Source organism: Litchfieldia stipae (assembly GCF_014837155.1).
Classification (GTDB): domain Bacteria; phylum Bacillota; class Bacilli; order Bacillales; family Bacillaceae_L; genus Litchfieldia.
The window spans coordinates 1-115,343 of sequence record NZ_JACYHA010000014.1; the positions used below are offsets into that span (position 1 = coordinate 1).

Annotated in this window: 118 protein-coding genes, 11 tRNA genes, 1 rRNA gene, 2 pseudogenes and 1 riboswitch; of the genes and pseudogenes, 19 read left to right on the forward strand and 113 right to left on the reverse strand. The window is 37.6% G+C overall.

Features of this window, described 5'->3' with window-relative positions; all coding sequences use genetic code 11:
• Window positions 1-111: 111 nt before the first annotated feature.
• The 8 genes from F7888_RS15315 to F7888_RS15350 form a co-directional block, all read right to left on the reverse strand.
• On the reverse strand, window positions 112-645 hold the full coding sequence (locus F7888_RS15315; protein WP_191780923.1) for a spore maturation protein: 534 nt from the start codon (window positions 643-645) through the stop codon (window positions 112-114).
• Entirely contained in the window at window positions 645-1,241 is a 597-nt protein-coding gene (locus F7888_RS15320) for a nucleoside recognition domain-containing protein (protein ID WP_191780925.1), read from the reverse strand. Before F7888_RS15320 ends, F7888_RS15315 begins: the two co-directional genes overlap by 1 nt.
• The gene (locus tag F7888_RS15325) at window positions 1,234-2,391 is read right to left on the reverse strand and encodes a D-alanyl-D-alanine carboxypeptidase family protein (protein WP_191780927.1); all 1,158 of its coding nucleotides are present in this window, start codon (window positions 2,389-2,391) and stop codon (window positions 1,234-1,236) included. Before F7888_RS15325 ends, F7888_RS15320 begins: the two co-directional genes overlap by 8 nt.
• Before the next feature lie 147 nt (window positions 2,392-2,538).
• The gene (locus F7888_RS15330) at window positions 2,539-3,447 is read right to left on the reverse strand and encodes a superoxide dismutase (protein ID WP_191780929.1); all 909 of its coding nucleotides are present in this window, start codon (window positions 3,445-3,447) and stop codon (window positions 2,539-2,541) included.
• Window positions 3,448-3,576: 129 nt separating this feature from the next.
• The gene (locus F7888_RS15335) at window positions 3,577-4,065 is read right to left on the reverse strand and encodes a YpuI family protein (protein WP_191780931.1); all 489 of its coding nucleotides are present in this window, start codon (window positions 4,063-4,065) and stop codon (window positions 3,577-3,579) included.
• A gap of 47 nt (window positions 4,066-4,112) precedes the next feature.
• Window positions 4,113-4,523, reverse strand: a complete 411-nt coding sequence (locus F7888_RS15340) for a hypothetical protein (RefSeq protein WP_191780933.1) — start codon at window positions 4,521-4,523, stop codon at window positions 4,113-4,115.
• A gap of 101 nt (window positions 4,524-4,624) precedes the next feature.
• Window positions 4,625-5,215: an SMC-Scp complex subunit ScpB gene (gene scpB, locus F7888_RS15345; protein WP_191780935.1), complete on the reverse strand. Its 591-nt coding sequence runs from the start codon at window positions 5,213-5,215 to the stop codon at window positions 4,625-4,627.
• A gap of 5 nt (window positions 5,216-5,220) precedes the next feature.
• Window positions 5,221-5,967, reverse strand: coding sequence for a segregation/condensation protein A (locus tag F7888_RS15350; RefSeq protein ID WP_191780937.1), 747 nt, complete (start codon window positions 5,965-5,967; stop codon window positions 5,221-5,223).
• A gap of 219 nt (window positions 5,968-6,186) precedes the next feature.
• On the opposite strand from F7888_RS15350, the gene F7888_RS15355 reads away from it, so the two are divergent.
• A complete protein-coding gene (locus F7888_RS15355; protein WP_191780939.1) occupies window positions 6,187-6,717 on the forward strand; it encodes a DUF309 domain-containing protein in 531 nt (176 codons plus the stop codon).
• Here the strand turns inward: F7888_RS15355 and F7888_RS15360 are convergent.
• The 5 genes from F7888_RS15360 to F7888_RS15380 form a co-directional block, all read right to left on the reverse strand.
• On the reverse strand, window positions 6,714-7,079 hold the full coding sequence (locus tag F7888_RS15360; RefSeq protein ID WP_191780941.1) for a GNAT family N-acetyltransferase: 366 nt from the start codon (window positions 7,077-7,079) through the stop codon (window positions 6,714-6,716). The two genes, F7888_RS15355 and F7888_RS15360, sit on opposite strands and share 4 nt — an antisense overlap.
• A gap of 239 nt (window positions 7,080-7,318) precedes the next feature.
• The gene (ribH, locus tag F7888_RS15365) at window positions 7,319-7,786 is read right to left on the reverse strand and encodes a 6,7-dimethyl-8-ribityllumazine synthase (protein ID WP_191780943.1); all 468 of its coding nucleotides are present in this window, start codon (window positions 7,784-7,786) and stop codon (window positions 7,319-7,321) included.
• Window positions 7,787-7,883: 97 nt separating this feature from the next.
• Window positions 7,884-9,077: a bifunctional 3,4-dihydroxy-2-butanone-4-phosphate synthase/GTP cyclohydrolase II gene (locus F7888_RS15370; RefSeq protein ID WP_191781125.1), complete on the reverse strand. Its 1,194-nt coding sequence runs from the start codon at window positions 9,075-9,077 to the stop codon at window positions 7,884-7,886.
• A 26-nt stretch (window positions 9,078-9,103) separates the two neighbouring features.
• Window positions 9,104-9,751, reverse strand: a complete 648-nt coding sequence (ribE, locus tag F7888_RS15375; RefSeq protein ID WP_191780945.1) for a riboflavin synthase — start codon at window positions 9,749-9,751, stop codon at window positions 9,104-9,106.
• 263 nt (window positions 9,752-10,014) lie between these two features.
• Window positions 10,015-10,152, reverse strand: a riboswitch (FMN riboswitch).
• Window positions 10,153-10,408: 256 nt separating this feature from the next.
• Window positions 10,409-10,843 (reverse strand): peptidylprolyl isomerase, encoded by a 435-nt coding sequence (locus F7888_RS15380; protein WP_191780947.1) that lies wholly within the window; start codon window positions 10,841-10,843, stop codon window positions 10,409-10,411.
• 240 nt (window positions 10,844-11,083) lie between these two features.
• Here F7888_RS15380 and F7888_RS15385 point away from each other — a divergent pair, with 240 nt between their 5' ends.
• Window positions 11,084-11,950: a DUF1002 domain-containing protein gene (locus tag F7888_RS15385; RefSeq protein WP_191780949.1), complete on the forward strand. Its 867-nt coding sequence runs from the start codon at window positions 11,084-11,086 to the stop codon at window positions 11,948-11,950.
• Window positions 11,951-11,984: 34 nt separating this feature from the next.
• On the opposite strand, the gene lysA is transcribed toward F7888_RS15385, so the two are convergent.
• The 21 genes from lysA to F7888_RS15490 form a co-directional block, all read right to left on the reverse strand.
• A complete protein-coding gene (lysA, locus tag F7888_RS15390; protein ID WP_191780951.1) occupies window positions 11,985-13,304 on the reverse strand; it encodes a diaminopimelate decarboxylase in 1,320 nt (439 codons plus the stop codon).
• 151 nt (window positions 13,305-13,455) lie between these two features.
• The gene (locus F7888_RS15395) at window positions 13,456-14,934 is read right to left on the reverse strand and encodes a spore germination protein (protein WP_191780953.1); all 1,479 of its coding nucleotides are present in this window, start codon (window positions 14,932-14,934) and stop codon (window positions 13,456-13,458) included.
• Window positions 14,924-15,499 (reverse strand): stage V sporulation protein SpoVABEA, encoded by a 576-nt coding sequence (gene spoVAEA, locus F7888_RS15400; protein WP_191780955.1) that lies wholly within the window; start codon window positions 15,497-15,499, stop codon window positions 14,924-14,926. Before spoVAEA ends, F7888_RS15395 begins: the two co-directional genes overlap by 11 nt.
• Window positions 15,500-15,504: 5 nt before the next feature.
• Complete coding sequence (gene spoVAE / locus F7888_RS15405) at window positions 15,505-15,855, reverse strand: stage V sporulation protein AE (protein WP_191780957.1); 351 nt, start codon at window positions 15,853-15,855, stop codon at window positions 15,505-15,507.
• A gap of 6 nt (window positions 15,856-15,861) precedes the next feature.
• On the reverse strand, window positions 15,862-16,881 hold the full coding sequence (spoVAD, locus tag F7888_RS15410) for a stage V sporulation protein AD (RefSeq protein ID WP_191780959.1): 1,020 nt from the start codon (window positions 16,879-16,881) through the stop codon (window positions 15,862-15,864).
• Between the two features lie 20 nt (window positions 16,882-16,901).
• Window positions 16,902-17,354, reverse strand: coding sequence for a stage V sporulation protein AC (gene spoVAC, locus F7888_RS15415; protein ID WP_191780961.1), 453 nt, complete (start codon window positions 17,352-17,354; stop codon window positions 16,902-16,904).
• A 30-nt stretch (window positions 17,355-17,384) separates the two neighbouring features.
• Complete coding sequence (locus tag F7888_RS15420) at window positions 17,385-17,807, reverse strand: stage V sporulation protein AB (protein ID WP_191780963.1); 423 nt, start codon at window positions 17,805-17,807, stop codon at window positions 17,385-17,387.
• Entirely contained in the window at window positions 17,797-18,420 is a 624-nt protein-coding gene (locus F7888_RS15425) for a stage V sporulation protein AA (protein ID WP_191780965.1), read from the reverse strand. The genes F7888_RS15420 and F7888_RS15425 overlap by 11 nt, the downstream gene beginning before the upstream one ends.
• Before the next feature lie 970 nt (window positions 18,421-19,390).
• Window positions 19,391-20,149, reverse strand: coding sequence for an RNA polymerase sporulation sigma factor SigF (gene sigF / locus F7888_RS15430; RefSeq protein ID WP_191780967.1), 759 nt, complete (start codon window positions 20,147-20,149; stop codon window positions 19,391-19,393).
• A gap of 12 nt (window positions 20,150-20,161) precedes the next feature.
• Entirely contained in the window at window positions 20,162-20,605 is a 444-nt protein-coding gene (spoIIAB, locus tag F7888_RS15435; RefSeq protein ID WP_191780969.1) for an anti-sigma F factor, read from the reverse strand.
• 1 nt (window position 20,606) lies between these two features.
• Complete coding sequence (gene spoIIAA / locus F7888_RS15440) at window positions 20,607-20,957, reverse strand: anti-sigma F factor antagonist (protein ID WP_191780971.1); 351 nt, start codon at window positions 20,955-20,957, stop codon at window positions 20,607-20,609.
• Window positions 20,958-21,065: 108 nt separating this feature from the next.
• Window positions 21,066-22,235, reverse strand: coding sequence for a D-alanyl-D-alanine carboxypeptidase family protein (locus F7888_RS15445; protein WP_191780973.1), 1,170 nt, complete (start codon window positions 22,233-22,235; stop codon window positions 21,066-21,068).
• A gap of 152 nt (window positions 22,236-22,387) precedes the next feature.
• Window positions 22,388-23,689 (reverse strand): pyrimidine-nucleoside phosphorylase, encoded by a 1,302-nt coding sequence (locus F7888_RS15450; protein ID WP_191781127.1) that lies wholly within the window; start codon window positions 23,687-23,689, stop codon window positions 22,388-22,390.
• A gap of 51 nt (window positions 23,690-23,740) precedes the next feature.
• Window positions 23,741-24,559 (reverse strand): purine-nucleoside phosphorylase, encoded by an 819-nt coding sequence (locus F7888_RS15455; RefSeq protein WP_191780975.1) that lies wholly within the window; start codon window positions 24,557-24,559, stop codon window positions 23,741-23,743.
• The gene (deoB, locus tag F7888_RS15460) at window positions 24,549-25,751 is read right to left on the reverse strand and encodes a phosphopentomutase (protein ID WP_191780978.1); all 1,203 of its coding nucleotides are present in this window, start codon (window positions 25,749-25,751) and stop codon (window positions 24,549-24,551) included. The genes F7888_RS15455 and deoB overlap by 11 nt, the downstream gene beginning before the upstream one ends.
• Window positions 25,752-26,008: 257 nt before the next feature.
• Entirely contained in the window at window positions 26,009-26,896 is an 888-nt protein-coding gene (gene xerD, locus F7888_RS15465; RefSeq protein WP_191780980.1) for a site-specific tyrosine recombinase XerD, read from the reverse strand.
• A 6-nt stretch (window positions 26,897-26,902) separates the two neighbouring features.
• Window positions 26,903-27,127, reverse strand: coding sequence for a YqzK family protein (locus F7888_RS15470; protein WP_191780982.1), 225 nt, complete (start codon window positions 27,125-27,127; stop codon window positions 26,903-26,905).
• A 186-nt stretch (window positions 27,128-27,313) separates the two neighbouring features.
• The gene (fur, locus tag F7888_RS15475) at window positions 27,314-27,778 is read right to left on the reverse strand and encodes a ferric iron uptake transcriptional regulator (RefSeq protein WP_191780984.1); all 465 of its coding nucleotides are present in this window, start codon (window positions 27,776-27,778) and stop codon (window positions 27,314-27,316) included.
• A gap of 297 nt (window positions 27,779-28,075) precedes the next feature.
• A complete protein-coding gene (gene spoIIM / locus F7888_RS15480) occupies window positions 28,076-28,720 on the reverse strand; it encodes a stage II sporulation protein M (protein ID WP_191780987.1) in 645 nt (214 codons plus the stop codon).
• A 129-nt stretch (window positions 28,721-28,849) separates the two neighbouring features.
• Window positions 28,850-30,019 carry an endonuclease Q family protein gene (locus tag F7888_RS15485; RefSeq protein ID WP_191780989.1) on the reverse strand — a complete coding sequence of 390 codons (1,170 nt, stop codon included), beginning with the start codon at window positions 30,017-30,019 and terminating at the stop codon, window positions 28,850-28,852.
• On the reverse strand, window positions 30,012-30,569 hold the full coding sequence (locus F7888_RS15490) for an NUDIX domain-containing protein (RefSeq protein ID WP_191780991.1): 558 nt from the start codon (window positions 30,567-30,569) through the stop codon (window positions 30,012-30,014). Before F7888_RS15490 ends, F7888_RS15485 begins: the two co-directional genes overlap by 8 nt.
• 93 nt (window positions 30,570-30,662) lie before the next feature.
• On the opposite strand from F7888_RS15490, the pseudogene mciZ reads away from it, so the two are divergent.
• Both mciZ and F7888_RS15500 read left to right on the forward strand, forming a co-directional pair.
• Window positions 30,663-30,785, forward strand: a pseudogene (mciZ, locus tag F7888_RS15495) (Z-ring formation inhibitor MciZ); the annotation flags it as partial.
• A 149-nt stretch (window positions 30,786-30,934) separates the two neighbouring features.
• Window positions 30,935-31,858 (forward strand): aldo/keto reductase, encoded by a 924-nt coding sequence (locus F7888_RS15500; protein WP_191780995.1) that lies wholly within the window; start codon window positions 30,935-30,937, stop codon window positions 31,856-31,858.
• Between the two features lie 37 nt (window positions 31,859-31,895).
• Here F7888_RS15500 and F7888_RS15505 read toward each other — a convergent pair whose 3' ends face one another.
• Complete coding sequence (locus F7888_RS15505) at window positions 31,896-32,147, reverse strand: YqkE family protein (protein WP_191780996.1); 252 nt, start codon at window positions 32,145-32,147, stop codon at window positions 31,896-31,898.
• A gap of 101 nt (window positions 32,148-32,248) precedes the next feature.
• Here F7888_RS15505 and F7888_RS15510 point away from each other — a divergent pair, with 101 nt between their 5' ends.
• Window positions 32,249-33,157 carry an alpha/beta hydrolase gene (locus tag F7888_RS15510; RefSeq protein ID WP_191780998.1) on the forward strand — a complete coding sequence of 303 codons (909 nt, stop codon included), beginning with the start codon at window positions 32,249-32,251 and terminating at the stop codon, window positions 33,155-33,157.
• Window positions 33,158-33,170: 13 nt separating this feature from the next.
• On the opposite strand, the gene F7888_RS15515 is transcribed toward F7888_RS15510, so the two are convergent.
• The gene (locus F7888_RS15515) at window positions 33,171-33,413 is read right to left on the reverse strand and encodes a DUF2552 family protein (protein WP_191781000.1); all 243 of its coding nucleotides are present in this window, start codon (window positions 33,411-33,413) and stop codon (window positions 33,171-33,173) included.
• Window positions 33,397-33,744, reverse strand: coding sequence for an iron-sulfur cluster biosynthesis family protein (locus F7888_RS15520; protein WP_191781002.1), 348 nt, complete (start codon window positions 33,742-33,744; stop codon window positions 33,397-33,399). Before F7888_RS15520 ends, F7888_RS15515 begins: the two co-directional genes overlap by 17 nt.
• A 127-nt stretch (window positions 33,745-33,871) precedes the next feature.
• Here F7888_RS15520 and F7888_RS15525 point away from each other — a divergent pair, with 127 nt between their 5' ends.
• The 3 genes from F7888_RS15525 (at window position 33,872) to F7888_RS15535 (ending at window position 35,504) form a co-directional block, all read left to right on the forward strand.
• Window positions 33,872-34,072 carry a CDGSH iron-sulfur domain-containing protein gene (locus tag F7888_RS15525; protein ID WP_191781004.1) on the forward strand — a complete coding sequence of 67 codons (201 nt, stop codon included), beginning with the start codon at window positions 33,872-33,874 and terminating at the stop codon, window positions 34,070-34,072.
• Between the two features lie 140 nt (window positions 34,073-34,212).
• Window positions 34,213-34,452, forward strand: a complete 240-nt coding sequence (locus F7888_RS15530; protein WP_191781006.1) for an HPr family phosphocarrier protein — start codon at window positions 34,213-34,215, stop codon at window positions 34,450-34,452.
• 185 nt (window positions 34,453-34,637) lie between these two features.
• Window positions 34,638-35,504, forward strand: coding sequence for a YitT family protein (locus tag F7888_RS15535; protein WP_191781008.1), 867 nt, complete (start codon window positions 34,638-34,640; stop codon window positions 35,502-35,504).
• Between the two features lie 50 nt (window positions 35,505-35,554).
• Here F7888_RS15535 and F7888_RS15540 read toward each other — a convergent pair whose 3' ends face one another.
• The 5 genes from F7888_RS15540 to F7888_RS15560 form a co-directional block, all read right to left on the reverse strand.
• Entirely contained in the window at window positions 35,555-36,223 is a 669-nt protein-coding gene (locus F7888_RS15540; RefSeq protein ID WP_191781010.1) for a P-II family nitrogen regulator, read from the reverse strand.
• Complete coding sequence (locus tag F7888_RS15545) at window positions 36,213-37,709, reverse strand: DUF1538 domain-containing protein (RefSeq protein ID WP_191781012.1); 1,497 nt, start codon at window positions 37,707-37,709, stop codon at window positions 36,213-36,215. Before F7888_RS15545 ends, F7888_RS15540 begins: the two co-directional genes overlap by 11 nt.
• 115 nt (window positions 37,710-37,824) lie before the next feature.
• Window positions 37,825-38,157, reverse strand: coding sequence for a YolD-like family protein (locus F7888_RS15550; RefSeq protein WP_318246304.1), 333 nt, complete (start codon window positions 38,155-38,157; stop codon window positions 37,825-37,827).
• Window positions 38,154-39,386: a DNA polymerase IV gene (locus tag F7888_RS15555; protein ID WP_191781014.1), complete on the reverse strand. Its 1,233-nt coding sequence runs from the start codon at window positions 39,384-39,386 to the stop codon at window positions 38,154-38,156. The genes F7888_RS15550 and F7888_RS15555 overlap by 4 nt, the downstream gene beginning before the upstream one ends.
• Before the next feature lie 350 nt (window positions 39,387-39,736).
• Window positions 39,737-40,534: an SDR family NAD(P)-dependent oxidoreductase gene (locus F7888_RS15560; RefSeq protein WP_318246305.1), complete on the reverse strand. Its 798-nt coding sequence runs from the start codon at window positions 40,532-40,534 to the stop codon at window positions 39,737-39,739.
• Window positions 40,535-40,762: 228 nt separating this feature from the next.
• Between F7888_RS15560 and proI the strand changes: the two genes are divergently transcribed.
• Complete coding sequence (gene proI, locus F7888_RS15565; RefSeq protein WP_191781018.1) at window positions 40,763-41,611, forward strand: pyrroline-5-carboxylate reductase ProI; 849 nt, start codon at window positions 40,763-40,765, stop codon at window positions 41,609-41,611.
• A 32-nt stretch (window positions 41,612-41,643) separates the two neighbouring features.
• On the opposite strand, the gene F7888_RS15570 is transcribed toward proI, so the two are convergent.
• The 3 genes from F7888_RS15570 to F7888_RS15580 are packed head-to-tail and all read right to left on the reverse strand — an operon-like array spanning window position 41,644 to window position 44,790.
• On the reverse strand, window positions 41,644-42,762 hold the full coding sequence (locus tag F7888_RS15570) for a GerAB/ArcD/ProY family transporter (protein ID WP_191781020.1): 1,119 nt from the start codon (window positions 42,760-42,762) through the stop codon (window positions 41,644-41,646).
• A 12-nt stretch (window positions 42,763-42,774) separates the two neighbouring features.
• Complete coding sequence (locus F7888_RS15575) at window positions 42,775-43,974, reverse strand: Ger(x)C family spore germination protein (protein ID WP_318246306.1); 1,200 nt, start codon at window positions 43,972-43,974, stop codon at window positions 42,775-42,777.
• A 36-nt stretch (window positions 43,975-44,010) separates the two neighbouring features.
• Window positions 44,011-44,790 (reverse strand): spore germination protein, encoded by a 780-nt coding sequence (locus F7888_RS15580; protein ID WP_225228829.1) that lies wholly within the window; start codon window positions 44,788-44,790, stop codon window positions 44,011-44,013.
• Between the two features lie 156 nt (window positions 44,791-44,946).
• Here F7888_RS15580 and F7888_RS15585 point away from each other — a divergent pair, with 156 nt between their 5' ends.
• Window positions 44,947-46,383 carry a DDE-type integrase/transposase/recombinase gene (locus tag F7888_RS15585; RefSeq protein WP_191781024.1) on the forward strand — a complete coding sequence of 479 codons (1,437 nt, stop codon included), beginning with the start codon at window positions 44,947-44,949 and terminating at the stop codon, window positions 46,381-46,383.
• Between the two features lie 232 nt (window positions 46,384-46,615).
• Here the strand turns inward: F7888_RS15585 and F7888_RS15590 are convergent, their stop codons facing one another.
• Both F7888_RS15590 and F7888_RS15595 read right to left on the reverse strand, forming a co-directional pair.
• On the reverse strand, window positions 46,616-47,422 hold the full coding sequence (locus tag F7888_RS15590) for a spore germination protein (protein ID WP_191781026.1): 807 nt from the start codon (window positions 47,420-47,422) through the stop codon (window positions 46,616-46,618).
• A 360-nt stretch (window positions 47,423-47,782) separates the two neighbouring features.
• On the reverse strand, window positions 47,783-49,402 hold the full coding sequence (locus tag F7888_RS15595) for a M20/M25/M40 family metallo-hydrolase (RefSeq protein ID WP_191781028.1): 1,620 nt from the start codon (window positions 49,400-49,402) through the stop codon (window positions 47,783-47,785).
• Between the two features lie 136 nt (window positions 49,403-49,538).
• Here F7888_RS15595 and namA point away from each other — a divergent pair, with 136 nt between their 5' ends.
• Complete coding sequence (namA, locus tag F7888_RS15600; protein WP_191781030.1) at window positions 49,539-50,555, forward strand: NADPH dehydrogenase NamA; 1,017 nt, start codon at window positions 49,539-49,541, stop codon at window positions 50,553-50,555.
• Between the two features lie 59 nt (window positions 50,556-50,614).
• Here the strand turns inward: namA and nfsA are convergent, their stop codons facing one another.
• Window positions 50,615-51,364, reverse strand: a complete 750-nt coding sequence (nfsA, locus tag F7888_RS15605) for an oxygen-insensitive NADPH nitroreductase (protein WP_191781032.1) — start codon at window positions 51,362-51,364, stop codon at window positions 50,615-50,617.
• Between the two features lie 118 nt (window positions 51,365-51,482).
• Here nfsA and F7888_RS15610 point away from each other — a divergent pair, with 118 nt between their 5' ends.
• On the forward strand, window positions 51,483-51,905 hold the full coding sequence (locus F7888_RS15610) for a GNAT family N-acetyltransferase (protein ID WP_191781034.1): 423 nt from the start codon (window positions 51,483-51,485) through the stop codon (window positions 51,903-51,905).
• Window positions 51,906-51,959: 54 nt separating this feature from the next.
• On the opposite strand, the gene rnz is transcribed toward F7888_RS15610, so the two are convergent.
• The gene (gene rnz / locus F7888_RS15615; RefSeq protein ID WP_191781036.1) at window positions 51,960-52,883 is read right to left on the reverse strand and encodes a ribonuclease Z; all 924 of its coding nucleotides are present in this window, start codon (window positions 52,881-52,883) and stop codon (window positions 51,960-51,962) included.
• A gap of 382 nt (window positions 52,884-53,265) precedes the next feature.
• Between rnz and zwf the strand changes: the two genes are divergently transcribed.
• On the forward strand, window positions 53,266-54,762 hold the full coding sequence (gene zwf / locus F7888_RS15620; RefSeq protein WP_191781038.1) for a glucose-6-phosphate dehydrogenase: 1,497 nt from the start codon (window positions 53,266-53,268) through the stop codon (window positions 54,760-54,762).
• A 100-nt stretch (window positions 54,763-54,862) separates the two neighbouring features.
• On the opposite strand, the gene gndA is transcribed toward zwf, so the two are convergent.
• The 5 genes from gndA to mce form a co-directional block, all read right to left on the reverse strand.
• Window positions 54,863-56,275 carry an NADP-dependent phosphogluconate dehydrogenase gene (gene gndA, locus F7888_RS15625; RefSeq protein WP_191781040.1) on the reverse strand — a complete coding sequence of 471 codons (1,413 nt, stop codon included), beginning with the start codon at window positions 56,273-56,275 and terminating at the stop codon, window positions 54,863-54,865.
• 80 nt (window positions 56,276-56,355) lie between these two features.
• On the reverse strand, window positions 56,356-57,636 hold the full coding sequence (locus F7888_RS15630) for a DNA polymerase IV (protein WP_191781042.1): 1,281 nt from the start codon (window positions 57,634-57,636) through the stop codon (window positions 56,356-56,358).
• A gap of 123 nt (window positions 57,637-57,759) precedes the next feature.
• Window positions 57,760-58,884, reverse strand: a complete 1,125-nt coding sequence (locus tag F7888_RS15635; RefSeq protein ID WP_191781044.1) for a tripeptidase T — start codon at window positions 58,882-58,884, stop codon at window positions 57,760-57,762.
• A 308-nt stretch (window positions 58,885-59,192) separates the two neighbouring features.
• Window positions 59,193-60,746 (reverse strand): acyl-CoA carboxylase subunit beta, encoded by a 1,554-nt coding sequence (locus F7888_RS15640; RefSeq protein ID WP_191781046.1) that lies wholly within the window; start codon window positions 60,744-60,746, stop codon window positions 59,193-59,195.
• Window positions 60,739-61,164 (reverse strand): methylmalonyl-CoA epimerase, encoded by a 426-nt coding sequence (mce, locus tag F7888_RS15645; RefSeq protein WP_191781048.1) that lies wholly within the window; start codon window positions 61,162-61,164, stop codon window positions 60,739-60,741. The genes F7888_RS15640 and mce overlap by 8 nt, the downstream gene beginning before the upstream one ends.
• 228 nt (window positions 61,165-61,392) lie before the next feature.
• Here mce and prli42 point away from each other — a divergent pair, with 228 nt between their 5' ends.
• Window positions 61,393-61,485, forward strand: coding sequence for a stressosome-associated protein Prli42 (gene prli42 / locus F7888_RS15650; RefSeq protein WP_191781050.1), 93 nt, complete (start codon window positions 61,393-61,395; stop codon window positions 61,483-61,485).
• 110 nt (window positions 61,486-61,595) lie between these two features.
• Here prli42 and F7888_RS15655 read toward each other — a convergent pair whose 3' ends face one another.
• The 13 genes from F7888_RS15655 to F7888_RS15715 form a co-directional block, all read right to left on the reverse strand.
• Window positions 61,596-62,546 carry an aromatic acid exporter family protein gene (locus tag F7888_RS15655; protein WP_191781052.1) on the reverse strand — a complete coding sequence of 317 codons (951 nt, stop codon included), beginning with the start codon at window positions 62,544-62,546 and terminating at the stop codon, window positions 61,596-61,598.
• A gap of 133 nt (window positions 62,547-62,679) precedes the next feature.
• Entirely contained in the window at window positions 62,680-63,117 is a 438-nt protein-coding gene (locus tag F7888_RS15660) for a BrxA/BrxB family bacilliredoxin (protein WP_191781054.1), read from the reverse strand.
• Between the two features lie 222 nt (window positions 63,118-63,339).
• The gene (meaB, locus tag F7888_RS15665) at window positions 63,340-64,380 is read right to left on the reverse strand and encodes a methylmalonyl Co-A mutase-associated GTPase MeaB (RefSeq protein WP_191781056.1); all 1,041 of its coding nucleotides are present in this window, start codon (window positions 64,378-64,380) and stop codon (window positions 63,340-63,342) included.
• Entirely contained in the window at window positions 64,380-66,575 is a 2,196-nt protein-coding gene (gene scpA, locus F7888_RS15670) for a methylmalonyl-CoA mutase (protein ID WP_191781058.1), read from the reverse strand. The genes meaB and scpA overlap by 1 nt, the downstream gene beginning before the upstream one ends.
• Window positions 66,562-68,592 carry a methylmalonyl-CoA mutase family protein gene (locus tag F7888_RS15675; RefSeq protein WP_225228837.1) on the reverse strand — a complete coding sequence of 677 codons (2,031 nt, stop codon included), beginning with the start codon at window positions 68,590-68,592 and terminating at the stop codon, window positions 66,562-66,564. Before F7888_RS15675 ends, scpA begins: the two co-directional genes overlap by 14 nt.
• 162 nt (window positions 68,593-68,754) lie before the next feature.
• Entirely contained in the window at window positions 68,755-70,035 is a 1,281-nt protein-coding gene (locus F7888_RS15680) for a dihydrolipoamide acetyltransferase family protein (RefSeq protein WP_191781061.1), read from the reverse strand.
• Between the two features lie 46 nt (window positions 70,036-70,081).
• The gene (locus tag F7888_RS15685; RefSeq protein WP_191781063.1) at window positions 70,082-71,065 is read right to left on the reverse strand and encodes an alpha-ketoacid dehydrogenase subunit beta; all 984 of its coding nucleotides are present in this window, start codon (window positions 71,063-71,065) and stop codon (window positions 70,082-70,084) included.
• A gap of 1 nt (window position 71,066) precedes the next feature.
• On the reverse strand, window positions 71,067-72,071 hold the full coding sequence (locus F7888_RS15690) for a thiamine pyrophosphate-dependent dehydrogenase E1 component subunit alpha (RefSeq protein ID WP_191781065.1): 1,005 nt from the start codon (window positions 72,069-72,071) through the stop codon (window positions 71,067-71,069).
• Between the two features lie 53 nt (window positions 72,072-72,124).
• Window positions 72,125-73,552, reverse strand: a complete 1,428-nt coding sequence (gene lpdA / locus F7888_RS15695; protein ID WP_191781066.1) for a dihydrolipoyl dehydrogenase — start codon at window positions 73,550-73,552, stop codon at window positions 72,125-72,127.
• A 38-nt stretch (window positions 73,553-73,590) separates the two neighbouring features.
• Complete coding sequence (gene buk / locus F7888_RS15700) at window positions 73,591-74,673, reverse strand: butyrate kinase (RefSeq protein WP_191781068.1); 1,083 nt, start codon at window positions 74,671-74,673, stop codon at window positions 73,591-73,593.
• A 120-nt stretch (window positions 74,674-74,793) separates the two neighbouring features.
• Window positions 74,794-75,897: a branched-chain amino acid dehydrogenase gene (gene bcd / locus F7888_RS15705; protein ID WP_191781070.1), complete on the reverse strand. Its 1,104-nt coding sequence runs from the start codon at window positions 75,895-75,897 to the stop codon at window positions 74,794-74,796.
• 33 nt (window positions 75,898-75,930) lie between these two features.
• Entirely contained in the window at window positions 75,931-76,842 is a 912-nt protein-coding gene (gene yqiS / locus F7888_RS15710; RefSeq protein WP_191781071.1) for a phosphate butyryltransferase, read from the reverse strand.
• A 129-nt stretch (window positions 76,843-76,971) separates the two neighbouring features.
• Complete coding sequence (locus tag F7888_RS15715) at window positions 76,972-79,041, reverse strand: sigma 54-interacting transcriptional regulator (RefSeq protein ID WP_191781073.1); 2,070 nt, start codon at window positions 79,039-79,041, stop codon at window positions 76,972-76,974.
• 216 nt (window positions 79,042-79,257) lie between these two features.
• Between F7888_RS15715 and F7888_RS15720 the strand changes: the two genes are divergently transcribed.
• Entirely contained in the window at window positions 79,258-79,494 is a 237-nt protein-coding gene (locus tag F7888_RS15720) for a DUF2627 domain-containing protein (protein ID WP_191781074.1), read from the forward strand.
• 32 nt (window positions 79,495-79,526) lie between these two features.
• On the opposite strand, the gene F7888_RS15725 is transcribed toward F7888_RS15720, so the two are convergent.
• The gene (locus tag F7888_RS15725; RefSeq protein WP_191781076.1) at window positions 79,527-80,252 is read right to left on the reverse strand and encodes a glycerophosphodiester phosphodiesterase; all 726 of its coding nucleotides are present in this window, start codon (window positions 80,250-80,252) and stop codon (window positions 79,527-79,529) included.
• A gap of 96 nt (window positions 80,253-80,348) precedes the next feature.
• On the opposite strand from F7888_RS15725, the gene F7888_RS15730 reads away from it, so the two are divergent.
• Window positions 80,349-80,489, forward strand: a complete 141-nt coding sequence (locus tag F7888_RS15730; RefSeq protein ID WP_191781077.1) for a YycC family protein — start codon at window positions 80,349-80,351, stop codon at window positions 80,487-80,489.
• A gap of 152 nt (window positions 80,490-80,641) precedes the next feature.
• Here the strand turns inward: F7888_RS15730 and spo0A are convergent, their stop codons facing one another.
• The 26 genes from spo0A to F7888_RS15860 form a co-directional block, all read right to left on the reverse strand.
• Window positions 80,642-81,442, reverse strand: a complete 801-nt coding sequence (spo0A, locus tag F7888_RS15735; RefSeq protein WP_191781079.1) for a sporulation transcription factor Spo0A — start codon at window positions 81,440-81,442, stop codon at window positions 80,642-80,644.
• A 252-nt stretch (window positions 81,443-81,694) separates the two neighbouring features.
• A complete protein-coding gene (spoIVB, locus tag F7888_RS15740; protein WP_191781081.1) occupies window positions 81,695-82,996 on the reverse strand; it encodes a SpoIVB peptidase in 1,302 nt (433 codons plus the stop codon).
• Between the two features lie 109 nt (window positions 82,997-83,105).
• Window positions 83,106-84,824, reverse strand: coding sequence for a DNA repair protein RecN (gene recN, locus F7888_RS15745; RefSeq protein ID WP_191781082.1), 1,719 nt, complete (start codon window positions 84,822-84,824; stop codon window positions 83,106-83,108).
• Between the two features lie 39 nt (window positions 84,825-84,863).
• Entirely contained in the window at window positions 84,864-85,313 is a 450-nt protein-coding gene (gene ahrC, locus F7888_RS15750) for a transcriptional regulator AhrC/ArgR (protein WP_191781084.1), read from the reverse strand.
• Between the two features lie 240 nt (window positions 85,314-85,553).
• Window positions 85,554-86,390, reverse strand: coding sequence for a TlyA family RNA methyltransferase (locus F7888_RS15755; protein WP_191781086.1), 837 nt, complete (start codon window positions 86,388-86,390; stop codon window positions 85,554-85,556).
• A gap of 2 nt (window positions 86,391-86,392) precedes the next feature.
• The gene (gene dxs / locus F7888_RS15760; protein ID WP_412096007.1) at window positions 86,393-88,243 is read right to left on the reverse strand and encodes a 1-deoxy-D-xylulose-5-phosphate synthase; all 1,851 of its coding nucleotides are present in this window, start codon (window positions 88,241-88,243) and stop codon (window positions 86,393-86,395) included.
• A 51-nt stretch (window positions 88,244-88,294) separates the two neighbouring features.
• Window positions 88,295-88,897 carry a hypothetical protein gene (locus F7888_RS15765; RefSeq protein WP_191781130.1) on the reverse strand — a complete coding sequence of 201 codons (603 nt, stop codon included), beginning with the start codon at window positions 88,895-88,897 and terminating at the stop codon, window positions 88,295-88,297.
• 720 nt (window positions 88,898-89,617) lie between these two features.
• Window positions 89,618-90,511 (reverse strand): polyprenyl synthetase family protein, encoded by an 894-nt coding sequence (locus F7888_RS15770; RefSeq protein WP_191781089.1) that lies wholly within the window; start codon window positions 90,509-90,511, stop codon window positions 89,618-89,620.
• A 1-nt stretch (window position 90,512) separates the two neighbouring features.
• A complete protein-coding gene (locus F7888_RS15775; RefSeq protein ID WP_191781091.1) occupies window positions 90,513-90,746 on the reverse strand; it encodes an exodeoxyribonuclease VII small subunit in 234 nt (77 codons plus the stop codon).
• The gene (gene xseA / locus F7888_RS15780) at window positions 90,739-92,100 is read right to left on the reverse strand and encodes an exodeoxyribonuclease VII large subunit (RefSeq protein WP_191781093.1); all 1,362 of its coding nucleotides are present in this window, start codon (window positions 92,098-92,100) and stop codon (window positions 90,739-90,741) included. The genes F7888_RS15775 and xseA overlap by 8 nt, the downstream gene beginning before the upstream one ends.
• Window positions 92,101-92,148: 48 nt before the next feature.
• Entirely contained in the window at window positions 92,149-92,538 is a 390-nt protein-coding gene (gene nusB, locus F7888_RS15785) for a transcription antitermination factor NusB (RefSeq protein ID WP_191781094.1), read from the reverse strand.
• 202 nt (window positions 92,539-92,740) lie between these two features.
• The gene (locus F7888_RS15790; protein ID WP_191781096.1) at window positions 92,741-93,148 is read right to left on the reverse strand and encodes an Asp23/Gls24 family envelope stress response protein; all 408 of its coding nucleotides are present in this window, start codon (window positions 93,146-93,148) and stop codon (window positions 92,741-92,743) included.
• A 23-nt stretch (window positions 93,149-93,171) separates the two neighbouring features.
• On the reverse strand, window positions 93,172-94,524 hold the full coding sequence (gene accC, locus F7888_RS15795) for an acetyl-CoA carboxylase biotin carboxylase subunit (RefSeq protein ID WP_191781098.1): 1,353 nt from the start codon (window positions 94,522-94,524) through the stop codon (window positions 93,172-93,174).
• A gap of 15 nt (window positions 94,525-94,539) precedes the next feature.
• The gene (gene accB, locus F7888_RS15800) at window positions 94,540-95,043 is read right to left on the reverse strand and encodes an acetyl-CoA carboxylase biotin carboxyl carrier protein (protein ID WP_191781099.1); all 504 of its coding nucleotides are present in this window, start codon (window positions 95,041-95,043) and stop codon (window positions 94,540-94,542) included.
• Between the two features lie 308 nt (window positions 95,044-95,351).
• The gene (locus F7888_RS15805) at window positions 95,352-95,981 is read right to left on the reverse strand and encodes a SpoIIIAH-like family protein (protein ID WP_191781101.1); all 630 of its coding nucleotides are present in this window, start codon (window positions 95,979-95,981) and stop codon (window positions 95,352-95,354) included.
• Window positions 95,982-96,650, reverse strand: coding sequence for a stage III sporulation protein AG (gene spoIIIAG, locus F7888_RS15810; RefSeq protein ID WP_191781102.1), 669 nt, complete (start codon window positions 96,648-96,650; stop codon window positions 95,982-95,984).
• Window positions 96,651-96,654: 4 nt separating this feature from the next.
• Window positions 96,655-97,275, reverse strand: a complete 621-nt coding sequence (gene spoIIIAF / locus F7888_RS15815) for a stage III sporulation protein AF (RefSeq protein ID WP_191781104.1) — start codon at window positions 97,273-97,275, stop codon at window positions 96,655-96,657.
• Between the two features lie 12 nt (window positions 97,276-97,287).
• Window positions 97,288-98,460 (reverse strand): stage III sporulation protein AE, encoded by a 1,173-nt coding sequence (gene spoIIIAE / locus F7888_RS15820; protein ID WP_191781105.1) that lies wholly within the window; start codon window positions 98,458-98,460, stop codon window positions 97,288-97,290.
• 21 nt (window positions 98,461-98,481) lie between these two features.
• The gene (gene spoIIIAD, locus F7888_RS15825; RefSeq protein ID WP_191781132.1) at window positions 98,482-98,889 is read right to left on the reverse strand and encodes a stage III sporulation protein AD; all 408 of its coding nucleotides are present in this window, start codon (window positions 98,887-98,889) and stop codon (window positions 98,482-98,484) included.
• Complete coding sequence (gene spoIIIAC / locus F7888_RS15830) at window positions 98,886-99,092, reverse strand: stage III sporulation protein AC (protein ID WP_090857815.1); 207 nt, start codon at window positions 99,090-99,092, stop codon at window positions 98,886-98,888. The genes spoIIIAD and spoIIIAC overlap by 4 nt, the downstream gene beginning before the upstream one ends.
• A 19-nt stretch (window positions 99,093-99,111) precedes the next feature.
• Window positions 99,112-99,627 carry a stage III sporulation protein SpoIIIAB gene (spoIIIAB, locus tag F7888_RS15835; RefSeq protein ID WP_191781107.1) on the reverse strand — a complete coding sequence of 172 codons (516 nt, stop codon included), beginning with the start codon at window positions 99,625-99,627 and terminating at the stop codon, window positions 99,112-99,114.
• Window positions 99,624-100,553, reverse strand: a complete 930-nt coding sequence (gene spoIIIAA / locus F7888_RS15840) for a stage III sporulation protein AA (protein WP_191781109.1) — start codon at window positions 100,551-100,553, stop codon at window positions 99,624-99,626. The genes spoIIIAB and spoIIIAA overlap by 4 nt, the downstream gene beginning before the upstream one ends.
• A 93-nt stretch (window positions 100,554-100,646) precedes the next feature.
• Window positions 100,647-100,928: a YqhV family protein gene (locus tag F7888_RS15845; RefSeq protein WP_191781110.1), complete on the reverse strand. Its 282-nt coding sequence runs from the start codon at window positions 100,926-100,928 to the stop codon at window positions 100,647-100,649.
• Between the two features lie 183 nt (window positions 100,929-101,111).
• Window positions 101,112-101,669: an elongation factor P gene (gene efp, locus F7888_RS15850; RefSeq protein WP_191781111.1), complete on the reverse strand. Its 558-nt coding sequence runs from the start codon at window positions 101,667-101,669 to the stop codon at window positions 101,112-101,114.
• A 54-nt stretch (window positions 101,670-101,723) separates the two neighbouring features.
• Window positions 101,724-102,785 (reverse strand): M24 family metallopeptidase, encoded by a 1,062-nt coding sequence (locus F7888_RS15855; RefSeq protein ID WP_191781112.1) that lies wholly within the window; start codon window positions 102,783-102,785, stop codon window positions 101,724-101,726.
• Between the two features lie 109 nt (window positions 102,786-102,894).
• Entirely contained in the window at window positions 102,895-103,431 is a 537-nt protein-coding gene (locus F7888_RS15860; protein WP_191781113.1) for a YqhR family membrane protein, read from the reverse strand.
• A gap of 332 nt (window positions 103,432-103,763) precedes the next feature.
• Between F7888_RS15860 and F7888_RS15865 the strand changes: the two genes are divergently transcribed.
• Window positions 103,764-104,153: an SA1362 family protein gene (locus F7888_RS15865; RefSeq protein ID WP_191781114.1), complete on the forward strand. Its 390-nt coding sequence runs from the start codon at window positions 103,764-103,766 to the stop codon at window positions 104,151-104,153.
• A gap of 19 nt (window positions 104,154-104,172) precedes the next feature.
• On the opposite strand, the gene F7888_RS15870 is transcribed toward F7888_RS15865, so the two are convergent.
• The 5 genes and pseudogenes from F7888_RS15870 to F7888_RS15890 all read right to left on the reverse strand — a co-directional run bounded on the left by F7888_RS15870 (window position 104,173) and on the right by F7888_RS15890 (window position 110,536).
• A complete protein-coding gene (locus F7888_RS15870) occupies window positions 104,173-105,057 on the reverse strand; it encodes a patatin-like phospholipase family protein (protein ID WP_191781115.1) in 885 nt (294 codons plus the stop codon).
• Window positions 105,058-105,177: 120 nt separating this feature from the next.
• A complete protein-coding gene (locus F7888_RS15875) occupies window positions 105,178-106,941 on the reverse strand; it encodes a vitamin B12-dependent ribonucleotide reductase (RefSeq protein WP_412096008.1) in 1,764 nt (587 codons plus the stop codon).
• A gap of 430 nt (window positions 106,942-107,371) precedes the next feature.
• Complete coding sequence (locus tag F7888_RS15880) at window positions 107,372-108,274, reverse strand: LAGLIDADG family homing endonuclease (protein ID WP_191781117.1); 903 nt, start codon at window positions 108,272-108,274, stop codon at window positions 107,372-107,374.
• Window positions 108,275-108,528: 254 nt separating this feature from the next.
• Window positions 108,529-109,323: pseudogene (locus F7888_RS15885) on the reverse strand (ribonucleotide reductase N-terminal alpha domain-containing protein); the annotation flags it as partial.
• Between the two features lie 376 nt (window positions 109,324-109,699).
• Window positions 109,700-110,536, reverse strand: coding sequence for a lipoate--protein ligase family protein (locus tag F7888_RS15890; RefSeq protein ID WP_191781119.1), 837 nt, complete (start codon window positions 110,534-110,536; stop codon window positions 109,700-109,702).
• 215 nt (window positions 110,537-110,751) lie between these two features.
• On the opposite strand from F7888_RS15890, the gene F7888_RS15895 reads away from it, so the two are divergent.
• A complete protein-coding gene (locus F7888_RS15895; protein ID WP_225228840.1) occupies window positions 110,752-111,078 on the forward strand; it encodes a rhodanese-like domain-containing protein in 327 nt (108 codons plus the stop codon).
• A gap of 116 nt (window positions 111,079-111,194) precedes the next feature.
• Here the strand turns inward: F7888_RS15895 and F7888_RS15900 are convergent, their stop codons facing one another.
• Window positions 111,195-112,031, reverse strand: coding sequence for a tyrosine-type recombinase/integrase (locus F7888_RS15900; protein ID WP_318246309.1), 837 nt, complete (start codon window positions 112,029-112,031; stop codon window positions 111,195-111,197).
• A gap of 150 nt (window positions 112,032-112,181) precedes the next feature.
• Window positions 112,182-112,889 (reverse strand): SGNH/GDSL hydrolase family protein, encoded by a 708-nt coding sequence (locus F7888_RS15905; protein ID WP_191781122.1) that lies wholly within the window; start codon window positions 112,887-112,889, stop codon window positions 112,182-112,184.
• A 196-nt stretch (window positions 112,890-113,085) separates the two neighbouring features.
• Between F7888_RS15905 and F7888_RS15910 the strand changes: the two genes are divergently transcribed.
• A complete protein-coding gene (locus tag F7888_RS15910) occupies window positions 113,086-113,658 on the forward strand; it encodes a DUF1836 domain-containing protein (protein WP_191781123.1) in 573 nt (190 codons plus the stop codon).
• A gap of 235 nt (window positions 113,659-113,893) precedes the next feature.
• On the opposite strand, the gene F7888_RS15915 is transcribed toward F7888_RS15910, so the two are convergent.
• The 12 genes from F7888_RS15915 to rrf form a co-directional block, all read right to left on the reverse strand.
• A tRNA-Cys gene (locus tag F7888_RS15915) sits at window positions 113,894-113,967 on the reverse strand.
• Window positions 113,968-114,017: 50 nt separating this feature from the next.
• Window positions 114,018-114,092 (reverse strand) — tRNA-Gln (locus tag F7888_RS15920).
• Between the two features lie 181 nt (window positions 114,093-114,273).
• Window positions 114,274-114,347 (reverse strand) — tRNA-Gly (locus F7888_RS15925).
• A 14-nt stretch (window positions 114,348-114,361) separates the two neighbouring features.
• A tRNA-His gene (locus tag F7888_RS15930) sits at window positions 114,362-114,437 on the reverse strand.
• Window positions 114,438-114,452: 15 nt separating this feature from the next.
• A tRNA-Trp gene (locus F7888_RS15935) sits at window positions 114,453-114,526 on the reverse strand.
• Between the two features lie 17 nt (window positions 114,527-114,543).
• Window positions 114,544-114,627, reverse strand: a tRNA-Tyr gene (locus F7888_RS15940).
• Window positions 114,628-114,635: 8 nt separating this feature from the next.
• Window positions 114,636-114,712, reverse strand: a tRNA-Met gene (locus F7888_RS15945).
• 98 nt (window positions 114,713-114,810) lie between these two features.
• Window positions 114,811-114,903: transfer RNA gene (locus F7888_RS15950), tRNA-Ser, on the reverse strand.
• A gap of 16 nt (window positions 114,904-114,919) precedes the next feature.
• A tRNA-Met gene (locus tag F7888_RS15955) sits at window positions 114,920-114,996 on the reverse strand.
• Between the two features lie 18 nt (window positions 114,997-115,014).
• Window positions 115,015-115,091: transfer RNA gene (locus F7888_RS15960), tRNA-Arg, on the reverse strand.
• Window positions 115,092-115,099: 8 nt separating this feature from the next.
• Window positions 115,100-115,174 (reverse strand) — tRNA-Asn (locus F7888_RS15965).
• Between the two features lie 9 nt (window positions 115,175-115,183).
• Window positions 115,184-115,299, reverse strand: a 5S ribosomal RNA gene (rrf, locus tag F7888_RS15970).
• Window positions 115,300-115,343 lie beyond the last annotated feature (44 nt).

A 115,343-nucleotide genomic window follows, 5' to 3' on the forward strand; every position in this document is an offset into this window, starting at 1 on the left:
CATTAACTAAGGTAATAGTAGAATTTAAACGACAAAATAGAGAAAGGTGAATTTGAGCGTACTCAAATTCACCTTTCTCTTTATTTGAAGCTAGTTATGTCCCAGCCTCTTCTAGTAGCCAAATAATAATACAACGATCACAATAGATGCGATGATTCCAATTAAATCTGCTAATAAGCCAACCTTTAATGCATCTCCCATTTTTTTAATTCCAACTGCTCCAAAATAGACGGTTAAAACATAAAAAGTTGTATCAGTACTTCCTTGCATCGTTGAAGCCAATCTTCCTATAAATGAATCTGGGCCATAGGTAGAAATAAGATCTGTTGTCATCCCAAGTGCGGCTGTTCCAGAAATAGGTCGAATTAAAGCTAGTGGAGCTACCTCAGCCGGAAATCCAATAAACTGTAAGGCTGGCCTTAGTATATCAATAAAGAAATCCATTGCCCCAGATGCCCGAAAGATCGATATTGATACGAGCATTCCAACCAAATATGGAATGATTGAAAAGGCAATATTGATGCCCTCTTTTCCTCCCTCAACGAAAGATTCATATGTAGGGACTTTTTTCATAGTTCCATATAATAAAATAAATCCAATAATAACGGGGATGATATAGAGTGATATTAGACTAACAATTTCCACTACTTCTTAGCCCCCTTTTTCATTCTTCGATGATAAAAATATCGATCTATTAATACTGCAGCAATGGTTGAAGCAATTGTAGCCAGAAGTGTTGATCCAACAATTTCTGTTGGGTTAGCTGAATCATATGTCATCCGTATTGCTATGACTGTCGTTGGAATAAGTGTTAAGCTGGATGTATTTATTGCAAGAAACGTTATCATAGAACGACTTGCTTCAGTTGACCCTCCATTTAACTCTCTTAATTGCTCCATTGCTTTAATTCCCATTGGTGTTGCTGCATTTCCTAACCCAAAGAGGTTGGCGATCATATTAGATAGGATGTAGCCCATCGCAGGATGATTCACAGGAACTTCAGGAAAAAGTAACCGTACGATTGGCTTAAACAGTTTTGCTAACTTTTCTAATAAACCAGCATCTTGTGCAATTCTCATTAACCCTAGCCAAAATACTAATATACTAATCAATCCAATACAGATTGTTACTGCTTCTTTTGCACCTTTAAAGAGCGCTTCATTTACTTGATCAATCGTTCCATTAATCATGGCAAACACAATTCCAATAACCGCCATCATTACCCATATAATATTAACCATCTTTTTTCACACCCATTGTTATGAAGAAGATTTTCTTAAAAATCCCCCACCAATTTTCATTACCCTTCTCATTATTTGCATGATCAAAATAGATCGGAAGCTTACTTATTTTAGAGTCACCTTGTTTTACTAGTAAGGTACCAACAACATTGGGTACATCTTCAGGTTTATTCCATTCATTTTCCTTCGGATTTAATAGTTTAATATCGATTTCAATCCTCTGTTTTTCCTGTTCTGTCATTGGATACATTAAATCTCTATTTATATATAGTTTATTTTGATAATAGGAATCCTTTATCTTTTTTAACTTCCCTTTTTCTATTATCTTTACAAGTTGGTATTCTTTAAAAGCTGAGTTAAAAAGGTTCATATGATCATTCCAATCATCCCCTGCATTTATGGTCACTGCAATTAAGTCTAAACCATCCTTTGATGCAGTTGAAACAAGCGTGCGCTTCGCTCTTTTGGTATATCCTGTTTTCCCTCCTGTACTATAACGGTAAAGGCCCGTTAATAATTTATTTTTATTCTTCCAAACCCGATCCCATTTCTCATTTGGATTAGGAGCTCGATGCACCTTTGTCCCAAAAATGATCTTAAATTCATCATTGTTCATTGCATATTTTGTTAAAACTGCCATGTCATAGGCTGTAGAGTAATGATTTTCATGATCATCAAGTCCGTGCGGATTCGCAAATTCTGTATTGTTCATCCCTATCTCAGCAGCCTTTTGATTCATTAACACAACAAAGCCCTCTAAGCTTCCTCCGACATGCTCGGCGATTGCAACTGCGGCATCATTCCCCGAGCGCAGCATTAATCCATATACTAAATCTTCTAATTTAATTTTTTCATGCTCTTGTAAATATAGTGATGACCCTTCTGTCCCATAAGCACGGCTTGAGACTGTCACCATTTCATCCATCTTCCCTGATTCAACAGCCAAAATAGCTGTCATTATTTTGGTAATACTAGCTATCCTCCTTTTTGTATGTGCATCCTTTTCATATAAGATTCGTCCAGTCTGTTGTTCTATTAAAACTGCACTATGTGCACTCACAGATCCAAATGCAGCTGTTTTTTGAGGAATATAAGAAATTAGGATCATGATGGTAATAAGTAGTAGTGTTAATTTCCTTCCATAGGTCATTTAATCCCCGTCCCTTTTGCTGTTTTGTACAAGTTTATGCAGGACAATCCCTTATATGTATGAAAAATGGAAAAGCACTATTAGTAAAAAAAGCTACCGTCCCATAGAAGCAGATTAATCCTCCTAGAACAGCAGCTTTAGATTATATTAAAATGGTTTCCAACGAAGTTTGGATGCTTCTTTAAAGCGGTTTTCAACTTCATTCCAATCCACAACATTCCACCAATTCTTCACATAAGACTCTTTTTCATTTTTATATTGTAAGTAGTATGCATGCTCCCATACATCTAATACGAGTAATGGGATTGTGTCCCATTGAGTTAAAAGTTGATGTCTTTCTGATTGAAGAATTTCTAATTTATGTGCTCGTGGAGACCAAACTAGAATAGCCCAACCTACCCCTTCAACTTTATTGGCCGCTTCTGTAAAATGCTTCTTAAATGCGTCAAAGCTTCCAAAATCTTGAGTGATTTTGTTAAGTAATCTTCCAGTAGGAATCTTCTTCCCTCTAGGACTCATAACATTCCAGAAGATGGTATGAAGGTAATGTCCCGAGCCATGAAAGGCAGCTTCACGCTCCCAATGCTTTAATAAATCATAATCTCCTGTTTGCCGTGCTTTTTCCATCATTTTTTCTGCTTTATTTAATCCATCCACATAACTTTGATGATGCTTCTTGTGATGCAATTCCATGATTTCTCTAGAAATATAAGGTTCTAGTGCATTGTAACTGTATGGAAGTGGTGGTAGCTTATGCTCTCCAATTGCTATCCCATTGTATGGATCAAGTCTATCTTCTGTTTGCCCAGGATTTTGTTCAAGAATTGCTGAGCTTCCTTGATAGAGTGTATCGACTTTTTCTTTTATCCTAACGACATCTTCTTGCTTGATTACATCGTCCAAATTCCTTAAAGAATCTAATAGATTCTTAATGTCTTCTTTATATTTCGTTACTTCAAGTTCATCAGTTCTAATTTCACTTACTAATGTTTCAAGTTGCTCAGCCCATAAAACAACTTCCTGAATGTATTGTTTATATGTCTCTTGGCTAGCCATTTTAACCCCTCCTCTGTGTTATCCGCTTTATTGTATGCAAACTGGATTGTTACGTGACACCACAAAATGAGATTGTAGATTTCAATAAAAAAACTCAATCTCTATTATGAGATTGAGTTGATTTCTACATTATTTAGATTGAAGCATTTTTGTGCGATAGTCTGTTTCATAGAATTCTAATTCTTCACGAATTGATTGAAAATTCCCTTCCAAAGAAGACAATAATTTCTCAATAGAAGGTGGAGGAGTTTGTCTGAAAGTTAATGCATTTTTTCCTGTGTAAGCAGCACGACTGTCCTCATACCATGAATCATTTTTAGGGGCAAAAAATTCATCAATACATTGATGATAAATTTTATATAATGTTTTCTCTGCTGCCCCTTTTCTAAATGGTTCATTTGATAAAACTACCTGACATGCATCAAGTCCTTCTTCACAGTAAACAACAAGACGTCTAATATTACTTAGTAAGCTTTCAAAATAAGCTTTATCTCCATCAACCTCACTCATTACAGAATCAATTGTTGTTTGATTTAAATAATTCGTGATCGATGTTACTGCATTATTTAAAAAGGCTTCAACTTGCTCAGTTTGTGATTTAACAATAAGATTTCCCATGTCGTCTTTCCCTCCACTGGTTGTATGTAAAACGAAATTAAGGTCAATTATTTAACGAGTGTAATTGGATCTTTTACTTCATACGTTTGCTTGTTTTCAAGCGAATGAAAGAGCTCTGTTAAACGTACATAATTAACATCTTTAAAATACGCTAGTAGCTCTTCTATTGTATTAATATATACACGTTTGCGAGAACGGAAGCTTGGATTACTGAGTAAACAAACCAAACCAACGATATCCTTAATAGTCACCTCACGTGACCCAACGGTGAATAATGTTTCACTATCATATGGTATGGCATTGATTAGTAATTCATCAAAATAACGTACATACAACAAGTGAAAGGTTTTTTCCTCGTTTTGATCAAGATAGACGACCTCAGATCTATTAAAGAAATCCTCAGAAGTATTAGATCGAGCTTTCTCAAGCTCATAACCCTTACATTCTATTATTTTCATACTCCACCTCTTTGTCTGTATTGATTGCATCCTGACAGGATTACAAATTTCATACTTAGGCACAGTTTTATTTTAACATATCCTAGGCAAAGATGTAGTGATTAATTCGAATCTTCAATCGATTCTTGAAATCTCTCAAAAAACAAATCAGCTTCCTCTTGAACATATTCATCATCGATTTTTTCAGGTAATGGTGGTAGTTCCTCTATTGTTTTAAGCCCAAAATAGTCTAGAAACTCTTTTGTTGTTCCATATAGAATCGCCCGGCCGGTCCCTTCTACCCTACCAACTTCCTTTATTAGGGCTTTTGCTGCAAGAGTCTGTATTGGCCTTTCTGTTTTCACTCCACGAATGTCCTCAATTTCAGCCCTTGTTATGGGTTGACGATAGGCAACGATTGCTAATGTTTCAAGTGCAGCCTGCGAAAGCACTGTACTACTAGGTGACTCAACAAGCTTCCTAATATAATCGGAGTGTTCTTTTTTCGTTGTTAACTGAAAGGTACCTGCCATTTCAACTAAATGCAATCCACGATTAATCTCATCGTAATCAGCCATTAAATCTCTTATGATGTCTTCGGCTACAAGTTGGTCTACTTCAAGCACTGTCGCGATTTGTTTAAGGTTCAACCCTTCATCACCCGCTACGAAAAGTAAACCCTCAACAATTGCTTTCCATTCTGTCATTTTCACAACAGTCAAATCCTTTCTTTACTTGATACATATATATCCGAAAAGTTTTTGTCTTGTTCTAGAATAATTGAATTATTTTTTAATAATTCTAGAATGGCCAAAAACGTTACAACAATATGTTCCTTTATAGGTACTGGAAAAAGGTCGAAGAAGTGTCTTCGCTTACCATCATTTTTAAGGTCTGCTAGAATCTCTTCCATCCTTCTTTCAATTGGTATTTCTTGTCGTGTAATTTTAGTTGCAAGTGGCTTTTGAAGCTTCTTACGGCGCATTAATTTTTGCAGTGCACCTAGCATATCATAGAGATTGACATCAATATTTTGGGTGGCTTGTTGGCTCTCATCTACCCACTCACCTATGTCACTTGGAGGCTTTGTGAAGAGATGACCTCTTTCTTCCTCTAGTACTTTTAAATCTTCTGCTACATCTTTGTATTTTCGATATTCTATTAATCGATTCATCAATTCTTCTCGAGGATCTTCCTCAAATTCTATTTCTAACTCCTCATCATAGAGTTCTTCCTGTTTTGGGAGAAGCATCTTACTTTTGATTGCGAGGAGAGTTGCAGCCATCACCAAATATTCACTAGCAATATCTAATTTCAATTCTGTCATCGTATGAATATATAGCATATATTGCTCTGTAATATTTGCTACAGGGATATCATAAATATCAATTTCAAGTCGATTAATTAGATGCAACAATAAATCTAGAGGTCCTTCAAAAGAATCTATTTTCACATTATATTCCATTATAATCCCACCAAGTAATAAACAATAACTAACTAATAGATATTAATAGTATAGTGTATATTTATCCCTTGTCCAACAATAAATTTATATGGAAGAAAGGTTGGGAATACTTAACAGATTCATGGTTTTCACATACTTTAAAAAGTGAGTAATTAAACATGAACAAAAAAGGATGATTATGTTAAACTAAGATAAAAATACGGCAAAGGGAGTGGTACTTTGGCTTATCCGCAAGAATACATAAATTACCTTGTTCATTTTCATGGCGATCGAGATTATTTTGAATGTCATGAGGAATTAGAGGAACTTTGGAAACAAGATCCTAAAGAGGAAAGAAAAGATCATCTTGTTGCTTTCATTCAAATAGCTGTTGCTCTCTACCACCAACGCAGAGGTAATTTTAACGGCGCTTACAAAATGATGTCAAATGCCATTACAATAATCGAAAAAAAGAAAGAAGCTGTTACTCATTCCGGCTTACATCCTGCTAAGCTACTAACATTATTAAATGATCGCCTAACTGACATAGAAAATAGTGTATCCTATAAAAGCTTCAATCTGCCAATCAATGATTCAAAGCTTGTTGAAGTATGTAAAAAGAAATGTGAGAGCCTTGGTCTTGAGTGGGGATCCATTCGTCCAGTAGAGGATGTAAATATTATTGATAAGCATAAGCGCCGTGATCGAAGTGATGTGATTGCTGAACGTGAAAAACAGAAGATACTCAAAACTAAAAAAAGGGACGATTAGTCCCCTTTTTCATCTTCACTAAAATCACATCGTTCAAAAAATGCTGCAGTATATTCATTTGGCTTAATTTCTTTATTTGGAAAAGTCTCTCTCAACGCTTTTACCATTTTCTTTCCAATTCCTTGTTGACGGTGTGATGGATTAACGCTAATATGTTGAATTTCTACAGCCTCATCTTGTAATAATTGCGTGCCAATTATCCCAATAATATCTTCTTCTTTCCACAGAAAAAGTAATCGATCTTCTTCTGTTTCATACTCCTTCATTGTAGCTTGAAGTTTCTTCAAGTCTTTTTCTGACGGCATAAAAGAAAGGAGACCCATCGCAATCTTTTCATAATTTTTTTTGTATCGTATTAGCATATATATCCCTCATTAATGAAATAACTTTCTTGAAATTGAAAATAATAGTAATTGAGTTATTATTATACTGTATTTAGAGTACCATTTTCTATTCTTTTTTTCCATAGTTAAAATACTCATTTCCCTAAAAAGAATAACCAGTGGTGCTCTCTACTGTCCAAAGCACCCTGGTTAGTTTCTCAAAAATAATTAAAACACTTTATAGTATGACCCGTTCTCTAACTATTCAAACCGTATTTTTAGAATGAGCGTAATAAATTCGCCATTTCGATGGCAGTGATTGCTGTATCCCAGCCTTTATTTCCAGCTTTTGTTCCAGCTCTTTCAATTGCCTGTTCAATATTTTCAGTTGTTAATACTCCAAACACAACAGGCTTGCCTGTTGCTAAAGAAGTTGTTGCTACTCCTTTAGCTACTTCATTACAAACATAATCATAATGTGTTGTAGCTCCTCTGATGACAGTACCTAATGTAATAACTGCATCAAATTTATCAGACTCCGCCATTTTCTTAGCTACTAGTGGTATTTCAAATGCACCAGGTACCCAAGCAATCCCAATATTCTCTTCTTCCACTCCATGTCTTTTAAGTCCGTCTAACGCACCGTCAAGAAGCTTGCTATTAATAAACTCATTAAAACGAGCTATAACGATTCCTACTCTAAGTCCTGTTCCAATTAAATTACCTTCATATGTTTTAGTATTCATATTAATCCTCCTATAGATCCATTCATTTCATCATTGGTTTGATAACGTTGTTCATTTTACACTGTTATGATTGTATTGCACAATATTTTGCAAGCATTTAAAAGTGAAGCATATGTCCTAATTTTTTATGCTTAGTTTTCAAATAATTTTCATTTTCTTTTTTAGACGGCATTTGTAATGGAATACGATCTACGACTTCTAGTCCATAACCTTTTAACCCTGTTATTTTTCTTGGATTATTAGTAAGAAGCTTCATCTTTTGAATTCCAAGATTCTTTAATATTTGAGCACCAATCCCATAATCACGAAGATCTGGTGCAAATCCAAGCTTCTCATTGGCCTCAACTGTATCATAGCCTTCCTCTTGAAGCTTATATGCACGCATTTTATTTAGTAATCCTATTCCACGACCTTCTTGACGCATATATAATAAAACGCCTGAGCCCTCTTGTTCAATTTGAGCTAATGCTGCATGAAGCTGTGGTCCACAGTCACAGCGGTACGAACCGAACACATCACCAGTTAGACACTCTGAATGAACTCTTACTAGTGTTGTTTCACCAGGAATAATTTCTCCCTTTACTAATGCAACATGCTCTTTTCCATCCACTACATTTGAAAATCCTATCGCTTTGAAATCTCCAAACTCAGTTGGTAAGTTAATTTCAATTTCTTTTTTCACTAGATTTTCTTTTCGATTGCGATATGCAATTAAATCTTTAATTGTAATCATTTTTAGCTCAAATTCATCTGCAATCACTCTTAAATCAGGTACCCGTGCCATCGTACCATCTTCCTTAATTATTTCACAAATAACCCCTACTGGCTCTGATCCACACATGCGCGCTAAGTCAATGGCAGCCTCAGTGTGTCCTGCTCTTCTAAGAACTCCACCCTTTTTCGCAATTAATGGGAATACATGACCTGGTCTTTTGAAATCCGTTGCTTTTGCATTTGGATTTAGTAGCTCTTGTATGGTTGTTGAACGTTCAAAAGTGCTAATCCCTGTTGTTGTTGATTTATGATCAATGCTCACTGTAAAAGCCGTACCATGAGAATCTGTATTATCATTAACCATTGGCATAAATTGCAGTTTTTCTGCTAATTCTTCTGTAATTGGCGTGCAAACAAGTCCACGGCCATGCTTTATCATGAAATTGATTACATCAGGTGTCGCTTTATCAGCTAGAGCAATGAAATCTCCTTCATTTTCTCGATCTTCATCATCACACACAATCACGACTTTCCCTTGCATTAATTCATAAATTGCTTCTTCAATTGGATCAAACATCATACATTCATCCTCTCTGTGACTTCCTATTTAAATCCATTTTCCTCTAAAAAACTAGATGTAATCGATGTTTTCCTTTGGTTATGCGAATTTTTCACAAACTTCTCTACATATTTTCCAAGCATATCGCATTCTATATTCACAATATCCCCAATTCCTTTTTCACCTATAATTGTCTCTGAAACAGTGTGAGGAATTAGTGATATCATAAATGTATCATCAGATATTCCAAATATGGTCAAGCTAGTTCCATCGACAGTTATGGACCCTTTGGGAATCATGTAATCAATCAATTCGGGCTTCACTTTTATACTATAGTACACGGCATTAGAATGTGGTTCTTTCCCAACAATCTTCCCAATACCATCGACATGTCCTGATACAAAATGGCCTCCAAAACGGCCTCCTGCTGACATAGCTCGCTCTAGGTTCACTGAGGAATGTTTTTTTAGTGTTTGAAGTGATGTTGATTTGACTGTTTCTGGCATTACATCAACAGAGAATTCTTCTTTTGAAAATGAGGTAACTGTTAAGCACACGCCATTTACTGCTATACTATCTCCTAATGCGACATCGACTAATATTTTTTCAGCTTTGATTTTCATCACAATGGAGTCCTTTGTTCCTTGTATATCACTAACAGTCCCTATTTCTTCAATGATTCCTGTAAACAACGTTTCTCCTCCTTTCTCATCCGTTAATTTTTATAAAAAATCAATGACTTCAAGTAGGTTGTTCCTTGATCTATAAAACAAAAAAGCTAACCCTATCTCAGTTTCCCCTTATGTAAGGTATATCCATTGCCTACAATGGATGAAGGGAGTCTGAGCTTAAGATTAGCCTCGTAAGTACAGAATATCACAATAAGTTGCGCTTTTTTCAGCACACCAAATAAAAGGTGTATATCCACCATTTTTTTAGCATACTAGCTTTTTGTGATTTCCTTCTCCCATCCAGACTTTACTGTCGGCCTTGGGATCTAACCAAGTCAGCCATATAGAAAATGCTATATGGGTCGCGGGCTACATAATTGATTACCGCCGGTTGGGAATTTCACCCTACCCCGAAGGAAATATATTGATTTTTAAAGTATTATATCATAATACTTTTGACTTTGTCGTATTATCTGTTTTTTAATTCCTTTTTATGTTGCTGAATTGTGAACTTGGGTTCATTTATACGATAAAAAACCAATAGACAAGCCCCCAAATTAGACAAACAGAGAGAAGAACAAAAAACATGATCCAATTTGAAGATTTCACTTTTTGATCACCTCTTTCAACTTAAAAAGCACAACAAGCTTTAGCCTGCTGTGCTAAGGGAGAGATGTCTTATTCTTCCCAGACTTTTACTTCCTTCATTACATCACCTTGTTTAATACGTAATACTGAATCCATACCTTCTGTTACTTGTCCAAACACAGTATGTACTCCGTTAAGATGAGGTTGTGGCTCATGTACGATGAAGAATTGGCTACCACCTGTATCTTTTCCAGCGTGAGCCATAGAAAGAGATCCAGCTACGTGCTTGTGAGGATTCCCTGCAGTTTCACACTTAATTGTATATCCTGGTCCACCAGTACCAGTTCCTGTTGGGCAACCACCTTGAGCAACAAATCCAGGAATAACACGATGGAAGTTTAATCCATCATAAAATCCTTCTTTAGCTAGCTTTTCAAAGTTTGCAACCGTGCCAGGTGCTGCATCATCATATAGATCAATTAGAATTTTTTCTCCGTTTTCGAATTCAATACTCGCTTTTTTCATGTGAAACCTCCAACAATTATATTCGTCAATATCATTGACCGTATTCATTCTACTATAACTCAATTCAATATTCCAATCATGGCATCATTTTTTCGGACTATTTTTCTCTACTTTTACATTTTAACTATATTTGTCTATTAAAAACACGCTATAATATCAACTAGTAGTATTCCAATGATGTTAAATGTGAATAACTAGTAAAAAAGCTGAATAAAACATTGTAAAAGGAGTCGATGTCAATTGAAAAAATCATTCATTATTTCATTTCTGCTTGCTCTAACACTTATTTTTCCATCTATTAGCTTTGCAGATGCAGCACCTGGCGATGTTATTATTACATTAGGGGAAAATTTGAGTGAAGAGGACAAACAAAAGATATTAACAGAAATGGATGCACCAGAGACCGCTGTAATCATAACAGTATCTAATGAAGAAGAGCATCAATATTTAGGTGATTATATTCCAAAAGCAACGATTGGGACAAGAGCCCTATCTTCATCTGCAATTACAATTGGTGAACAAGATTCTGGTCTTGAAGTAACAGTTAATAATATCACTAGGATAACTGAGGAAATGTACACGAACGCATTGATCACTGCTGGTGTCAAAGATGCTACTATCTATATTACTGCACCAATGCCAGTTAGTGGTACAGCAGCTCTTACGGGTATTATCAAAGCCTATGAATTATCTTCTGATGAAGCAATTCCTGAAGATGTAAAGCAGGTTGCGAATGAAGAAATGGTTACAACATCAGAACTCGGAGATACCATTGGAGCTGACAAGGCTGCTGCTTTAATCGCAAAAATCAAAGATGAAGTGGCCAAAAATGCACCAGAGACTGATGCAGATCTAAGAGCTATTATTGAAAATGCTGCAAAGGAACTTGGTATTACACTATCAGATGCTGATATACAAAGATTAATTGATCTATTTAATAAAATGAAAGAACTGAATATCGATTGGAATCAAGTGGGAGAACAATTAAACTTAGCGAAGGAAAAAGTGTTCAATTTTCTAGAATCAGAAGAAGGACAGACCTTTCTTGATAAGTTTAAAGATTTCTTTATTAGCTTGATTGACGCAATCAAAGCAATCTTTAGCTAAAAAAATAAAGTGAAGAGGAATAAACCTCTTCACTTTATTTTTTTACATTGGATTTAAGTGGCATATCTAATCGTACAATATCTTCAAAGCTTTCACGCTTCACAACCAATTGATCCTCACCATTCTCAATAAAAACAACTGGTGGACGAGGAATACGATTATAATTATTCGCCATTGAATACCCATATGCACCAGTACAAAATACCGCTAATACATCTGCTGAATTTGATTTCGGCAGTGGTAAATCCCATATCAACATGTCCCCAGACTCACAGCATTTACCTGCGATTGATACCGTTTCTTCTACTTCATCATACACACGATTGGCAAGGACTGCTTCATATTTAGCTTGATATAATGCAGGTCTAATATTATCGTTCATGCCTCCATCAATCGCCACATAATTGCGGATATTTGGCACTTCTTTTCTTGATCCAACTGAGTACAAGGTTGTCCCTGCATCTCCAACCAAGGAACGACCTGGCTCTATCCAAATTTCTGGTACATCAATATTCATCTCTGCAGATTGCTTCTTTACTTCCCCAATGATTTCTTCAACATAGCGTGATACAGGAATCGGGTCATCTTCTTGGGTATATCGAATCCCAAACCCTCCACCTAGATTTAGAACCTCTGGAATATAGTGATGAGCTTCTTTCCAATCACGTAATTTTCCAAACATTTTCTTTACAGCTAGAATAAATCCAGTAGTCTCAAAGATTTGAGATCCTATATGACAATGAATTCCTAGCAATGAAACACCCGTTAATGAGAGAACAGTTTCAACAGCAGTGTCAGCTTGTCCATTTTCTAACCCGAAGCCAAATTTAGAGTCTTCTTGCCCAGTTAGAATATAATCGTGAGTGTGCGCTTCAATTCCTGGCGTTACTCTTAATAGAATCGGAGTTTTCACTTGATGCTTGTTACTAATTTCATCTAAAAGTGCAAGCTCATAGAAATTATCTACAACAATACAACCTATTTTGTGCTTAATTGCCATTTCAAGTTCTTCGTAGCTTTTGTTATTCCCATGAAAATGAATTCTCTCTACTGGGAATCCCGCCTGTAGTGCTGTATATAATTCTCCACCAGATACAACATCTAGTGACAAGCCTTCTTCTTCAACAAGTTGAATCATTGCTACTGTGGAGAAGGCTTTACTAGCATAAGCAACCTGAGCTTTAATTCCTAAATGGACAAAAGTGTCTCGAAAGCTTTTCGCTCTTTCACGAATCAATGCAGTATCATATACGTATAGAGGAGTCCCATATTTTTTTGTTAATTCAATCGTATCAACCCCACCTATTTCTAAATGTCCTTGATCATTGACACGACTAGTTCCATGTAGATACATTATCCGTTCCCTCTTTTCATCTAAAAAAAAGACAGCTTGGCTCTAAACCAGTAGCTGTTTTTTATCTATATCTTCGACTTCTAAGTTACAGCTATATAGAGATTAAAATACCATAACCTAAACAATCATGCAATGATTCAATCGTTTATTATTATTTATGTTTTTTAAAAGGATTTTGTGGGTGCACAATGCTAGGTCTTAATCTTTGACCTGGAACGGAAGAACGAATGATAATTTCCCATAATGCCTTCCCATTAAATGGGAGGAATGGCCATAGGTATGGGGTATTAAGCGATCTAATGCTTGCTAATAGGAGAAAATAGACTGTAGCTCCGATTACAAAACCAGGCAGTTTAAAAATAGCTACTGCAATTAATAATATCAGTCTGGCCATTTTATTAGCAGCACTTAATTCATAGCTTGGTGTAGCAAAGGTACCAATCGCAGCCACTGCAACATACATAATTACTTCTGGTACAAATAAACCAACATCAATAGCAATTTGACCAATTAACGCAGCCGCAATTAACCCCATTGCCGTTGATAAAGGTGTCGGAGTATGAATAGCAGCCATCCTTAAAAATTCAATCCCCATATCCGCAAGGAATATTTGAACCACCAATGGAATATTCCCTTTTTCACTTGGCCCTATGAAATCTAATGCTTTAGGCAATAAATCTGGTTCTAATACAAACAAAAACCAAAGTGGTAGTAAATAGATCGATGCTATTATTCCTAAAAATCGAACCCATCTTAAAAACGTTCCAACAGATGGTGCTTGCCGGTACTCCTCTGCATGCTGCACATGATGAAACATAGTAGTCGGTGTGATAATGACACTTGGCGACGTGTCAACCGTAATAATTACGTGTCCTTCTAATAAATGATTAGCAGCCACATCTGGACGTTCTGTATACCTTACTAGTGGATATGGATTATACCCTTGTTTAACTAAAAATTCCTCGATGGTTTTATCAGCCATTGTTAGTCCATCGACTTCTATTGCATTCAATTCATCTCTTATTTTTTCAACTAATGCTGGGTTAGCCACATCCTTAACATAGGAAATGCATACATCAGTTTTTGACCTTTCCCCAATCTGGATAATTTCATTTCTTAATCTTTCATCTCTTATCCTTCTTCTCGTAAGGGCAACATTCACAACAATGTTTTCAGTGTAGCCATCTCTTGCGCCCCTAATCACTTTTTCAGTATCAGGTTCTTCTGGATTCCGTCCAGGATAACTTCTTACATCAACTGCTAATCCTGTATCTTCGCTCTCAATTAGAATTATGATTAGCCCAGATAATAATTTATCAACAGCTTCATCAAGATTTTTCACTGTTGAGACCTGCTGGTGAACCATCCGATTTTCAATAATTTCAATCGCTTGATTTGTTAGTTTTTCCTTATCATTTGTATTTACTAGTTCTTTTAATAACTGAATAATAAAGTTTGTATCACATAACCCATTCAAATAATATAAATGAAGTTGTTTTTTTTGGATTTTAATCTTTCTTACTCCAATATCAAAGCTTCCTGTCCCAATTTCAACATGCTCTTTAAAGAATTGCTCGTTTACCTGAATATCTGCAGATATAGGTGTTTTATTTTGAGTGCTATTTATCATAATACCCACTCCTTTCTAAAATCAACTCCACTGCTTTTTTAGTGATCGGAGACCCATTTTGAACATGGTCCTTTCTTGCCATCTTTCCTATATCTCCTATTCCAACAATGATGGGGACCTCTAGCTCGTCCAAGCAATAGACCGTATCGCCATTAATTCGTCCAATGTCAAATTCCTCAACACCACTTTTATCCACTCCAAAATGAGTCAGATTTCCAAATCGATCAATACTAACATCCACTCTTGCCCATTCATCCTGATGTGTTTTTGAAGCAACCGCAATGATTCCTAAGACTTCAATCCTTTTATCAGTAGCCACATACTTTAATGCAAGCTCACCTGCACCCTCTCCAATAAACCCGCTATCATCAAACATAACGAATACTGGATCGTTTGGAGTTTGGAGGATTAATTTCACGATTTCTGGTCCAGATAGAGTTGTTGGATTGCCCTGTGTTTTCGAAATACATCTCCCACCAAATTCTGAAGCAATATATTCTATTGTCTTTAACGCATACTCATCTCCATCTGTAACAAGAATCACCTTTCTGCGGTCTTTTTTCATACACATTATCCTTTCGGTTTAAATAGTAAAGCGACGATAAATGCAAACAGAATAGCAGAGGAAATACCAGCAGATGTTAATTCGAAGATTCCAATTCCTATTCCAATCAATCCATGCTCATCTGCTTGATGCATAGCTCCATGCAGTAATGAGTGTCCAAAGCTTGTAATAGGTACGGTTGCACCCGCACCAGCAAATTCAATAAATTGATCATATATATCAAACCCATCAAGGATTGCTCCAACAACTACAAATGTGCTCATAACATGTGCTGGTGTAAGCTTTGCCACATCTAATAAGATTTGTCCGATTACGCAAATGCCCCCACCAACTAAAAATGCAATTAAATATTCCACTTCAGATCATCCTTTTTCTATATTTGACCTTTCAAGTACAACTGCATGTGCAATGGTTGGAATTGATTCTTTTTGCTGGATCATTGTCGGACTTAGTAATGCCCCCGTCGCAACTACAAGTACCCTCTTCAAATGTCCAAGAATTAATTGTTTCATAATATGACCATAAGTTACGACTGCTGAGCAAGCACAACCACTTCCACCAGCAAAGGTTTGTTGATCCTTTGAGTAAATCATCAACCCGCAATCATTATGTTTTGTTTCCAGATCATATCCTTCTTCAAGTAAAAGCTGTCTAACGATCGGACTCCCAATTCCAGATAAATCACCTGTTACAATCAGGTCATAGTCTGAAGGACTCGTCCCAAGATCTTCAAAATGAGCCTTAATTGTATCCGCAGCAGCAGGTGCCATAGCTGACCCCATATCAAATGGGTTACTTACGCCTAAATCGTTTACTCGACCTATCGTCGCAGAAGTAATTTGCACTGGTCCCTCCTCTCTACTTACTAAGGCTGTACCCGCACCAGTCACTGTAAAAGTTGCTGTATTTGGTTTTTGTCCACCATATTCAGTAGGATATCGAAACTGCCTTTCAGCCGTTGCATTATGGCTACTTGTTGATGCGATGATTCTTTTTGCAAAACCAGCCTCCACAAGAGCTGAACCAACAGCCAACGTTTCCATCGAGGTTGAACATGCCCCAAACATACATAAGAATGGAATGTTAGTATGTCTTGCCACATAATTTGATGTCACATTTTGATTTAATAAATCGCCAGCTAAAAACAGATCAATATCAGTATAATTAAGGTTCACTTTTTCTAGACATGAAGTAACTGACTGTTCCATTAATCTTCGTTCAGCAAGCTCCCAGTTTTCCTCGCCGCAATGCAAATCCTTATGCGTTATATCAAATTGAAACCCTAGTGGTCCTTCTGCTTCTTTTGGTCCTACCGCAGTACCGACAGAGTTAATATAAATTGGATGCTCGTATTTCCAGGTTTGTTTTCCAATTAGCTTCATTTCTCATCTTCCTCTCATTTCTATAATGCGAGGTGAATTAAGTATCGAATGAGTCCGACAACATATGTCGCCACTACACCAAATACAAGTACACTTCCGGCTAATTTAAACATATTTGTAGCAATACCAAGAACTATCCCTTCGCTTTTATGCTCAAGTGCTGCACTTGTCATTGAATTTGCAAAACCTGTAACTGGCACGGCAGAACCCGCTCCTGCAAATTGGCCGATTTTATCATAAACACCCAGTCCCGTGAGAATTGATGCAATTAATATCAATGTTGCTACTGTCGGATTTGCGACTGTTTTTTCAGTAAAGTTAAAGACATTCATATAGAGATTTTGAATACCTTGACCAATAACACAAATGAACCCTCCAACCACAAAAGCCTTCACACAGTTTACGAATAGCGGTTGTTTAGGCTGGAATTGTTTAATCTTATTTAGATAATCTTCTTTTAATCGATCAGCCACTTTATTTCCTCCCTATGAACGGAGTCTGAATTAAAGATTCACATAATATAACCAATGAAAGAGTGAACCTGCTACTTTCCCAAGTACGATGGCCATTAAAAGTGTTATAATTTTGTCTTCCACTCTTATTCGCTTTGCTAGTATTGGCCATACATTAAGTACCTCTGTTAATGCTGCAGCTAGCATTCCAACATAGATTCCACATGCTAATCCAATTGGAACAATGATAAATGCTGGTAAGGATAACATCGAATCTGTTAGACTAAACCATCCACCTGCTAGGGCACCAAACACGACTCCCCATTCAATGAAGTGAATATATTTTCTAGTCTTTGTCAGTTGAGTTAGTCTCGGGATGATACCTAATACGGTTAAGAAAGCGACAAACCCTGCTCCAACAGCAAGTCCACTAGCTAATCCGATAAAAATGATAAAAAAGTATTTAATGATCATCTACTTTTTTCGTACTTTCCTTATTTTCGTTAATAATTAAATAATTATCTAAATCTTGTTGATAATTAAACATCTCTACTTCTAGTGGACTTGGTTCTTCATTGATTCTTTTCTTGAAAATGTGATTAAAAAACAAAATCATCCCTAATCCCAACCCAATTGAATATGGGACTTGAAGTAAAAGTGGATGGTCTTGTTTCTCTCCGGTTATCAACTCATACATTTTCTGATGCACCTGTTGCATGCTCACATCCTCGTGAAAGTTCATAATCGTTAGTGCTGCACCAAAAAACAATAAAAACCATATGGCGATAAAAAATATGAAAGGAAATTTCCTTTTTGTATAGACTATTTCTATTAATACTTGAGATGGTCCTAATGTTTGAATATCGGATTCTGGATCAAAGGCTTTTATTTTCTGAATGACTAACATAATGTCGATAACAATAATTGTTTTATCTTGTAATGAAATCTGATAAATCGGGATGTTACGAATTTGCTTACTCTGATCTTCTCTGTCACAAATAATTTGAGCAATATCGCTTAATCTGACCATTTGATTAGGTTTAACTTGAATGCGGTGGCGCAAGCGTACATAAATTGTCTTCTCCATTACCTTCACACCCTACACATTGTTATCCTTGTACCTGTAGTATGGTATTTGCTACATTCTCTAATACAAACAACCCTCAAACACCATTAATTACCACGAAAAGCGGAGGAGGCCCGTTTACATCCATAGGATGCTGGAGCAACTGACGAGAGACCTTGGTCTCGACAGAAGTTGTGAAGCAGCCGTAGGATGTGGCTTCTGCAGCTGGACATCATCGAAAAGCGGAAGAAGCCCGTTTATCGGCGACAGGCATAAGACAGGCACTGACAGAAGGCGTTTTATGCCTTCCGAAGTGACTGACTTATGACCCCGAGCCGATGGCTTCTGTAGCTAGACATCACCGAAAAGCGGAGGAAGCCCGTTTACATCCATAGGATGCTGGAGCAACTGACGAGAGACCTTGGTCTCGACAGAAGTTGTGAAGCAGCCGTAGGATGTGGCTTCTGCAGCTGGACATCATCGAAAAGCGGAAGAAGCCTGTTTATCGGCGACAGGCATAAGACAGGCGCTGACAGAAGGCGTTTTATGCCTTCCGAAGTGACTGACTTATGACCCCGAGCCGATGGCTTCTGTAGCTGGACATCATCGAAAAGCGGAAGAAGCCCGTTTACATCCATAGGATGCTGGAGCAACTGACGAGAGACCTTGGTCTCGACAGAAGTTGTGAAGCAGCCGTAGGATGTGGCTTCTGCAGCTAGACATCACCGAAAAGCGGAGGAAGCCCGTTTACAAAAAAAGGCTGTTTTCTCAAAGATTGTTGTTTTTTGAGGTGAATTAGTTGAGTATAGATTTCTAGCAGACTGAATACACGGAGACTCCCGTGGGACTAGTAGCCAAAGTGAGACCCCGCAGGAGCACAAGCGACGAGGAGGCTCACCGGTTACCCCACAGGACGCGGAGTGTATTCAGGCTGCGGTATCAAAAGCAACAATATATACGAAAACAGCCCAAAAAAAAGACCAAACAGATGCTATGCATCCATTTGGTCTTTCATTTGCTGAAGTATCTTTTTCTCGAGTCTTGAAACTTGAACCTGAGATATTCCAAGTCTAGTCGCAACCTCTGATTGTGTTTGATCCTTATAATACCTTAGATAAACAATCAAACGCTCTCTCTCATCTAATTCTCGAATTGCTTCCTTTAATGCTATTTTGTCAAACCATTTCGTTTCATTATTATCTGCTATCTGGTCTAATAAAGTAATTGGGTCACCATCGTTTTCATACACGGTCTCGTGAATGGATGATGGTGTTCGACTAGCCTCTTGTGCTAACACTACATCCTCTGGGGTGATTTCAAGAAATTCAGCAATCTCAATTACTGTTGGAATTCGCCCAAGACGCTTAGATAATTCATCCTTTGCTTTCCTAATTTTATTACCAGTTTCCTTCAAGGATCGACTGACTTTCACTGTACCATCATCCCGAATAAATCGCTGGATCTCTCCAATGATCATTGGGACTGCATAGGTTGAAAATTTCACATCATAAGATAAGTCAAACTTATCTACTGATTTCAACAATCCAATACAACCAATTTGAAATAAATCATCTGGTTCATACCCTCGATTTAAGAAGCGTTGAACAACGGACCAAACTAACCGCATATTTTTCTGGACAATTAGGTCTCTTGCATCTTGTTCACCATTTTGACTTCGTTTTATCAAGCTTTTTACTTCATGATCCTTCAAATACGTTTCAGTTTTATCGTTCTTGACCTCCACATCCATAGGCTAGTCTCCTTAATTGCATAACGCATTGCTCTTTGATAAATGCTTTTTCAAACGTAAAATAGTGCCGTTCGATTCTGATGTTGCGATTTCGACCTCGTCCATGAAATTCTCCATAATTGTAAAGCCCATTCCAGAACGCTCAAGCTCTGGCTTGGTTGTAAATAAAGGTTGACGAGCTTCCTCGAGATTTGAGATCCCGATTCCTTCATCTCTTATCGTAATTGAAACCACACTATTATCTTCAAGCGTACAAGAAATATATACAACGCCTTCTGGATTATTATCATATCCATGAATAATTGCATTTGTAACAGCTTCTGAAACAACTGTTTTAATCTCTGTAAGCTCATCTAGTGTTGGATCTAGCTGAGCAATGAAAGCAGCTACAGTTACACGTGCAAAAGATTCATTCTGACTAAGCGCTGAGAATTGAAGTTGCATCTCATTCTTCATGTTAAGCCACCCCCAATGTCCGCAACGCGTAATCTTCATCTGTTTCTAAACGGATAATTTTAAATAAGCCTGACATATCAAACAAGCGTTTCACTGATGGAGAGATTGAGCAAACAACCATTTCTCCACCCTTGCTTTTCACCTGCTTGTAACGCCCTAGTATTACACCTAGGCCTGAACTGTCCATGAAGGACAAATGTTCCAGGTTTAATAAAATATGATTAATATCTTTACTTTCTATTACACTTGATACCTTTTGACGCAATTCCTCTGCAGCATGATGATCTAATTCACCAGTAAGACGAATGCACAATACATTATGTTTAACTTCTAGTTCTATTGCGAGACTCACTACACTTTCCTCCTTGCTTTTCGTATAATGAGTCTTTCTATAAAACCCTTCAAGATTCCTTCTTCATGACAAAACTAGTGTTCATTCGTCAAAACTAGTTAATTTTTTCTACGAGGATTTTGTAAATGTACCAATTGTTCGCTTAAATAATTTCCACCAGCTAGCTTCTTCAATATCCTCTTTAGCTACTAGGGGACTTTCACTTAATACTTCATTATTTTTCTTTATAATTAACGTGCCGAGCACATCACCTTTTTTGACAGGTGCTTTTACATCCTCTTTCACAACAAATTCCTTTTTCACATCATCAATTGCTTCACCTTTTTTTGTTAACACAGAAATAGGCTCGGATGTCACTAAATCTACTTTCTTTTCACTACCTTTACCAACCTTGGCCTCTGAAACTATTTCGTTTCTCTCAAACATTGGATGTGTTTTATATTGACTGAATCCATAGTCAAGCATTTTTGTAATTTGTGCATTACGTTCCTTTGGAGTAGGTGCCCCCATGACAACGGTAATGAGACGCATCCCGTCTTTTTCAGCTGTAGCTGTTAAACAATATTTTGCTTCGCTAGTGTATCCTGTCTTTAATCCATCAACACCTGGATAAAACTTCACAAGTCGATTTGTATTAACTAACCAAAACTTTTTCTCAGTATTTTCTCTTAAATAATCTTCATATTTCCCAGTATACTTGGTAATCATTTCATACTTTAAGAGCTCTTTTGCCATAATGGCCATATCATAGGATGTACTATAGTGATTTTCTGCTGGTAAACCTGTTGGATTTTGAAATAAAGTATTCTTCAATCCCAATTCTTTTACTTTTTGGTTCATTTTTTCTACAAATGCTTCCTCAGACCCAGCGATTCTCTCTGCCATTGCTACAGATGCATCATTACCTGATGCGATTGCAATTCCACGGAGCATTTCATCCACAGTCATTTCCTCACCAGCTTCGAGGAAAATCTGTGAACCTCCCATTGAAGCAGCATGCTCACTAGTGCGGATTTTTTCTTCTAGAGAAAGATTTCCTTTGTCAATCTCTTCCATAATTAATAGCATTGTCATAATTTTCGTCATACTTGCAGGTGGTAGTTTTTCATGACTATTTTTATCGTAGAGTACTGTTCCTGTATCTCTTTCAATAACAACTGCTGATCTAGCGTTATCAGCTAGATTCACAGATGTGCCTTTTTCCTCAGCAAAAGTATAAGGGGCACTAACAGAAACTATCATTGAAAATAGTAATAAACTAATGAAAAAGCGTTTCATCTCCAAACCCTCCATTCTTATATACATCCCATTTTTCCCAAATCAATCAAATCTATACAAAAATTTTGGTCAATTTTGGCATTATTTTTCAATCATTTTTGGAACAAAAAAAACAGGCAAATGATCGCATTTGATCAATTACCTGTTAGTCATTAGATTATTTTATCTAGAATTAATGTTGGGCTTTCTACTTTCTCTGATGAGATCTGTATACTTTGATATAATTTATTCTTAACTTCCTTTATATCCTCATTATTACTGTAGATTGTTACTAGACTCTCGCCTTTTGACACCTTATCGCCGATTTTCTTTCTTAAAAGCAATCCTACAGCTAAATCAATGACAGATTCTTTCGTTGCTCTTCCAGCTCCTAACAGCATTGCGGCTGTACCAACTCCATCAGCAACGATAGCTGAAACATAGCCATCTTCTTTTGCTGCAAGCTCAATTTTATATGTTGCTTGTGGAAGCTTTGAGTAGTCATCGACCACTGAAGCGTCTCCACCTTGAGCACTTAAGAACGTCTTTAATGTTTCCAATGCCTGACCATTGCGAATAGCTTCTGAGAGAAGTTCTCTTGCTTGCTCGAGGGTTTCTGCCTTTTTCGCTAAATACACCATCTGGCTTCCTAATGTAAGACATAATTCTTCTAAATCGCTTGGTCCCTCACCTTTTAAAGTATCAATGGCTTCTTGAACTTCTAGTGCATTTCCAATCGCATAGCCAAGTGGTTGGCTCATATCCGTTATGACGGCAATCGTATGACGACCTACATTATTACCGATATCAACCATTGCTCCTGCTAATTCCTTCGCCTCAGCAAAATCCTTCATAAATGCACCTGCACCTGTTTTAACATCCAAAACAATCGCATCTGCACCTGCTGCAATTTTTTTACTCATGATAGAGCTTGCAATCAACGGAATGCTATTTACTGTTGCTGTAACATCTCTTAAGGAATAGAGTTTTTTGTCTGCAGGTGTTAGATTTCCACTTTGTCCGATGACAGCTACCTTGTTCTTATTTACTAGCTCAATAAACTCCTCATTTGTGATTTCAACATGGAAGCCTGGAACAGCCTCGAGCTTATCAATCGTTCCACCAGTATGTCCTAGACCTCGTCCAGACATTTTTGCGACTGGTACACCAACTGAGGCAACAAGCGGTGCAAGGACAAGCGTTGTTGTATCTCCAACCCCACCTGTACTATGCTTATCTACCTTTATACCTTCTATTGCAGCTAAATCAATGGACTCTCCCGAATCTACCATGGCTAATGTGAAATCTGCACGCTCAATATCAGTCATTCCACGAAAGAAAACGGCCATTGTAAAAGCACTCATTTGATAATCAGGAATATCGCCTTTTGTATAACCGTCTATAATAAAAGATATTTCTGCTTTCGTAAGTGACTGTCCGTCTCTCTTCTTCTCAATTAAATCAACCATTCTCATCATTTTCACCTTTTCCTTCTGCTTGCAATCTTAAAAAGCTATGTACTCAGATTAAAGCTGATTAATGATTTCCTTTACAAAAGACAGGAAGTTTGCTTTAACCATTTCTGTTGTCTCCATTACTTCATCATGTGTCAGAGGTTGATCTAATATACCTGCTGCCATATTAGAGATACAAGAAATCCCAAGCACTTTCATACCTGAATGTCTAGCAACAATGACTTCTGGTACGGTTGACATACCAACAGCGTCCCCACCAAGCACTCTTAGCATTCTTACTTCTGCTGGAGTTTCATAACTAGGTCCTGTATTACCCACGTATACTCCTTCTTTAATAGGAATATTCAAACTCGCTGCTATTTTTTTGGCAAGCTCTCTCAGCTCTTTTGAGTAAGCTTCTGACATATCAGGGAAACGAACACCTAAGTTTGGATCATTCTCACCGATTAACGGATTAGTCCCCATATTATTGATATGATCACTAATTAGCATTAAGTCTCCAGCCTGGAAGGATTCATTAATCCCACCTGCTGCATTTGTTACAATTAAAGAATTCACACCAAGTGCTTTCATTACTCGAACAGGGAAGGTTACTTTGTCAAAGCTATATCCCTCATAAAAATGGAAACGCCCTTGCATCGCAATAACCGTTTTCCCATTCAGTGTTCCATACACTAATTGACCAGCGTGACCTTCTACTGTTGAAACAGGAAATTCCGGTATCTCCTGATATGGGATTTTGATTGCATTTTCGATTTCATCTGCCAGTACCCCTAGTCCCGAACCTAGAATCAACCCTATTTCTGGTGCTGTAGGAAATTTATCTTGTAAGAAGCTTGTAGAGACGTCGATTGTTTTTTTATTTAACATTTGAATTCCCCCTGATTAATGAAAGAAAACTTTCACCATGTTTTGGCATGTTAACCTTGAAATTTTCAGCAATTGTTGCACCTACATCCGCAAATGTCTTGCGTGTAGGAAATTCATTTCCACTTGTCATACTAGGACTGTATGCTAACAATGGAACATATTCACGTGTGTGGTCTGTACCTTTAAAGGTTGGATCATTTCCGTGATCTGCAGTAATGATTAATAAATCATCTTCTTTTAACAGTTCTAATACTTCCGGTAGTCTAGCGTCATAATCCTCTAATGCTTTTCCATAGCCTGCAGGATCTCTTCGATGACCGTAGAGAGCATCAAAATCAACTAGGTTCAGAAAGCTTAAGCCAGTGAAGTCCATATGTAGAGTTTCAACTAATTTATCCATTCCATCCATATTCGACTTTGTTCTTAATGCTTTTGTTACGCCTTCACCATCATAGATATCTGCAATTTTGCCGATAGAAATAACATCAAGCCCTGCATCTGCTAACTCATTCATCACTGTGCGATCAAATGGCTTTAGTGCATAATCATGCCTGTTAGAGGTTCGTTCAAACTGATCTGGAGATCCTACAAACGGTCTTGCTATGACACGACCTACCATGTATTTTTCATCCAGTGTTAACTCACGAGCAATTTCACAAATTTTGTAGAGCTCATCTAGTGGAACAATTTCTTCGTGTGCGGCAATCTGCAAGACAGAATCTGCTGATGTATAGACAATTAACGCACCAGTTTTCATGTGTTCCTCACCCAGCTCATCCATGATTTCAGTACCTGATGCTGGTTTATTCCCAAGAATGTCTCTGCCTGTTTTTTCTTTTATTTCTTGCAAGAGTTCGTCTGGAAAGCCATCTGGAAATACACGGAAAGGTGTATCAATATGGAGACCCATAAGCTCCCAATGACCAGTCATTGTATCTTTTCCATTTGATGCCTCTTCCATTTTTGTGTAAGCAGCCATTGGCTTATCAACCTTTGTAATTCCTTGTACTTCTTTAATATTTCCTAATCCCAACTTTTGCATTGCTGGCATTTTAAGACCACCTAGATGATCCGCAATATGCCCTAATGTATCAGAGCCTATATCTCCAAATTTTTCAGCATCCGGAGCTTCACCTATGCCAACTGAATCCATTACAATTAAAAACACTCGCTTATATGTATTGAATGACACACAATTTCCTCCTATCAAGCTTTACTCATCTAACTCACTATGTATTATTTAGCACTCTTCTTACGATTATATTCCCCTTTGATTTGGTTGCTAATCCATGTCCAACCACTTGTCAGAAGTCTGACAACCTGAGTATAAAATTCATAGTCTATGATTGCAAGCAAAAACATTGATATATTACGAATATTTTACGTTTTGATTAATTAGTAGAAAAAAAATAGACTACTAAGTTCTTCCTAGTAATCATATTCCTACCATTATGCTCTTGGATGGTATTGATTATATACGTCTTTTAATCTTGCTTTTGTCACATGAGTATAAATTTGAGTGGTTGAAATATCTGCATGTCCAAGCATTTCTTGCACTGCTCTTATGTCCGCACCATTTTCTAATAGATGTGTTGCAAATGAGTGGCGTAAAGTATGTGGCGTCAAAGCCTTTTGAATATTGGCTCTGCTTGTTAATTTCTTTAAATTCTTCCAAAACCCCTGTCTTGAGATCCTGTTTCCATGATGGTTTAAAAATAGGGCCTCTGACTGGTCTTTTTTCAAGAGATTCGGGCGACTTCCCTCTATATAAGCAGTAATCGCCTTTGCTGCTGTCGAGCCTAATGGAATAATTCGCTCCTTATTGCCCTTACCTGTGCAGCGAATAAAACCCATTGTTAGGTGAACATCCTGCAGATTCAAGCTAATCAATTCACTTACACGAATCCCTGTAGCATACAATAACTCTAACATCGCTTTGTCTCTTATCCCAAATACATTATCTTCAGGAGCTTCTAGCAGGGCTTCTACCTCTGATAGATTTAAGACCTTCGGAAGTGTTTTTGTTTGTTGTGGTGACTCAATATGAATTGTTGGATCTTGATTTATTCTCTTCTCTCTAAGAAGAAATTGATGAAAGGATCTAATCGAAGCAATATTCCTTGCAATGGTCTTTGTAGACTTTCCTCGCTCTTTTAAATATTTAAGAAATTGAAGAATATGTAATCTAGCTATTTCATTATAAGAAGTCATCTTTTCTACATTGACCATATACTTATGATATTCTTTTAAATCCCTCTCATATGAAACAATTGTATTCTCAGCTAATCGTCTCTCAACAATTAAATAATGCAAGAAATCTTTGATTTCGTCTTCCATGTTATACTACTCCCCATAATGGTAAAAAAACTTCAAACGATCAAACCATTTATATTCTGTTTCACCTACTGTTGATACCTTTACTGCTGTCCCCTGTGGTTCATCATATCGGTGATAATTTTCGTATTCTTGATTGACCCACATAATACCATAATAGAACAAAATGGTGCATCCAGTAAATAAAATAAAGATTTTGATGGTACCGAACATCATATGAAGCATTTGTCTCATTTCTTTATCCTCCAATTGTTACGTTTATTAGAAGATATGCCAAAATAAGCTGGTTTTATACATACTTGTCTAAACTTTTGAAAAAAGGATGATTCGTCCTACCTCGTCCCACATTTCGGGATTTTCTCAAACTAAAAAGCAGTTCAAAAGTTTAGTATGACTCAGACTTTTGGACTGCCTCTAGATTCAATTCTCTATAGTATCTGTCTCAGTTTTTTCGTGGCATCGATGGCAAATACCATGGAATGTGAGACGATGATCTTTTATTTTGAAGTTCCATTTTGTTTCAACAATTTCTTCTACATCCTCAAGAAGGTCTTCTTGAATTTCATCAACCGCACCGCACTCAATACATACTAAATGATGATGAAAATGAGCAGCACCCTCTTGGCGCAAATCATATCTTGAAACTCCATCACCAAAATTGATCTTATCAACGATCTTAAGCTCCGTTAATAATTCTAATGTTCGATACACAGTGGCTAAACCAATTTCCGGCGCTTTTTCTTTAACGAGGAGGTATACATCTTCCGCACTCAAATGATCCTCTTCATGTTCAAGAAGTACTCTTACAGTCGCTTCACGCTGTGGTGTTAATTTGTAGCTTGATGAATGCAACTGCTTCTTGATCCGTTCAATCCGATTTTCCATCAAACAATTCCCTCCCTCGCCATTACCATCCTATTATAGCAAAGATACGGGAACTGTCCAAATAAAATTATTACAAATTAATAAAAATAATTCTTATTATATAAAAGTGATTATAATTTATAATTTTTACTTTGGCTGTTTTCTCAAAGTTTGTTGTTTTTTGAGGTGAATTAGTTGAGAATAGATTTCTAGCAACTGAATACACGGGGGACTCCCGTGGGACTAGTTGGCTCCCACAGAACGCGGAGTGTATTCAGGCTGCGGTATCAAAAGCAACAATATATACGAAAACAACCTTTACTTGAAAACATCGATGACACCTTTCATGAGGTGTGGTGAGGCAAATGCTTCGAATCCTGAGGCAAATAATAATACGACACTAATTCCTACCATGGCAAGTGTATATTTAGTGAATAACTGTATAATAGGTTCGTTTGATCGTTTCATGAATTGCTGCCTAATCATCTTCAGTGAAAACGAAACTGAGATTGTTCCAATGATGATAAATGTAGGAATAATCAACAGATTTTGTGGAAGCACTGATACAAGGGATAACAGAAATCCGTCCCAGCCCATTTGATTCACTAAGAAACCTACTGTGAATCCTACGACCACTCCTTTTAAAAACAAGAGAATTAGTATGACTGGTAAGCCAATAATGGAAATCCCTAGTAACCACATTAATCCAACTGACTTTATATTATGAAAATAGCTTTGTTTAAACATTTCAGTAGCTGTTGCAAATCTACCTTCTTGTACTTGTCCAAAGAACTGTCCTAAATAATAGTATAAATCTTCTTTTTGACCTACATTTAAGCTATTAACAACAACTGCACCAAAAATAACCCCCATTAAAAAGAGCACGGTTATAAATATGTAAATAGAGGCATGCTCACGCCCATGATTCAATAATGTTAGTTTTATCGGAGTCTGTTTTTTCATTTCGTCGTTCCTCCTATCAGTCTCTTACTAGATTCTATGATTTTTTTTAGAAACTATGACTTCTGATAAGAGATTTTATCTCATTTTCCTTTTCAACTAAAAAAAGCCCCTTTAGGTTAGGAGCTTTGATTATTTTTTGACTTTTCCATAGACACCGCCACCACCAGATTGAAGCGTTAATTTCCCCTCTCTTGCAAGTATAATCGCTTCTGCTATTTTTTGGGGCAACAGTTCTTTTATCGCAGATTCAGGTGCATCATGGATGATAGACATTTCAGTTTTAAAATAGTCCCGCAGTTTTTTTAATGTTTTTGGTCCTAATCCAGGGATAAATTCAAGTGGGACTTGATGAATGTATGGAGCTCTATTAGACGGGGACTTTGATTCCTCATTCCCCAATTCCATGATGCGATTATAAACTCCTTTTACAAACTTTTGATTCCCACAGTAGGGACATCTCTCTTGCACCATGTCCTCTATTACTTTTTCACAGCCTTCACAAGTGGTTTTATGATACTTTCCAAGTAAAGGATCAAGACCATAGTTTGCCACAATTTGTCTTCCGGATTGCTGATGGAGAGCCTTCCTCAATTCTTCAAAAGTTGGTTGCTCCATTCGTATTTGTTGATATTCTCTAGCAATTTTTGCTAGGGAATGTGCATCTGAATTAGTTACAAACGTGTAAGAGTGTAACTCTTGTATATGGTCAGCCATTTTAGTATTTGAACTTAACCCAAGCTCAATCGCATCAATCTGTTTTGGGTTAAACACCTCTGATAATGTGGACTTAACCCCTTTTCCATATAAACTCTTATATGGTGTAAACACATGTGCAGGTATGAATAAACCTGAGAGATCTTTTACTGTTTGTTGAAGTACAATTCCTTGTTCATAGATTCGCTGAGAGCTCAATGTGATATTCTTCATTCTTGCTGCTAACCACCTAGAGAACTCTCGCATTTTTTCAATTGTCGGCAGATAAGCAAGAACATGAATAGGTCCCCTGCACTTCTCATCATAAATTTCAATTTCAGAACCTAAGATGAGGGTGACATCCTTAAATCTCATCCCCCCGTCTTCATATTGAAACACTATTCCTTCTTTAATTAGCTGCTCTAACTCATCTAATACTTCTGGCACATGACAATCAATCACACCAATCATATCCATCCCTTTGACCTCGGTCGCTTCTTCAAGGATATTTTCAAGGGTTAATGACCTCGCACCCGTAATTTTGACTGGTTTCCCTGTCTTCGTTCGGCCAAGATGGATATGTAAGTCTACATAATAATTATTCATTTGTACCTAACGCCTTTTGTAGCTGCAGATATTGAACAGCATAAGCCGTTTTTGCGTCATAGATTTGGTTCTCTTCTAATAATACAAGTGCCTCTTCTAATGAAACTTCTAGTAAATCAACAAATTCATCTTCATCAAGTGATGCTGCATTTTCCTTTTTTGATAGTTTTTCTGCTACAAATAGATGAACAAGTTCATCTGCAAAGCCTGGTGATGTGTAAAATGAGATCAATGGTGCTAATGTTTCACACACATACCCTGTTTCTTCTTCTAGTTCTCTTCGTGCTGTGACAATCGGTTCCTCTCCTTTTTCAAGCTTTCCAGCTGGGATTTCTACTAAAGCTCTCTCCATTGGTTTGCGATATTGTCGGACCATTAGTATTTTATTGTCTTCAGTTATCGCAATAATGGCGACTGCTCCAGGGTGCTTTATGATTTCTCGTTTACTTGTTTTCCCGTTTGGTAGTTCCACATCATCTACATGTAAATCGATAATTTTACCTTCAAAGATTGTTTTTCTTGTTATCGTCTTCTCTATTAAATGATCCATTCTTACAGCTCCTTGTTCTATCAATGATTTCACACTCATATATTTTACCATATTTTGCCCTGAAATTATGAATGGTGAAGGAGTGAGCTTTGAATGAAAATCTATGTAATGGAAAAAGGATTAACCATGGTCGGAAAGTCTTGGGAGATAAGACAAAAGCTTAAGGAGTACAGTAAGCAGTTTGATACAGTTGAACAATGGATTACTGCAAATCAGGACGCTACTGTAAAAAAAAGCGGAAATAAAGTCATCCCGTTAAATCAAAAAATCTATTAAATTTCATACGTATTCTCCTCTAGCTACTATTTTTGATATATCCGAAGAAATTGGTACAATGAGAACAAGGATAGGAGGACTGAATACATATGAAGAAACGTCAAATCGGGAATTCTGATTTATATGCTAGTGTTGTTGGCCTTGGCTGTATGAGTATTGGTGTGGAGGAAGAGTCTGCAAGAAGGATTATTGATGAAGCGATTGATGCAGGAATTAATTATCTTGATACGGCTGATTTATACGATCAAGGTCTAAATGAAGAATTTGTTGGGAAAGCCATTAAAGCAAAGAGACAAGAGCTTATTATAGCGACAAAGGTTGGGAATCGGTTTGAAAGAGGGAAAGATGGTTGGTCATGGGACCCTTCAAAAAAACATATTATGAATGCTGTTAAAGACAGCTTACATCGTTTACAAACTGACTATATCGACCTTTACCAGCTTCACGGTGGGACAATGGAAGACTATATTGATGAAGTGATTGATGCGTTTGAGGAGTTAAAAAAAGAAGGAATCATTCGTTATTATGGTATTTCATCGATTCGCCCTACTGTTATTCGTGAATATGTTAACCGTTCTTCAATCATAAGTGTGATGATGCAGTATAGCATCCTTGATCGACGCCCTGAAGAACAAGTACTTCCTCTATTGAAGGAGAATCACATTAGTGTTCTTGCGCGTGGCCCTGTTGCTAAAGGCTTTCTAACAGAACGTTCCTTTGATCGCTCAAAACAAGATTTATTTGCTAAGGGATATTTAGATTATTCTCCTGAGGAGCTTGAGGCAGTTGTTAACACGTTGAAAGAGATATGTCACGGACGCTCACTTACTGAAATTGGGTTACAGTACCTACTTCATCATTCAAGTGTGGCTTCTGTTATTGCTGGTGCAAGTACAACCCGACAATTGCGGGAAAATATCGATGCTGCCTCTTCTTCACCACTCACAGAAGACGAAGTCGCTCAGATTCAACAACAAACGAAATCATTAGGTTATCAACAGCATCGATTATAAAAGTGAGTGCCAAGTAACTTTGACTTGGCACTTCCTCTTATTTATAATCGCTCCACTTTAATGGGCTCTCATTTAATAGCTCTTCGAACGATTTATTTTTCTCTCGTTCTTTTCGCTCTTTCCGTTTTCTTTCTTCTTCTCTTTCTAATTCTAGTTTTTCTTGTTCCTTTAATTCTTTTTGTGTATTCTTTAGTTTTGAAACGATATCTTCATTTAATAAGTCTCCTAGACTTAATTTTTTCTCATCTTGTTTCTTTTTAGATGGCTGTTTTTGTTTCTTTTTTGCCATATTAATTTCCCCCTTTGACCACTTTAATCAGATTATATCACAAGCAACCATTAGCTGTTTCATGGTAATATAGGTTATATATCTACTGGAGGAAATGACTAATGAAAAAACTTTTCTATTGCTTAGGAGCAGGGATTGCTTCTTTAACAGCTGTCGGGATTATTTTTACGAATAAAGTCATCTATATTAAGAAGAAAAGTGATGAATCAATTCTTCAACGAGAAATAGCTGAAGGGCGATTTTCAATTGAAGAATTGGAGAATTTAAATAAAGAAAGTCTAATGATTCCATCTAAATTCGGCTATTCCATTCATGGATGGTTTGTGAGATCCACAGCTAACAAGAAGTTCATGATCATTTCTCATGGTGTGACGATGAATAAAATTAATTCGATTAAATATATGAAGCTCTTTTTAAATCGTGGCTGGAATGTCATCGTTTACGACCAGCGAAGACATGGCGAGTCTGGTGGGAATACAACAAGTTATGGTCATTATGAAAAGTTTGATTTGCAATCAGTGGTTGCTTGGGTTAAGGAACATCATGGGGAGGATAGTATCATTGGAATCCATGGCGAATCCATGGGCGCTGTGACGACGCTTTTATATGCTGGTATGGTCGAAGATGGAGCGGATTTCTATATTGTTGACTGTCCTTTCTCCGATTTTAAGGAGCAACTTCGTTATTTGTTAAAAAAAGACTTCAAGCTCCCTTCTTTCCCCGTCCTTCCGATTGCAAATAATTTATTAAAGCTTCGGGATGGCTATCGTATGGAGGATGTGTCACCTATTTCCGTCATAACGAACATTAAAAGCCCTGTTTTGTTTATCCATAGTGCAAAGGATGATTACATCCTGCCTGAAATGACGAAACAGCTTTATCAGCAGAAGGACGGTCCTAAAAAGTTATTTATAGCTAAGAATGGTCGCCACGCCTATTCTTATGGGGATAACCAAAAAGAATATGAAGAAGCCATCGATCAGTTTCTAGAAGAAATGTTAAAAGGCTGACATGAGGTCAGCCTTATCCTAGAACATCTGTAATATCTGTATAGTTTTCTTGAATATAAGCTAAGGCTAAGTCAATGGTTTCAAACTCCTTTGCCTCAAATGATACCTCATCTTGAATCAACCATACATCCTTTTGTTCCTTGTTACTTCCTGCTACAGACCAGTGAAGAAGACTAAATGGGTGATTATTACTTAAAAACGATACCCAAGTTTTATTTTCTGCTACATTTTTGATTGCTTTAATCTTTTGATTCATCTGCTATTTCTCTCTTTTCTATTAACATCATTCGTGGATTAATGATCTGATTTGGGCTTTTTAGTGAATAGCAGTTTGCTGATTGAACATAATCTATCGTTAGCTTTTCATCGAAAAAGACCATTTTTGTTTTTTCTAACAGGACTGTACAAAGGTTAGTTGCGAACTCTACTTCGTCCTCCTCTTGTTGATCTACGATCCAAAGTGTTGGTACGCCACTTACGACACAGCCACAGCCTTCAGTCTCATATTTTATCTTTAATAAGCTCTGATGATTGATTTCTTTATCTTGTAAGCGTTCAATTGCTTCTTTTGTAAATGTAATTTCCACCGTTAGTGTTCCCCTTTACTTCTTTGTGCATCCATTTTATCATATTTCTATAGGTTATACATATTCTATCTATAACAGACCTGTAAGACAACCTATTGATGATCGTGATTTTATACTTAAAGGAGGGATGAATTTGTCTAAGGTACAAATCAAAGTAAATGATAACGGATCACTTCGAGTTACTGGAGATGTTGAACTTATTGATGCGGAAGGGAATGCGTTTACTACAAAACAAACCTTCTCACTTTGCCGCTGTGGTTTATCTGAGAAAAAACCGTTTTGTGATGGTTCACACAAGGGGAACTTTGAATCTATAGTCCGTGCTTAATGATTATTTTGTCTATTTGCGGGTGCCTTCACCCGTTCTTTTTGTCTATTTTTCTAATTATCTAAATTTCTCTTGCTCTTATTATGCTTCCCTATCTATACTAAAGATGATAAGTCCATATTCTAAAGGAGTGTTATTAAATGGTTGTTACCGTTCTAATACCGATTTTTGCTGAAGCAGCAAGTAAGCTCGTGAATACAACTAGTCAATTCCCGGGAACTGTCCTCATTAAGAAAGAGCATTGGGTAGTTGACGCGAAAAGTTTGCTTGGTGTGCTAGCACTTTCATTACAGCCAGGGCAAGAAGTTGAAATTACTTCAGACGAAGGTGATGAAGTAATCAACGCACTACTTGAGTTAAATATCTTCGAAAAGAAATAATAAATCTTTTCGTTTTTTAAGATGAAAAAGGTATGCGTTTTCATTAAAGTCAAATGAAAAATAACTAGGTTGACTGCCCTCCAGAAGCTTGCTAAAGGTGGGATGGTCAGCCTTTTTCACTAGCTATAGTTTGTTTTCAAATGGTATAATGCTCTATATTCTATCAGGAAGAAGGTCATGATACCATGACAATCACAAAGAAAAAGAGAATAGTATCAGAAGTTAAGCAGATAGTGATGATTACAATTGGAGCAATCATTGCTGGAATTGGCCTTGAATTATTTCTAGTCCCAAATCAAATTCTCGATGGTGGCGTAATTGGTTTATCCATCATTGCATCTGAATTAACTGGACTTATGATGAGTGTATTTCTTATCATTTTAAATCTACCTTTCCTTTATATTGGCTATCGTAGATTAGGCTTAAAATTCACCTTACATACCTTATATGGTGTTGTCATTTTGTCTGCAAGTACCGCTTATTTCCATCATTTTGAGCCGGTTACAGATGATTTATTCCTAGCAACCATTATTGGAGCAGTAATTCTTGGAACGGGGGTCGGTCTTGTTATCCGTACAGGTGGGGCTCTTGACGGTACAGAAATTATTGCCATCCTTGTAAGTAAGAAACGACCAGTATCTGTTGGACAATTCATCATGAGTGTTAATGTATTTATTTTTATTCTTGCAGCCTTGTTGGTGTTCAGCTGGGAAACTGCCATGTACTCGATTATCACCTATTATATTGCGTACAAAATGATTGATATTGTCGTAGAAGGGATGGAAGAGCTGAAATCTGTTACTATTATTTCTGATGTTCCTGAAGTCATTGCTGAGGAATTAACGAAGCAATTAGGACGTGGAATGACTTACATTCAAGGTCAGGGCGTTTTCTCGAATGAGCCTAAAAAAATTATTTATACAATTGTAACGAGAATAGAGCTATCTACCCTTCGTTCCATTGTTGCAGAAATTGACCCCAATGCGTTAGTTGCGATAGAAAATATTGCTGACGTTAGCGGTAGTAATTTTGAAAAAGGTCCAGCCCATTAAAATTAAGGCAACCACTGAGTGGTTGCCTTTTCGATGCTTACTTGATTACTTTATTCATATAGTCCATAGGTTTTGTTTACATCTTGAATAAAGATAATTCCATTGCCTGGTTCATCTATTTTAAGCTTCTTCCTAATCGAAGCTACGATGGTATCAGTACTTTCCTGTTCTGCTAAAATTAACACCATTTCTTTTTCTGGCTCAATATCCATTGAAAATAATTTGCTTGTTTCATGAATACCTGATCCTCTTGCATTAATAATGGTGCCCCCTTTTGAGCCTGCTTCGGTTGCAGCATCAATTACATATTCTGCATTTCCCTTTTCTACAATCACAGTAATTGCGTGATACATGCTATCTTTCACACCTCTTTCTTCCTCGTTATCCTCTTTTATACAGCTTCTAGCACCAATCACTCGACCAACCGTTGTGGTGAAGGCGATACCATGATTAGGCTGTGTGAATTTAAATTTTTGATCTAGCTGTACTATCACTTCGCTTACTTTCTTATGAGTTGAAACCAAGATAATAATCTCTTTTTTTATATCATTTATACCAAAGATTTCCAATAGGCGATTTTTGATTGTTCCTTTACCTAATAGTATCGTTCCCCCTGAAATTCCTAGTTTTTTTGCCGTTTGCATCACTTTACTCCCTTTACCGAAGTCAACAATGATACATACTTGTTCATATTCGATGTTTTCAGTACTACTGAACATCCTTTACCAATCCTTCTTTCTTTGATTTCAATTTAAATACCAATCCTACTATTTGTAGGGTTATCAGAGGTGTTAGAGCTACCATAGCGATCATACCAAATCCATCAATCAGCACATTTGCACCTTCTATTGCTTCTGCTGCACCTTGTACAAAGGCTAATATAAAGGTTGCTGTCATCGGGCCAGATGCAACTCCTCCTGAATCAAAGGCAATCCCAACAAATAGCTTTGGAACAATATAAGTCATGCCAATCGCTATGATGTAACCAGGTAAAAGATAATGCCATAATTGAAGTTCAGGGATCAGTATTCGAAGCATCGATAATGAAACAGCAGCCCCGACTCCAATACACAAAGAAAACATCACAACTTTTCTTCTTACATACCCACTTGTAACATCCTCTATTTGATGAGTTAATACATGGACAGCTGGTTCAGCTAATATTGTCACTATGCCGAGGACAAATGCGACAATAACAACATATGATTTACTGTCTAATGATGCGATTGAGTAACCAATTGATCTTCCTACATCCATAAAACCCGCATTTACACCAACTAAAAATAAAACAAGTCCTATAAAAGTAAATAAAAGTCCAATGATTATTTTTCTAACTGCTTTTCTAGATATGTTAAAAGATATTTTCTGGAAGATAAGAAATATAACTAAGATAGGAAGAAGTGCCATGACAATTTCTTGAGATATAATCGGTATTTCATGTAAAAAAGGACCTAATATTGAAGCTTTTACTTCTTCCCGCTTTTCAATACTTGCGGTTATTTTATCAGATTTAGATATAATATTCATAATCATGACCGATATGATTGCCCCTGTAGAGGCAATGGCGACAAGCCCAAAGCTATCTTTTTCAGATGCTTTGCTATCCTTTTTCAACCCTGATACCCCTAATGCAAGAGCTAGTATAAACGGAACTGTTAACGCACCAGTTGTTGCCCCAGATGCATCAAATGAGATCGCCAAAAACTCCGGAGAACTAAATAAAGATAAAACTAAAATGATAAAGTATAAACCTGTTAATAACTTGTATAACGGAATATTGTACAAAATTCGAGCAAGACCTATCGCAATCAACACACCAATTCCGATTGAGACAATCATAACAATACTCGTCTTAGAAATCAGACCTGATGTAACAAAGTCAACTTGTCCTGCAAGAATATGTAAGTCGGGTTCGGCAATTGAGATAAAGAAACCAAGCAATAAACCCGCGATCATAACGATCCAAAGCTTATTTGATTTGGCAATGGTTTTCCCCATTAATTGACCAATTGGGGTAATACCAATATCAACACCGAATAAAAAGATCGATAATCCAAGAATAATGACCATCGCTCCAATAACAAATCGAATCATTAACAGAGGGTCATCTAGTGGGGCTAGTGTGAAATTCAACACCAACACAATCACTGTAATCGGGAGTACTGCATACAATACTTCTTTTAATTTAGATCCTAGTACATTCAAATAATAATCATCCCTTTCTTATTATTTTTTGACTATGACTCTATTCAATTTTCGCAAAAAAATAAAAAATCAATCAATTCACATAATATTATACTATAAAAAATCGTTTACCCGTTCATTCTACATCTAAAATTCTCTCAAATTTCAAAATAAGATGGTCCTCATCATTAATCATCTTGAGCCATCTTTCATGATGATTGATTTTGGTGATCCATCCCCAAAATTGTTCCGTTCCATACTCACAAGCATAGGTAATCCTGATGGAACGATCATTCTTAATAGATTCGCTTATGATTTGATTCACAAGCTCAAATTGATTCTCATCTAGCTCTGGCTTATGAAATTTCGTTTTTTGCTGTTTTCGATCCATTAACGCTTGTTTGTGCTCAGGTAAAAACATACGATTTGATTCCCATAGCATATTTCCTCGTCTTAAATGTTCACTCACTTATAATGCCCCCCTATTTTTTTTGCCCGCTCAAATACTTGTCCTGCTGGTCTTAATGAGGAGGCACGAACAATAGCTGTCCTACCAAAGCGATTCTTAATATGATCAATAGCATGGTCTAGCTCTCGTTTTTGGACCTTATTATCAAACAAACTTATTTGCCACACTTCATCAGATACAAGGTTTGACAAACTAATTCCTACCCTTCTTACCGGTTGCTTATCCCAGAATTCTAAGAATAGCTCCCAAGCTGAATAGAAAATCTCCATCCCATTATTCGTTGGTTCACTGATTGTTCTTTGGCGATGAAAGCCTGTAGGAAACGCAAAGCTAGCTCCCATACAGCTTACAGTTATCGTTGTCCCCATCACCTGAGAACTCCGTGCTCGAAAGCAAACCTCTTCACAAAGCTCTAATAAAACCACTTTTATTTCCTCAGCACTTTCATAATCTCTAGGTAAGGTCATGCCATGTCCTATTGCTTTTTGGTCATCAAGAGACTTTGTAGTAACGGGTGAATAATCCAAACCATTTGCTGTCATCCACAACACATGTCCGTTAATACCCCATTTTTTCTTTAAAAGCTCTAATGGAAAAGTTGCTAAACCACCGATTGTACTAATTCCTCTTGCTTTCAAGTTTCTCTCCATTCTCTTCCCAATTCCAAACATCTTACCTATAGGAAGAGGCCACAAATTCGATGCTAGATTTTCAAATGTTAATTCAAAAATACCATCCTTATTCTTTTTCGCAAAATTATCACACGCTAATTTAGCCAGAATCTTATTACTCCCGATACCTACGCGAGCATAAATCCCTGTTTCATTCATAATCTCAAGTTGTATTTTCTTGGCCATTGTTACCGGGTTCCCAAAAAGAGTCTGACTTCCGGTCACATCCATGAATTGCTCATCAACCGAAAATGGTTCAACTAAGTTAGTGTATCGTTCCAGTATATTTGTAATTTGAAGCGACATATCAATATACAATTGCATACGCGGGCGAACAACAACGGCCTCTGGACATTTCTGTTGAGCCTCCCATAGTCTCTCACCATTGGTAATGCCGTGCTTTTTAGCTAAAGGACAAGCAGCTAAAATAACACCTGAACGACGTTCCGGATCACCTGAGACCACTAGTGGAACATCTATTAAATCAGGGTTACTGGCCTTCTCGACAGAGGCATAGAAAGACTGCATATCAACAAGAAAAATCACTTTATCTTTCACCGTAATCTCCCTTTCACCAAAACAGAATATACGTTCGCATTAATATTATATTCTACATATTAAGCGAATATACGTTCGATTTCAATGGAAATTTAACACAGAACAAAACATGACAAAAAACACAAAAAAACAAAATGAGTCCCAGTCTACGCAGGGGCATAGATCTGGGACTCATTTGTAGATATGCTTGGCTGTTTTCGTATATATTGTTGCTTTTGATACCGCAGCATGAATACACTCCGCGTCCTGTGGGAGCCAACTAGTCCCACGGGAGTCCCCGTATTCAGTCTGCTAGAAACCTATTCTCAATTAATTCACCTCAAAAAACAACAAACTTTGAGAAAACAGCCTTATTTTTTAAACAACGCTTTTCCTCCCACTTTTTCAAAGGTAGTAGGAAAAAGTGTATAGAGAACTGTACCAATACTCATCCATCTAGGGAGATTTAATTCACGTTTTGGAGTGAATATTACTTTCACAATCTTTCTAGCGACGTCATCTGGATCTAGCATAAAACGATCCACGCTTTTTGCATAGTTTCCAGATTGGTCAGCAATATCAAAGAATCTTGTCCGAATTGGACCTGGATTAACTGAGGTAACCTGAATATTTGCAGAAGCGACCTCCAAGCGCAAACTATTCGTAAAGCCTAAAACAGCATGCTTTGTCGCCGAATAGACACTCGACTTAGGAGTAGCTAGCTTCCCTGCCTGCGAAGCAATATTAATGATATGCCCATTATTACCCGCTATCATCGCCGGCAGCACCATTTTCGTACAGGCAATCAATCCAACCACATTAACTGCAAACATCTCCTTTGTTTCAGTTAGTGTAGCATCAACAGCATGATCAAATTTACCAAACCCAGCATTATTAATGAGGACATCAATTGTACCTACCTCAGCTAATATCTCTTGAAATACAGCCTCAACAGCATCGGTATCACTCACATCTAATTTATAAAATAAGGAATCTACACCCGTATTCTCCTTAATCTTCATTGAAATTTCAAGCAATTGCTGAGAGTTACGCGCTAACAGAATCGGTCTTGCCCCTTGCTCTGCTACTAAAAAAGAAATGCGTTCACCAATACCACTGGATGCACCAGTAATAACAATATTCTTGTTTTTTAATCGATTAGACTTCATAACCATTCACCTCAGGAAAATAACATGTTTTAAATTTCCCTTAATCGTCATTCAAAGTCAAGTAACAACCGTCATTCATCAATAAATAATTGACATAAAGATTATAATCCTCGATAATGATTTTCAACTCAATGAAGAAATGCGCGAACGGTAAACTAGTAAATCCGAGAGACCCTATTCTTACTTTTAATCAAGGAGAATAGGGGATACTAATGGGGGGATTATCATATGGAGAAAAAGCAACAGATTGCTTTTATAGGAGCAGGTTCAATGGCAGAAGCCATTATTGCAGGAATGCTACAGCAGAAATTATTCAATCCAGAGCAAATCATTGTCACAAACCGCTCAAACGAACAACGACTACAAGAACTACATAATAACTACGGAGTACAGGTCACTCATAATAAACAAGAAGCGATGCAGCACGCAGATATCCTTGTGTTAGCCATTAAACCAAAGGATGTAACTGAGGGAATTAATGAAATTGCCCCCTTTACAAATAAATCACAGCTTATTATCTCTGTGCTTGCAGGAGTGTCAACAGACACTCTCCGCCATTTATTTGATCAGGACTTGGCGATTGTGCGCGCTATGCCAAACACATCAGCTGCAATCGGCAAATCAGCAACTGCACTTGCACTAGGAGAATTTGCAACTGACAATCATTTGAATCTCGTACGTGAATTATTTGAAACTGTCGGTCTTGTTTCAATCGTCGAAGAAGGAGCCCTTCATGCTGTAACAGGATTATCTGGCAGTGGTCCCGCTTATGTCTATTATTTAGTAGAAGCGATGGAAAAGGCCGCTGCTGAAATTGGTCTAGAACAGGAGGTTGCAAAGGATTTAATTCTCCAGACGATTATTGGAGCAGCCGAAATGCTTAAATCATCACCAAAGCACCCTTCTGTCCTAAGAAAAGAAGTCACTAGTCCTGGTGGAACAACAGAAGCAGGGATTAAAGTATTAGAAAGCTACCACTACCAAGAAGCGATGATTTCATGTATTAAACAAGCCGCAAAACGCTCAAACGAAATGGGAGAATCCCTTGAAGCGTTTGTTCATACAAAAAAAGCATAAACAGGAAACAATAAGAAAGCAAGCTTCCCTCTTTAGTGAGAGGAACTTGCTTTTTCTCTTGCAGTCACTAGTTTTTTCTTAAAAATCAGACCAAGTACAAAGACTAGAGCAAGCACACCGATTCCAATCACATGAGCCACTCCCACCCAATAGGTTTCGGTAATCTTCATCGCACGCTCATGATCAAAAACAACCCAATAGCCATAACCAGTTAATACAAGACAAACAGGGAGAATGACGCGACGATAATCTTTTAATCCTAACAACCGTTGAATCGATACAGTGGCACAAAGAAATGTCATCATAATCTGTGTCAAGACCGATAAGGCAAAAAAGGCAACCATAAACATTTCATAGCGATGAATGAAATGACCAATTTCAGCACTTCTTGCCATCTGCATGCATGAAACAATATATTGTCCGGTCACTTCAGCTGACAAAACACCAATCTCTAAAATCGGCCAGATCGCAACAAATAACCCTCCATAAGCAATCCCTGCAAGTCCTGACCTCTTCCAAACGTCTGGTTTTTTTACAACAGGTAGAATAATACAAGACATCATAATTGCCATTAACCAGTCTGCATTATGATGTCGGCTAGCCCAAACTGTTTTCACTACTCCAGATTCAAAGACAGGCATCAACTCACGAACATCGAACTTAGGCACAGAACCAATCATAATTAAAATATTCAACGCTAGAATCGAAAACACACCAATCAAGGCCATCCTAGCAATCACTTCAACTCCGAAATAAATAGCATAGGCACCTAAAAGAAACGCTACCATAACAACTAGTAGAATCGGAGCCTCTGGTAAAAAATAATCTTTAATATGATACACGAACGTGGCCATAATGCTTCCATATGACACAAGGAAGAAAACAAACAAAAGAAAGCTGATTAATTTCCCTAACCATTTCCCACCTAATACTTGACCTTGGTGGATTAAATCTGATTGTGGCAGCCGTTTAATGATAATGACCGCGAATAAAATAATTAATAGTCCTTGTCCTATTGACAAGAGAGTTGAAAGCCAAATGTCATTTCCAACCTCCCTGGCCATGGACCCTTGAGTTACACCAATTGCTTTTGCATAAACCATATTTATCATCAAGGCCATGAACATTCCATTTGTAATTTGTACCTTCATAGAACACCTCTTTTAATTCCCTGACTTTGTAGGATTATACAAAAGTGAGGATTCATTTATATGAACAGTTATGTTAATTTTCATTTTTACTGAAGGTAATATATTTTCCCAATCATCCTTCATACTTTTCCATTCCATTGGATATTTATTATTTAACACCTTACCAAGGTGAAGGAAATCCGTCTTTTCTTCTTGAGCTTTTTTGAATACAAATTCCATCTGCCCCCTAGTAATGTCTGCAACCTCTTCTTCTAAATCCTTCACTTCCTGCCTATCTTTCAAACTAAATGGGCAGCCTGCTTCAACAACACTTACAAAAATATCAACTGTTGCTTCGAAAGCTGGCAAATTATTTTTAATAGAAGGTCGAAGATCAAAGGATTGACTACGAAGTTCAAGACTCATTTTTTTAGACGGATTTTTAGGACAATTAACAGCAATCACCCCAGTTTCTACTGTTTCAATAAATGGTAATAGCCCTGGAACCTCCTCTGGTTGAATAATACCAGTAAGCTTATCACCCTTAAAAAAACCGGCACCAGCCAACTCTACCTGTTTGTAAGAGCCTGCTTGTCCTTCCTTCTTATTAGATACTCCCCGTGATTGAAGTCTTACTCTCGAAAGAATAGGCTGTGTTTCGTGACTTAAATAAGCAGATTGTAAGTCTAACATTTGTGTACGTGGTGCCTGAACAGAAATTTTGGTGTAACGAAATAATTTATCAATTGCTTCACCAGGTACTACTTCTAAACCTGTCATCGTCGAGATTACTTCACTTGCCTTATCAGGAGTAACCACAACCCACGTCCTCATCCGTAATTGAGGATTTCTTGTAAAAAAGTCAATGATATCAGAAATCCCAGTTTCTCTTGCAAGATCCTCATTGATCACAATAGCATAATTATGTGCCCAGAATACACGTCGTGAAGAGAAGGTTGCTAGATTACGAATTGCTTCAAATATGGTATCTCCTTCAGCACTCGCTGACCATATAGGATCACCTGTTTGACCTGAAGGTGCACCTGTTTGACCTCTTGAATCAGCTGGACGTGCAACTTGAACAGTGACTTTCATTGCCCCTTCTTTTTCACCTTTATCTAATCCAACAGCCATGACTAATGCGAGTTCATCAATCTCTATTTTTCCAACACAACTAGTCACTAATGGAAGCATAAGAAGACATAACGAAAATAAAAGAGTTTTTCTGATCACATGCACTGCTCCTAACTTCATAATATTTCAGCTCAATTACTGATTATTTCCGCTCCCTTTTTTAGGAGGTTCAGGGCGTTGGTGCTTTCCAACTCTACTTTCTACTCCTTCAGCAAGCTGTGGTTGTCGCTCCATCTTCCACCATGGCATTCGAATCATTGAATCCTTTTGATCAGAAGGCTGGAATGGTGTAGCAGGAGCAAGATACGATTCTCCAAAAGAGCGAATCGTAAAGGCATGGATGGCCAATAGTGCAAACATCGTAGCAAACCCAAGTAAACCAAGGGTACCTGAGGCGATTAATAATGGAAAACGAATAAGTCTAATTGAAAATGACGCCGCATAATTCGGAATGGCAAATGAAGAAATTCCTGTGACAGCAACAACAATAACCATTAATGGAGAAACAAGTCCTGCTTGAACTGCAGCCTGACCAATAATTAAGGAACCAACGATACTGACCGCCTGACCAACTGGCTTAGGCATTCTTAAACCTGCTTCTCTCATTAATTCAAAGGCAATTTCCATTACTACCGCTTCAAGCAATACAGGAAATGGAATGACCTCTCGACCAGATGCAATTGTTACCGCCAGCGGTGTTGGAATCATCTCTTGATGAAAACTGACAAGCATGACATAGAAAGAAGATAAGGTTAAGCTAATTACAAAAGCAATATAGCGAATCAATCGAAAGAACGTTCCAGACATATATCTTGAATAATAATCATCACTTGCCTGCAAAAATTGCCAAAAATAAGTGGGTACAACCAAAACAAATGGAGAATTATCTACAAATATAGCAACTCTCCCCTCCATGATTGCTGACGTATTGTCAAAACTTTTATATTAAAAAAGTTAATAATCCTTAATTTAAAGGGCTTTAAATGCAAAAAACTTGCCACCCCCGTGAAATTAGGTTAAAAGTGAGGTTACCACACACTACACCTAACCCTAATACAAGGAAGTGACAAGTTGTACCCTCAATTATTAACTTATTTAATGAAATTTATCAAGTATCAAGATCAGGTAATTCGAACATTACTTACCTTATTGATTGGTAAAGGCATGTTTGAAAAACCTGAAGAAACTCCTGTTAATAAACCTTATCGTAAGCTCCAGGTGGATGATCTTCCGATCATCGAACCCCTTCAAAAGCTGGAATACAGGAATCTTCTCACAGAATATCAGGAGAAAAACGGTAAACCGTTAAAGCCTGTTCAAAGGCGACTAACTGCCAAGACAATGGTTCCTAAATCTATGAACTGTCCAAAGTGTGGTGCTCCATCGGATTATCTTTACGCCAATAACGGAGGCAAAGGACAGTATCAGTGTAAGGTGTGTACTTGTGTATTTAACGATAAAAGTCGCTATTTGAAAGAGGCTATTTTGAAGTGTCCTCATTGTTCTAAAACACTTGAGAAAGTCAAAGAGCGAAAAGACTTTGACGTATATAAGTGCAAGAATAATGACTGTTCCTACTACCAAAGAAAACTGAATGGTATGTCTCCAAAAGAGAAAAAACAGTTTAAAAAGGACCCACAAGCCTTTAAGCTCAGATATATTTTTAGACAGTTTCGCATTGATTTTAAGCCCTTGTCTAAGTCTTCTCCCAAAAATCCTAAGGTAGATTTATCGAGGCTTTATGTTTCGCCTCATACTTTGGGGCTCATTTTAACTTATCATGTCAACTATGGCCTTTCGGCCAGGAAAACGGCTGCACTCATGAAAGATGTTCATGGGATATCCATCTCACATCAGAGTATTTTAAATTACGAGAATGCAGTAGCCCTTACATTGAAGCCTTACGTAGATTACTACCCATACGAACTTTCTGATCAGTTCTGCGGGGACGAGACCTATATCAGGGTGAACGGGCGTTGGCATTATCTATTTTTCTTCTTCGATGCGGTAAAGAAGATTATTCTGTCTTACCCTGTATCGCCAAATCGGGATACAATGTCGGCGATTCGTGCCCTTGATGATGTTTTAATAAAAATGAAAGAGATTCCTAAAGATCTTACCTTTGTGGTGGACGGCAATCCTATTTACCTTTTAGCCCAGCACTTTTTTGCCCAACATGACATTCACTTTGATATCACGCAAGTAATTGGGCTCACCAATGAGGATCCGGTGTCAAAAGAGTATAGACCACTCAAACAAGTAATTGAAAGGCTTAATCGCACATTTAAAGGCAATTACCGCTCAACACACGGGTTTGGTTCTGAACATGGTTCCGTGTCTTTTGTGACCTTGTTTGTGGCTTACTTTAACTTTTTACGCCCCCACGCTACATTAGAAGGGAAGGTGCCAGTTCTCAATCCAGAGTTACAACAACTACCAAATATGCCAGCAAGGTGGTCTAAATTAATTGGTTTAGCCCAAGAATGGCTAATTGACCAATCAGCCTAACTTTTTGTTTAGCAGAGCCCTTGAACAAATCAGCAAGCGGCGAAGCGAACTCTTGACAAACCGAACTTGCCAATGGTTTAAAATGGAAAAACCAAGGGCTATTAAGCATGCCTTCTTTTTGTCCCCGTCGCCCTTGATAAAGTGAAGTCTAACCATTGGCGTGTTTGTCAAGAGCGATTGCGTGGCCTTCCCACATAATAAATGGGAAAGCACCTACCCACCTATCGAGTTTTCATAGAACTTTTGACACTACCATTGCTGAAGCAACCTTATCTGGTCTTTCAGTACTTAAAACGGTAGTAAATGGTGAATATGGAGCATCTCCAATGAGTTCCTCTATATAACCACTATCCATCACACTGTCAATCTCAATTTGCTCTAGCCGATTTTTAACCTCCTCGACAAGCCCTTCCTTTACTGTCCCTTCAAGGTAGGCAATATTAACATCTGTTTTTGATTTCGTCCCAATCTTCATCCCTTGTAATTTAAAAAGTGGATCACGAATCCTTCTTCGAACGAGAGCTGTGTTTGTGCGAATATTTTCGGTAAATCCATCCCTTGGTCCACGAACGACCTGTTCAGTTGCTGGATCTTCGACAGATCTTTCTTTCCAACCCTTAGTGGAAGCAATGAACGCTTTTTCGGAATCATCAATGATAATAAGAGAATCTCCACTTAATATCGCATCCACAGCATCCGCAATTGTGTCAGTAAGTTTGACATTATGCTTTGCCAAGATTTCATTTTTGAGTTTCTCAGCAAACTCAGAGCCCTTGACTGATTCATGTATGCTAGAGAGCAACTCATTTCCACGATAAACTAGCAAATCAAGTACAGCATTCACATCAAGAGAATTAACGAGCCCATCAGCATAAATACACGTCCCCTTAAAACCTTTATCCCGATCATGGAAGACAAATTCTCTATAAACAAGGTCATCATTATGGCTAAAAATCTCTTTAAATAACGAAAGAGTCTCATCGTGACTTTGATTAATTTGTTGCTTGAGTATCTGTTTGACTTTTTCTGGGTGATTCATAAAGTCCTCCCTCTCTATCCTAATAAGATACTTTCCCCTAATTTTTGGAACACTATTCAATTGAATGAAAGAAGTTAGATTCGGAGAAAATGAAGAATAATAAGTGATGAGGTGAGATTTTGGATATCTATCATTCTTGGATTTACCAATACATTTTGAACACACGTTGGATGATCTGGGGAATTGTTGGAATGGTATTCATCATTAACATTCTAGCCCCTATCCATATATGGTTTGTTATGAATAGTAAATCCATGCCATTTACTAAAAAAAAGAAAAAAAAAGAAGCGCCTAAAAAAAATTAACCCGCTAAACCTAAAAAAAGAGTGCCCTTTAATGGACACCCAAGAATTAATAAAATTAGTTTTTTAGAAGATTTTCAATTGTAAAGTGTAAGAAGTCTGGCAAGATTTCAAAGGCATAATTAATATGTAGCCTCTCTGTCCATTTATGAGCATCTCTCCCAATTGGGCCAACATTTATCACTGGCATATTTAACAGACGCAATTGCTCTAATGGCAGTGAATATCCCCTGTCGTACAGAGGCATATTCCCGGTTAATGAAGCTAACGATGCTTCTGAATCCTGCAAAGTCGTGTAGCTTAAATCAGAAAGGCCAGGAAAATAATGTTGCTGTATAAAATCAAGACCATACTTTGTTTTACCAAACTCTAAAAGCTGTTGGAGTGTTGTATGAATCATTTCATTTTCGCTAGAGTACACCGCTGGATAATATGGTGGACTATAGAAAATAACAATCATCGGGGACAGATGTGTGCATAGTGAAGCTAGTTCTGTAACAATCAATGTTGAAAGATTACGATCATCAATACCCTGATTTCTTTGAATGAGATTACTTTGTCTAAGCTCGAGTTCTTTCTTCCCAATTCTTTCACTAGCTGCTTCATAAAGCTCTTCATAGGTTACTACATTTATCTTCACCTGTTGTGGCTGAAAATCCTGTAGACTAGCAAATTTAGTCGCTTGAGTCATATAATGCTCTTCAATCCGTAAAGATGAGCATTTTGCTATTCGTACCAATGAGTCTGTTATTTCCTTTAAGCTTCTCTTCATCATTAATAGATTAAAATATGAAACAGCTATGTGAGGAATTTGAACAGAGTACCCCTCTTTTAGATCTCTTTGAATTAAATTCGTCGGTGGCGGTGTCACTTCATTCCCTAACATTTCACAGAAATCAACATTCAGTTCTAATTCACGGTTCAGTTCAGATACCATATAATTTGCATTTAGACCTGAGAATGGCTCACCTACATGTGTTTCTTTTCCATAGCAGAGAAAACCTGGCAGAACCTTTCCAAGAGAACCTGTATATATATAATTGTTTGTGTCACCAGGAAAGTTTGAGAACATCGGCTCTGAATTAAGACAGGCTTTATACTGTAAACCATGGAGTTCTGCTAGGTCCAAAAGAGCTGGTACTGCCTGAATCATTCCCGCTGAATTAACCTCTTCGTCTGGAACAGTAAGCATTAAGATATTGCCAGAGAACTCACCGAGTGCTGCTTGCTCAATCATTGCCATATGAAGAGAAACACCTGCTTTCATATCCATGACACCTCGACCAAATAACCACTCTCCTGTCCGAATATCCTTTTGAACGTCTTTTGGAAGGATATCAATCTGTTCTTCGAATCGTCCAGTTAATTTTAATGGATTGAAAGCATCCTCCTTATAAGGACCATAATCTTCAACATCCACGACATCAAAGTGACTGACTAAGACAATCGTTTCTGCCGCATCATGCTTTTTCACAAGCGCAGTTAGAAATTGTCTTCCATCATCCATCGAATGAAGCTGTAAAAATGGCTGATGCTCCTGAAAATAGATGAGCCTATTAAGTTCACCATAGATCTTACCTGGTAAGATTTTTTCAATTTCTGATCCAGTTACACTAGCTTGTCCTACAAGCGTCGAGAGTAGCTTAACTAAGTCTTCTTTCGATTGCCAATGAGGCATGTCTCTTCCTCCCAATCAAGTAAAGTTGAATGTATTTTACCACATAAATATTCTGGTGCAGGAAATATGACTTGAAGTAAATGCAAATGCTATAATTGCTTAGGTAGTCTAAAATCAATACATAGGAGGTTCCAGAGTGGAAACAGCTCTTTTTTCACCTTATACGATTAAAAACGTAACAATAAAAAATAGAATAGTTATGTCACCAATGTGTATGTATTCTAGCCATGATGAAGATGGTAAGTTACAAGATTTTCATTATACTCACTACACTAGCCGCGCAGTAGGTCAGGTTGGCTTAATTATGGTAGAGGCAACTGCAGTCACTCCTCAAGGAAGAATTTCAGCAGGTGACCTAGGAATTTGGAGCGATGACCATATCCCAGGATTCAAGAAACTCGTTCAATTACTGAAACAATATGGTGCAACAACTTCCATCCAAATCGCTCATGCAGGTCGAAAAGCAACCATCGATGGAGAAATTATTGCCCCATCTGCCATTGCCTTTAATGACGAAATGAAGCTTCCAAAAGAAATGACACTTGAAGATATTAAAGAAACAATCCAAGCATTTAAAGATGGTGTTCGCCGTGCAAAAGAAGCTGGCTTTGAAATCATCGAACTACATGGTGCACATGGCTATCTTATTAATGAATTCTTATCCCCACTTTCAAATAAACGAACGGATCAATACGGTGGAAGCCTAGAGAATCGCTATCGCTTCTTAAGTGAAATTATTGAAGCTGTCAAAGAAGTATGGGACGGACCACTACTTGTTCGTGTATCTGCTAATGATTACAACCCAGAAGGTCTTGGTGTAGACGATTATGTTGAGTACGCAAAAATGATGAAGAAGCAAGGTGTTGATTTAATCGATGTAAGCTCTGGTGCACTTGTCCCTGCGCGTATTGAAGCATATCCAGGCTATCAAGTGAACTTTGCTGAAAAAATCCGTCATGGTGCGAGCATTGCAACAGGAGCAGTTGGTTTGATTACAAGTGGCTTACAAGCCGAAGAAATCCTTAGAAATGAGCGTGCTGATTTAATCTTTGTTGCACGTGAACTATTAAGAGACCCATACTGGCCAAGAACGGCTGCTAATCAATTGGGTGTAGAGATTGAAAGTCCCAAACAATATGATCGTGGTTGGTAAATAGCCATTTATAAAAATACAGGGTGACACTAGTGGTCAGCCTGTATTTTTATTGTTACTTACTTCAAAGATAATCCCTGCTTATTTATATAATCCTTCATATACGTTCTCTTAGGAGCCTGCATCATATTTGTCATTTGTGCAGTCCACGTATCATTTCGTTTTCCACCAGTACGCTCATGATAATAGGATGAAATTTCTTGATTATATTCCTCGAGCTGCTGTTTAAATAGATTTGTATCTTGTTGATATTCATCTTCATGATAGATATTTGAAAATGGCAGTCTTGGCTTTTTGCTTGATTCTTGCATCGGATAACCAATCGCAATTCCAAAGAGAGGTAACACGCGCTTTGGAGTCTTCAGCACTTGCTGAACCTCCTCCAAATTATTTCGAATTCCACCAATATAACAAGCTCCAAGGCCCATTGATTCAGCAGCAAGCACCGCATTTTGAGAAGCTAATGCAGCATCAATTAACGCAACCATAAAGGTCTCTGTTGTTTCAAGTGATGCAGGCATATCCTTGCCTTCTAACTCAGCCGCCATTTCATGCCGATTTAAATCGGCACAAAAAACAAAAAAATGACCGTTGTTTTCTACATAAGATTGATTTCCAGCAAGCTCGGCTAATTTCTTTTTCTTTTCGTGATTCTTCACGCCAATAATAGTATAAGCCTGAACAAAGCTAGACGTAGATGCAGCCTGAGCACTTTCAACAATTAGCTGAATTTGCTCTTCAGTTAGTGGTTCATCTGTAAACTTCCTAATTGATCGATGATTTAAAATAGTCTCAATAGTTGAATTCAAAAAAATCCCTCCTTATCTATAGTTATATCAAAAGAAAACAATAAAGGCATCTGATTAACCTCAAAAGCTTAAGTTGAATATACATACATAAAACTAGAGGCGAAGAGGGGAGAAAACTGTGACGATACGAAGGGCAACACAAGAAGAAGTACACCTAATCAAAAGCTATGGTGAAAAAGTACGTATAGAGGCTTCACTGGGGTACCTTGCTAACAGTCCATATGCAGCAGACGAACTAAAAGGATTTAATGACTATCTCATATCAGAAGAAAACGGAGTGCTTCAAGGCTGGGTTTTAGTAGGAGAAAGCTTTGACTTTTATACAAGTCAACCCACTGGGATGATTCTTGAGTTATATGTCTTTAAGGAGTTCCGTAATAAAGGATTAGGAAAAAAACTAGTCCACACCGCCGTCTCCTATTTCAAACATATTGGACTCAACCGGGTTCACTTAAATGTGTTTGCTGGAAATCATGCAAAAAAACTATATGAGAAATTAGGTTTTCATGAAGTATCAACTGTTATGGAGAAAAAAATATAAGCTGGAAATGGGAGACTCTATTCAATTGGTCTCCCACTGCAGCTTTGATAATGCTTAACGCCCTACATTACATGTATATAAGTCAGAAGCAAGAGAGGTCGGCGGGAAGATTTCCTTTGCTTCGTCTTCTAACCTCTTCACTTCTTCATTCTGATATCTAGAGCTGATATGTGTTAAGATTAAGTTTTTCACATTTGCTCTTTTAGCAATTGTTGCTGCTTGAGAAGTAGTTGAGTGATAATATTCATAAGCCAACGTCTCATCATCAGCACAAAATGTCGCTTCATGTACAAGGATGTTTGCGTCCAATGCCAACTCTAAGCTATTTTCACAATAACGAGTATCACCAAGAATTGTGATCACCCTGCCCTTTTGGGATGGACCGATAAAATCATTTCCATTAATAACTCTACCATCATCAAGCGTAACCATTTCACCAGCTTTTATTTTTTGATAGATTGGACCAGGTGGAATCGCCAGTTTCTTTAGCTCATTTACCAATAACGTACCTGGGAGATCCTTCTCAACAATACGGTATCCAAAGGAGTCAATCCCATGCTCTAGCTTTTTGACGATAACCTTGAACTCTTCATCCTCAAAAAGAGTACCTTCCTTCTCAATTTCATGAATATGCAATCGATATTTCAAATGAGTTTTACTAAGTGAAAGTGATGTTAAAATATATTCCTTTAACCCTTTTGGACCATAGACGGTTAAATCTGTTTCACCACTTTGGAAAGATCGACTACCTAAAAGTCCTGGTAAGCCAAAAATATGATCTCCATGTAAATGAGTAATAAAGATTTTTTCAATCCGTCTTGGTTTAATGGGCGTATATAGAATTTGATGTTGGGTTGCCTCACCACAATCAAACAGCCATGTTGTTCCCCTTTCAGCTAATAGCTGCAGAGCAACTGAGGAGACATTCCTCTCTTTTGCTGGCACCCCAGCACCCGTACCTAAAAAAATCAATTCCACTTTTTATCCCCCTTTACCAAAACAATCAAACAAGATGATTGAAACCATCAAAAAAAATGTATAAACTAAAAAGAACTGTTAAAAAAATCCTTCATAGTTATATAAAGACATGAACTCATTTTACCCTATGAAGGAATGATTTCACAAACAACGAAATCGATTCCAACGTGATTAAGCACTATGTCGTAAGTATTAATCATGATAAAAGGTAACACTAATGAAGAATTTATTAACAATTCATTGGATTATAACGCCAAATTTTAAAAATTTCTAACAAATATACGTAAATGTTTGATTTACCTATCATAAAGAGCTAAAATTAACTATTTGTATAGGATATAATTTTAAAATAATCAAGCATGAATAAAGTGAGGTACTATTCGTGAATACATACACAAAACCTAAAACAACAATTGTCATTTTTGGGGCTACTGGAGATTTAGCCAAAAGAAAGCTATTCCCTTCAATCTATCGTCTATTTAAAAAAGGGAAGATATCTGAAAACTTTGCCGTTGTTGGTGTAGCAAGAAGACCACTTACAAATGAAGAGTTTCGTAATAACGTAATTGATTCTGTATCAAAGGTTGATGAGAGCTGTGAGAATGCTGAACATTTCTCAAATCATTTCTACTATCATCCATTTGATGTAACGAATACAGCCTCTTATCAAGAGCTAAATCAATTATTAGAATCTCTAGATGAAACATATCATACTGAAGGTAACCGTATTTTCTATTTAGCAATGGCACCTGAATTCTTTGGTACGATTGCAGAGCATCTGAAGAAAGAAGGTCTAACGAAAACAAACGGGTATAGCCGCCTAGTAATCGAGAAGCCCTTTGGTCACAATCACCCTTCCGCGCAACAGCTTAATGATCAAATTCGTCATGCCTTTAATGAAGATCAAATCTACCGTATTGATCACTATCTTGGGAAGGAAATGGTTCAAAATATTGAAGTCATTCGATTTGCAAATGCGATCTTTGAACCGCTTTGGAATAACCGTTATATATCAAATATTCAAATCACCTCAAGTGAAGTGCTTGGTGTAGAAGACCGTGGAGGCTATTATGAGAAATCTGGAGCCATTCGCGATATGGTACAAAATCATATGCTACAAATGGTTTCTCTCCTTGCAATGGAACCACCAATTAAATTAACAACTGAGGAAATTCGTAGTGAAAAGATTAAAGTACTTCGTGCGTTAAGACCAGTGGATGCTAGTAATGTTGATGATTATTTTGTTCGCGGACAATATGGACCAGGGACAGTTAATGATTCCCCGGTAAAAGGATATAGAGAAGAAAACAATGTTGATCCACAATCAATCACTGAGACCTATGTTGCTGGTAAACTAATGATCGATAATTTTAGATGGGCTGGTGTACCATTCTATATCCGTACGGGAAAAAGAATGGCAACAAAATCAACAAAAATTGTTGTTCAATTTAAAGACATTCCAATGAACCTTTACTATAAAAAAGGTGTAAATGAACAAATCCAGAATCCAAACCTTCTCGTCATTCATATTCAACCAGAAGAAGGTATTACCTTGCATCTAAATGTGAAGAAATCTGGTCAAGAAACACAACCTGTTCAATTGGACTTTAGTAATAACTCAATTGATGGAATAAACACACCTGAAGCTTACGAGAAACTAATTTACGATTGTATCCGTGGAGACGCAACAAACTTTACTCACTGGGATGAAGTATCCTTATCATGGAGCTTTGTTGATCCAATTTCCTCCGTGTGGGAAAGTCAAATTACCACAGATTTCCCTAACTACCCTGCTGGTTCAATGGGACCAAAAGCAGCTGATGACCTACTTGCTAAAAATGGTGATCATTGGTGGCCATTATCTGATTTCGAAAAATAAACAAATAGCAAACCTCACTCATAACTAAGTGGCATGAGTGAGGTTTTTTTGTACAAAAAAGAACAGCTAGATTTCTCCAACTGCTCCTTCTATTATGCTCTTATTTCTCCATCCACTCTGTGTGGAACACGCCTTCTTTATCAATACGTTGGTACGTATGTGCACCAAAATAATCTCTTTGTGCCTGAAGAAGGTTCGCAGGTAACGTTTCAGTACGGTAGCTATCAAAGTAAGCTAATGCACTAGAGAATGATGGTACAGGAATACCATTAGCGATAGCAACACCTAGAATCTCACGTAATGAACCTTGGTAGCTTTCAACAATCTCCTTGAAGTAAGGATCAAGTAAAAGGTTAGAAAGATTAGCTTCACGGTCATATGCATCTTTGATTTTTTGTAGGAATGCTGCACGAATGATACAACCACCTCTAAAGATCATAGCAATTTCACCATAGCTTAAGTTCCAATTATATTCCTCAGAAGCAGCCTTCATTTGAGCAAATCCTTGTGCGTATGAACAAATTTTGCTCATGTATAACGCTTTACGAACTGACTCGATCAATGCCGCTTTATCACCCTCATAAGGCTTTGCAGCTGGTCCACTTAGAATTTTACTTGCCTTTACACGCTCATCTTTCATTGCAGAAATAAAACGAGCAAAAACAGATTCTGTAATGATTGGAAGTGGTACACCAAGGTCTAATGCACTTTGGCTTGTCCATTTTCCAGTCCCTTTTTGTCCAGCAGTATCTAGAATAAGGTCAACTAGTGGCTTGCCTGTTTCTTCATCCATCTTTGTGAAGATATCAGCCGTAATTTCAATCAGATAGCTATCTAATTCACCTTTGTTCCATTCAGCAAAAATTTCATGAAGCTCCTCTGCTGACAAACCTAGCACCTGCTTCATTAAGAAATAAGCCTCAGATATTAATTGCATATCACCATATTCAATCCCATTATGCACCATTTTCACATAATGACCTGCTCCATCTGGACCGATATACGTACAGCAAGCATCACCATCTACCTTTGCCGAGATGTCTTTTAAAATGGGTTCAACCAAATCATAGGCTTCTTTTTGACCACCAGGCATAATTGAAGGACCTTTAAGTGCTCCCTCTTCTCCACCAGAAACACCTGTACCGATGAAATGGATTCCAGCCTCTTCTAACTCCTTGTTTCTACGTTGTGTATCAACAAAATATGTATTTCCACCGTCGATAAGAATATCACCTTTATCTAAGTGAGGCTTTAGTGCTTCAATTGTCGCATCAGTTGCTGCTCCAGCTTTTACCATTAGTAAAATTTTTCTTGGTGACTCAAGTGAGTTAACAAATTCTTCAACACTATATGTACCAATTAAATTCTTCCCAGCTGCTTCCTTTAGCACTTCTTCTGTTTTTTCAGAAGAACGATTGTAAACTGATACTGAATACCCTCTGCTTTCAATATTGAAAGCTAAGTTTTTTCCCATTACTGCTAAACCAACGACTCCAATTTGTTGTTTTGCCATAATCCTACTTCCTTTCTTGCGCTCATTTAATAAAGCATAATACCCTTTACTTTAGCAAATTTCTTTGATACTGTCACCTTTTAACGTTCCGAATCTTTCTTTTTATTTATATCACTTAAAAAATCCTTCTCAAAGCTTGTTCCATGATTATTGTCCCCAAAATTTTGTTCTTCCATTTGTGTAATCCCTTTTTTCACAATGTTGGCTCCATATTTTTTCATCAATTGATCCATGACCTTCATCAACGGTTCTTTTTTTGCATCACTCTCGAATGAAAACAAGTCAAGCTGTTTATAGGCTTCCCCTTTTTCAACTAAATCTTGTGCAGTGACCCCAATTAAACGAACCGCCTCTTCATTCCAATGCTGCTTCCATAATTGAAGAGCAGCCTTATAAATATCCTCTTCTGAGTCTATAGGATTTGAAAGCTTTCTACTTCTGGTGATTGTCTTTCGATTATAATCTCTAATTGTAAGCTGCACATTGGTAGTCAACATATGTTTCCGCCGAATTCGATTCGAAACAGAGAGCGACAATCGTCTAATGACTGCATATAACTCATCAAGGTTAGTCGTGTCTTGCGGCAAGGTTGTAGAATTCCCAATGCTTTTGAAGTCTGAAATACTATCTGGGTCAACAGGCCGATTATCGATGCCATTGGCTCGTTTCAATAGTCTTTCCCCATTTATTCCTAGAAGCGTCTTCAGTTGTACATCGTTCCCTTTTGCTAGATCACCAATAGTATGAATGCCAATACCACTTAATTTTTCAGCTGTCTTACTTCCAATCCCATGCATTTCTCCTACTGGAAGCGGCCAAAGCACATGTGGAACATCACGCTTTCTAAGAATGGTGATCCCCATTGGTTTTTTCATCTCAGAGGCCATTTTTGCTAGAAACTTATTCGGGGCAATCCCTATACTACAAGGTAGCTTTAATTGTTCAAACAGCTTTGTTTGAATATCTTGAGCGAGCTCAATTGGTGAACCGGCTTCAAAGCACTCCGTAATATCCATATAACCTTCATCAACTGACACAGGCTCTACCATAGGGGTATAGCTTCTCAAGAATTCAAACATCGCAAGAGAGGCCTTTCGATAGCGCTCAAAATTAGGCTTGATAATTGTTAAATGGGGGCAGAGTCTTTTTGCCTCCCAAAGTGGCATCGTTGTCTTTACCCCTAGCTTTCTAGCTTCATAGCTACAGGTAATAATAATCCCACGTCTTTCTTCAACATTACCGGCAATCGCAAGCGCTTTGCCACGAAGAGTTGGATCATAAGCCATTTCAACAGAAGCATAAAAGCTATTCATATCGACATGCAGAATCACTCGGCCGTTTCTTGGATACATGTTCTTCATCGACTACACCCCCAATCAATTGATACCATTATTTTATCACCATCAATGAAACGATACATATGGATAACTTTCAGGCAGTTACTTAAAAAAGCAGCTATCCTTAGATAACCGCTTTTTCTCATATTAATTATTTGTTGCCACGTCCTCGATAATCGCAACAACCATTTCTGTCAATTTAACAAGCTCCTCAATTGGCATTTTTTCATTTGTTGTATGAATGTCTTCATATCCAACGGCTAAATTGACGGTTGGGATGCCATGGCCAGCAATGACATTTGCATCACTTCCACCACCACTTTGGAGTAATTCGCTTGGACGCCCGATTTTTGCTGCTGCTCGCTTCGCAACCTCTACAACATGATCTCCATCAGCAAACTTAAATCCTGGATACATCACCGTTATTTCAACATCAGCACTTCCACCCATTTGAGCAGCTGTTGCTTCGTAGGCTTCCTTCATTTGCTGAACCTGAGCTTCCATTTTTTCAGGCACAAGTGAACGAGCTTCTGCTAGTATATCCACTCGATCACAGACAATATTTGTTTGCGTTCCGCCTTCGAACCTGCCGATATTCGCAGTAGTCTCCTCATCGATACGCCCTAATGACATTTTGGCAATTGATTTTGCCGCAATCGTGATTGCAGAAACTCCTTTTTCAGGCGCAACACCAGCATGAGCTGTTTTTCCATGAATAATCGCTTTTACCTTTGCTTGCGTAGGAGCAGCAACGATAATGTTCCCAACCTTGCCATCACTGTCTAGGGCAAAGCCGAATTTAGCTGTGATAAGCTTAGGATCAAGTGCTTTTGCACCAACCAGTCCAGATTCCTCACCAACTGTGATGATAAACTCAATCGTTCCATGCTCAATCTTATTTTCCTTAAGTAATCTAATAGCCTCTAACATCGCAGCAAGACCTGCTTTGTCATCTGCCCCTAAGATTGTAGTTCCATCCGTGATAACATACCCATCCTTAATCGATGGCTTAATTCCTTTTCCCGGAACAACTGTATCCATATGAGAAGTGAAGTAAATTGGGTCAACGCCCTCTTTTGTAGCAGGTAACGTGCAAATTAAATTTCCAGCACCATGTCCTGTGACAGAAGTCGTTTCATCTTCAACTACCTCAACACCTAGTGAAGTGAACTTTTCTTTTAACACCATTGCAATCTCAGCTTCAAATTTTGTTTCTGAGTCAATTTGAACCAATTCTAGGAATTCTTCAACTATTCGATCTTGATTTACCATATGTATGTACCTCCAATTATAAAAAGCTCTTCCTTTTAGACTACCATAACAATGATTCTAAAAGCCAATAATGAGTCTACAATAACAAAAACAGATGCTCAGTCTCCATCTGTTTTTGAATGATCTTTTTTTATGGCTGTTTTCGTATATATTGTTGCTTGTGATACCGAAGCCTGAATACACTCCGCGTCCTGTGGGAGCCTACTAGTCCCACGGGAGTCCCCCGTGTATTCAGACTGCTAGAAATCAATTCTCAATTAATTCACCTCAAAAAACAACAAACTTTGAGAAAACATCCTTTTTTATTTCTATAATGGGATATTCCCATGCTTCTTTTTTGGTCTTGTTTCTTCTTTATTTCTAAGCATTTCTAATGCTTGAATTAATTTCATTCGTGTTTCTCTTGGATCAATCACATCGTCAACCATTCCTTGCTTTGCAGCAATAAATGGATTCGCAAACTTCTCACGGTATTCTTCAATTTTCTCTTGTCTCACACGCTCTGGGTCATCACTTTCATTAATTTCCTTCGTGAAAATAATATTTGCTGCCCCAAGAGGTCCCATTACTGCGATTTCTGCATTTGGCCAGGCAAATACTAAGTCAGCACCAATCGATTTACTATTAAGTGCCACATAGGCACCACCATAAGCTTTCCTTAAGATCACTGTTATCTTAGGGACTGTTGCCTCTGAATATGAATACAAAATCTTCGCTCCATGTCGGATAATTCCACCATGCTCCTGCTTAATGCCAGGGAAAAATCCAGTCACATCCTCAAATGTAATTAATGGAATATTAAAAGAATCACAGAACCTTATAAACCGAGAAGCTTTGTCAGATGAATCAATATCTAACCCTCCTGCCATCCACTTAGGCTGATTACATACAAGACCAATCACTTCACCTTTCATCCTTGCTAAACCGATAACAATATTCTTAGCGAAATCCTTTTGAATCTCCATAAATGAATCTCGGTCAACAACCTCTTCAATCACCTTTCTAATATCATAAGGTCTAGTAGAGTCAAATGGGACGATATCTGTTAAATTAGGACGATACTCATCTTCATTTGATGAAGGTTCGAGCAGTGGTGGCTTTTCTTGATAGCTTTGAGGTAAATAGCTTATTAGTCTTCTAACCTCAGCTAACACTTCTTCCTCTGACTTCCCAGAAAAATGAGCATTTCCACTTATTGTATTATGTACCTTTGCACCACCAAGATCTTCTGAGCTAATTTTCTCACCAGTTACAGTTTCAATCACTTTTGGTCCAGTAATAAACATTTGACTAGTTTTTTCAACCATAAAAACGAAATCAGTAATCGCTGGAGAGTAGACTGCTCCACCAGCACAAGGACCCATGATCACGGAAATTTGCGGAATGACACCTGAATAGATTGCATTGCGGTAAAAGATATGTCCATACCCATCAAGTGACAGGACTCCTTCTTGAATTCTAGCTCCACCTGAATCATTTAATCCAATAATAGGTGCTCCATTTCTAGCAGCCATATCCATGACATTTGAAATCTTCTTCGCATGCATCTCACCAAGAGCACCACCGAAAACGGTGAAATCCTGTGAAAATAAATAGACTGGACGTCCGTCCACCTTTCCATATCCAGTAACGACACCATCACCTGGACCTTTCTTTTGCTGGAGTCCAAAATCTGTGCAGCGATGCTCGATAAAAGGATTTAATTCAACAAAGGTTCCCTCATCTAACAAAAGATCGATTCGTTCTCTAGCAGTTAATTTCCCTTTTTGATGCTGCTTCTCAATTTTCTCGTCTCCACCACCAAGTTCAATTTCAAGCCTGCGATCATAGAGCTCATTGATTTTCTGATAAATATCAACCATTAGGTTCTGCCCCCTTCATCTTTTTCTCGCATAATTCAAAAAGGACATTTCCTGTTGATTTAGGATGCATGAAGGCAATACTTGCTCCACCTGCTCCTATTTTGGCAGTTTCATGAATCATCTTGATTCCTTCGGTCTTCAACTGTTGAATTCGTTCATTAATTGAATCCACACCAAGAGCAACATGATGAACACCTTCACCATGTTTATCAATAAACCTTGCAATGACACTCTCCTCTGACGTAGGCTCAAGTAATTCAATCTTGATTTCTCCAATTGATAAAAAAGCGACAAGAACCTTCTCTGATTCAACTTCCTCTATCCGTTCTAACGAAAGTTTAAGAACCTCTGTATAAAAGTGAAGAGACTCTTTCAACGATTTGACAGCAATACCAATATGATCCACTTTTTTGATCAAAACAAAGATAACCTCCTACTTAGCGAATCAATACTCGCCTCTTTTTAGTAAGCGTTAACATTTTAAATATTGCGAAACATTTGTTCATTTTATTTTACCATGAACAGATGAAAAATGTGTACTTTTTGTGAAATAGTTACAGTGAATATACCGTAAAATGGCTTGTTCATTTCACTCATTCACGTTAAAATATATGGTAATGAAATAAATATGGGAGGGTATAAAATCATGTCCCGAAAAACACAAAAATTCGTTGTCTATTTAATGATTGCTACAATGCTAATAACGTCTTTATTAGCTGGAGCAAGTATGTTTCTTTAAACAATGAAATCAAGGATAAGACCATAAAAAAAGGAGGCTATTCACATCACCAAAGATGGAATAAACCTCCCTTTTCTATTTTAACAACCTGCCTCCTTGAGACACACCCTTCAGCTTAGCCCTTTAAAGGATTGCTTAATAATTAAATAGTGCTCCATTTCATTAAGAAATTGCAAAAGACCAGCTCTTGCTTCAAATTCTTCTCTAGATGTAGGAAGCTCCATAGCTTCGAAGCTCTTTCTCATTTGCCCTAGCTTCTTTAAAAACTGTATAGCCGTATTCCCTGGATGAATCGAGTCACTCACTTCCTCAATAAAATCAGCAATAATTTCACCTTGCTCAACCGAATGAGTAATAGAAGTAACAATCGGTAGCATTCGTTCAAGGATTTCAAACTGCTTTTCACGCATTCTGAAATAATGATAATAATTATTTTCTAATTTTGAGAAGTGATTCTCCACATCTCTAAAGGCCAGACTTTTTGCTTTCTGCAAAAGTTCTTCTGTCTCAGTGATTTCTTTTCCATCCCAACTACTCTCACCTGTCCTTAAGTAGCTAACCATTTCTTTGAAAATCTTCCCAAATTGAACTTCTAGCTGTACTTGATATTCCTTTAAATTCTTTTCAACACTTGGCATGTATAAATTAACAATCAAAGCAACTCCAATTCCGATAAAAACAATAGCGATTTCGTTTAAAAGTAAATCGAAGGTGAAATTTCCAGTTGAAAAGATATGTAGGATAATAACGGAGCTAGAGGCGACACCTTCAGTCGCTTTAAATTTAACAATAGTAGGTATTAAGAAGAGCAGAAGCAATCCAACAGATATTGCGTAATACCCAATTAACTCAAAAAAGACAAAAGAAAATAACATTCCTAAAAAGCAGGCAATCAAGCGATCCAACGAGCTTCTAAGTGATTTCTTCTTAGTTACCTGAACACATAGAATCGTTAATATCCCCGCAGATGTATAAAACTCCAAATTCAATAATTGAGCTAGTGCAATAGCTAATGCGGCTCCAATTGCAGTCTTAATTGTTCGATAACCAATCTTAAACATATTCCAACTCCTAAAAGTGAACTGTCATGTACGTGTATCATTATACGTATCAAGAATTAGAACTACAACATCAAAGTGATGATTTTTACAAGAACAAAAAAAAAGAAGTCAAATGACTTCCTTAAATAAGTGTTTATACTTCTTCACAATACTCATCAAATGCTTGTTGAAGCTTAGATACAACAGACATTGGGTCATGTCCTTCAATTTCGTGACGCTCTACCATTGTTAAGATTTTTCCATCTTTCAGTAATGCAAATGATGGAGATGATGGTGGATAACCTTCAAAATAAGATCTAGCTTTTTCTGTCGCTTCTTTATCTTGTCCAGCAAATACAGTAACTAGCTGATCTGGACGCTTATCGAAATGGATCGCACTTGCAGCTGCTGGTCTTGCAATACCACCTGCACATCCACAAACTGAATTAACCATTACTAATGTTGTACCCTTCTTTGTTAGAACATCATCCACTTCTTCAGCAGATTTTAATTCTGTGTAGCCAGCCTCGACAATTTCCTTACGAGCTTGAACAACAATATCGTTCATAAACATATTAAAATCAATACTCATCATTATCTCTCCTTAAGTAGAAAACATAGTAGGTTTCTTAATCCTCCATCTCATTCTATCATATCAATATCACCTTATAAAATTCAATTTTGAAGTCTGGGAATCATTTAAAATAAATGATGACTATTTTATGTTTAAAATTTTATTAAGCAGGGTAAGATATTAATACATCTAGATTCATACCCCTAAAACTCCCTAGATGGAAGGAAAGTTTTCTTTCCTTCACTTTTTTTTATCTTCTTCATAGATTTTGAATATTTCATCAACAGCACTTGAGGCGATTATCCTCCCTTGAAAAACTTCATGCTCTAACCGCGGCAATTCTGTTTGTACGATAGAATTCGAGAAAAACCTCTGTTCCAATTCCTCTCTAATCATAGAATATACCCAGTCCTTAAGCTGCGTCTTTCGTCTTTCTTCAAAGAAACCACTATTTTTTGTACCTTCAACAAATTGATCAATCACTTTCTTTAAATCTGCAATTCCTTCTCCAAGAAGGCTTGATGCCGTAAAGGCACGGACCGTCCATCCAGGGGTCATTGGTTTCATATAATGGAGTATTTGATTATATTCTTCCATTTCCATTAATGCCCTTTGCTTATTGTCATTGTCCGCTTTATGAATAACAATTGCATCAGTGATTTCAACGACCCCTTTTTTCATTGCTTGTAATTCATCCCCCGCTCCTGTTAAAGTGAGTAATAGAAAAAAATCAACCATATTTCTAACCACTACTTCACTTTGACCAACACCGATGGTTTCGATCAGAATGATATCAAAGCCGGCTGCTTCACATAAGAGAATCGTTTCACGCGTTTTGCGACTTACTCCACCAAGTGTACCTCCTGAAGGAGAAGGTCGGACAAAAGCACGTGGATCCCTCGATAGGATCTCCATTCTAGTTTTATCTCCTAAAATACTACCTCCAGTGACCTGGCTTGATGGATCCACCGCTAGCACAGCGACACGATGCCCCTCATTACATAAATACTGTCCCATCGACTCTATAAAAGTGCTCTTACCCGCACCAGGTACACCAGTAATACCAATCCGAACTGAATTTCCTGTGTGTGGTAAAAGCTCATTAATGACTTCCTGTGCTTTTTGTTTATGCTTTACCGCATCACTTTCTACTAAGGTGATTGCCCGAGCTAATATCGCTCGATCCCCATTTATCACACCTTCTACAAGCTCTGATTTACTCAAGTTTTTCCGCTTTCTTGTTGGCTGATGGGATTCAAAGTGGAAATGGTCCTTATCCATTAATCGTCCACATCCAATCCACCAATGACCGCTTTTATTTCTTCCATTACTTTTCTTGCAGCCACCGGAATCACTGTCCCTGGACCAAATATAGCCGCTGCTCCGTTCTTATAAAGGAAATCATAATCCTGAGCTGGAATCACTCCACCAATGACGACAATGATATCCTCACGCCCTAATCTCTTAAGTTCCGTCATTAATTGAGGAAGCAATGTTTTATGCCCAGCAGCTAGAGAGCTCATTCCAATTACGTGAACGTCATTTTCAACAGCTTGCTTAGCGGTCTCTTCAGCTGTTTGGAATAAAGGACCGATATCAACATCAAATCCTAAATCAGCAAATGCTGTCGCAATAATTTTAGCTCCTCTGTCATGCCCATCTTGCCCCATCTTTGCCACAAGGATTCTTGGACGTCTCCCCTCCTGCTTATGAAACTCATCCGTAATCCTTCTGACCTCGAGAATTTCTTTTTGATCATCATATTCAGCCTGGTAAACACCACTAATTGAGCGAATGACTGCCTTATGCCTTCTAGCCACCTTTTCAATCGCATCGGAGATTTCACCTAAGCTAGCACGTGCACGTGCTGCTTCAATGGCCAATTCCAATAAATTTCCCTGTTTCCTTTCTGTTGCAATCGTTATCTTCTCTAGAGCTTCTCTCACTTTTTGATTATCTCTAGTTGCTCTTAAACGTTCAAGATTAGCAATTTGCTTAAACCGAACTTCCGTATTATCAATACTTAATATATCAATTGGTTCTTCATTCGCTAATCGATATTTATTTACTCCAATAATCGTTTCACTACCACTATCTATTTTTGCTTGTCTGCGTGCAGCAGCCTCTTCAATCCGCATCTTAGGTAAGCCAGTTTCTATAGCTTTAGCCATACCGCCCAATTCTTCAATTTCACCAATATGTTTCCAGGCTCTCTCCACCAATTGTGCCGTGAGTGTTTCAACAAAATATGAACCTGCCCATGGGTCAATTGTACGACAAATTCCAGACTCGTCTTGCAAATATAATTGCGTATTCCTAGCAATTCGTGCTGAAAAATCCGTCGGTAAGGCAATCGCTTCATCTAATGCATTTGTATGAAGTGATTGTGTGTGCCCTAATGCAGCAGCCATCGCTTCAATACATGTTCTTGTTACATTATTAAATGGATCCTGCTCTGTTAAACTCCACCCTGATGTTTGAGAATGAGCACGAAGTGTAAGAGATTTAGGATTTTTCGGCTGAAAGTCTTGCATCATTTGAGACCAGATTAATCGTCCAGCTCTCAGTTTTGCTATCTCCATAAAATAATTCATGCTGATTCCCCAGAAAAATGATAATCTTGGAGCAAATGAATCAATATCAATTCCTGCCTTTATTCCAGTACGCACATACTCCAATCCATCAGCTAACGTATAGGCTAACTCTAAATCAGCCGGTGCTCCCGCTTCTTGCATATGATAGCCTGAAATACTGATACTATTAAACTTTGGCATATGAGTTGATGTGTACTTTAAAATATCAGCAATGATTCTCATGGATGTTTCAGGTGGATAGATGTACGTATTTCTAACCATATATTCTTTCAAAATATCATTTTGAATGGTTCCAGATAATTGTTCTTGCTTCACCCCTTGTTCCTGGGCAGTGACAATATAAAAAGCAAGGATCGGTAAAACCGCTCCATTCATTGTCATTGAAACAGACATCTGATCAAGTGGAATCTCATCAAATAACACCTTCATGTCAAGAATCGAATCAATTGCCACTCCTGCTTTACCAACATCACTTATTACACGAGGATGATCTGAATCATATCCCCGATGCGTGGCCAAATCAAATGCTACCGATAACCCCTTTTGTCCCATCGCTAAATTGCGTCGATAAAATGCATTGCTTTCTTCAGCGGTTGAAAATCCTGCATACTGCCTAATCGTCCATGGTCTATTAACATACATGGTTGGATATGGTCCGCGTAAAAAAGGAGCGAAACCAGGAAAAGTATCAAGATAAGGATTGCTAGCGCTATCTTTTGACGTATAAAGTGGCTTGATTTTTATCTGTTCATTTGTTTGGAACATCAACTCATCCAATGATTTTCCAGCCATACTCTCTACTTTCTTTCTCCAATCATCTTCACTATTTCCATTTGGAGCCGCTTGCTTTAATTGGATGTTAGAAAAATTAATTCGCTTCATCCCTCGCCACCCCCATTTCAAGTTGAAGTGATAACAATGTTTCATAACAATTCGTTTGTGAGTGAATAAAGCTTTTCACCCCTGCGCTGCGATACATTTCTTCATCTTCTAATGATAGATCCCCCACCAAATAATAAGTAATCTTTGTTTTTTCTAATTTATGAGTTAAATCGATAACAATGGCTCGATACATATCATCTTTCCCACATAATACATAGGCTGATAGAGGGTGCTCATGAATCCACTCACTCACATCTTTCCCAGTATAAAGCCCTGCTGAATGGATAAGCTCAAAACCACCTGCCTCAAAGAAACCTGTGGCAAAATCGGCCCTTGCCTTAGTTGCTGCAATTGTACCTAAATGGATGAAGCCTATTTTAGGTCGAGTTCCATGTTTTAGAAGAAAAGCATCAGAGGAAGTCCTAAGTGTTTCAAATTCTTCTGCTAAACGATGCTGTTTAATGGCTTGAACTTCTAATGGTTGAACCTCTATAATCGTTGACTTAAGTAAAGCTTCACTTGAATAAGATGTCAGATTTGCCTCTACGATCATCTTTTTCATTCGATCCTCTAACCCTATTATTCTCTTGATTTGATCTGGCTTAATCCGCTCAGTCTGTCTGACCACAACTGGCTTCTCAGCTAAATCTGCATACATATTTACACCAACAATTTTATCCTTTCTTTTCTGTACATTTTCTCTCCTCTTCATAGCTGTAGTCTCAATATCATTTTGAGGAGTCCCTTTTTTTAACGCCTCTAGCATTCCTCCATAACTCTCTATCTCTTGAAAGAGAGCATATGCTTTTTCTGCTAGTTCATTTGTCAATGATTCAATATACCATGAACCTCCTGCTGGATCGATAACATTAGTCAGAAAAGCTTCTTCTTGCAAGATGAGTTGGATATTTCTTGCCATTCTTCGTGAATCGATTCTTTTTGATGATTGAATTTGTTCATCATATGCAGTAACATGCATGCTATCTATCCCGCCTATAGCACCTGCAAATGCTTCAATCGTTGAACGAATCATATTTACGTAAGGGTCATAATGAGTTTTTGTGTAAGCTGAGGTTTGTACATGAATTCTCATTTTTTGACTCGTCATGTTTCCATCAAATGCATCAACAATTGTTGCCCACACTCGCTTTGCTGCCCGTAATTTCGCAATCTCTATAAAAAAGTCAGAACCGATTGAAAAAGAAAAGATCATACGAGGTGCAACCTCATCAATATCAAGACCTCGCTCAATGCAGGCATATAGATAATCGACCGCAGTAGCTAATGAGTAGGCAAGTTCACTGACTGCATTAGCCCCACCGTTATGATACGGTTCACTGTTCACTAAAATAGTACTTAGATTCGGTGTCATTTTCTCTGCCCACTTCGTAATAAAAGCCATTGAATCATACAATGCAGACACCTGATAATGAAGGCTTCCATTACGAACTAAGTCGGATAATGGATCCATCCCGACTGTTCCCTTTAAGTCATGTAACAATGCCTTTTTCTCTTTGCAATAATCAAAAAGAAGAGTAAAAAAAGGTAAAGAATTTGCTCCAGTGTTTATAAATAATGGGGTCTTCTCAAGGTTGATGCCCTCAAACACTGTTAGTAAATCCTCATTTGAGTAAATAGGTAAGCCACTAGCTGGGTTAGCTGAGTCCGTTACCTCAAAGTGAATCATTGTTTGCCCATTTGTAAGATCATCTTTTAAGCTTTGATTGAAAATACTAAGATTTTTTTGATCTAGCTTTTGAGCAACTAGCCAAGGTTTTGCTGTATAACCTAATAAATTGGTCCCTCGAACAAATGGACTCTCACCAGGCATATGATCTAGTGAATGAGGATTCTCAATATCACTTTTGGTGTATAGTGGTTTTATCTTAATGTTTTCATATGTAGTTGTATAAAGAGTTTCAAAGGGTGCCCCTTTTAATGTTTTTATCGCTTCTTTCTGCCATGTCTCATCATCAATGGGTTGAAAAATCCTTTTATTTGAGCCTAGCTCTTTCATCACTGATTTCACCCTTTCGATTTTGAATCGCTTACATTTTTAAAAATTAAAACAATTTATCCCTTTCATTTTAGTATATCTATCGTTAACTATCAATCGCAAAATGAACCACCGTTCATAAAATCATAACAAAAACCCTTCCGAAGAAGGGAATGGCTTAAGTTAATAAATTGATGTTGTTTCTTTTGAAGTGTTCTCTAATATTTCTTTCACTCTTGCTAAGAACCTACCACAGACCAGCCCATCAAGGACACGATGATCAAGTGATAAACAAAGATTAACCATATCTCGCACAGCAATCATTCCATCAATGATGACCGGTCGTTTTACAATTGATTCAACTTGAAGGATGGCTGCTTGTGGATAATTGATGATACCCATGGATTGTACTGAACCAAATGAGCCCGTGTTATTTACAGTAAAAGTTCCACCCTGCATCTCACCAGCTGTAAGCTTACCAGAACGAGCCTTTCCGGCCAACTCAGTAATTTCCCTTGCTATCCCTTTAATCGTTTTTTCATCTGCATGCTTTATTACCGGGACAAACAAGGCATCTTCAGTAGCAACAGCAATCGATATATTAATATCTTTCTTTTGAATGATTTTCTCTCCTGCCCACATGGAATTCACTTGTGGAAATTCCTTTAAGCTCTGAGCAACAGATTTTACAAAGAAAGCAAAGAAGGTTAAATTAAAGCCTTCCTGTTGCTTGAAATCATTCTTTACTGAGTTTCGATAGTTAACCAAGTTAGTTACATCCACTTCAACCATCGTCCAAGCATGTGGTGCCTCATGTTTACTGCGAAGCATATTTGCTGCAATAGCTTTACGAACACCAGTAACTGGAATCTCAATATCTCCCGTTTCAGTTTGAACTGTTGTTTTACTTACTGAAGGAGCAGATGACTGTATTTGTTTTTCTAATTGTGAAGTCTCAGAAGTTTGTAATTCAGCCTTCGCCCTTGAAGCTGTTGGGATAGCTCCTGTTTCGATAATTTTCAGTAAATCCTTGCGTGTTATTCTACCTCCAGCACCTGATCCCTTCACTTGTGCTAAATCAATTTGATTCTCTTGGGCAATTCTTAAGACTGCAGGTGAATAACGTTGTTTATTTGAGTCACTTGTTTCAAATGAAGTTGGGTGAACCTGTTCAATTTTCTCTGTTACTTCTGCTACAACTTCTTTCGCTTCAGTCTTTTCACCTTGAACGTCAATCGTACAAATAACAGCTCCAACCTCCAATGTATCACCTTCTTCAGCAAGTAATTCCTTAATTACACCTGTGAAAGAAGATGGAACCTCGGCGTTCACCTTATCTGTCATCACCTCTAAAAGAGGATCGTATTTATTCACATGATCACCTACTGAAACAAGCCACTTACTGACTGTTCCCTCTGTGACACTTTCACCTAGTTGAGGCATGATAATTTTTTCAACTGTCATTTTTGGAAACCTCCTATTTTCAACACAGCCTAATAATAACGATCAATTAAAAGGCAGCGAGTTCACGCATTGCTTTTTCAACTTTATCTGGATTCACCATAAAGAACTTTTCCATTGTCGGTGCATAAGGCATTGCTGGAACATCTGGACCTGCTAAGCGTTTAATTGGTGCATCAAGATCAAATAAGCAATGTTCAGCAATAATAGCAGCAACCTCACTAATGATACTTCCTTCTTTATTATCTTCAGTAATGAGAAGGACTTTACCTGTTTTTCGTGCAGCTTCGATAATTGCTTCTTGGTCAAGTGGATAGACTGTTCGCAAATCGAGAATGTGAGCAGAAATGCCATCCTTTGCAAGACGTTCTGCTGCCTGTAATGCAAAATGAACACATAAGCCATATGTGATGACCGTGATATCTTCTCCTTGACGTTTCACATCTGCTTTCCCAATTGGTAGAACATAATCATCAGTAGGAACTTCACCTTTAATCAATCGATAAGCTCTTTTGTGTTCAAAGAATAGAACTGGATCATCGTCACGAATTGCTGCTTTTAACAATCCCTTGGCATCATAAGGAGTTGAGGGCATTACAATCTTTAAGCCAGGCTGATTGGCAAATACTGCTTCTACAGATTGAGAATGATAGAGAGCCCCATGTACGCCCCCACCATACGGAGCACGAATGGTAATTGGACAATGGAAATCGCCGTTTGAGCGATAACGGATCTTCGCAGCCTCAGAGATTATTTGATTCACAGCAGGCATAATGAAATCTGCAAATTGCATTTCAGCAATAGGTCTCATCCCATACATCGCAGCACCAATTCCTACACCTGCAATAGCAGATTCAGCTAGTGGTGTGTCAATTACACGTTCTTCACCAAATTGACTATATAAGCCATTCGTCGCTTTGAATACACCGCCTTTTCGACCAACATCCTCCCCCAAAACAAACACTTTAGAATCTCGTTCCATTTCTTCGCGCATCGCCATTGTAATTGAATCAATATAAGAAATAACTGGCATTTTATTCCCCCCCTAATTCCGCATATACGTGTTTTAATGCATATTCTGGCTCCGAATAAGCAGCATTTTCTGCATAATCTGTCGCCTCATTTACTTCTTTAGCAATTCGTTCGTTTATTTGTGCATCTATTTCATCAGTTAATACCCCTACATCCTTTAAGTAGGATTGGAATGAAAGGATTGGATCTTTCTTTTTTGCCTCTGCTACTTCATCCTGCTCACGGTAAGCACGATCATCATCATCAGATGAATGTGGTGTGAGACGATAAGAAATGGCTTCAATTAATGTTGGACCTTCACCACGGCGTCCTCTATCGGCGGCTGCTTTTACAGCTTCATAGACCTCTAATGGACAATTCCCATCAACTGTGACTCCAGGCATTCCATAACCGATGGCACGGTCAGAGATTTTCTCACATGCTACTTGTTTTTCATAAGGAACTGAAATGGCATATTTATTATTTTCACACATGAAGATAACTGGTAGCTTATGAACTGCTGCGTAATTCGCCCCTTCATGAAAGTCTCCTTGATTTGATGAGCCTTCACCAAAGGTGACAAATGAAACGATATCCTTCCCTTCCATTCTTCCACCTAAGGCAACACCAACAGCATGTGGTACTTGTGTTGTGACAGGAGAAGAACCTGTAATGATTCGATTCTTCTTTTGACCGAAATGCCCTGGCATTTGTCGACCTCCAGAATTAGGGTCTTCATGCTTTGCAAATCCTGAGAGCATTAACTCTGTAGCAGTCATTCCAAACGCAAGGACAACACCCATATCTCTGTAATAAGGTAGGACATAGTCCTTGCTACGATCTAATGCAAATGCTGCACCAACTTGAGCAGCCTCTTGACCTTGGCACGAAATAACAAATGGAATTTTCCCTGCACGATTTAATAGCCACATACGCTCATCTATTTTTCTAGCAAGTAGCATTGTTTCATACATTTCCAACACATTTTTATCACTTAGTCCTAATACTTGGTGACGATTTTTAGTCATACGTTTCCCTCCTTGTTTTTGAACAAGCATCAATTACATATATGTCTATCCATTTATAAATGGATTGCTTTCCCATCAACCGCTAACGCAGCTTCACCAATCGCCTCTGAGAGCGAAGGATGTGGATGAATCGTGTGGGCTACCTCCCAAGGAGTCGCATCTAATACACGAGCCAAGCCAGCTTCTGAAATCATATCAGTCACATGTGGCCCAATCATATGAACACCTAATATATCATTTGTCGCCTCATCAGCAACTAATTTCACAAAACCATCTGATTCACCGTATACGAGCGCTTTACCGATCGCTTTAAAAGGAAACTTTCCAATTTTCACTGAAAAACCTAATTCCTTTGCCTCCTGTTCTGTATAGCCAACACTAGCAACCTCAGGTTTACTATAAACACATTTTGAGATATTTGCATAATTAAGTAGGAAAGGCTGTTTCCCTGCAATATGTTCAACAGCAACAATACCTTCATGTGAAGCTACATGCGCTAGCTGAATCCCACCAATCACATCACCAATTGCATAAATATGAGATTCTTTTGTTTGGTAAACTTCATTAGTTGCGATAAAACCCTTTTCAACTTGGATTTCTGTATTTTCTAAGCCAATTCCTTCAATGTTCGCTTGACGACCAACTGATTGTAATACCTTCTCTGCTGAGAAAGATGTTGTTGTTCCTTTATACTCGGCATCAATTGTTATACCATCCTTGTTCTTAACAAGTGTTTCAGGTAATACCTTCGCATTCGTTATGATTTTAACTCCTTTTTTCTTCATAACACGTTGCATCTCTTTTGAAATATCAACATCCTCGGTTGGTAATATCCGATTTGAATATTCAATCACCGTAACTTCGACTCCGAAGTCAGCTAACATCGATGCCCACTCGATCCCGATGACACCTCCACCAATAATCAACATCGATTGAGGTAGTTCTTTCATCTCTAATGCCTCATCTGAAGTGAGAATTTTCTCCCCATCAACCTCTAATCCAGATAAGATTCTTGGTCTTGAACCTGTTGCAACGATCACATTTTTAGGTATAAGCATTTCGTTCTCTTCCCCATTCTTCATTTCAACAGAAATGGTTCCAGGTAGTGGAGAAAAAATCGAAGGACCTAGTATACGCCCTGTACCTTCATATATTTTGATTTTCCCTTGCTTCATTAAGTGCTGTACACCTTTATAAAGCTGAGATGTAATTCTTGCTTTTCGCTCTTGTACCTTACCGAAATCCAGCGAAATGGTAGGAGCAATTACCCCGAACTCTTCGCTATTCTTTGTCTGGGCATAAACTTCTGCACTTCTTAAAAGAGCTTTACTTGGGATACAACCTGCATGTAGACAGGTTCCTCCTACTTTACCTTTTTCAACGACTGCAACCTTCAATCCTAGCTGTGACGCACGTATCGCTGCTACATAGCCGCCAGTACCTGCACCAAGAATGACCAAATCATATTCTTCAGTAGCCATCTTCCTTTACTCCTCTCTATCAAAATGTCATTATTATGTTAGAAATGATATTGCTTTTCCTGTTCTTCACCTCTTAATACTCGGAGAGCTCCCTCTGCAAGGGCTTGAAGCTCATTTTCACCAGGATGTACAATAACATCTGCGATCCAATTAACTCGATTTTGTATGTATTCAACGAATTGTGTACTATAAGCAATACCACCTGTGAGGATAATTGCATCAACTTTCCCTTCAAGAACGGTTGCAGCAGCACCAATCTCCTTAGAAACCTGATAACCCATTGCTTCATATACAAGTTTTGCCTTTTTATTCCCTGATTTAATCATGTTTTCAACTTTTATTACATCATTCGTATCTAGATAACCAACAAGGCCACCTTGACCAACTAGTTTCTTCATCACTTCTTCTCGGTAATAGTCACCAGAGAAGCTAAGTGCAACAAGATCTCCAGCCGGTACAGTTCCAGCACGCTCTGGACTAAATGGTCCATCTCCATGTAGCCCGTTATTTACATCGACAACTTTCCCTCTTTTATGGGCGCCGACTGTAATTCCTCCACCCATATGTGTCACGATTAAATTTAAATCTTCATACCTTTTTCCGAGCTCATTAGAAACACGTCTCGCCACTGCTTTTTGGTTGAGAGCGTGAAAGATGCTCTTTCTCTCTATTAATGAGAAGCCAGAAATTCGAGCAATAGGCTCTAATTCATCGACTACAACGGGATCGACAATGTAGGAAGGAATATTTAGTGCAGATGCAATTTCATAAGCCAAAATCCCACCAAGATTTGAAGCATGCTGCCCTGCATAACCTGCTTTTAAATCCTTAAGCATTAACTCATTCACTAAATAAGTCCCACCTTCAATCGGACGTAATAGACCTCCTCTACCACAAACTGCACTAATTTTTGAGATATTTATGGCTTCACTGTCGAGTGCTTCAAGAATGGTATTTTTTCTAAATTCATATTGACTAATAATATCTTCAAATGAATTGATGACATCACTGTCATGTCTAATTGTTTTTTCAAACATTGAACGCTCATTTTCAAATACCCCAATTTTTGTCGAGGTAGAGCCTGGGTTAATAACTAAAATGCGATAAACATTTTCTTGCAACGTAAAAACCTCCAAATGGGCATAGCTCTCTTTTAAGTATTTTGAAAACAGCAAAGATGGAGGCTTTTTTTGAAAATTTCGTTCAAAAACATTCCCCCATCCAGCAACTCTAACTCTCTATTATCTAGCGCTTCTACGACTTAAGATATGATGTCCGTTTTGAAGAAATTGACTACGAGAGTTTCTCATTCTTTCAATACGCTCCTCTGCTAATCGATCCGCCGCTTTATAAGTCGGAATACGATCTCGTTTAGCAATTTCAATCACTTTTTCAATATTGTTATAGATAAGCTCAACTTTTTTAATTGCTCGATCATAATTGTAGCCATATAATTCATCAGCAACATTTATAACTCCACCAGCATTAATGACATAGTCTGGTGCATAGACGATTCCCTGCTCATGAATGATATCCCCATGACGCGGTTCTTTCAATTGATTGTTAGCAGCACCAGCTATCACCTTTGCTTTTAATTGCGGAATTGTATCATCGTTAATAGATGCTCCAAGTGCACAAGGTGCATAGATATCACAATCCACACTATAAATTTCGTCAACTTCAACAGCTTTTGCACCGAAATCTTCAACCGCTCTTTTAACTGCTTCTTTGTTAATGTCAGTTACAATTAACTGTGCACCTTCTTCATGAAGATGTTTACATAGAGTATACGCAACATTTCCAACTCCTTGTACAGCAACGACTTTCCCTTCTAATGAATCCGTACCAAAAGCTTCTTTTGCAGCAGCCTTCATTCCTCGGTATACTCCATAAGCAGTGACGGGAGATGGATTTCCTGAAGAACCAAAGGCTGGGGAAATCCCTGTTACATAATCTGTTTCTTCATGAATAAGATCCATATCAGCAACTGTCGTCCCTACATCCTCAGCTGTGATATAACGACCATTCAAGCCCTGAATATAACGACCAAACGCTCTAAATAGCTCTTCATTTTTATCTTTACGAGGATCACCGATAATAACAGTCTTTCCACCACCTAGATTTAAACCAGCTACTGCATTTTTGTAAGTCATTCCTTTTGCAAGACGTAGAGCATCTTCAATCGCTGCCTCTTCTGATTCATATGTCCACATTCTTGTACCACCAAGAGCTGGACCTAATGTTGTATCATGAATCGCTATAATTGCTTTTAGTCCTGATTGCTTGTCTTGGCAAAAAACTAATTGCTCATAATCATACATTTCCATATATTTAAACATTTCCATTTGTCATATCCTCCCCTAATTATCCACGATGCCTTATTTATTTGGGTGTGAGCAGCATACTGCAAGTGCTAATGAATACAATTTACTTTCCGCCGAATCTGCCCTTGAAGTCAATACGATTGGAACTTTGGCTCCCGCTAACACTGCACCTACCTTAGCTCCCGCAAAATAGATAAGCGATTTGTATAAAGTATTTCCTACTTCAATAGTTGGTACTAATAAAATATCAGCAGCACCCGCTACTTCACTCTTAATACCTTTTTGTTTTGCAGCAATGAATGAAACGGCATTATCTAATGCTAATGGACCATCTACAAGACAGTTGTTTATTTGTCCCCTTCGATTCATTTGTGTTAGAACAGCCGCATCCAAAGTAGCAGGCATCTTAGGATTAATTGTTTCAACGGCAGCAATTGGTGCCACCTTTGGCATATTAATCCCAAGTGAGTTCGCAATTGAAACGGCATTACTAATAATTTCAGCTTTCTGCTCTAAGCTAGGTTCAATATTCATACCAGCATCAGTCACGAAAATAAATCGATCATAGCCTGGCACCTCAAACAAAGCAACATGTGAAAGTACATTTCCACTTCTTAAACCATATTCTTTATTTAGTACAGCCTTAAGCAATGTGGACGTTGGTAAGTTGCCCTTCATAAGGACATCAGCATCACCCGAATGGACTGATTTAACCGCAAGTTCTGCAGATTTCTCCTTCGAGGTTGTATGAACCACCAGAAGTTGATCGTTTTCACCATACTGTGTGCCTTTATCCATAAGCAAACGTGTAATTTGCTCTTTATTCCCATATAAAATGAACTTTCCTAAACCATGTTCTATAGCTTCAACAACAGCATCAATAACCTCTTGATCCTCTGCTACAGCAACTGCAATTGTCTTTTGATCAAATTCTTTTGCTTGTGTTACTAGCTGGTTTAAACTCATTACACCTGAACCTTTCCTTTCTCATTCTTTAACTAACCTAGTTAATGCAAAAATCGTGCCAAGTTTTCAACTCTTATGTAATTTAACATCCTCGTCACAAACCATGCAATAAATTGCACTCTTTGCAATTTATTGCACGCTATTTTTTGCAAGGTTATACTTCTCCATCTTATAGTATAGGTTCCTTAAAGAAATCCCTAAGGACTTAGCTGTCAATGTTCTGTTTCCATTAAACTCAGTCAATTTTTTCGATAGTACTTCAGCTTCGTACAACTCAATCATTTCAGTTAGAGAATGTGTATTTTGATCAATCTGAGCCTTTTGTTTTACACCTTCATCAAGATTTAATGATTTTAATGATTGAAGATGCTGTATATCAATATGCAACTCACTTGATTTCATAAAAATGACCGCTCGTCCTAAAACATTTTCTAACTCTCTTACATTTCCTGGCCACTGATATTGCATCAAATAATCAATCGCAGCGGATGTTAACCCCTCAACTTTACGACCGTAATCCTGATTGATTTTGTGAAGCAATCGTTGCGAAAGCTCTACTATGTCCTGCTTTCTTGAACGTAATGGCGGAATATGAATTGGCATGCGATTTAGACGATAGTACAAATCCTCTCTAAATGTGCCGCTTGCTATCGCCTTTTCTAAGTTAACATTCGTCGCAGCAATAACCCGTACATTCAGTGTGATTGATTTGGTACCACCAACCCGTACAATTTCATTCTCTTGCAATACTCTTAATAGTTTTGCTTGTGTACCAGCAGATAATTCACCAATTTCATCTAAAAAAATACTTCCATTATTCGCTTCTTCAAAGAACCCACGTTTCCCACCACGCTTTGCACCTGAGAATGCTCCTTCTTCATACCCGAATAACTCACTCTCAAGCAGCGATTCTGACAACGCGGCACAATTCACTCTTACAAATTTATTGAATTTTCGATCACTAGCATTATGTATAGCATGAGCAAATAATTCTTTCCCAGTCCCTGACTCACCTCTAAGTAATACTGTTGCTGGAGTTTTAGCACCTAATTTCGCCTGCTCCACCGCAACCTGCATTTCCTCAGAAACGCCTACAATATCCTCAAAAGAATATTTTGCTTCAAGGGTACGAATAATTTGACGAGCTCGATGTAATTCATTTGTTAATGTTCTTATCTCAGACATATCATGAATAACGCCAACACTACCTTTTAGTTTCCCATCAACAATGATTGGAGCGACGTTCACAACGACATCTTTCTTATTTGGACCAACTTTCAGTTGCACCCCACGAACAGCACGCCTAGTGGTCAATACCTGCATATGCATACTCTCACCTTCTGAAATATCTGCATCTGCTGGTTTTCCGATTACTTCTTCCTCCGTTAAACCAGTGATTCTTGTATAGGCAGGGTTAATGATAATACCTCGCCCCTGCTCATCAACCACTGAAATAGCATCATCAGATGATTGGATGACTGCTTCTAGCATCGTTTGTATTTCTTTCAAGTTCGTTATTTCAGCAGCTAATGTGACTACCTCCGTTATTTCCTTGAAAACAGCAAACGCTCCAAATAAGAGTCCTGAATCATTAATCATCGGAATTCTTGTCGTTATAATTTTCTTTCCGTTATTCAAAACCAGCTCTTGATTCACTTCTATTTTTCTTGAGGATAAAACAGAAGGCAATTTACTCGTTTTGATTACATCAAGAATGTGCTTTCCGATTACCTGATCCTTTTTTAGACCAGTCATCTTCTCAGCACTCTTATTAAATAAAATGATTTGACAGTCTTGATCGATAACAATCATTCCATCGTGGGTAGAATTGAAGATTAAATCATGCTTATATGATTCATCTGTAAGCTTTGCTATTAAGTCTTCTTTTTCCTCCATTAATTGAGCAGTTATATGAGCGACAGCCCCTGGAATGACGACCGTGTTTTTTCCTCTTAACTCTCTAATTTCCTTGAATATCGCATCATCACCAGTTGCCTCAACAACAATATCGATTTCATCGGATAAATACTTTCGCCAATCTGAATCATGAGGGATGTTCCATTGTTTAGCCAAAAGCCTACCTGGGGCATCTGGGTTCAAGTCGATCACAGATACAATTTTCATCATTTTTGTATCATACAGATTTTTAAGAATAGCCGTCCCACCTTTTCCAGCACCTACAATCAACACTTTTTGCAAAACAACAGCCCCCCTTTATTATGTAATCCTTAAAATATCTCGTTTCAAAAAGAAAATCGTGCAATTTTTTGCATGCTTTTATTTCACAATTCGATTTTAAAATTGCAATTACTTGCACATCTTCTATCATACTGAAGTTTTAATGTCTTGACAAATCTTTTTTTACGGATAACAATCGATATAGAAGTTAATTTATCCTGAAAGGAACCTTTAACTATGCAACGAATTATTGCACTAATCATCATGCTAATCCCGGGCATTATTGCTGCTCTTGGAATAAAATTAATGAGAGATATGGTATTTAACATCTTACATGCACCCATTCCTAATTTATTGCTACAATTTTTAATCGGACTTATCTTTTTTGTAGCTGGCATTGGCTTTATTGCTGGTTTTATCTTACGTCGTGATAGAAAGAAAAATAAAGTTCAAGCGCGTTTTCAAAAAAAGTAAGAGGCTGCTAATAGTGCAGCCTCTTACTTTTTTTATTTAATTAATTTTAATGCTCTGTCAGGAAAATCCGTTATGATGGCATCACAGGAATACGAAATCATTTTTTTCATAATCGCTTTATCATTTATTGTAAACGGCCTTATGCTAACTCCATGTTCGTGACACGCCTTCACGATGTCATCTCTTACCGTTCTGTGATACGGATGAACCGCCCTTAAACCTAATTGCTTCACATATTCCCATGGCTCATACATTTTTTCCATATAGAGAATTGCAGCTTCAATCGATGGATCGATCGCATTGGCTTTAACCATGCTTTCATGATTAAATGAAGACAAAAACACTCTCTTATTCATTTTATATTGATAGATAAGGTCAATTGTTTTTTTCTCCATATCAGGATAATCGATTAAACTATTCTTAAATTCCACATTAATCACAAGATTTGTCTTCCTAGCCCAGCTGAAAACTTCTTCAAGTGTCGGGATTGGACAAATACCATACTTCCCTTTAAATTTATAGCTAGCATCTAATTTTTTCAATTCATTAACCTTTAAATCTTTGACCCAGCCTTTTCCGTCTGTCGTACGATCAACCTTGTCGTCATGAATAACGACAAGTTGATGATCTTTTGATAAATGTACATCAAGTTCTATCCCATGCGCCCCAACCCGTTCTGCTTCTTTAAATGAAATCATCGTATTTTCCGGATGGGTCCCTGCTGCTCCTCTATGACCAATAATCTTAGTATTCTTCATATATCTATTACCTCCTTTTTTGTTATACTAAAGCTATCATATATAAATACCGCTGACTGTACGGTTATGTATTTCGACTATAGGGAGGAATTATAAATGAAACCATTACAAATAAGCGCTGATACTGCTTTGAAACTATCAAAGGCATTAGGTGTTCCATTAGAACAGATTATGCACATGCCTCAGCATATATTAATACAAAAAATGATTGAATTGGAAAAAGAAGAAACAAAATAATTTCCTCAAGTTTAATCATAACATCATAATGTTAATCTAATGTAAAGAAACACCTAAAAATGGTGAGTGATCATCATTTTTAGGTGTTTCTTCATTCATATAATATAAAAATCAATGCAATTTCATTATGTTTATTCTGTGTCCTTACTCTTTCAAGAAGCTTTATGCTCCAAACGCAGCTTATCAGCAACCATTGCAATAAACTCAGAATTAGTTGGTTTCGCCTTTGTCATACTTACTGTGTACCCAAATAAAGACGAAATTGAGTCGATATTTCCACGACTCCATGCCACTTCAATCGCATGACGAATGGCGCGTTCTACGCGACTAGCTGTTGTGTTATATTTCTTTGCAATATCAGGATACAATACCTTTGTAATTGATCCTAATAATTCAATATCATTATATACCATTGAAATGGCTTCACGTAAATATAGATAACCTTTAATATGAGCTGGTACACCAATTTCATGGATAATACTTGTAATATTTGCATCTAGATTTCTCGGACCATTATTTTCAGTCTGCTGCGAACGATATGCCGTTGTTTGTGATGTTCTTTTAATCACTGATGAAGAGTTCCCACTAACTTGACGTATAGTTGCCCCAAGGTTTTCCATATCAAATGGCTTTAGAATAAAATAAGAAGCACCTAAATCAACTGCTTTTTTTGTTACGTCTTCTTGACCAAATGCTGTCAGCATAATCACATTAGGCTGCTGACCTTTATTTACTTCACGAAGCTTTTCCAAAACAGCAAGACCATCTAAATGAGGCATAATAATATCAAGCAATAATACATCTGGTTGCTGACTTTGTAATAAGTTCAAACAATCTTGACCATTATAGGCAACGCCAAGAACTTCCATATCCTCTTGGCTTGAAATATACTCCTCTAATAAATTAACTAGTTCCTTATTATCATCCACTACACAAACCTTAATTTTCTTCAACATATGTTCCTCCTCGATCTAAGTCACCCTTTAAAAATCTTTTTTACATATAACTCTATTTTAATGAATGAATTCGACAATGCAATATAAAATCCTTTATTTTTTGAAAAAAATCGTAAAAAAACATTGAAACTTATATTTTTCTCCATTATACTAATAAATTCGACTAAAAACGCTAAGCATTAAAGATAGGTCATTTCTTTTGTCGAATTTTCTCTATTTTTAATTTTTCAAAACAAAAAGCAAGCTAAATTAGCTCGCTTTTTGTTTTGATTCTTCTTTTTCGTAAATATTAATACCTGCTTCATTTAACATCCATTCGATATGAACCCCATATCCACTAGTCGGGTCATTTACAAACACATGTGTTACCGCACCGATTAATTTCCCATCCTGGATAATCGGACTTCCACTCATCCCTTGTACGATTCCACCCGTCTTATTTAAAAGACGCTCATCCGTTATTTTTACGACCATACCTTTTGTTGCAGGAAATTTCTGAGGCACCGAGCTAACTACCTCTACATCAAATTCCTCTACTTTATCATTTTCAACAACTGTCAAAATTTTTGCTGGCCCCTCTTTCACTTGATGAGAAAGAGTAATCGGAATTGGCTTATCCATAATCCCATTATCTACTTGCTTGGATAATTCTCCAAAGATTCCAAATGGGCTATTTCTTGTAATGTTACCAATAATTTCTTTATCTGCTGAGAAACGAGCAAGTTTTTCGCCTGGTTCACCATTACTACCTTTATGGATAGAAGTAACTGTTGATCGGACAATTTGACCATCTTGAACGACAATCGGCTTTTTTGTGTCCATATCTGAAATGACATGCCCTAGCGCTCCATACTTCTTGGAATCTGGGTGAAAAAATGTCATCGTTCCAATTCCAGCAGCCGAATCTCGAATATATAAACCGATACGATATGCATGATCATTCTTATCCTTCATCGGAATTAATTTCGTTTTTATTTCTTCATTTTCTCTAGCTAACACAAGATTTAATGGTTTTCCGGTTTTTCCGGATTCTTGAACAAATGGTGTGACATCACTCATTTTTTCAATTTTCTTCCCGTTGATTTCTTTAATGATATCACCGACCTCTACGCCAGCAATCTCACCGGGTGATTGTTTTCCGTCTTCTGTGTCAATTTGATGATGGCCGACAACTAAGACCCCTAACGTATTTAATTTAACTCCAATTGACTGTCCACCTGGAATGACTTTGAAATCCGATAAAACATTTACATCGACTTTTTTAATTGGTAACCCAGCCATCTCCAGCATCATGTAACCTTCTCCACTTTCTTTTGCATTAACAGAAAGGGTGTTACTACTTTTTGTAGAAGAAAACGCTTCAACTTCATTTCCTTGCACAACGCTTGCTGAAACTGGTAATGAAGTTTCGAATAAATATTCCTGACCTTCAAATAATGTTAATTGCTTCGGTATTTCAATCATCTCTTTTAAAGGCTGACAAAACCCTAAAGCTACAAGTGAAACAAGGAGAAATGCGCCTATTACTTTTCTAATTTTATCTCTATTCAAATCAAATCACTCTCCTCGCTCCTATCCCACACACCTTACTTGGCTACATTCTTTAATTTGGCCTTAAAGGGTGACATTTATAACTAATATTCGATTAAAAAATGCTACCCTATTTGGATAGCATTTCAAGTTTAATTTTTTGTGCGAGCTCTAACAGTTCTTTTGCATGCTCAGTTGTTAAATCTGTAATCTCTGCTCCAGCAATCATACGCCCTATTTCTTTTACCTTTTCGTCAATTGATAAAGGTTTGATTGAAGTCTTTGTTCGATTATCCTTAATTTCCTTCGAGATATACAAGTGTGTATCTGCCATTGCAGCAACTTGAGGAAGATGAGTAATACAAATAACCTGTGAGCCTATTGAAATACGGTGCATTTTTTCCGCAATCGCTTGGGCTACACGACCACTGACCCCTGTATCAACCTCATCAAAAATAATTGAGGTGATACCCTGATGGATAGAAAAAATACTCTTCATCGCAAGCATAATCCGCGATAATTCCCCACCTGATGCTATTTTCGAAAGTGGCTTTAGAGGTTCACCTGGGTTTGTTGAAAGGTAAAACTCAATTACGTCAATTCCATGATGTCTAAAGTTCGACTTTCCGTGATCTACATCAAGGGTATTCGTAAACCTTATATCAAAGGTTGTTTTTTCCATGTATAAGTCTTTCAATTCTTGATGAATATTATCAATAAGAACCATAGCAAATTGCTTTCTGAGTACTGTAATATGTTTTGCTTCAACTAATAAATCATCTGTAATCGAAAGTAGCTCTTTATTTAGCTTATCTAGCAACCCATCACGATTTTCAATTGTTTCTATTTCATCCTGGATGCGAGATGCATATTCAAGAATTTCTTCCACGTCTTGACCATATTTTCTCTTTAATCCAGTGATTTCATTCAATCGCCCTTCAATAAAGTCTAATCTTTCAGGGTTAAAATCTAACTCATCGAGTTGATCACGAATTTGGTATGAGATTTCTTCTAATAAATAGAAGCTATTTGAGATGGTTTCATGAATATTCTGTAGTTCCTTGTCTAAATCCGCAATACCTTCTGTATGACTCATCGCTAAGCCAACCCAATCTAAGCCTCTTTGCTCCCCGTGCAGCGCTTCATAGCTATTTTTCATCGCACGATAGATCTTATCGTAATTAGAAATTCTACGCTTTTCCTCTAATAACTCAAGATCTTCCTTCGGTGTTAATTTCGCTTGTTCAATTTCTCTTAATTGAAATTGAATCAAATCTAAACGATGGGCCATTTCTTGCTCACTTTCAGAGAGCTTCTTTATCTTCTTATTCACTTCATTGTACTTGTTGAATACGGAAATATATTCTCCAATCGCATTAGCGATCATTTCCCCTCCGTATTGATCTAAGAGTGTCAAATGCTGCTCTTGGAAGAGGAGGTCTTGATGCTCATGTTGTCCGTGAATATCAATTAGCGTTCTCCCTATCTCCCTTAATATCGCAATGGTTACAAGCTTACCATTTATTCGACAAACACTCTTCCCATTCATCGCAATATCTCTTCTAAGGACAATCATACCATCACTAATATCAATCCCAAACTCTGTAGCACGCCTGTAACATGGATGCTGTTCATCATCTAATAAAAAAAGACCTTCAATTTCCGCACGTTTTTCTCCATAGCGAACAAACTCTGAGGATCCTCGTCCCCCCACTAATAAATGTATCGCGTCAATAATAATTGATTTCCCTGCACCAGTCTCACCTGATAAGACTGTTAAGCCTTTTTCAAATGAAATGGAGAGTGACTCAATAATTGCAAAATTTTTAATTGAAATCTCTGCTAGCAAGTAGAAGCTCGCCGCCTTTCTATCGAAAAAATATCAACCTTACAGCATATCTAAAAAGCGCTGTGATATTTCTTCTGTTACTTGATCTGATCTACAAATAATCAGAATGGTATCATCACCACATATCGTCCCTAGGATTTCATCCCAATCTAAATTATCAATTAACGCTCCAATTGCATTTGCATTTCCAGGCAACGTCTTCATAACAATAAGCTGCCCTGCCCCATCAATTCGTACAAATGCATCCATTAGAGCGCGTTTTAATTTTTGGAGTGGATTAAAGCGTTGATCAGCAGGCAGGCTATATTTGTAACGGCCATCCTGCATAGGAACCTTTACAAGATGAAGTTCTTTAATATCTCTAGAAACCGTTGCCTGTGTTACATTGAAGCCTTCCTCTTTTAGAATATCAACTAGCTCATCTTGAGTTTCGATATCATTATTCGTAATAATATCTCTAATTTTTATGTGACGTTGACCTTTGTTCATGTTGGCACCTCGTTATAATATTTAAACATTACCCACAATGTATTTTTATACTTTTTATGTTATATGATTAAGTCAAAAATGTACATTTTTTTCATGATTTTTTTCATATATTGTCGGCTATTAGCATAAAAAAATTAGGATGCCTTTTTAGAAAACAAAACCATCTGATTAATACTCAGTTTTCCACTACAATCGCAGGAGAATGGTTCGTTCTTTCTTAAAGTCATCCTAATCATCACATCAAGATTCATTTTTTTCTTTAAATGCTTGATGGGCATTTGCAACAACATCTTTTGCCGTTAAAGTAAGGTGGTTTTCCCCAACATGACCTTCCTCCACCCATTTGAGATGAAGTAAAAACTCAATATTCCCATCGCCACCAGTAATCGGTGAATAGGAAAGGTTCATACAATCATACCCTTGAAGCAGTGAGAATTCGATCATCATCGTTAGTACCTGTTCATGCACCTTTGGATCTCTAACGATTCCTTTTTTTCCTACCTGCTCTCTCCCAGCCTCAAATTGCGGCTTAACAAGAGCTACAACATCACTACCTGGAACCAACATCGTTTTAAGGACCGGCAATATCAGTTTAAGCGAGATAAAAGACACATCAATTGATGCAAAATCCGGAAGTCCTTTTTCAAGGTCGGTTGGTGTCACATAGCGAAAATTCGTTCTTTCCATAACAACCACACGTTCATCCTGCCTTAGCTTCCAGGCAAGTTGGTTATATCCAACATCCAGTGCATAGGATAACTTTGCTCCATTCTGAAGAGCACAATCAGTAAACCCACCTGTAGATGACCCGATATCAATTAATATTCTATCTTTTATATCAACATCAAATTCTTTTAATGCCTTTTCGAGCTTTAAGCCACCACGACTTACATATGGCATCATTTTCCCTTTAATTGTTAATGGAATTTCTGGGTCAACTTTTTCGCCAGGTTTGTCTAAACGTACTTCATTTGAATAAACAAGCCCAGCCATAATTGTCCTTTTTGCTTTTTCGCGAGTCTCAATAAAACCTCGCTCGACAAGTACTACGTCTAATCTTTCTTTTTTTGTTCCCATATTCAAGCCCTTTTTTGTTTTTTAAGAATCATGTTTTTCACACGAGTAATTGTATTTTCTGTTGTTAAACCAATTTCCTCAAGCAATTTGTTCACACTTCCATGCTCAATAAATTGATCTGGTATCCCCATACGGTCAATCACGGCATTGTGATAGCTCTTGTCATGAGCAAATTCAATGACAGAACTTCCAAATCCACCTTGAAGCACAGCCTCTTCAATTGTAATGACAGGAGTTCTAGAGGTGAATAATCCATGAAGCATATCTTCATCCATAGGTTTAATGAAACGAGCATTAATAACTTTAACAGATATTCCCTCTGCAGCTAGCTTTTCAGCCGCTTCTAATGCCATAGGTATAGTTGTCCCAAACGTAAGAATCGCAACGTCTTCTCCGTCCTTTAATACTTCCCATGAACCAATAGGAAGACGCTCTAACTCCTCATCCATCTTAACTCCTAAACCATTTCCACGAGGGTAACGGATAGCAATTGGACCATCATCGTATTTAACTGCGGTGTATACCATGTGCTGTCCTTCATTTTCATCTTTCGGCATCATCAATACTAAATTAGGGATATGACGTAAGAATGCAATATCAAACACACCTTGATGTGTTTCACCGTCAGCCCCAACTAGACCGGCACGATCGATGCCAAAGAAAACATTTAAATTTTGACGACAAACATCATGAACGACTTGGTCATAAGCTCTTTGCAAAAAGGTTGAATAAATCGCTAAGAAAGGTTTCATATTTTGCGTAGCAAGCCCTGCTGCCATTGTTGTTGCATGCTGTTCTGCAATTCCCACATCGTACATTCTCTCAGGAAATTCTTTTGCAAAGCCTTCAAGCTTTGATCCTACCGGCATCGCTGGAGTAATTGCAACAATGCGATCGTCCTCTCTCGCAAGTTTACGTACAGTCTCACTTACAAGCGAACTCCAAGCAGGTGCGACATTTACAGGCTTTACGAAATCTCCTGTTTCAATCTTATAAGGACCAGTTCCATGCCAAGTGCCAATTTTATCAACTTCAGCAGGTTGATACCCTTTACCCTTTTTCGTAATAACGTGAAGTAATACCGGTCCTTTTGTTTTTTTCGCATATTGAAGATTCTCAATTAAATCTTCATAGCTGTGACCATCTACTGGACCAAGATATGTAAAACCAAGTTCCTCAAAGAACACACCAGATACAAGAAGATATTTCAGACTATCCTTTACTCGTTCAGCCGTACTTGCTAGCTTACCGCCAACAGCAGGTATTTTCTTTAGTAAATATTCAAGTTCATCCTTTACCCAATGATACTTCCCAGCTGTTCTAAGTCTCCCAAGAACACTATGAAGAGCACCTACATTTGGAGCAATCGACATTTCATTATCATTTAATATCACAATCATATCTTTCTTCTCGTGACCAATATGATTCAATGCCTCTAAAGCCATTCCACCTGTTAGGGCACCGTCACCAATGATCGGGACAATACATTCATTTGTTTTTTTAAGGTCTCTTGCAACTACCATTCCCATTGCTGCAGATAAGCTTGTAGAACTATGACCAGTTTCCCAAACATCATGTTCACTCTCAATTCGTTTTGGAAATCCGCATAGCCCTTGATATTGACGGAGTGTATCGAATTCACCAGCTCGTCCAGTTAGAATTTTATGAACATAAGATTGGTGTCCCACATCCCAAATAAACTTATCCTTTGGACTGTTAAATTCTTTATGTAGCGCAACTGTTAGTTCTACTACACCAAGATTCGGACCGATATGTCCACCTGTTACTGACAGCTTTTCTATAAGAAATGTTCGTATATCCTTACTTAATGCTTCTAATTCTTCAATTGACATGTCCTTTAAAAACGCCGGACTCTTTATTTCTGATAGATCCAAGAGGACCACTCACTTTCGCTTCGAATTTCTCTTTTTCTTTTTATCCTTTATTAACACTATATTAAACTTATCTTCAAGAAAATGGAAGATGCGTCCTACTTGGAAGATAATATTCGTTGACGATCTAATGGCAATCGACTTCCCTAAAGCTTTTCCACCTACCGTTAAGGCGGCGACTAAGCTAGTAAAGATAACTGAAACAACATAATGAAAAATTGATCCATCTGTTTGATTATAAGAAACTGTTAGTTGCAATACAACAATTGCCGTAGCTGTACCACTAATGATTCCAGAAATATCACCGATTACATCATTACAAAAGCTAGCAAAACGGTCTGCATTTCTTATGATTTGAATGGCACTTTTAGAACCATTGACTTTCTTTGATGCCATCGCATGAAAAGGAACCTCATCTGCGGCTGTCGCTGCAATTCCTAGCATATCAAAAAAAATACCAATAAGTACAATAATAAAAACAACAATCGTTCCTATTGCCCAAGTTAGTCCCGTTAGAGCGAAGGTTGAAACAATAGTAAAAATAGCCGCTAACACAAAAGTGATAACGGCAATACCTAAGCTCCAATTTATTGATTCGCGTATATGTGGTTTCATAATATCATTTGCACATCCATCCGGTTTCAAACGTACTAAATTCACCTATGTAAAAGGTGGTCATATGAAAAGTAAATTTTACGGCTTAGGTCCAGTAGGATTTCCCAAATAGGTACCAAGTGTTGCCACAATGGCGGTTTCCCATTAAACCTATTTTAGCGTCGTCACCGAGTGCTAGACTGGATTACCACTTAGTCCGTACTGCAATCCTTAACATATGTCATGCGAACAGTCTAGGAGTTTTCCTCGAAACATCCCTTAACCATTTCCTAGCCTCTTTTGCAGAGTTAATTTCATATGGGCTAACATTTAACTCATATATCAATGGCCAACTGATGTATGAATCTTCAACCATAATCCCCTTAACTCCACTCAAGGCAGGCTACGCTGCTTGAATCTCGTGTAACATGAGAGACCAATACAGGTTCATACCCCACCCCATAGAATCATACAGACTTCTACAAAAATGGGCCTCCACGGAAGCAGGGTCAACGCCCACATGCCATTGTGGATCGCCCTACAACCTTAACCCCCAGCATCAACCCAAGGCTGGGCGCCTCAAGCCAACGCAAGGGACTTCATCGATGTGCCCTTTGACGGATTTTTAGGCCCGTCTTCAGAAATGGAGGAATGACTAGAATACTGCACCACCAAATTTCTTAGTATATTATATCATATTCTACGTTTTTTCTCAATCTAGTGTCAGAATGGGGAATTCCTTTAGTTTTGTCTTGTCCCAACTAAATCGCATAGATATTCTAATACCTCTGTATCTATTTTAAGTTCACTTAGAATCTTCATGGCTTGATTAATATGATGCTCTTGTTTTTCTTTTGCTCCATCAATTGTTAATAATGAGGGATATGTATTTTTATGATTAGATTCATCACTACCTACAGGCTTACCAATCGCCTCTACTGTACCTTCAATATCAAGAATATCATCTCTAATTTGGAACGCGAGTCCAAGGTGCATGGCAAATCCCTCTAACATTTCAAGCTGTTTTGTCGTCGCATTAGCGATAATACCAGCCGCTTTGATACTGAATGCAAGCAATCTACCAGTCTTATGATTATGTATATATTCAAGTTCAGATAAGGTGAGTTTTTGACCTTCTCCTTCAATATCTGCTACCTGTCCACCAACCATTCCTTCTGCTCCTGCTGCTTTCACTAATTCAGTAATTAACTTCAGCTTTGTTTCTGGTGAGACATGTTCTTCGCTCATTTCAGATATGAGCTGGAAGCTGTATGTGAGTAAAGCATCACCAGCTAAAATTGCGTTAGCTTCTCCAAAGATAATATGATTTGTAGGCTTTCCTCTACGCAAATCATCATTATCCATACTTGGTAGATCATCGTGAATAAGGGAGTATGTATGGATCATTTCGATTGCACATGCGGCAGGGAGACCAACCTGTTCATCACAACGAAAGGCTTTTAACGTTGACAATAAAAATAGAGGTCTAATCCTCTTCCCACCTGCTTCAAGCGAATAACTCATCGCATCTTTTAGAATATGAGGAGCATCTAAACGCTCAATATATAACGGCAGAGCTTGTTCAACATTTTTCTTTTGTAAAGACAAATAGTGTGATATTTCCTGTATTTTCACCCTATTCTTCCTCCTGAATCGTAAATGGTTCCAGCTTTCCGTCTTCCTTCAAAATCTGATCCATTTGTTTTTCTACCGTTTGTAATTTATCATGACAAAGCTTTGAGAGTTTCATCCCTTCTTGAAAATAATTGATGGCTTTTTCAAGAGGCACGTCTCCTTCTTCAAGCTTTGATACAATCTCTTCAAGATTTTTCATTGCTTCTTCAAATGTCATTGTCTTTTCTTTACTCATTTAATTGTCTCTCCTCTACCCTTATAACTTGGCAGTCAAGCTGACCGTCTTGTAGTCTGACCTGAATAGAGTTTCCAGGTTCCACTGACTTCACACTTTTTAACAATGTGGCTTCTTCGTCATAAACAATACTAAATCCTCTTTCCATAATTTTCAAAGGGCTTAGCGCGTTTAATTTCGATAGAGTTGCATTAAATGCATGGGTTTGTTCTTTTAATATTCCCTGAAACTCCTTATGAAGAGCTTTTTCAAGCTGTTGAAGCTCCTGCATTGCTTTTTGCCTTTTCTCCTCAGGATGCTGATGGGTTAAGCGTAGTAACAAGGTCTTATATACGTCTTGTTTATTTTTGATCGTTCTAAAGGATTCATTTTCAAATTTATCAAATAGACGATCAAGCTGTTGCTCCTTTTGAGCATACAAATTCTTGGGATAACGGAAGGCATATGACTTTTGCAAGGAAGACAACCGGTCATATTGAAGGGTTAGTCTTTCCTTCATACTTCTCAAAGCCCTAGCTTGTCTCACTGATATTCGCTCTGCTAATTCAGCCATGTGAGGAACAGCAAGCTCTGCTGCTGCAGTTGGTGTGGGTGCACGTAAATCAGCAACAAAGTCAGCAATGGTAAAATCTGTCTCATGCCCAACTGCTGAAATGATCGGGATGTCTGAATCGAAAATCGTTCTAGCAACTAGCTCTTCGTTAAATGCCCAAAGTTCTTCAATGGAACCACCACCCCGTCCTACAATAAGCACATCAATACTGCCTAATTGATTTGCATTTGCAATTTGACGAGCAATTGATTTTCCCGCTTCATTCCCTTGAACAAGGGCAGGAAGTATCACTACATTTGCGACAGGATATCTTCGCTTAATCGTTGTTAAGATATCACGAATTGCAGCACCAGTTGGAGACGTAATAACCCCAATGGTTTGTGGGTATGTCGGCAATGGCTTCTTGTATTTCTCTAAAAACATGCCTTCATCCTCTAATTTCTTTTTTAGCTCTTCATAAGCTAAATAAAGATTACCAATCCCATCAGGTTGCATTTCCTTCACGTAAATTTGATAGCCCCCAGAGGATTCATAGACAGTGATTTCCCCACGAAGAAGAACTTTCATCCCATTCTCAGGTGTGAAATTCATCGAGCGATTATGACTCGAGAACATAACAGCTTGCATTCGCGCATGCTCATCCTTTAATGTAAAATACATATGCCCACGACTATGGGATTTGAAATTTGAAATTTCTCCTCGAACCCAAATATCCTGCAGATGTGGATCATAATCAAACTTTCTTTTTATGTACTTTGTTAGAGCACTCACGGTTAAGTAACGTTTTTCAGATACACTCATGTTAAACTCCCTTACAGGTATATCGATTTGACATTTTCATTGATGAAATTAATTCAATCCTGTTGTAACCTTTGACAAGACTGCATTAATGAATCGACTTGAGCTCTCATCGCCAAATGTTTTTGCTAATTCAATTGCTTCATCAATACTTACTTTAGGTGGGATCTCTTCAAGATGATTTAATTCATAGATCGCTAAACGTAAAATCGAACGATCCACATTTGCTAAACGCTCTAAATTCCACTTCTCTAAATTCTTTCGTAATAAGATATCAATTTCTTCTTTATGTTCAACAACACCAAGTACAAGCTGTGTTAAAAACTCATCTGCTTCTTCATCTTCTAATACACTTTCAATCGCTTCTCTTGGGTCACTTTCACTCATATCAATTTGAAATAATGCCTGTAATGCTTTTTCTCGTGCTGTTCGTCTTTTCATTTGTTTGTTCTCCTTTTAACTTCGACAATTATTTTACCTACATCATAGCATATTTTTCACACGCAAGAAAATATTGCTCTAAAAAAAGCAAAATGCCAGTCACCACATTTCGGGTAGTGCCATTTTCCAATCAACTGAAAAGAAAATGAGACCCGAGTGATGACAGGCATTTACGCTTATATCAACTTTATTGATTTATAACTTAAATTTCTTGATCAACAGGTGATTCTTGCTTTTGATTTTCAAACACGACACCAACAACATGAATATTCACTTCATCAACCTCTAATGCCGTCATATTGAATAAAGCTTGGCGGATATTATCTTGGATTTTTTGCGCAACATTTGGAATCGAAATTCCAAAATTCATCGCACAGAACACATCCACAACTACCCCAGTTTCAGTAAGTTCTACCTTAACACCTTTGCCGTGATTTTTCTTCCCCAAACGCTCAACCATACCTGCTGCAAAATTCCCACGCATTTGAGCAACACCTTCAACCTCTGAAGCTGCAATTCCAGCAATAACCTCGATTACCTCTGGTGCAATTTCCACTTTCCCTAGGCTATTGTTCCCTTGATTCATTTCTAAGATATTATTTTCAGACATTCAATAGCACCTCCTTTATTAGTTTACGACTTCATTACATCATATAATTCAAGAAACTTTGTATTAAATTCCCCTTTTGCAAATTGTTCATGCTCCATTAATTTCAAATGGAATGGGATTGTCGTATGAATTCCTTCAATCACAAATTCGCTTAATGCTCTTTTCATTCTTGAAACGGCCTCTTCACGAGTTGCACCATATGTAATTAATTTAGCAATCATTGAATCATAATATGGCGGAATGGAATACCCTGGGTATGCTGCAGAATCAACACGAACACCCAGCCCTCCCGGTGGTAAATACATATTGATTTTACCAGGAGATGGCATGAAATTCTTTTCAGGATTTTCAGCGTTTATTCTACATTCAATCGACCATCCGTTAAACTGAACTTCTTCTTGTGTAAGCGAAAGCTTCTCACCTGAAGCGACTTTAATCATTTCTTTAATTAAGTCAACACCTGTAACCATTTCTGTGACAGGATGCTCGACCTGAATTCTTGTATTCATTTCCATGAAATAGAATGAATCCTCATTATGGTCATAAATAAATTCAATCGTCCCTGCACCTGAGTAATTTACTGCTTTAGCTGCCTTAACTGCAGCCTCTCCCATTTTACTACGAGTTGCTTCAGAAAGTGCTGGAGAAGGTGTTTCTTCTACTAACTTTTGTAATCGACGTTGAATGGAGCAATCACGCTCTCCTAAATGTATAACATTTCCGAAATTATCAGCCATTACTTGAATTTCAACATGGCGGAAATCTTGAATATATTTTTCTATATACACACCAGGGTTACCAAATGCTGTCGCAGCCTCCTGCTGAGTAATATTAATTCCTTTAATTAGCTCTTGCTCATTTTTAGCTACTCGGATTCCTTTGCCTCCGCCACCTGCAGTCGCTTTGATAATTACAGGGTAACCCATTTCATTCGCAAGTTCAACAGCTGCTGCTGCATTTTCAACAATTCCTTGAGATCCAGGAACAATCGGAACACCAGCTTCTCGCATTGTTTCTCTAGCAACATCCTTAGTACCCATTTTTGTGATGGCTTCTGGGCTTGGTCCAACAAATATGATATTACATTCACGACAAAGCTCCGCGAAATCTGCATTTTCAGCTAAAAAACCATAGCCCGGGTGAATTGCCTGACTCTCTGTTAGCTTAGCAACACTTATGATATTTGTGAAATTTAAATAACTGTCCTTTGATGCTGTTGGCCCTATACAATAAGCCTCATCTGCTAATTGAACATGCAGAGATTCGCGATCAGCCTCAGAAAAGACTGCAACTGTTTCAATACCTAACTCTTTACATGCTCTGATAATCCGAACCGCTATCTCACCGCGGTTCGCGATCAGTAATTTCTTAATCATATTTTTCGCTCCTTACTATGCCTTTACAAGAAATAGTGGTTGTCCGTATTCAACAAGCTGTCCATTTTCAACCAATACTTCAACAATTTCACCTGTAACCTCTGCTTCAATTTCATTGAATAATTTCATCGCTTCAACTATGCAAACAACTGTATCTGGATTTACCTTATCGCCAGCCTTTGCATAAACTGGTGAATCTGGTGATGGGGATGAATAGAATGTCCCTACCATAGGAGAAGTGATTTTATGTAAATTTTCTTTCCCCGTTTCTTCAGATGCAACAACTGCTGTAGCTTCTTGCTTCGCCTCTACCTGTGGTGCTGGCACTGCTTGTGCTACAGGTTGTGGAACTAACGTAGCAGGCTGTTCAACAATTGTTTGAGCTTGAGGTGCTGCAGGAATAACCTCTTTGTGTTTCTTCATTTTAACTTTTGAACCCTCATGTTCAAACGTAAACTCATCAATAGAAGATTGATCAATTAATTTAATTAACTCTCTGATTTCTTGTATTTTTAACATGATCTTACACTCCTTACTTTAATTAAAGAGACCCCTCATACACTGAATGCATTTAGGTGGTCATACCACTCCATCATACTTCATCTTTCATTAAAATACTATCATAAAATATTACTGTTAGTATTAGTACCTCATACTAACATGATACGATAGAGCGTAATCTCATTCAAGTAATAGCAGAATGTTTCATAAATCCATGTAAATTATACCATATGAAGAAAATGGTATTATAGTACAGTTCACCTATTTTTTCTTGATAAGAAGGGCGCATCCATGATGGTGGATACGCCCTGATTTATTCTTTATGGTTATTTTGAGTCAAAAGTAACAACGACATTTTGTAAATCTGCCATTTCACTTCTAACAAGTCTGATAATTTCGTTAGCAGCCGTTTTTGAATTTTCTTCAGCTTTTACAGTGATTTTCACTTCAGGGCCATCTGCACGAACAAGTGCATCTTCATATCCTTTTCCTTTGATTAGCATTTCTAAGAATGTTTCTTTTGCACTCACATCCTGCAACTCACGCATTTCTTGATATGCTTTACTCTTTTCTTCAGCTGATACATCTTTTGAAGCAACTCGAGCTTGTAAATCACTTCTTACTTGGCTTCTGTAATCCTCAATTTGCATACGAAGCTCTGTGAATAATTCATCACTTGCAACCGATGATACTAGTGAACCGTCATCAGCTTCTTCAATTTGAACATCAATACCTTCTTCTCCTTCGCCTTCACCTTCAGCTGGCTCTTCTTTTTCAGCAACTTCTTGTTCAGATCCTTCTTCTGTTGCTGTTTCATTATTTGCTTCCTCACCAGTCTCTTGTTCGAATGCAAGATTGTCATTTGTAACATCTGGTGAAGTAATATAATAGACTGATAGAACCACAACTAAACTTAACATCGTCAATAACCAAACTGTTTGCTTTTTCAATAACATTTATGAATCCCCCTTAGTTTTTTTAGGCATTACTGCAACTTTATGTGCTGGTACATCCAACCCTTTTGTTACAGCTTCAAGCACTAATTGTTTTATTTTAATGTTGTCAGCACCAGAAGCAACGACGAGAACACTTCTTATCACAGGTTTTTCAATTTTCACGATAATGGGTTCTTCATCATTTTCTGCTCTAACGATGACAACTTGTTCATCAATTGAGGTGTCCTCTACATTTCTTTCACCACCATTTGGATCCTTTTCCTTCGTTGTCTGGCTTTGAGTGATGATGTTTTTTTCGAGAACCTTTGTTTCTGTTGCATCCACATTCACAACGACGGTTACATCGTCAACACCCATAATACTTTCTAATGCTTCCTTTAAGTCGTTTTCATATTTGGTTTCATATTCAGAGATGGCTAATGACTCAACTGAGTCTTTTTGTCCAAATGTCTCGACATCATCTTGTGAACTTGTTGTGTTCATAACCGGAATTGATGATTGAGTAGTTGTACCATCTGAAAAAAGATTGCCAACTAACATAAAGACAATTCCAGCTGCTAGAATCATGAGAATATAACGATTTTTCTTCGTCTTTTTGTCAGGCGGATTATCCTTTGATTGAAAAAATAATTTTTTCATAGAATCTATAAATCCTTTATCTTTATCCATGTTCCTACTCGTTCCCTCCTTCCACAGTAACTTCAATCATTTCTGTGTGAATTTCCCATTCAGTAGATAAATAAGTAATAATAGGTTTGGTGTCCATTTGTTGATCCTCTTGTTTTGGCTGTTTGGAGGTATCAATCACAATTGGCTTAATGACTGGAATTTCATTTGAACCACTACTTTGACTAGTTAATACCACTTTGATAGAGGCAATGTCCTCGTAGCTCGGCTCTTGTGAAATTTCTTCTTTAAAGGTAGGGTCAACCACAGCTACCTCAAGACCATATTTCTCCATCAACTCCTCTTCGACCTGAGATTTCATTTGGACAGCCATTTGTTCTAAAATATATGCACGATTTGAGGCTTGTATTTCTTTTTTTTTCATTTCTATCAAATTTTCCATATTTTTTTCATCTGCGACTGGTGTCACACTCATCGATTGAACTACTTTATCAAAGTCTTCTGATATAAAATTAAATAACGGAGTTAATATAATCACAATCAAAATCAGCCCAGTTACCATCTTGACGTACTTTTGCATACTAGAATTCGGTAGGAGCATATCAATAATTGTTGCTAGTAAAATAAATAAAATGATATTTGTAATCCAATCAGTTAAATAACTCACTACAATTCACCTCTATCGAACCATCATCGTTAGATTTCCAGCTGCAATGATGACAGTAATACTTAAAAAGAACATTAGGGATACGATAGCCAGGGCAGCAAAGATATAGATCACACTCTTACTTATGACATCTAGACAGGCAATGACTGGTCCACCTCCACCAATCGGTTGAAGGAGGGCTGCAGCAACCTTATATATGATTGCTAGTGATAACACCTTCAATGCAGGAAAAGCAGCTAGTAATAATAAGATAACGACTCCCACAATCCCGACTGTATTCTTAAGCAATACCGAAGCACTAATCACCGTGTCAGTTGCATCTGTAAACATCCTACCTACTACTGGAACAAAATTCCCTGTAATAAACTTAGCTGTCCTTATCGTGATTCCATCAGCTACTGCCGCTGAGGCACCTTGCACTGAGATGACTCCAAGAAAGATAGTCAAGAACGCACCAAGTAGGCCAATACTGACATTTCGAATTAATTGAGCAAGCTGTGTCACCTTGTAATTCTCACTAATCGTACTAACAATGCTTAATAAAGCTGAAAGAAACAGAAGTGGAAGAACAATATATTGAATCAGCATTCCGCTTGTATTCATCAAAAATAAGATTAATGGGTGAAAAAAAGCGGCAGAAGCTAGTCCACCTGATGAAGCGATTAATGCCAGTAGTAATGGAACGAGCGCCAGGATGAAATTAGTCATCGTCGAAATCGCTTCTTCTGTATACATAATCGCAAGCCTAAAACTATTTAATGCGATGATAATTAGCACCATATAAACAAGAGCATAGGCCACTTTACTAACCGTACTTTTTTCAAATGAATTCTGTAAGGTTTGTAGAAACGTAGAGAAGATCGTTAACATAATTAGTGTGCTAAGCAGCTTTCCATTAGCAATTAATTCATAAAAGATATATTTCACAAACCCCAATAACCATTCTTTAAGAGAGAGCTTCTTTTCTCCACTTATAAATTCAACTAGTGACCCCTTTTGACTTTCAGGCAACACTCCACCATAATCTGATACGACTTTTTCCCAATATACTTTGATTTCATCTAATCCTAGATTTTCAATTTGTTCCTTAACGAGACTGTCATCTTGGGGAGAAGCTTGTACAATCTGTGGCAAAGTTAATAGAACGAAAAAAATGATTAAGAATGAGAGAGTATATCTATTCATTGTTTCACCCCTTAGGTATCACTACCTTGGTATCAAATTTATGACTGTTTCGATGATGACCGTTAGGATCGGGATGGCCATCGCTAGAATGAGAATCTTTCCTCCAAGCTCAATTTTCGAGGCAATGGCACCTTGTCCAGCATCCTTCGTTATTTGAGCCCCGAATTCAGCAATATAAGCAATCCCAATAATTTTTAATATCGTCTCCACATAAACCATGTTTACATTTGCATTGATCGCTATTTTCTCAAGCATCCGAATAATGTCAGAAATTTGATCAACTAAAAATAGGAAAATCACACACCCAACAAACACAACTAACATAAAAGCAAATGTTGGTTTTTGTTCCTTAATAATAAGGGCTAAAAAAGTCGCGACTAACCCTAAGCCTACAATTTGGATGATTTCAATGGCTAATCCCCCCTTTATCCTTGAAAAAGGAAGACTGACTTAATTTTTGCAAACAATTCTTCAACAATCGTCGCGACCATAAATAAAATATAAATAAAGCCTAGAAGTGTTACCCACTGGGCGTATTCTTTCTTTCCCATCTGATCTAATATAGTGTGGAGAAATGCAACAACGATTCCTACACCTGCAATCTGAAAAATGACATTTACATCGACTCCCACAAGCTTCTCCCCCTATTTACTACATCAACAAGATGATTAACAATAAACCTGATAAAAAACCAAGACTCTTAATCATTCTTTCATATTTCGTCTGTTTGTCCCTTGCTTCAATCTCTTCCTGTTCGAGCTGCGTTAACGCTAAAAGAATATGCTTTTGCTGTGAAATGCGATCACTTTGACCAAGTGTTTCACCAAATTGCTTTAAAATCTCATATTCTCCTTGCTTAAAGGCAGTTAATTTCCATACCTCTTTCATGCTATCTTCCCACGCCTGCCTCACCAGTGTTTCACCAGTTCTTAGCTTCTTACTAAACGTATCAAAGAATAATGAAAGTGGCTTTGGCATTTGACGAGACAGATTTAACGCAGCCTCATCAAGAGGAATATGTCCATACATGATTTCTGCTTCTAACGACTTAAGAGCTGTTCGTAAGTATCGTAATTGACGTGGACGTTCAGTTAGATGTCTGGAGACTTCAAATCCAATCCAAGTAGATGCTGATATAATGAGAATCGCTCCAATGACTTTTATCATGATGAAACCCTCGCAGGATTTGGATAAATCTTCTTCCCATACTGGTCTAGAATCGTTTTTATAGTACCTGGCCCTTTGGCTCTTGAAAGCTCTATAAATCGTTCAAATACACCAATCTCTAATAACGGTCGAAGTGTCGGTCTCTTATATAAGTCTGATAATTGATGACCATGGACAGTGATGATTAATGATACTCCTGCATTAACAGCTTCAAGAATGCTTTCACTGTCTTCTTGGCGACCAATTTCATCTACGACTAGGACATCTGGGCTTAATGAACGAATCATCATCATCATTCCTTCTGCCTTTGGACAAGCATCAAGCACGTCCACTCTTGGACCAAGCTCTTGCTGAGGAATTCCTTTTACACAACCAGCAATCTCTGAACGTTCATCCACAATCCCTACCTTGCTTGATGGAATTCCATTCAATTCATCTCCAGTACTAATGATCCTCGCAAGATCACGCAGTAATGTTGTTTTTCCTGTTTGAGGAGGACCAATAATAACCGTGTTTTTCCAATAATCCTTGTACAATAACGGTACATATGGAGCAGCAATTCCAATTTTTTGCTTAGCAATCCTTATATTAAATGACGTGATGTCTCTGATGGCCTTGACCTTACCTTGCTCTGTGATTACTTTTCCTGCAAGCCCTACTCGATGTCCACCTTGAATGGTGATATAGCCTCTTTTAAGCTCTTCTTCAAGAGCATAAATCGAATAATGACTGAGCCTATTTAACAATTGAATTCCTTCTTCTGCAGTGACGATATGAGTTTGAAAATGAGGCTTTCCACCTACAACAAATTCTAGAGGTCTAGAAACTCTGACTCTAATCTCTTCCATTTTTTCTTTTAAAGTAGGAGGATAGCTTCGGATAATATCTGCAATCGCTGCTGGTAACAACTCGACAATCTCTTGCATTGTGATTCCTCCGTTATCATTTATTCCAGTCACTTTATATTTCAATGTATGCAGGCTTGACCACTTTATGCCAGTTTGGACTAGCAAAATGACCTATTTATAGATTCCAAATAGAATTAACCCCACACCTAGTGCAACAAAGAATAGTTTTGAAAATGAAAGATCATCTGCCATACTTAATAATCCAATAGCCATTGTTGTGATCAATACAACAGGACCCACCACCGCTAACATTGCATTAATCGCGATTGCCTTTTTTACATCGTTAAATACAAGCATCAAAATGGCCGCAGTTAATTCAATCGATGCCGAAAGAAATCGCAATCCTGCCATTGATAGTACACTTGTTTCTATTAAAGATAGCCATTTTCTCATACAAATCCCCCAACATGATTAGAAAGTTATTTGTACAACCTATGCACTTGTCCTGGTTTTAAGAAGTGAATTTTTGAAAGTAGTGAATATTAATAGTTTCTGGAGAAATGAAGGAGTATGTTTTAAAAAGGAAATAAAAAAATACCTACTCGTTATGTGGAGTAGGTATTTCATCGACTAATATTAAGCTCTTGAAACGTAAGACGCTTCAGTTGTGTTAATGATTAACACGTCACCTTCATTAATGAAAAATGGCACTTGTACTGATAATCCAGTTTCTAAGATCGCTGGCTTAGTACCGCCAGAAGCAGTATCACCTTTGATTCCTGGCTCAGTTTCAGCTACTTTTAACTCAACTGTGTTTGGTAATTCAACACCAAGAGTTTCATGACCAAATGTCATAATATGTACTTCCATGTTTTCTTTCAAAAACTTCAATTCATATTCAATCGCTGCAGCTGAAAGTTCGATTTGCTCATATGATTCATTATCCATGAATACGTGCATATCACCGTTTGCATATAAGTATTGCATTTTACGGTTTTCAATTTGAGCTTTTGCTACTTTTTCACCAGCACGGAATGTTTTTTCCTGTACAGCACCTGTTCGTAAATTACGTAATTTCGAACGTACGAATGCAGCACCCTTACCTGGCTTAACGTGTTGGAAATCCATTACACGCCAGATTCCTCCGTCTACCTCTATTGTTAAACCTGTACGAAAATCATTTACTGAAATCATCTAAAAAAATCCTCCTAATATAAAATCCACTTCTTACTAGAGATTGTGCCTCACTTATAGAATAATTAGCTCTTTACTTGAATAGGTTAATGATTCATTCCCATTATCAGTAATCACTGTATCATCCTCGATTCTTACGCCACCAAGGCCAGCGATATAAATACCTGGTTCAACTGTAACCACCATACCTGGAACTAAAACCGTATCAGACTTTGTTGAAAGACCAGGTTGCTCATGAACCTCCATGCCTAAGCCATGTCCTGTTGAATGACCAAAATACTGACCATAGCCTTGTTCGGTAATGTAGTCACGAGTTAGGGCATCTGCTTCTTTTCCAGACAATCCTGGTTTAATGCCTGCCATACCACGCAATTGTGCTTCAAGTACAACATCATAGATCTTCTTCAACTCATCACTTGGCGTTCCAACAGCAAAGGTTCTCGTGATATCAGAGCAATATCCCTTATAGTACGCTCCAAAATCAAGCGTAACAAAATCACCTTTTTCAATAATTTTGTCTGTAGCTACTCCATGTGGCAATGCTGAACGAACACCCGAAGCAACAATAATATCAAAGGATGAAGAAACAGCTCCCTGTTTTCTCATAAAGAATTCTAGTTCATTTGATACATCTAACTCACTAATTCCAGGACGAACAAAGCCTAGAATATGTGTGTATGCGGCATCTGCAATCTCTGCTGCTTCCTTTAATATCTTAATCTCTGATTCAGACTTAATCAAGCGTAACTTTTCAATTGCATTTGACACTGGTACTAATTCAACTGAAACTGCATTTTCATAGGCTGAATACGTCGAAAATGATAAATCATCTTGCTCAAATCCAAGCTTCGTAATTCCCATTTCAACTGCTTGCTTTGCTACTTCATCAATCAGTTGACCTGTATGCTGTACAATTTCAAACCCTTTAATTTGTTTGCTAGCCTGTTCAACATAACGAAAATCTGTGATGAACACAGCTTTTGTTAAAGAGATTAAAGCGACACCAGCTGTTCCAGTGAAATCAGTTAAATACCTTCTGTTATAGCTATTTGTAACAAGCAATCCATCTATTCCAAGATCTTTGAAGCCCTCACGCAATTGTTCAACTTTCCCCATCTCAATATCCTCCCCATCACTTAGTATTCCCTATGTAATTCATTGGTTCATTTATAAAAAAATAGAATGCTCTTCAAAGAACATTCTACCATAAAGAACTTCAGACAAACTACTCATTTGCCGCTAATACTCTTTTTTGATTAGCCAACTCAGTTGTCTCAAAAGAAATAGAGTAACCGATAAACACACCATATAAAATGTAAAAGCAAATAGTAGTTATATTTGTATTTCTATCTAAATCTGCTAAGGATTTCAACCCAGGGAAAATTGGATTTAATATATAGAATACCAAGATCCACAAAGCTACACCAAATATCATTCCTACCCAAATTTTTTGGAACCTTCTTAGCAACGCATAATACAAAAGTGCAACTCCAATTGATAACACACCAATAACGGCAATTCCAATAAATTGACCTAATACACGATCCTTCCACTCGCCAACTGTCCAAGGCTGTAGAACAAGATTTGGGCTGATTTCTGTGAAATTAAATATATATGCTAGATAATTCAACAAACTCCAAAAAAGACCCCCAAATAGACCGGTAACAACTACTTTTGCTATCATTGGCATCGGTTCATCTGGTTTATTTTGTTCTAATCGTGGATTATGTTTTTCTTCTTTTCCCACAATCAACACCTCCATTTCCTATTATGCCCTACAGTGTGTTAACTATTTATTTGGAAAAGAAGGAAGAAAATCCTTCATACATATGAACTTAGTAAAAAAGTTGGCTGGCCTTGTGTAAAAGAGGAAATTCTTGGGTAAAATAATGTTAAAGTAATCTTTTACCTAGAGGTTTGTGTGATTTTCTTGTAAAATATAAGTAGATGATTTTTTAGTCAAAGCTATTTAGTGAACGCTTATACAAAGGCTTGTACATATAGGAAATATGAAGAAAATGTATAATTTATGCAACAAGCTGTAGATACAGTAATACAATTAATAAAAGAGTGTGAGTCAGGGAGGTGTTTCTCATGAATCGTCGACGTATGGATTTAGTAGTTTATTCGATTATCATTTTAGGAATTGTAGGTATTCTTTATATCCTCTTTACAGATCCATCCAGATTATTGATGCAGTTAGGTTCCATTGTGTTATTTGCTGGAATTATCTTCCTGGTATATAAGTTCGTTATGAAGAGACGTACTGGAGGAAATGAATATTCTGCCTATTTACGTGCAGCAAAACGATCAAAAAGACGTTTCAATGAGCAAAGCCACAAAAAACCAATTTCTAAAGTGGTCGATGCAAAAAAACTCTCGTCAAGTACAAAAAAATCAACTCAGAGTCGAAAAGGACCTACTCCCCACTTAACAGTGATTGAAGGAAAAAAAGGAAAAAAGAAGAATCGAGCGTTCTTTTAAAGGCTCGGTTCTTTTTTTGTTAATATGTCCACGTCTTTAGAAATTTCTCTGTCTTTTCTCTTCCAAAAGTGATGAGCTTATCCCGCTCTTGATGGTTAAGACTAAAATCAGTTGTCAAACCTGACTCGACGGGAATGAAAACAATATTTTTCTCATGCTTTCGAGAAATATATCTTAAGTCATGCGCCTTCATCATCGTATCAAATAATGAAGAAAATAAGTCAATCGCGTTATTTATTTTATTTACTGGTTCTTTTTTTGTATTGGCAGACAGTTTAATTCCAAGGATAGGACGTTCCTGTCTTGATGTTCCATTATCAAATAACCAAATAGGAAAATTACTTAGAACACCACCATCAACGACTAATGAGTACCCTGTGGGTGGTCTTAATTTCACTGGTTCAAAAAAATAAGGAAGACTACAGCTCATTCGTACAGCTCGAGCAACAGAGAATGTATCTGGATTTATGCCATAGGTTCGTAAGTCATCAGGAAGTACAATAAAAGTTCCTCTTGTTAAATCAGAAGCAACTAATTTTAAGGATCCTGGAGGTAGATCTCCAAACGTGACCACACCTTTTGCCGCTAATATTTCTTCAAGCCAAGCCTCAAGTGCCTCCCCTTTATATAAACCAAGTTTTTTATACAAGAACAGCCATTTTGCGATTGGAAAAGGGATAATCATTTTTCTTGCGTCCAAAAAATCCGAAAGGTTCACTTCATTCATGATTTTTGTCATTTCGGTGCTCTTATACCCAGCAATTACTAATGATGAAATAATCGCTCCCGCACTCGTTCCAGCTACTCGTTTTAGCTGAAATCCTTTCTTCTCAAGTGCTTCATAAGCCCCAATAAGAGCAAAACCTTTGATGCCACCTCCAGAAAAAACCCCATCAATATACATGACGCCCCTCCTTCGTTATTCTACCCTCTCTACATTTTTATGGGTTAATGAAGGAAATAGTATAAAAAACGATAAAAAAGCCCGTTGCTGTTATTTACAGCAAACGGGCTAAATTTCATTTTACAATCCACACTTCAACTGTGCACCACAGCCAGTACACGTGTTACAACCACCAAGGTCCTCTACCGTACCTTGACGACAAACTGGGCAAGTGTTACCAACCTCTGAACCGATTGTTACATTTGTTGAGCGAAGGTCATTGATGGTGTCAACTAAAACCACATGGCTCTTCTTTGTTTCAGTTGATTTCACTTCAACCTCGTCAAATGTATTTTCTTCTGCTTTTAGGGTAAGAACTTGGGAGTCACGGCTTCCATCCACATAAACGGTACCGCCTTTTGCTCCACCTTTGTACAAGCGCTCATACACAGCCTCAACTTGCTCAACAGTATATCCTTTCGGAGCATTTACTGTCTTACTGATTGAACTATCAATCCAACGTTGAATAATACATTGAACATCAGCATGTGCTTCTGGAGCTAGCTCCATCGCTGATACAAACCAACTTGGTAACTGATTTGGATCTGCTTCTGGGTGCTTATCTAGATATTCTTGAACGATATCAGCTTTTACTTCAATGAATTTCCCTAAACGTCCACTTCTAAAGTAAGAGAACGAGAAGTAAGGCTCTAATCCAGTAGATACTCCAACCATTGTTCCGGTACTTCCCGTCGGAGCAACAGTTAGTAAGTGAGAGTTACGAATACCGTGTTCTAGAATTGATTCACGAATATCCTCAGGCATTTTCTTCATGAAACCAGTATTAGTGAATGCCTCTCGAAGACGATTTGTTTCATTTCCCTCTCCATCAAGGAATGGGAAGCTACCTTTTTCTTTCGCTAGCTCAACTGATGCACGGTATGCTGATGTTGCAATTGTTTCGAACACCTCATCAACTAGTTTATTACCAGCTTCTGAACCGTACTCTGTTTCACAATAGATGAGCAAATCATGTAATCCCATTACGCCTAGACCAACACGGCGCTCACCAAGTGCTTGCTTTTTATTTTCTTCAAGGAAGTAAGGCGTTGCATCAATAACGTTATCCTGCATTCTTACTCCTACTTCAACTGTTTTCTTAAGCTTTTCGAAGTTAACAGTTTTCGTTTCTTTATCAGCCATCTCAGCTAAGTTAACCGCTGCAAGGTTACACACTGAATATGGTGCAAGTGGTTGCTCACCACACGGATTTGTTGCAACAACTTGTTGACCATATGCTTTAGCATTTGTCATGTCGTTTGCATTATCAATAAAGAAGATACCTGGTTCTGCTGAGTAAGTGGCACAGATATTGATTAGGTTCCAAAGTTCTTTCGCTTTGATTTTGCGATACACGCGTACTTTGTGACCTAGCTTTTCCCACTGGCGTACATCCCCAACCTTATGCCATTCTTCATTGTAGATCTTCATTTCTTCTTTATCATAGCTTTCTACATCTGGGAATTTAAGTTCATATTCTCCGTCCTCTTCAACTGCTTTCATGAAATCCTCAGTTAAACAAATGGAGATATTTGCTCCTGTTAAGAACTCAGAATTATGAACACTATAATTTCCACCAGTGCTTAATTTCAGCTCTGCATCTTTAATAATCTGTTCACTAAATCCACCTAATCCAGGAATTTGTTTGTAATTAATAATCCCTTGGTACATAGCTTCTTCTTGCTCTGTCAGTGGGGTGAATTTTAATTTATCTTGAGCGTATTTTTTAATCGCATCATCATTTGTATTTTCAATTAAGAATCGTAAAATTCTTGGATTTTGCATTTTTGAAATGATAAATTCCATAATGTCGGGATGCCACGTATCTACCGTCCCTTTCGAGATACTTTAACTCTGCAATTAAGCAGACGGTCTAGACTATATCATCACCCTCAGCATCATCTGTTAGGGGCCAGGCGCTTCGAAAAGGAGTGCTCCTTCCCTACTCTACTCTTTCTCCTAAAGAAAAATTTCGATAGTCTTTGAACCTTCACCTAAACGGTGCTTGGCTGCGAATTGTCCAATTCAACCAATTTTTAAGCATTTCACGCTCACCGTTTCCAGTCACGTTGTAGCTTGATTGACTCTAAGGATTTCCTCGCAATTCACCTGATTTACTTGTCACTCATTTCTGAATGACGCGGACTAGTATTTCGACAAAATGATTGTCTTTTGTCAATCCGCTAACATAATCATCTGAGCCAATATTGTTACTCACTTAAATAGTGGGGTAGGTCATTTCTGCCTACCTCTTACACTTTCATGTAAGATCAGACTATATCTTCAAAGAAGAAAATTTATTAAATTTGCGTTGCAACTTTAGGTCACTATCGCTATACATCTTGTCATAGATTTTACAGAGGTCTTTAAAGCTGGATATATATAGATCATAACAACCTTGTTTTTGACTAAAGGAATGAACATTTTCTCCTATGCCTTGTTTTTTAAAAAACAGTAGAATTTCTTCAAGCAATTCGAGGTTTCCTGTAATTCCAAATCTTGCTTTTAAATAAGTTTTTGCAGACTTGGTTTTTCTTGTATATGTTCTACTGTACACTCGAATGTGCCCATCAGCATCAAAAATACCTCTAAGGAAATGCCATTGAAGTTTTTTGTCCTTAAGCTCGATCCATTTTTCATACCCAGTTTTGTTAGGTCCAACACCCAATTTAATAAGATCATTAGCCATCACAGTTGAATTAATAACAAGTGAGTATTTGTTTTGTTCATTCAAAGCTCGCTTCTTTCTGAACTTAACTATTTCTTCCAGTCCAAATACTCTAGCTATATCGTAAACAAGGTCTTTATCTTGTTCAGCTAATGTTATTATAATTCTTTTCGATGATCCATCTTTTAGGCTAATTGTTCCATCTCCTAAAATAAATCCAAGAATGTATGCTTTGTTAGGAGTCTCAATTGTCTTAAAGAAATCTTCATCGTAGTCATAAATCTTTGAAGCAAGTTTGCCGGCCTCACCCGGTGTCCTTGGTTCAAAAAACTTCAATTCTTTATTCCATCTCAACAATGTCCCTCTGTTTACCCCAAGCATTTTAGCAATAGACACTTGACTTTGCCCTTCTTTATGCAACGCAACTATTTTATTAATAAGTTCTTCTTTGTCTTGCGCCCTATAACCACGTCTCCGTATGTTATAGCTTACTTCTTCCTTATCATGCATCTCACTAACCACCTTGTTCAACTTATTCCGTTATTACAGGAGGATAGGAACAGCAATGACAGTAGGAAGTTTTAGTAGTCGTTGAACGTTCATCTTTGTTTCCAAAGATGCTTCGCTGCTGATTGCCCATAATTATCCCAATCCTTTTTTAACATTCACGCTTGCCGTTACCAGCTACGTTGTAGTGTCTTGGACTTTAGGGGTTTCCAGCAATTCGCAAGATTTATTTATAGACGAGGCACTTAAGCTGATTTACCACGTCTTGATCCACCCTGCTCAACAAGATGAGTCAACTTTGCAATATCATCTAGCCATGATACTGAACCAGAAGATTTTCCATTTACGCCACGAGCAAGTGTGTTCCTTGGGCGAAGCGTTGAACCGTTCGTTCCTACACCACCACCACGACTCATAATCTCCATCACTTGCTTACGGTGCTCTGAAATTCCTTCACGCGAATCTTGTACAAAAGGCATAACATAACAATTGAAATAGGTTACATCTGTATCTGCCCCTGCACCATAGAGAACTCGTCCAGCTGGAATGAAGTTTAAGTTAACGAGTTCTTCATAGAACTTCTCAAACCACTCTTGGCGTTTTTCTTCTGTGTTCTCAACAGATGCTAGTCCAGTTGCGTTTCTCTTAGCAATTTGCTCGTAAAACACTTCTAGAGGCTTCTCGATCACATCAAGTGAGCGATTCACAATCCCTGTTTCAATTTCATTAGGTGAATCAAGTACACCACGGTACTCCTCTTCAACAAGTACCTGTGCAGACTTTTGCTCCCAATCGATACTCACGATAAACCCAAGACCACGAGCAGGAAACTTCGGATCTTCTTTGATTGTTAGAACAACGAAGTCTCCCTCTGCTAAAGTAAGCTTCTCAGTATCTTTGAACGTATAGCGATCAAGCATAACTAAACGAGATACCCCTTTATGTGATAATTTCATATCCTCAGTAATTTCGTGAACTTGAGGAAACAGACGGATATCTTGATTTAGTCGTTCAACATTAATATTCATTTTTTTTGGTAACGCAACAGACATTCTCACAACTCCCTTATACAATCTATAGTAAAAAGCTTGTCCAACGAGCATCCTGCTTTATTTCTCTATTAGAGGCTCGGTTGATGACTTATATTACAGTAACAATAACTTATCATATTTTCTCCATTAAAATCAATATATAGTATTGAATATTTTTAAAAACATACAATATATTGATTTAAGGTGAACTCTTTTTCATTTTGTCAAACAGAAAATCCTTAATAAAAGGGAGCAAATTGGAGATAAAAGAAGATTATACAGAAAAAATCGCTCATTTTGATGAATTTTGTCAGTTGCGTTTTTACCAACATGAACCAGCACTTATCTAGTAAGCTTTCTGAAAAAAAGTCAAAAAAAAGATGACTAAAAAAGTCATCTATCTTCTGAAATTCCATTCATCATTAGCATAACGATCCTTCATAATCGCATGCACAAACTCCAATTCTGTTTCATTCAATACATATGGCTCCAACCTAATATTTAAGCCTTGTTCAAACCCTTTTATAAATGCTTCTTTTGCTTCAGCAATGGTGACTGGCGTTTCACGTAAAGCATTAATAGCTACAGCTTTATTTTTAAAGTTACGCTGCATTCTCTCTCTTACTCGCTCATTTGGGTATTTAAATAAATCAAACAGCTTATCCTCATCTATATCTAGTAGGATGGAGCCATGCTGCAAAATAACACCCTTTTGTCTTGTTTGCGCACTACCAGCGACCTTACGTCCTTCAACCACTAACTCATACCATGATGGGGCATCAAAACAAACAGCTGAACGTGGATTCTTTAACCCTGCACGTTCTTCCTCCGTTCTTGGGACAGCGAAATAGGCGTCAAGACCTAATAACCTAAACCCTTGAAGAATCCCTTCTGAAATCACTCGATAGGCTTCTGTTACTGTTTGTGGCATCTCGGGATGATCTTCAGATACAATCACACTATATGTAAGTTCTTTGTCATGGAGAACACCTCTTCCACCTGTAGGTCTACGTACAAATCCTAAACCATACCGCTTAACAGCTTCTAGATCTATTTCTTTATCTACTTTTTGAAAATAGCCTATTGAAAGAGTAGCCGGATTCCATCCATAAAAACGTATAGTTGGTGGGATTTCACCTTTGCTGTGCCAATCCAATAATGCCTCGTCTAATGCCATATTAAACTCAGGAGAACAGTCTCCAGAATCGATAAATCTCCATGTTTCTTGTTCCATTTTAAACCCTCTTTATGTGATATTCTTATTTTGCCTCTTAAGTCTATCAAATACTGAAGAAATTTCAAAGAAAAATGGTAGTAGAATTCCTTTGATTCTTATTGATACAGCTTATATAATAGAATATGTCGATAATAGAGGAAAAAAGAAGGAGTCGATTCATTGTGGAAATAATTATTATAGCCTTAGTCGCAATCATCACCTATTCACTAGTTATGTTTTTCTACCAAAAAAGAATCTTAAAAACACTTACTGAAGAGGAATTTCGTGCAGGCTACCGTAAAGCACAGTTAATAGATGTTAGAGAACCAAACGAATATGATGGCGGACATATATTAGGAGCCCGCAACATTCCATTAACACAATTAAAAATGAGACTTAAAGAAGTACGACCAGACCAACCAGTATATCTATATTGCCAAAACACAATGCGAAGTGGAAGAGCTGCTCAGCTTTTAAGACGCAAAGGCTATCACCAATTGTTTACACTTAAAGGTGGATACAAGCAGTGGAGTGGTAAGATCAAATCAAAAAATAAATAAGAAGATGCAAACCGTTTGGACAATAGACCAGACGGTTTTTTTGACTAATAAAAAACGAGTACCCCGATTATGGATTACTCGTTATATCGATAAACAACTCTTCCTAGTGTCCCATATTAGGCAAAGGTTCGTTTTATTGCTTCTTCTATTTTACTAGTAGCGTCTTTAGAAATATATCGTTTTGTAACGTTCACATCTGAGTGCCCAGCTAGTTCTGCAACAGTAGAAATATCAATACCATTTTGAACTAATTCTGCACAAAACGTGTGACGTAATTTATGTGGATTTACATTATATCTTTTTAGCATGTATTGAACACCACGTGTAGAGATTCTTTTTCCAACACTTGATATAAATAAAGCTTCTTGGTTAGGGTTTTGGGATAAGGTGTCAATGTAACGACTTAAATAGTTCATAAGGTCCTTTGATAATGGAATGGTTCGCTTAACCGTCCCTTTACTATCTCGTATAATAACTTCACCTTGATTAGCATTCAAACGAACATCAGAAATATTCAAAGCACATAATTCAGAAATTCGAATTCCTGTATGCAATAACGTATAAACAATTACAATATTTCTAATATCTCCATCCTTCTCAACCTCTTCGAGTAATGCAGTTCTCTCTGCTCTATCTAGAGATTCCGGATTTTCATGTTTTTTTTCTTTTTCTAATCGTGAAATATTATTCATGACCTCGTGAATATTTTGAAATCTTGCATAAACACTAATAGCTGAAAATGCTTTCTCAATCGTTGCTGCACTTCTGTTAAGATTTTCAAGATACACCATGTAATCTTGGACATCTTCTCGAGTTAAATGATGAACATCCCTTTCATTATTTGAAATCCATTCAAAAAATTTACGCATTGACCCATCATAGGTTTTAATTGTATTCTGGGACTTTCCATCACTACTCAACCAGTTAGCAAACGATTTTAGAAGATTTTCCACTCTAATAACCCCCATAAAAAAGACTTGACTACATGCAAAGTATAACAGATAGTTTCGCAGAAGTAAAACCTCTTTTATTGTAGTCTTTACTTCACGTTTTTAGGCATGGTAACCAAGAATATCTTACAGACTTGAAATCAATTTAACCTTTTATCTGTGAGTAACTATATCCCATTTATCATGGACACTTTCGAATATTTCCATTGCTAGAACTTCATATCCTTTTTCAGTTAAATGGATTCCATCATCACTTATTAATTCCTTACTATCACCTGCACCCTTGATTGCACTGCGGACATCAATTACCAACACGTCCAACTCTTCAGCAACAAGTTTTATTGCACGATTATATTTACTATGCCAGTATTCTATCCCACCAAGCCTACAAATGAGTTTACTAACTTCCGAGCTAAAATTATTCGTAATACTATTATAATACCGAACTGGATCTAGAGGCGGTAATGTAGAAAGTATTGGAATTATTCCTTCACTTTTCACTTTAACAAGCATTGATTTTAAATTATCCATATATCTATCTAAAGGTACTCTTGCATCATGCTCATCATCAGGATTTTGAGCAACCTCAGACCAAGAGAAATTACAATCGTTTCCCCCTATTTTGATAATGATATAATCAGGTTTCTCATCAAGTACATCCTGGTCCAACCTTTTTATAAGTAAATCAGTGTCATCATTAAATACCCCTTTATTAATTACCTGGATTTCTTCCCCCTCTTTACTATTCTTTATTAACAACTCCTGTAACTTCTTAGGATAATTGTTTTTTAAAATCTTTAAACGACCATTTACAAATGAAACCCCTCTAGTCAAACTATCTCCAAAACATAATATTTTCATATTCCACCATCCCAATTAACTATTAGTTAAATTAATGCAAACTCCTTTTAGTTACCTTAACACTCTAATACATAGTATTAATAACTACATGTAATTATAATACAAACTAGAAAATGTAGCAATCTTTAACTTTTATTCCTGTGAGTAACATGATAAGATAGATATACATTACTAATAGAAATGGAGTTTTTTTATAATGGCGGAAGTAAAACAATTACTAGAGAGTATGGGACTCGGAAATCAAATTACTTTAAATGACATTCCTGATATCGACTTATATATGGACCAAGTAATCCAACTATTTGATAATAAATTCTCTAGTGGTAACCAAGACGAGAAGATTCTAACAAAAACGATGATTAACAATTACGCAAAATCAGGGTTGCTAATCCCAATTAAAAATAAAAAATATTCAAAAGAGCATCTTATCCTCCTAAGTCTGATCTATCAGCTTAAAGGTAATTTGAAAATAAATGAAATTAAACAATTACTTCAAAAATTAAATGATAAAATACTCAAAGACGATTTTGATCTTAAAGACTTTTACAGTTACTATTTAGATTTATTACGTTTAAATGAGACTCACTTTACTAGCCACCTCTCCCTACATTTCGAGGAAACTAAAGAGATAGCCACAAAATTACAAAACGAACATATGGACTATCTAGAAAAAGTATTATTGATATCCTCACTTGCCCAAATGAGTAATCTCTATCGAAGTGCAGCTGAAAAATTGGTAAATGAAATGACTCAAGAAAATAAGGAATAGACAGAATAAAAGCTGCGAAACCATGATTTTACTGCACCCTTTAATTTCAGTTTAATTAGGTATTGCATTCCAAAACCTCCCCACTTATCCTTAGTGATTCTTTATGTTTTCTAAACAGAAGGCAAATAACATCAAGGTACTTACATTTACAAAACAAAAAAAGAAGAGTTACAAAATAACTCTTCTTTTAAGTATGTATATTCATAATGTAATTAAGTGAAAATTTATTAATTATTGGAGGCGACACCCGGATTTGAACCGGGGATAAAGGTTTTGCAGACCTCTGCCTTACCACTTGGCTATGCCGCCATATGTAATACTACTATATGCCAAATCATTCAAAATGTTTACAAAAAAAATGGCTGGGCTAGCTGGATTCGAACCAACGCATGACGGAGTCAAAGTCCGTTGCCTTACCGCTTGGCTATAGCCCATTGAATATGCTTCATGAACTTCTTCCCCGAATACTCTGCATGATTTAGCATCGCAAGAGGATATTTTGGGATATTTCAGAAGGAAATATCACGAAATGTCGTCGACATCCCACGTATAAATTAAGACTAAGTAAGATTTTCTCTCAAAAAGCTCTTCTGCGTTAAAATCAATTAATAATAATGGAGCGGGTGATGAGAATCGAACTCACGACATCAGCTTGGAAGGCTGAGGTTTTACCATTAAACTACACCCGCAATATTTAAAATTATGGGGCGACTGATGGGAATCGAACCCACGAATGTCGGAACCACAATCCGATGCGTTAACCACTTCGCCACAATCGCCATATTAGAAACCGTTGGCAGGGGCAGTAGGAATCGAACCCACACTGGAGGTTTTGGAGACCTCAGTTCTACCTTTAAACTATGCCCCTGTATATTAATAATGAAATGGTGGAGGGGGGCAGATTCGAACTGCCGAACCCGAAGGAGCGGATTTACAGTCCGCCGCGTTTAGCCACTTCGCTACCCCTCCAGAACAATTGGTTGCGGGGACAGGATTTGAACCTGCGACCTTCGGGTTATGAGCCCGACGAGCTACCAGACTGCTCCACCCCGCGATAATAAAAAGTATTGAGTTTTATTGCTCCACCTTAGTTGAAGAATGTCCATATCTCACAAGTTATACAATTAAATCATTTTGCTGAAGTAATAATAATGGCGGAGGAAGAGGGATTCGAACCCCCGCGGGCTTTAACACCCCTGTCGGTTTTCAAGACCGATCCCTTCAGCCGGACTTGGGTATTCCTCCGTATTAAATAGATATATGGTAGCGGCGGAGGGAGTCGAACCCACGACCTCACGGGTATGAACCGTACGCTCTAGCCAGCTGAGCTACACCGCCAAGTAAAAAACATATATATGGCGCGCCCGAAAGGAGTCGAACCCATAACCTTCTGATCCGTAGTCAGACGCTCTATCCAATTGAGCTACGGGCGCAATATAAATGGCTCCACAGGTAGGACTCGAACCTACGACCGATCGGTTAACAGCCGATAGCTCTACCACTGAGCTACTGTGGAATAATATAAGCCTAGCGATGTCCTACTCTCACAGGGGGAATCCCCCAACTACCATCGGCGCTGAAGAGCTTAACTTCCGTGTTCGGTATGGGAACGGGTGTGACCTCTTCGCCATAATCACTAGACAAATTTCAAAAGAACATTTTCTATTATACTCTTTTATTAAAAG

Excerpts from the sequence above, each read along its gene's own strand:
- F7888_RS15530 (WP_191781006.1), top strand. The coding sequence starts at position 34,213 with ATGGTTGTTACCGTTCTAATACCGATTTTTGCTGAAGCAGCAAGTAAG.
- spoIIIAG (WP_191781102.1), bottom strand. The coding sequence starts at position 96,650 with ATGGATAAAGATAAAGGATTTATAGATTCTATGAAAAAATTATTTTTT.
- F7888_RS15510 (WP_191780998.1), top strand. The coding sequence starts at position 32,249 with ATGAAAAAACTTTTCTATTGCTTAGGAGCAGGGATTGCTTCTTTAACA.
- ribH (WP_191780943.1), bottom strand. The coding sequence starts at position 7,786 with ATGAATACTAAAACATATGAAGGTAATTTAATTGGAACAGGACTTAGA.
- F7888_RS15765 (WP_191781130.1), bottom strand. The coding sequence starts at position 88,897 with ATGAAACCACATATACGCGAATCAATAAATTGGAGCTTAGGTATTGCC.
- F7888_RS15660 (WP_191781054.1), bottom strand. The coding sequence starts at position 63,117 with ATGAGTATTGATTTTAATATGTTTATGAACGATATTGTTGTTCAAGCT.
- F7888_RS15445 (WP_191780973.1), bottom strand. The coding sequence starts at position 22,235 with ATGAAACGCTTTTTCATTAGTTTATTACTATTTTCAATGATAGTTTCT.
- F7888_RS15540 (WP_191781010.1), bottom strand. The coding sequence starts at position 36,223 with ATGTTCAGTAGTACTGAAAACATCGAATATGAACAAGTATGTATCATT.
- F7888_RS15535 (WP_191781008.1), top strand. The coding sequence starts at position 34,638 with ATGACAATCACAAAGAAAAAGAGAATAGTATCAGAAGTTAAGCAGATA.
- F7888_RS15630 (WP_191781042.1), bottom strand. The coding sequence starts at position 57,636 with ATGAAGAACATGTATCCAAGAAACGGCCGAGTGATTCTGCATGTCGAT.
- sigF (WP_191780967.1), bottom strand. The coding sequence starts at position 20,149 with ATGGATGTGGAGGTCAAGAACGATAAAACTGAAACGTATTTGAAGGAT.
- spoIIIAB (WP_191781107.1), bottom strand. The coding sequence starts at position 99,627 with ATGATAAAAGTCATTGGAGCGATTCTCATTATATCAGCATCTACTTGG.
- F7888_RS15450 (WP_191781127.1), bottom strand. The coding sequence starts at position 23,689 with ATGAGAATGGTTGATTTAATTGAGAAGAAGAGAGACGGACAGTCACTT.
- F7888_RS15470 (WP_191780982.1), bottom strand. The coding sequence starts at position 27,127 with ATGAGACAAATGCTTCATATGATGTTCGGTACCATCAAAATCTTTATT.
- F7888_RS15680 (WP_191781061.1), bottom strand. The coding sequence starts at position 70,035 with ATGACAGTTGAAAAAATTATCATGCCTCAACTAGGTGAAAGTGTCACA.
- F7888_RS15720 (WP_191781074.1), top strand. The coding sequence starts at position 79,258 with ATGCAACGAATTATTGCACTAATCATCATGCTAATCCCGGGCATTATT.
- F7888_RS15560 (WP_318246305.1), bottom strand. The coding sequence starts at position 40,534 with ATGAAGTCTAATCGATTAAAAAACAAGAATATTGTTATTACTGGTGCA.
- gndA (WP_191781040.1), bottom strand. The coding sequence starts at position 56,275 with ATGGCAAAACAACAAATTGGAGTCGTTGGTTTAGCAGTAATGGGAAAA.
- spoIIIAA (WP_191781109.1), bottom strand. The coding sequence starts at position 100,553 with ATGCAAGAGATTGTCGAGTTGTTACCAGCAGCGATTGCAGATATTATC.
- spoVAD (WP_191780959.1), bottom strand. The coding sequence starts at position 16,881 with ATGAAGCTAATTGGAAAACAAACCTGGAAATACGAGCATCCAATTTAT.
- xseA (WP_191781093.1), bottom strand. The coding sequence starts at position 92,100 with ATGAGTGTATCTGAAAAACGTTACTTAACCGTGAGTGCTCTAACAAAG.
- nusB (WP_191781094.1), bottom strand. The coding sequence starts at position 92,538 with ATGAAAAGACGAACAGCACGAGAAAAAGCATTACAGGCATTATTTCAA.
- F7888_RS15595 (WP_191781028.1), bottom strand. The coding sequence starts at position 49,402 with ATGCCTCATTGGCAATCGAAAGAAGACTTAGTTAAGCTACTCTCGACG.
- F7888_RS15725 (WP_191781076.1), bottom strand. The coding sequence starts at position 80,252 with ATGAAGAATACTAAGATTATTGGTCATAGAGGAGCAGCAGGGACCCAT.
- lysA (WP_191780951.1), bottom strand. The coding sequence starts at position 13,304 with ATGTATCTACATGGAACTAGTCGTGTCAATGATCAAGGACATTTAGAA.
- F7888_RS15870 (WP_191781115.1), bottom strand. The coding sequence starts at position 105,057 with ATGTATATTGATGGGGTTTTTTCTGGAGGTGGCATCAAAGGTTTTGCT.
- F7888_RS15570 (WP_191781020.1), bottom strand. The coding sequence starts at position 42,762 with ATGAAGGTACAAATTACAAATGGAATGTTCATGGCCTTGATGATAAAT.
- F7888_RS15395 (WP_191780953.1), bottom strand. The coding sequence starts at position 14,934 with ATGATAAATAGCACTCAAAATAAAACACCTATATCTGCAGATATTCAG.
- F7888_RS15905 (WP_191781122.1), bottom strand. The coding sequence starts at position 112,889 with ATGAAAATATTATGTTTTGGAGATAGTTTGACTAGAGGGGTTTCATTT.
- F7888_RS15860 (WP_191781113.1), bottom strand. The coding sequence starts at position 103,431 with ATGGAGGTGTTGATTGTGGGAAAAGAAGAAAAACATAATCCACGATTA.
- F7888_RS15525 (WP_191781004.1), top strand. The coding sequence starts at position 33,872 with ATGAATTTGTCTAAGGTACAAATCAAAGTAAATGATAACGGATCACTT.
- F7888_RS15880 (WP_191781117.1), bottom strand. The coding sequence starts at position 108,274 with ATGCATGATAAGGAAGAAGTAAGCTATAACATACGGAGACGTGGTTAT.
- F7888_RS15635 (WP_191781044.1), bottom strand. The coding sequence starts at position 58,884 with ATGGTAAATCAAGATCGAATAGTTGAAGAATTCCTAGAATTGGTTCAA.
- F7888_RS15685 (WP_191781063.1), bottom strand. The coding sequence starts at position 71,065 with ATGCCAGTTATTTCTTATATTGATTCAATTACAATGGCGATGCGCGAA.
- F7888_RS15335 (WP_191780931.1), bottom strand. The coding sequence starts at position 4,065 with ATGGGAAATCTTATTGTTAAATCACAAACTGAGCAAGTTGAAGCCTTT.
- F7888_RS15320 (WP_191780925.1), bottom strand. The coding sequence starts at position 1,241 with ATGGTTAATATTATATGGGTAATGATGGCGGTTATTGGAATTGTGTTT.
- F7888_RS15755 (WP_191781086.1), bottom strand. The coding sequence starts at position 86,390 with ATGGGAACAAAAAAAGAAAGATTAGACGTAGTACTTGTCGAGCGAGGT.
- dxs (WP_412096007.1), bottom strand. The coding sequence starts at position 88,243 with ATGTCAATTGAAGAATTAGAAGCATTAAGTAAGGATATACGAACATTT.
- F7888_RS15325 (WP_191780927.1), bottom strand. The coding sequence starts at position 2,391 with ATGACCTATGGAAGGAAATTAACACTACTACTTATTACCATCATGATC.
- F7888_RS15895 (WP_225228840.1), top strand. The coding sequence starts at position 110,752 with ATGTTTTTCTACCAAAAAAGAATCTTAAAAACACTTACTGAAGAGGAA.
- bcd (WP_191781070.1), bottom strand. The coding sequence starts at position 75,897 with ATGGAAATGTTTAAATATATGGAAATGTATGATTATGAGCAATTAGTT.
- F7888_RS15580 (WP_225228829.1), bottom strand. The coding sequence starts at position 44,790 with ATGGAGGGGAGAGTTGCTATATTTGTAGATAATTCTCCATTTGTTTTG.
- F7888_RS15425 (WP_191780965.1), bottom strand. The coding sequence starts at position 18,420 with ATGGAGAAGACAATTTATGTACGCTTGCGCCACCGCATTCAAGTTAAA.
- scpA (WP_191781058.1), bottom strand. The coding sequence starts at position 66,575 with ATGAAGCGAATTAATTTTTCTAACATCCAATTAAAGCAAGCGGCTCCA.
- F7888_RS15330 (WP_191780929.1), bottom strand. The coding sequence starts at position 3,447 with ATGGCTAGCCAAGAGACATATAAACAATACATTCAGGAAGTTGTTTTA.
- F7888_RS15865 (WP_191781114.1), top strand. The coding sequence starts at position 103,764 with ATGAATCGTCGACGTATGGATTTAGTAGTTTATTCGATTATCATTTTA.
- F7888_RS15515 (WP_191781000.1), bottom strand. The coding sequence starts at position 33,413 with ATGAATCAAAAGATTAAAGCAATCAAAAATGTAGCAGAAAATAAAACT.
- F7888_RS15455 (WP_191780975.1), bottom strand. The coding sequence starts at position 24,559 with ATGTTAAATAAAAAAACAATCGACGTCTCTACAAGCTTCTTACAAGAT.
- proI (WP_191781018.1), top strand. The coding sequence starts at position 40,763 with ATGGAGAAAAAGCAACAGATTGCTTTTATAGGAGCAGGTTCAATGGCA.
- F7888_RS15505 (WP_191780996.1), bottom strand. The coding sequence starts at position 32,147 with ATGGCAAAAAAGAAACAAAAACAGCCATCTAAAAAGAAACAAGATGAG.
- F7888_RS15340 (WP_191780933.1), bottom strand. The coding sequence starts at position 4,523 with ATGAAAATAATAGAATGTAAGGGTTATGAGCTTGAGAAAGCTCGATCT.
- F7888_RS15490 (WP_191780991.1), bottom strand. The coding sequence starts at position 30,569 with ATGGATCATTTAATAGAGAAGACGATAACAAGAAAAACAATCTTTGAA.
- F7888_RS15730 (WP_191781077.1), top strand. The coding sequence starts at position 80,349 with ATGAAACCATTACAAATAAGCGCTGATACTGCTTTGAAACTATCAAAG.
- F7888_RS15640 (WP_191781046.1), bottom strand. The coding sequence starts at position 60,746 with ATGGTTGATATTTATCAGAAAATCAATGAGCTCTATGATCGCAGGCTT.
- F7888_RS15655 (WP_191781052.1), bottom strand. The coding sequence starts at position 62,546 with ATGTTTAAGATTGGTTATCGAACAATTAAGACTGCAATTGGAGCCGCA.
- efp (WP_191781111.1), bottom strand. The coding sequence starts at position 101,669 with ATGATTTCAGTAAATGATTTTCGTACAGGTTTAACAATAGAGGTAGAC.
- fur (WP_191780984.1), bottom strand. The coding sequence starts at position 27,778 with ATGGAAAATCGGATTGAACGGATCAAGAAGCAGTTGCATTCATCAAGC.
- spoIIAB (WP_191780969.1), bottom strand. The coding sequence starts at position 20,605 with ATGAAGAATGAGATGCAACTTCAATTCTCAGCGCTTAGTCAGAATGAA.
- F7888_RS15485 (WP_191780989.1), bottom strand. The coding sequence starts at position 30,019 with ATGAATAATTATTATGTAGACTTACATATCCATCTTGGCCGAACGAAG.
- F7888_RS15370 (WP_191781125.1), bottom strand. The coding sequence starts at position 9,077 with ATGTTTGATCCAATTGAAGAAGCAATTTATGAATTAATGCAAGGGAAA.
- ahrC (WP_191781084.1), bottom strand. The coding sequence starts at position 85,313 with ATGAACAAAGGTCAACGTCACATAAAAATTAGAGATATTATTACGAAT.
- F7888_RS15350 (WP_191780937.1), bottom strand. The coding sequence starts at position 5,967 with ATGGAATATAATGTGAAAATAGATTCTTTTGAAGGACCTCTAGATTTA.
- spoIIIAE (WP_191781105.1), bottom strand. The coding sequence starts at position 98,460 with ATGAATAGATATACTCTCTCATTCTTAATCATTTTTTTCGTTCTATTA.
- F7888_RS15910 (WP_191781123.1), top strand. The coding sequence starts at position 113,086 with ATGGCGGAAGTAAAACAATTACTAGAGAGTATGGGACTCGGAAATCAA.
- meaB (WP_191781056.1), bottom strand. The coding sequence starts at position 64,380 with ATGGATAAGGACCATTTCCACTTTGAATCCCATCAGCCAACAAGAAAG.
- prli42 (WP_191781050.1), top strand. The coding sequence starts at position 61,393 with ATGTCCCGAAAAACACAAAAATTCGTTGTCTATTTAATGATTGCTACA.
- accB (WP_191781099.1), bottom strand. The coding sequence starts at position 95,043 with ATGTTAAAAATACAAGAAATCAGAGAGTTAATTAAATTAATTGATCAA.
- spoVAEA (WP_191780955.1), bottom strand. The coding sequence starts at position 15,499 with ATGAAAAAAGACCGCAGAAAGGTGATTCTTGTTACAGATGGAGATGAG.
- F7888_RS15590 (WP_191781026.1), bottom strand. The coding sequence starts at position 47,422 with ATGAATCACCCAGAAAAAGTCAAACAGATACTCAAGCAACAAATTAAT.
- yqiS (WP_191781071.1), bottom strand. The coding sequence starts at position 76,842 with ATGAGTTTAAACCAGCTAGTAACACAAGCAAAAGAATTTGATCAAAAG.
- F7888_RS15380 (WP_191780947.1), bottom strand. The coding sequence starts at position 10,843 with ATGAAAAAAGCGAGTATTGAATTCGAAAACGGAGAAAAAATTCTAATT.
- F7888_RS15500 (WP_191780995.1), top strand. The coding sequence starts at position 30,935 with ATGAAGAAACGTCAAATCGGGAATTCTGATTTATATGCTAGTGTTGTT.
- xerD (WP_191780980.1), bottom strand. The coding sequence starts at position 26,896 with ATGGAAGACGAAATCAAAGATTTCTTGCATTATTTAATTGTTGAGAGA.
- F7888_RS15775 (WP_191781091.1), bottom strand. The coding sequence starts at position 90,746 with ATGAGTAAAGAAAAGACAATGACATTTGAAGAAGCAATGAAAAATCTT.
- F7888_RS15790 (WP_191781096.1), bottom strand. The coding sequence starts at position 93,148 with ATGTCTGAAAATAATATCTTAGAAATGAATCAAGGGAACAATAGCCTA.
- F7888_RS15805 (WP_191781101.1), bottom strand. The coding sequence starts at position 95,981 with ATGTTATTGAAAAAGCAAACAGTTTGGTTATTGACGATGTTAAGTTTA.
- F7888_RS15360 (WP_191780941.1), bottom strand. The coding sequence starts at position 7,079 with ATGCTAATACGATACAAAAAAAATTATGAAAAGATTGCGATGGGTCTC.
- F7888_RS15890 (WP_191781119.1), bottom strand. The coding sequence starts at position 110,536 with ATGGAACAAGAAACATGGAGATTTATCGATTCTGGAGACTGTTCTCCT.
- accC (WP_191781098.1), bottom strand. The coding sequence starts at position 94,524 with ATGATTAAGAAATTACTGATCGCGAACCGCGGTGAGATAGCGGTTCGG.
- F7888_RS15845 (WP_191781110.1), bottom strand. The coding sequence starts at position 100,928 with ATGAGAAAATGGCTATCTTTAATAGAAACAAGTGTACTATCAATGGCA.
- lpdA (WP_191781066.1), bottom strand. The coding sequence starts at position 73,552 with ATGGCTACTGAAGAATATGATTTGGTCATTCTTGGTGCAGGTACTGGC.
- F7888_RS15855 (WP_191781112.1), bottom strand. The coding sequence starts at position 102,785 with ATGGGGAAAGTTGAACAATTGCGTGAGGGCTTCAAAGATCTTGGAATA.
- F7888_RS15420 (WP_191780963.1), bottom strand. The coding sequence starts at position 17,807 with ATGATCATTAAATACTTTTTTATCATTTTTATCGGATTAGCTAGTGGA.
- spoIIM (WP_191780987.1), bottom strand. The coding sequence starts at position 28,720 with ATGAAAAAACAGACTCCGATAAAACTAACATTATTGAATCATGGGCGT.
- F7888_RS15690 (WP_191781065.1), bottom strand. The coding sequence starts at position 72,071 with ATGACTAAAAATCGTCACCAAGTATTAGGACTAAGTGATAAAAATGTG.
- F7888_RS15675 (WP_225228837.1), bottom strand. The coding sequence starts at position 68,592 with ATGAAAGAGCTAGGCTCAAATAAAAGGATTTTTCAACCCATTGATGAT.